Consider the following 113880-nt stretch of genomic DNA (forward strand, 5'->3'; position numbering starts at 1 on the left):
GCAGGTGACGAGGGGTCAGAAAATCCAGCACCTATCCAGCGCGGTGAAAATTAAGGGGCCTGACTCCGAAGAGCCAGACCCCAATTGACCTGCAGTGGCGCAACGGGGCGAACTGTGACCCAGGCAACACCCAACTCATCCGTGGTAGCCGTTCGTCACAGTGCTGGGCAATACAGTCAAGTGCTGGACTCTGCCGACTACTCTCCGGCATCGTGCCTCACGCTGTCAGAGTGAGCCCCTCCACGGCGAGCGAGGCAACATAGCCCCAAATCGCCGGTTAGCCAAACCGGCGATAACGCGGAGTATTGACGGTCACCGCGATGACCGGCGCATGCGGTGTCCGTAGGCCCGGCACGGGCTACCCGCCAAGACGAAAGTAATCGGAATGCACACGCACATCGAAGAGACTCTGGGCCCTCGCTATAGCCCCGCTCACATCCGCGCCACCTGGGGCGGAACGGGGAGCGTGGAGGACGCCTCAAAGGCGCTGGGATTCTCACGGGCCAAGGGATACGACCTGATCCGCAACGGGCAGTTTCCGTGCCGTGTGCTACGCATCGGCCGTAAGACGCGTGTTGTCACGGCGTCCCTACTCCGCGTCCTCGAAAGCGGAGATCCGGAGTATAACGATGCCCGTGCCGAATGCCGCCCCACGCCCTAAGCCAGCTTCGACGAGGCTCCGCTTCCGGGGGTGCTTCGTCGTTCCAAGCGCGCCCTTTCACTACCCCGCTTTGAAGGCAGACTGGCCAGCCGTGTCACCGTCGCTGTCGTACCCCCACGCTACGGTGTCATCATCTTCAGTGAAGACGATTTACGGGATGGCGCCAGTGCAGCTCACCACCTGTTTCAACACGCTCCTCACGGACGCGGTCAACCTGAGCCGGCCCAAGCTCGACATGCTCGACGACCGAGTGGACAGCGTCTACCGAGCCCTCAAGTCGGACGAGGAGATCGGACACCTCGTCCTCGACAAGATCCCGCAAGGTTCGTGGGCGCAGAGGACCATCATCAACCCGGTCGGCGACAAGGAGTTCGATGCCGACTTCCTCCTTCTGATGGAAGAGAACCCGGACTGGCACGGCAGCCCCAAGACCTACATCGACAAGGTCTACGCGGCACTGGACCGCCACAGCCGTTACCGCGAGATGCCGCACTCGCGCAAGTGCCGTTGCGTGCGTCTGGAATACAAGAACCTGATGCACGTGGACATCGTCCCGTACGTCCAGCTCAGCGACGGCCGCGACGTCATCGTCAACCGGGACGACAACTGCTGGGAGGCGACGGACCCCGAGGGCTTCACGGCCTGGATGCGCAATCAGGACGACATCACCGGCGGGAACCTGCGCAGGGTCATCCGGCTGCTGAAGTACCTGCGCGACCACAAGAAATCCTTCACCGGAACCCGGTCGATCATCCTCACGACTCTGCTCGGAAACCAGGTCAGCGACGCCAAGACGCTGATCGATCCGGGCTACTACGCCAACGTCCCCACGACCCTGCTCCACCTGGTCCAGGACCTCAACACCTACCTGCAGGCCAACCCCAACAAGCCGTCCATCGCCGACCCCTCCGGGTCGGGCGTCACGTTTGACCACCGCTGGACCCAGGACACCTACGCCTACTTCCGCGAGCGGATCAGCGTGCACACGGAGGAGATCGAGGCTGCCTACCACCATGCGGACAAGGAGACCAGCATCGAGCTGTGGCAGGGTCTGTTCGGCACGGGCTTCAAGGAGCCCGACGCCCAGCAGAGGAGCGCGAAGTTCCCCGTCGCGGCCGCGTCCGTGGCCGCCGTGACGACGACGGGGCGGTCGGGGCGCGCTGGATGAGCAAGCGAAAGCCCGGGCGGTTCGGCGCTCCCACACCGTGGCAGAGACAGGCGCTCGCGGATCTCCGCGCGATCGGCGCCGAGCAGCCGGACACCCTGCGCGTGGTGGGAGTGCCTGACCGTACGGACGACGGCGCCCTGGCAATCACGATCGAGATCGACACGAGGGGGACCGTCTCGGTGGAGGGAGGGATTCGGCTTCAGCCGCACGAGCGGTTCGTTCTCCGCGTCCCGTCCTCCCCGCTGCTCCCCCCGCAGGTCGACGTCACGCACACCCGGTTCATCGGATACCCCCACGTCCTGCAGGGCCACCGGCTGTGCCTGTACCTGGACCCGGCGCGAGAATGGAACCCGGCAGGCGGCATCCGCTCCAGCCTAAACCGCCTGTGGGCCTGGCTCGGCGATGCCGCCGGCAACCGGTTCAACCCCTCAACCGCCCTCTATCACGCGGTCGGCGGGGTCCTGCATCAGTCCGCAGGAACACCCACCATCGTTGTGCGTGAACCCGTGCTCGGAAAGTGCGTCCAGGCCGCATACCTGATCCCAAGGACCGCTCAGCGCCTGGACCTCACCTTCACTCCACAAGAACCTCCCACGGCACGCCTGCCGGTCATCATCCTCCCCGCGCCCCTGCCAATGGGAGCCGGCACCACACTCGTCGAACTCCTCCGGCAGATCGATGCGCCACTCGCCAGCCGTGCCCCCACCGCCAGGCCGTTCGCGCCGGCCGTGCTGACCTCCCTCGCGACCAGCGTGGTGAGAAACGCTGAGGACACACCCCAATACCTCCTCCTGGCCGTACCCCACCCCGCCGGAGGCCCACCCCATCTGCTCGCGGGCCGAATCCCCGCAAGCGCCGCAAACGAACTCCGCAGCCTCGCAAGGCGCCAGCCCGGTTGCCTGAGCACTCTCACCCCCAGCGCGGTCAACCCGGCCCTCCCGATCGAGTGGTGCCGAGTGTCCGACGAACGGCATACCGTCACAACCCGCCGCGACGACAACCGCCCCGTCAACAGCTACCAGCACAAACACATCCACATCTGGGGCTGCGGAGGCATCGGATCCTGGACCGCCGAGTTCATCGCACGCGCAGGAGCAGCACGCATCACGCTGTGCGACCCCAGCGTCGTCACCGGCGGGCTGCTCGTCCGGCAGAACTTCCTCGAGACCGACCTCGGCGCGGCCAAGGCCGCCGCACTGGCTGACCGACTGCGTAACATCGACGACCGCCTGACCGTCGACATCGCCGAGGGCCTCGTCCCCGAGGACGCCGAACAGATCATGAACCACGCCGACCTCGTGATCGACGCCACGGTCAGCCTGGCCATCGGGCAATGCCTCGATGTCCTCGCCCGCACACCCAACCGCAAGGCAACCCTCGCCCAGATCGCCACAGACACCCGCACCGGGACACTTGGCATCCTCACCGTCTGCGCACCGGGAACCCTCCAAGGCCCCCACAGCTTGGACTCCCTGGCTGGCCCCTCGGTACTCGACGACCACCAACTCGAGCTGTACCACGCCCTGTGGCAAGAAGCAGAGCCCGACGACGAACTCATACCGACCCGCGGCTGCTCCGTTCCCACCTTCCACGGATCCTCAGCCGACCTCGCCGCCGTCGCCGCCACGCTCACCACGTTTCTCGGCATGCAGCTGGCCGCGTCGAAGTCGGGAACCCACCTGGTCGCTCTTCCACACGCCCGCAGCGGACCGCATCATCACTACGTTCCCCATGTCCCCTAGCCCGGCCGGTGCGGCCAGACCGAGCGCCCATACCCCATACTTCCGCTGCACGGCACCACAGCAACAGACCGGTGTCCCCGAACCAAGGCCCACGACACACTCAACCCCCGCCTGCGCCAAGAGGAGTCGACCTGTGGCACGCAAGTCCATCCCCGACATCGAGCGGCTCAAGGTCTGGGTCCGCGCCGGCGGACGATGTGAACTTTGCGGAACCTACCTTCTCGAGGGAAAACTCACCTATCAGGACTTCACCCTCGGAGAGCTCGCCCACATCGTGGGGCAGGACGCAACGCCGAAGTCACCGCGCGGCATGGACCCCCTCCCGAAGGACCAGCGCGACCTGGCTGACAACCTCATGCTGCTGTGCCGCGGTGAGCATAACGAAATCGACCGCAAGGGCTCTCTCGACGTCATGACGGTCGAACGGCTCCGGCGCATCAAGCGCGATCGGGAGGAGTGGATCCGGCGGCTGACCGCTCTTAACCCGGAAACCGGCACCGTGGTAATCCGGCTGATCGGACAAGTCCGCGGCCAGGAAGTCGAACTCACCAAGCCCACTGCCGCCGAGGCCGTCATCCGCTCCGAAGAGCGATTCCCCGACTTCCCCCTCAGCCTGCACGGCGACGGCTTCGAGATCGATCTACGACGCATACCCGGTGAGAAGGCCGGCGGGCCAGCGTACTGGGAACAGTGCCAGCAGCAAATCGATCGGGTCCTGGAACACAAGCTGGCGGAAGCGCTGCGTGAGGACTCAGTGCACCACGTGAGTGCCTTCGCCTTCGCCCGCTTGCCACTGCTTGCCTATTTCGGCTCCCGCTTGGACGACACATTCACCGTCTCCATCTACCAACGGCACCGCAGCACGGAATCCTGGTCCTGGCCCGACACGACGGACCGGATGGTGCGCTTCGTCACCGAGCCGCCTCTCTCTCCTGCCCCTGACGCCTCTGACGGAGTGCTGATATTGAACATCTCCGGATCGATCCAGGCAGAAGAGCTACCCCAACAGCTTGCCTTGCTTCCGCGCTGGACGATTCACCCGCACGACGTCACCCCGTCCGTCGACGTAATCAATTCCGTTCCCACGCTCAACGAGTTCACCTCGGTGCTCCGGCAACTGCTCTCCGAGCTGGAGGCCAACCACAAGAACCTACGACGTCTGCACATACTGGCAGCTATCCCCGTGTCAGCTGCGGTGACGCTCGGCCGTGTCCACGATGCCAACGTTCACCCCGACCTGGTCATCTATGACCGCACCGCCGGCCAGTACACGGCAGCGTTGCGCATCTCTTGACGGTCACGCACAAGGCGGCAAAAGCCTGCAGCAATGATTGCGTGCCCCAACTGCCGTGCGATCAGGACCTGCAGCACCGTGACCGCCGAGTTCCGCCAACTGTTGCGTAAGCGACTACGACTCCACAAAGGGCAGCACTTGCCTTACCCCGTGCTGCTCCTGGGGCGTCGCCGCGAGAGCGCACCGGTCGCGGCAAACCGTCGCGTTCCCTCGCAGGATTGACGCCTCGTACAGCCCGCGAAGCACGGTCGCCTCTCAAGCCCCTATAGCGGGGGCCTACAATAAGTCGCCTGAACTGCATTGTGGCACGACGCCCTGGCCCCCGGTCAGGTTCCGGGTTGCGGACAGCGTCCGGCAACGAGCGGCGTGTAGCGATGCCACAATTCGGTTCTGGCCGCGATTTCGTGAATGATCTTGGACTTCTGGCTTGGCCTGCCGAGCTCTTGCTCCCGATCGGAAGACGGCAGTGTTCTGAGGTGGCGGAGTCGCCCGCCGCCCCCGTGTCCAGCCGGGGCTCCCCGCCAAGGGCGCCTTCGGCGTCACTCACGCGATGGTGGCTTCGCCCCCGTGCTGTCAGTGCCGCCTCCTACAGTGCTTCCATGTCTGACAACGAACGGCCGCCGAACCGCAGGCTGGTGGTGGCCGTGTATCCCGCCGGCACCCACCTCGACTGCTCCCGCGCCTCCTCCAACGGGATGCGCGGCAACGTACGCGACGACCGGGACAACTCGCTCATCGGCCAGGCCGAACTCTTTGACGCCCCCGACCGGTACGCCGCTGGCTACCAGGACGGCTACGACCACCGGTCCCACGACGACGAGTTCCTCCGTTACCTCGCGGACTTGCTCGCCCGCGAGGTGGTCCAGTGGTTGGGGGACCTCGCTTTTGACGCGGCGGCCCGCGGCTACGCCACCGCCCGCCCTCGTGTCAACGCCTGGGTGCGCCAACGCGTGGACAAGCTGCGCAGCCGTTCACCGAGGGTCGCTGCAGCCACCCACCCCAAGCTCGCCCAGGAATCCGGTCCCGAGCACGTACCGCCGCGACCGGCCGCCGCGACCGCGGGCCACCACCGGGTGGACCCCGTGCTGCGCGCCGACCAAGGCGATGCCTGCGTGAACGCCGCCCTGGAGCGGATCAGCGCTCGGGCGGTCGAGGTCCACGGGATGGCCGCGCGCTACGCCGCGGACCTGCCTGCGGCCGATGCCGCCGACGAGGCCATGCGCCAGGCCGTGGCTGCGGCTGCGCCAGGACTAGCCGCCGCCGCTCTCCAACTCATCGCCTCTGACGAGGCGCTGGGCCTGACCCCTGAGCAGCAGATGTACATGTGGGAGCGTGCCGCCGAACTCGACCTCGCCGTGGTCGACGACCTCACTGGCACTCACACCATGCCGGCAGAGGACGTCGCGCTGCAGAGCCTTGGTGCGCGAGGGGCTAGAGGCTCGGCCAGCGAACCAACTCAGCCCTGATCGCTGTCAAGGCTCGCGGATCTCGGTGGCCGTCTGCCGGGATCGGCTGCCACGATGTGGCTGGCGAAGTCGCCCGCAAGGGTGCGGCAGCCCGAGAAGCAAGGGAGTCGTCCATGTTGCTGCGGCCCGGGGTCACCTGCGAGAAGGCGATCAGGTTCCTGGACGACCTGGTCCAGGGCGGCCTCAACGACGTCCGCAACTCCGTCCCGAACTTCGCCCAGCCGATGCTGGCGGGTGTGGAACCCTCGAAGCTGGCCGGGCCCGACCTGGTGGTGACGCTACGGCAGTACACCGAGTGGACCGCGACGACCGCCCGGCAACTGGCGGATGTCTTCGCCGACCCGGCGGTGCCAGCGCGGCTGCGCGGCGAGCACTACAGCCACATCGTGCGCAGCCCCCTGACGCCCTACCGAACCGCGCTGCTGCTGCACTGGGAGTTGGACGAGCTGGCGACGTACTTCATGGAACTGCAGAACCAGATGCGGCAGACCGTGGAGGAGTACCGCAGCTACCGGCAGCGTGTGCTGGTCGTGGACGCGAACACCCTGCTGCACTGTCAGCGCTTCGACAAAATCCCGTGGTCTCGGGTGTGCGGGAAGGGCCCGGCGACGCTGGTGATCCCGCACGTGGTGGTGGAAGAGATCGACACCAAGTCCTACTCCGAGGGCAGCGAGAAGATCAGGAAACGGGCGCGCGGGGTCTACGAGCTGCTGGGCGACGTCCTCAAGGGGCTGTCCACCGAAGGTCGCTTCGAATTGCACGACGGCACCGAGGTCCAGGTCCTACGCGACGAGCTTGGGCACCGACGCCTGCCGAACAACGACGACGAAGCCGTGGCCCGCGCGGCCCACCTGCAGCAGGCCATAGCACCGCGTCAGATCACCGTCATCACGCGCGACAACGGGATGCGCGGCAAGGCCATGACCTGGTGCCTGCCCTGGGGCTTCCCACCGGACAAGTACCTGATCCCCGAGGACGGCTTCGGTGCGAAGCACCGAGAGGCGAATCTCGCGAGTATCAGCGTCGACGTCCCCGAGGACGGTGACGACACGTAGTCCCGCCTTGGGACCGCGGCCTTCCGTGACGGCTACGACCGGTGCTTCATCGGCCCGTGCCTCCGAGTAGATCGTTCACGGCGCCGCAGTCAGAACCGTTTTACAAGGCTCTGGCCGCGGTTCCGCGAAGCCACGGAAGACGTGTGTGGACAGGCGGTGCATGAAGTTCAGAGACTCCCGGGTGCCCTGTGGCGGCGAATTGACCTATGACATCGCGAAGTTGCTCAAGGAAGTGGCGCAGACTGGCGGCCACGGCATAGCACTCGTCGTTCCAGGATGCAGTCCTGGACATGTGGACCGTCCGTTAGCCGCGAGAGAGTCCTGGTGTCGCGCGTCGCCCTGCGGCGTCGTCTCGCTCAAGCGCAGCGCGAAATCCGTGCAGCCGGTTCGCGGATGGATGATCCATAAGAAGGGCCCTAGTCGATCCGGCCGTTCCTGCTCCCGCACTCACATGACCCGATCGCGCTGGGGAGGGTACGCACCCCTCGTGCAGACGGATGAGCGGGTGCGATCGCAAATCAGGCACCCGAAAGAGTCACAGGCACACGGACCGCACGAGTCACCGACCGCATCGTGCGCGCCAGCGCGTTCGAACTCACAGAGAAGCCGCACCGAAGTACTCCGGTGCGGCTTCACCCTCTCACGGATCCGCGCAGAGATCTCGTCAGGACCGACCCCGGTGGGGCCTCGCCGTATCACCCGCGTATCACACGGCAATCACCAACTGGGCGGCCCTTCCCGGACCAGGAGGCTCTGACCTGCGCTTTCATGCCCCCGCTGGACTGGCGTAGACGTCCCTGGACGGTCTTTACAACCTGTGCCATGTGGTACCCAGTGAGGGACCCAAGATCAGGACCGGAGCGTCTTCTGGCCCGTCAAAGCGGTATTGCAGGGTGTTCGGGGGTGTCTCACTCACGCCCCAGACCCTCTCACGTCTCACGGACGCCCCTATAACGCGGGGATGTGGGAAACCGGTCTGACCAGGTGGAAGACCTCGCGGGCGGCATATCGCTTGAGGCATCGGATGATCTCACGCCGGGTCTTGCCCTCCTGGGTGCGGCGTTCGTAGTACGCCTGGGTGCGCGGGTCGTGGCGCAGGCGGGTGAAGACGATGCGGTGCAGGGCGGCGTTGGCCTGCCGGTCGCCGCCCCGGTTGAGGCGCCGGTACTGCCGACTACCCGAGGAACGCTCGACGGGGCTGACCCCGCACAGCGCCGCGAAAGACGCCTCACTGCCCAGGCGTTCCGGGTTGTCCCCCACCGTGATCAGCAAAGTGGCGGCCGTGTCCGGACCGGTGCCCACCACCTCGAGCAGCTGCGGAGCGTGGCGCTCCACCAGCCAGGTCAGGCGGCCTTCCAGTTCCCGGGACATCGTCGCTGAGCTGCCCGATGCGCCGGGCCAGGAGTCCCAGGGTCACGTGGGTGGCGTGGAGCACCGATCCCTCGCCGGCCTCATGGTTCAGGCTGTCGTCGACGAGCCCTGCGCAGGTGCGGAAGAGCTCTGCATTGCCCAGTCCGGCCAGTTCCTCCCTCAGCTATTGTGCGCTCACCACCGCAGCTCAGGATCTCTTCGCGCCCGGGTCAATCGCTGCACACCGACCTGGTGGGTCATCGGAAGGATGTCAACCTGAGCGATCTTCGGAAAACCCGAGGTCAGATCCCATTTCCTGGCCCATCGCCATGCATGCGGGTGCCCAGGGAGTCAAACGGGGCGTCACGGCCGACAGTCCGCCCTTTCAACCCGGTCGCTCCAGCCTTCGCCAACATCCTGATCGACGCGACCGGCGTCCTCCTCGGCCAACTCCCGCTCAATCGCGACCGGGTGTGGCTGGTCGTGCGAGACGCGGGCCTGACGGATCGGCAGGTGGGCGACTCGTGGTGGAACGCTCCCTGTCAGCCGACCTGCTGCACCTTGATCGCGTCGCTCACCCGAACCGTCCCGGCTGCAAGGACGTCCAGGTAGACACCGAGCACGATGCCGGGATCCGCCGGGAGTTCGTGGACGGTCGAAGTACGCGTCAACTGGCCCGAAGACCGACCGCCAGCGTCAGTTCAAGGACCCGGTGTGGCGATGCGAGATCCGGAAACAGCTCCCGCAGTTGCGACATCCGGTACCGGACTGTCTGGGGATGGACGAACAACGCCGCCGCCACCTCGTCCCGCCTGCCTTGGTGCAGCAGCCACGCCCGCAACGTCTCCTCCAGCCGCCGTGCGGTCGCGACAGGCAAGGTGCGCAACGGTGCGAGGGTTCGGGCACGCAGGTCCGCGTACGCGTCAACGTCGGCGCTCAGCACCAGCTCGGGCAGGTGGTCCTCGGTGTCGCGGATATCAGAGGAGAGGGAGCGCGCGCGTGCGGCTCGTGCGTACGAGGATGACGCACGAGTCCATGGCCGGGCCGGGCCGACCACGGCGGTGCGGTCGGTCAGCTGCCGCACGAGATGTGATCGGTCGCCATCGGGGACGAGCAGCACACCGGTGGCGTCCGGCAGATCGTCGAGGACGAGGGTGCTCGGGTCGAGCGCGCGGTAGGCGGGCCGGGCCTGGGGGGCGGGCAGCAGGACGGCCGTCAGCGTAACCGGAGGCTGCCATCCGGCCCGTTGAGCAGAGGCCAGCAGCACGTCCGGGCTCGCGCCGGCGAGGAGGTCGCGGGCCAGGTGTTCCAGGTGGCGCTCGTGGGCCCTGCCCCGGGCGGCCAGTTCGTCGGCGTGGCCCGCGGCGCTCGCGGCGGAGAGCTCGTCGATGTAGGCGAAGGTCAGTTCGGCGAACTTGGCGACCTCGGCGGCGGGCAGACCTGCGGACACGGCGCCCGCTGCCAGGCATCGCCAGGCCACGCGGGCGCCGACGCGGTAGGCGCTGAGCAGGGCGTCCATCGAGCGGCCGTCGCGCACCTCGCCGCGGCCCAGCTCGTAGGCCGCGTCACCGCCGTCGCCGCCCGTGGCGTTCCCGCTCGCGAGGTCCAGATAGTGCCCGAGGGCGGTGCGAACGGCTCGGCGGATGGTGCCGCCCATGTGGCCCGAAAGGGCGTTGGCGTAGGAAGGGACCTCGTCGATGATCGCCTGGACGACCTCGTCTGCGGTGGTCTTCAGCGCGGCCCGAAGTGCGGTGACCGTCGTCTCATCCAGGGCCAGTTCGCTGGCCCTCTGGGTTAGACGACTCACGTTTTTATTCCCTGCGAACAATTCCACCCACCAGATTCACGTCCTACGGTCAGGACTTTACGCCCTGAGACGCAGCAAGCTGGAGTCATGACGAGTGCAGCCCTTCGCAGCAGGGCGTGGAAACTGCTGGAGATGGTCACGACGCCGCTGCTGCCGTCGGACTACCTCGACCTGGTCAGCCCACTGCGCGCGGGCGCCGACCTGCGGGGGCGCATCGAGGCCGTGCACCCCGAGACGGATGACGCCGCGACTGTCGTGATCAGGCCGGGACGGGGCTGGCGCGGCCACACAGCCGGTCAGTACGTGCGGATCGGGGTCGACGTCGACGGCGTACGCCTGTGGCGTGCCTACTCCATCACCTCGCCGACGAACCGCCAGGACGGCCGCGTCACGATCACCGTGAAGGCGATCCCGGACGGCAAGGTCAGCAACCACCTGGTCCGCAGGGCGAAACCGGGCACGCTGATCCAGCTCGACCAGGCGACCGGAGACTTCGTGCTGCCGCAGGCCAAGCCCGCCAAGGTGCTCTACCTGACGGCCGGCAGCGGCATCACGCCCGTGATGGGTATGCTGCGCGACACCGAGTTCGACGATGTCGTCATGGTCCACTGCGCGCCACAGCCGCAGGACGTGATCTTCCGCGACGAACTGCACGACCTGGTCGCGGACAAGAAGCTGCGGCTCACTGAGGTGCACACCGACACAGACGGCATGCTCGACATCGCCCGTCTCGACGAACTCGTGCCCGACTGGGCCGAGCGCGAGACCTGGGCTTGCGGGCCCGCGGGCCTGCTCGACGCCGCCGAAGAGCACTGGACCGAGCACGGCGTCCAAGAGCGCCTGCACACCGAACGCTTCCGCCCCGGCATCGTCGCCGCCGGCGACGGCGGCGAGGTCACGTTCAGCGCCACCGGCAAGACCGTCGACGCGGACGGCGCCACGCCGTTGCTGGACGTCGGCGAGGAGGCCGGCGTGCTCATGCCCTCCGGGTGCCGCATGGGCATCTGCTTCGGCTGCGTCACGCCGCTCAAGGCGGGCGCCGTCCGCGACCTGCGCACCGGCGAGATCACCGAGGCCGAGCCGGGCGTCCTCATCCAGACCTGCGTGTCCGCCGCGGCGGGACCCTGCGACATCGAACGGTAGGAACACCTTGACCGCCATCGACCCCACCGCCCACCTGACCGCGGAGCAGATCGAGGAGCTCGGCCGCGAGCTGGACGCGATCCGCGACGAGGTGATCGCCGGCCGCGGCGAGAAAGACGCCGCCTACATCCGTAAGGTCATCTCGGCGCAGCGCAAGCTCGAGCTGGTCAGCAGGGGCGTGCTCCTGTTCTCGATCTTCCCGCCCGCGTGGCTGATCGGCACCGCCGGTCTGTCCGTGGCGAAGATCATGGACAACATGGAGATCGGCCACAACATCCTGCACGGCCAGTGGGACTGGATGCGGGACCCGAAGATCCACTCCACCACCTGGGAATGGGATCACGTCTCGCCGGCCGACCAGTGGAAGCACTCGCACAACGAGCTGCACCACATCTACACCAACGTGATCGGCAAGGACAACGACCTCGGCTACGGCATCATGCGCGTCGACGAGGACCAGAAGTGGCACCCGTTCCACCTCGGCCAGCCGCTGTGGAACTTCATCAACGCCTGCTTCTTCGAGTACGGCATCGCCGCCTACGACCTGGAGCTCGGCAAGAATCTGCACAAGCGCCGCCGCAAGAACCCGGAGTTCCGCGCGCGGGCCAAGGCCGTGGGCCGCAAGATCCGCAAGCAGGTGCTCAAGGACTACGTGATCCACCCGCTGCTGTCGGGCCCGTCGTTCCTCCCCACGCTCGCCGCCACGTTCACCGCAAACCTGGTCCGCAACCTCTGGTCCCACTCCGTGATCATGTGCGGGCACTTCCCCGAGGGCGTGCAGGTCTTCGAGCGCCGGTCGATCAAGGACGAGACGCGCGGCCAGTGGTACCTGCGCCAGATGATGGGCTCGGCGAACATCAGCGGCAGCAGGGCCATGCACTTCATGACCGGCAACCTGTCGCACCAGATCGAGCACCACCTGTTCCCGGACCTGCCGAGCAACCGGTACGCCGAGGTCGCGGTGAAGGTGCGCGCGCTGTTCGAGAAGTACGAGCTGGAGTACGTCACCGGGCCACTGCCCAAACAGGTGTTCTCCGCGTGGCGCAAGGTCTTCCGGCTCTCGCTGCCGAACAAGAAGACCGAGGTCAAAACGCCGGACCGTGAGCAGGAGCTCGTCGCCGCCTGATTGTTACAAGCGCCTGGCTCACGCACCCGAGGTCAGGCGCTCTTGTCCGCAGGCTCCGGAATCGCCACACACTCCACGTGATGCGTCATCGGAAACACGTCACAAGGTGTGTGGACGGGAGGAGAATCTGCAGATCACATGGGGTTTTCCTGCCTTGGGCGCGGGCTGTGAGGCGGCCGGAGCGTCAAATGAGCGTCATGTCTGACGGACTTTCTCTCCTCCTTCGGCCGCTGCTGGAGGTGCTGCGGGATGCCCGCGCAGCGCTCACCACCGGGCCGCCCGGGCCGACCCGGTGGGCCGGTGGGCCGGTGGGCCGGTGATGAGGCTGGACATCAGGACCGACTCGTCGCCGGGTTTCACCTGGTGCACATCGGCGTCCGCCCCCGGACGCCTGCCCGGGTGTGGCTCAGGCGTCGATGATGACGGGGATGATGAGGGGCTTGCGGCGGTGGGTGCGGAACGCCCAGTTCGCGACGGCGCGGGCGAGGAGTTGTTCGAGTTGGCGCGCGTCCCCGACACCTTCCTCGGCCGCGGTGGCCAGGGTCTTCTCGATGACGGGGATGACCGGCTCGAAGGTGGCGTCGTCGTGGACGAAGCCCCGGGCCAGGAAGTCGGGGGCCTCGGCGAGGGCGCCGGTGTCCGCGTCGACGATCGCCACCACCGTGACCACGCCTTCGGCGGCGAGGGTGAGGCGGTCCTTGAGGGACGCTTCGGTGGCGCCGCCGACTTCCATGCCGTCCACGTAGACGTTGCCGGCGGGGACCTTGCCGGTGATGGACGCGCGCCCGTCGACCAGGTCGACGACGACGCCGTCCTCGGCGATGACGACCCGTTCGGGGTCGACACCGGTACGGATGGCGAGGTCGGCGTTGGCCCGCAGGTGGCGCCATTCGCCGTGCACGGGCATGACGTTGCGGGGTTTGACGATGTTGTAGCAGTAGACGAGTTCGCCGGCGCTGGCGTGCCCGGAGACGTGCACCTTGGCGTTGCCCTTGTGGACCACGTGGGCGCCCCACCGGGTGAGTCCGTTGATCACCCGGTAGATGGCGTTCTCGTTGCCGGGGATGAGGGAGCTGGCGAGCAGGACGGTGTCGCCCTTGCCGATGCGGATCACGTGGTCGCGGTTGGCCATCCGTGACAACGCGGCCATCGGTTCGCCCTGGGAGCCGGTGCACACCAGAGTGATCTTGTGGTCCGGGAGCTTCTCCAGCTCCTTCGTGCTCACGACCAGACCGGAGGGGACCTTCAGATAGCCCAGGTCACGGGCGATGCCCATGTTGCGGACCATCGACCGGCCGACGAAGGCGACCTTGCGGCCGTGCTGGTGAGCGGCGTCCAGGACCTGCTGGATGCGGTGCACGTGGCTGGCGAAGCTGGAGACGATGACCCGGCGCGGCGCGGTGCGCATCACCTGCTCGATCGCCGGGTTCAGCTCACGCTCGGAGGTGGTGAAGCCGGGTACTTCGGCGTTGGTGGAGTCGGCGAGGAACAGGTCCACGCCCTCCTCGCCGAGGCGGGCGAAGGCGCGCAGATCGGTGATGCGGTCGTCGAGGGGGAACTGGTCCATCTTGAAGTCGCCGGTGTGCAGCACCATCCCGGCCCGGGTACGGATCGCGACCGCGAGGCTGTCGGGGATGGAGTGGTTGACCGCCACGAACTCGCAGTCGAAGGGCCCGAAGCCACGCCGGTCGTTCTCTCGTACCCGCACCGTGCGCGGCCGGATTCCGTGTTCCTTGAGCTTGGCCTCCAGGAACGCCAGCGTCAGCCTGGAGCCGACGACGGGAATGTCGGACCGCTCCCGCAGCAGGTACGGCACGCCGCCGATGTGGTCCTCGTGGCCATGGGTGAGTACCACGGCCACGATGTCGTCCAGGCGGTCCCGGATCGAGGAGAAGTCCGGCAGGATCACGTCCACACCGGGCTGGGTCTCCTCGGGGAACAGCACGCCGCAGTCGACGATCAGCAGCTTGCCCGCGTGCTCGAAGACGGTCATGTTGCGGCCGATCTCACCCAGGCCGCCCAGGGCGATGACCCGCAGCCCTCCTTCGGGAAGGGGCGGGGCGGCTTTCAGCTCGGGGTGCGGATGACTCATACCCTGACGGTACCCGGAGAGCGGGACGGGGTGATCCATTACCTCCTCGCGACAGGGTCGGGGCACCACAACGGTGTCCGGGGACGATCTGATGACACCGGCGGCCGGACAGGGAGGGGTCAAGGCGGGGTCCGGCCAAGGTGAGCTCAAAAGCCGCCACGAGATGATCTTGGAGTCCTGAAGGCGGCTGGTCAGGATGCGGTGGCCATCGCGCGGGCGAGCGGCGCCAGGTTTCCGTACAGGGCGGCGTGCAGGGCGGCCGCGAGTTCGTGGGCCCGGCTCTCGTCTGCCACGTCGTGCAGTACGAAGTAGACCGGCCCCGCGGAGGAGTCCGAGCGGATCTCGCCGGCGCGGATCATCTGGATGACCGCGGCGCGGATGGCGTCGTACACCGAGTCGGCGACGGCGTGCTGCGGGGCGGTGATCATGTCGGCCTTCACCGTCCAGTGCTCGCCCAGAGACTCGATGGCGACGAAGACGGCGTCCTGCTCCTTGGCCTGCCGGTACGCCGCTTCGAAGGCCGCCATGCCCGTCGCGTCGGGCATGAGGTCGGCGGGGTAGGGAGCCGGCAGCGGCTGCATGAGAACCATCGTGCCAGGCGCGCGGGACGGCACGGACGTCGACGCGGCAGGCGTGTGCCTCACTGGGCCTGGCGGGCCACCGATGGGCAACCGGCGCGCTGGCAGGTCTCCGGCCCGGGACTGGGGAACCGTCTTGGACAGTGAAGGACCCCAGCGTGGTGATCGCCGGGGTCCTTGCCCTGTGGCAGTCAGGGGCGCTCGCTTCAGGGGCCGATGGTGGGGTCCAGTCGGTGGCGGGCCGGGAGCGTCGTCCGTGTCTTCGTGCCGGCGTTCGGTCAGGCTGAGTTCTTCGACTGCGGCTCGGGGCCCTGTGTGCGCATTTGCTCGTTGATGCGCTGCGCTTCTTCGAGTTGGTCTTCGAGGACGATGATGCGGCAGGCAGCTTCGATGGGGGTGCCCTGGTCGACGAGTTCGCGGGCACGGGCGGCGATGCGCAGCTGGTAGCGGGAGTAGCGGCGGTGGCCGCCTTCGGAGCGCAGAGGTGTGATCAGGCGGTGTTCGCCGAGGGCGCGCAGGAAGGCGGGGGTGGTGCCGAGCATGTCGGCGGCCCGGCCCATGGTGTAGGCGGGGTAGTCGTCGTCATCGAGAGGGGTGACGGCGCGGGAACTGCCAGGGGGCATAGACCTCTTCTTCCGGGGGACGCGTCGGGGGGCCCGGGCGCCGTACTGGCACCCGGGCCCCGAGCTTTCAACACCATCTACCGGCGAACTGCGCCGGCCTTGTATGTCCGCAAGGTCCGCCTGGGAGGGCGGGACTGCGGGGATCGCGGATGCGTGACCGGGGACCACCTTCCAATCCGGGGCCTGCGGTACCCGGGCGGACTGCTTCCTCGCCCGGGCGATCCTGATGGCGTCTCGCTCCTTACCTTCGGTTACTCGGTGATACTGCTGGATTTCGCGGGTACTGCTCACGACTCTCTTGGGCCGTGTCCCGCTTGACCTGTCGGCATGGCAGTTCGTGTCTGCCGTGCCCACTTCGACTTCCTGGGTACGACAAAGACAGTAACCCTGCGACGGACCAATGTCTACTGTCGTCACGACAGGTTTTCTCCATGGTCAGTGTCTGGTTCTTCCGTAGATACACTCGGAAGAGTGCTGTCCCCGGGTTGCTTCCTGGCTCGGCGACCACATGCTGAGCCTGGAGGCACAAGACCGATCCAGGGTGGGGCGACAGCGCATGACCGCCGGGGAGACCGGCCTTTACATCGGTACAGCCGTTCGCGCTGAGATTGATCACGGCCCTGAGTTGAGGGCTGCCGCCGCCCCCGGGCCGCCGAGGTACGCGCGCCAAACGGGCCATGGGATGATCTTGGCCCGTGAGTGATCCGCAGGGTTCCGGTGTGCGCGGAGGCCGGCCGACCCGCTTCCATGAACGACGGCGGGAGGCTGGCCGCAGCAGGGGGCCGCGGCGGCGGTCGTTGGAGGAGTCTGCTCAGCGGGCGGCCGACGGCCTGGAGGGCGTTGGTTGGCGGGATCGGCCACCGGCCCGGCGGCGGACTCTCCATGAGGTAGCCGAGCGGGGCGCCGGCTACCTGGCGGCCCGGTAGACACCTGCGGCAGGTTCCGGCGCCCAGGGACGGTCACAGCAGGCGGCCGGCCGGATGTCCGCCGGGGTCGTCGGCCAGCACGATGGCGGCCCTGACGACGGCCTGCTGCGGCAGTACTGCCCAAGGGCACCGTATGTCCCGCCACACCCGCGAGGACCTGGACGCTGCCGCCACCGAACTCAACAGCCGCCCACGCAAAACGCTCGGCTGGGAGACCCCAGCCGAGCGTCTGTCTGAACTGCTCGCCGCCTGATCAACTCACCGCCTGGAATTCGCCCACGCCGGTGGGGTCTCACGGTTCGGTTCGGCTCACACCTGTCCGTACGTCAGGCGGACAGGGGGAGCGCCGAGCGTTGCGGAAGCCGGCCCGTACGGGTCGGCCAGGGGCGCAGACGCGGCGGTAGTGCGGGTGCGACAGGTGAATCCGAGTCGGGTCATGGCCCTGAGGACTTCGCCGGTGCTGAAATCACGGCGGTCCTGACGGGTGATGACCTGGCCGACCTGTTTGGCGGGGTAGTGGCGTCGTCCGATGATGACGAACTCACCGGTGACCAGCTCAGGTGTGACGCCCTTCATCGATTCCACCACGCCGCTCTTGGTCAGGTCGAACGGGAAGCGAGCGATGACACAGCGCATGATGCCTCCAGGGAGAAGAGAAGACGGGGCCGGGTAGGGGTGACGGCGGTTCAGCGAGAGAGGGCTCGGACGCCCAGAGCGTTGCCGTGTCCGTCGACCACGGGCGGGGCCCCGAGCCGGCGGCAGCGCATCGCACGCTCGGCTTCGGCCCTCGTGGCCAGCGGCGAGGCGAAGGGCCCGATGACGTCGGCGATGTCCCGCAGGCGGATCCGGTCCGTGTATCCGGAGCCGTCACGAACGGCCGTGAGCCGGTCCCGGGTGACCAGGCCGGTGCGCAGACCGTCCTCGTCGCAGACGACCAGCTGACCCGTACGGGCGGCGGCCATCACGGACAGTGCCACCTCCACGGTCATGTCCTCCCAGACCTGCGGTCCGGCCACGTCCGCGGGATCGGCCGCCGTCTGCACGGCGTTGGTACGTGTTGAGCGGAACTGCGTCCGGTCCAGCGTCAAAGGGTGCCTCCTGCGAAGTTGGGCGGGCTTCCTGACACGAAGGTTCTATGCCGCCGCACCGGCGGTGGACTGCCGTACGAGCGCGCGGCGGGCCGCCGAGACGGGGCGGCGCCGACCGCGTGAGGTGGCGCCGCGCTTCTTGGGGCGTTCGACCACCGGTGCGGTGATGACGACCGGGATGCCGGAGGGGGCCTGGGCGCCGGTGATGCGGTGCAGAGCCTCTTCGCCGACGCGGACCTGGGTGGTCTGCGGGACGATGCCGGCCGCTGCCATGAGGCGGGTCATGCTGCGGCGCTGGTTGGGGGTGACCAGGGTGACGACGCTGCCGGACTTTCCTGCGCGGGCGGTACGGCCGCCGCGGTGGAGGTAGTCCTTGTGGTCGGTCGGCGGGTCGACGTTGACGACGAGGTCGAGGTTGTCGACGTGGATGCCGCGCGCCGCGACGTTGGTCGCTACCAGTACGTTGACGTGTCCGGTCTTGAACTGTGCCAGCGTGCGGGTGCGCTGGGGCTGTGACTTCCCGCCGTGCAGGGCGGCGGCCCGTACCCCACTGTTCAGGAGGTGTTCGGTGAGGCCGTCGACGGCGTGCTTGGTGTCGAGGAACATGATCACGCGGCCGTCGCGTGCGGCGATCTGGGTGGTGGCCGTGTGCTTGTCGGCGCCGTGAACGTGGAGCACGTGGTGCTCCATCGTCGTGACCGCGCCGGCCGAGGGGTCGACGGAGTGCACGACGGGGTCGCTGAGGTAGCGGCGCACGAGCAGGTCGACGTTGCGGTCGAGAGTGGCGGAGAACAGCATGCGCTGCCCTTCGGGGCGGACCTGGTCGAGGAGGGCGGTGACCTGCGGCATGAAGCCCATGTCGGCCATCTGGTCGGCCTCGTCGAGGACGGTGATGGAAACCTGGTCCAGCCGGCACTCGCCACGGTCGATGAGGTCTTTGAGGCGTCCCGGCGTGGCGACGACGACCTCGGCGCCACCGCGCAGCGCGCTCGCCTGCCTGCCGATCGGCATTCCGCCCACCGCCGTGGCCAGCCGCAGCCTCACGGAGCGGGCGTACGGGGCGAGCGCGTCGGTGACCTGCTGCGCCAGCTCACGCGTGGGTACGAGGATCAGCCCCAGCGGCTGCCTGGCCTCGGCGCGCTGCCCGGCCGTACGGGCCAGCAGCGCCAGCCCGAAGGCGAGGGTCTTGCCGGAGCCGGTGCGGCCACGGCCCAATACGTCCCGGCCGGCGAGGGAATTCGGCAGGGTCGCGGCCTGGATCGGGAAGGGTACGGTCACGCCTTGCGAGCTGAGCGCAGCCAGCAGTGCCCCTGGCATGTCGAGATCGGCGAAGCCCTCCACGGCGGGGAGCGCGGGTGTGATCGTCCTGGGCGGCGCGAACTCGCCCTGGACCGCGGCGGGCCGGCGGCCGTAACCACCGGAGCGGCTCGGCCCGCCGGAGCGGCTCCTGGCCGACGAGCCGAATCGGCTGCCGCCCCTGCCGGAGTCGGTACTGCCGTTACGGGTGCGGGTGAAGCGGTCGTTCGTGCGTGTGCGGTTCATGCGGAACCTTCCTCGATGCGGCACATATCAAGGAATTCCCGCAGCGATGAGCAGCACAGAGAATTGCAAGAATGGACCGGTGGAATGCGACAGCGAATCTGACCGACGGAAAATCCGTGCGGGCACAGGCGCTGGAATGAGTGGCGCGAAGCGAACGCAATGTTCGGGCGTCCGCCGCTATGAAGCCATGACGGGTGCGTACACCCCTGAAGGATGCTCCGTATGCGCTGAGCCTACGGGTTTCCCGGTTGTCGTCCGCAGATGAAACCGCTGCGGAAAATGCGAGTAGCTGGGGCCCGCACCCCGAAGGACGCGGGCCCCAGCTACAAGTACGCGACCGTCGGCGTCAGGCAAGAACGATGTTCTCGGCCGTCGGGCCCTTCTGGCCCTGCGCGATGTCGAAGGTCACCTTCTGGCCCTCGATCAGCTCACGGAACCCCTGGGCGGCAATGTTCGAGTAGTGGGCGAACACGTCAGCGCCGCCACCGTCCTGCTCGATGAAGCCGAAGCCCTTTTCCGCGTTGAACCACTTGACAGTACCAGAAGCCATGTCATTTCTCCTTCGGGGCAGTGCATCGGGATCCGCACTGCACGGACCCCGTGTCGCCGCGATGATCACCCCGCCGGGAAAAAGACCGGACAACAAAAGTGCTTCCAGTGGCACACGCGCCGCCCGGAGGGCACTTGAAGTTTTGGGAACCACAACTGCAACTGAGATCGACAGTAGCACAACGAAGTGGCCTGTGTACGGTGAATAATCCCACCCCCACTTGATGCGGTAGAGAATCTGTCTGCCTGTCCCGTTGAAACCTCAGCTCGCGGGCACAGATTTTGGGTTGCGTCCTGGGAAGTGGTGTACGGGTTCCCACCTGATCCGGGTGTTTGGCCTGGCGCGGAGTGAGGGCCCGGATATGAGAACGGCCACCGGCTGATCTTCGAGTTGTCGAAGCTCGAAGGAGATCAGCACGATGACCGCACCCGACTCGAGCCAACCGCATCTGGGCCATTCCCCCAGGCGAGTCCCCCGGCTACGCCCCGCCCGCAACGCGCGCACGGGCATGCGCACGTCGCGGGCCACTGCTCGGGACGCGCGAGCGGATAGCGCGAGTGCCCGTGAAGCGGCTAGATCACGGGACTCATCGACTCAGCCGCCGCTCTTGCGCCTGAACGACCGCTGGCTCGCAGCCGGGCCGTGCGCCGAACGCACCTTCGATGCATCGGACTTGGCGGCAACATCAGCGGCATCCGCCTGCGCACCGCGCTTGCGCGCCAGGGCTTCGCGGAACTTGCGCTTGAGGTCGTAGTTGCCGTCGCTGTCCGGCTCCAGAGGGGACGTCTCGGGGGCAGCCGGCTCCGAACCTTCCGTAGATACGGGCTCTGCGGTCATGGTGATCTCCTGGGTTCGGGGGTGGGCAAGCACAGCTTGTCATGCTGGGCGCAGTGCGAGGCGCCGGCAACATCATTGCTCCGTTTCGGCGGGTATCCCTCTCGCGGCCAAAGGCGTTGACTTCGTAGGTGAGGCGCACATGACGGCTTCGCGCCGGGCCGAGGGTTGCCGATCCCGTGGCCAGGCTGCCAGGGCAACGGCTCTCAGCCGTTGCGACGCACGAGGGCGGCCCTGCGGGCCTCGGCGAGCTTGCGGGCCTCGCTTGCCTTTCGGGACTTGCCGCCGGCGCCGCGGGAGGTGCCCTTGCTGGTGCCGAGGCCGCGGAAGGGAGCGTTGGTGTTCTTGGGTCGGGGGAGGGCGGGCCCGCCGTCGAGCGGGATCCCGGAGGGAGTCTTGGCGCCGGTGATCCGGCTCAGCTCCGCCTCGCCCGAGCGCACCTTGGTGACGGTCGGCTCGATGCCGGCCCCGGCCATCATGCGGCTCGTCTCGCGGCGCTGGCCCGCCAGCACGAGCGTGACCACGCTGCCGGACTCACCGGCGCGGGCGGTGCGGCCCGCCCGGTGCACATAGTCCTTGACGTCGGTGGGCGGCTCGACGTTGACCACGAGATCGAGGTCGTCGACGTGCAGGCCACGGGCCGCGACATTGGTCGCCACCAGAACGGTGATCTGGCTGTTCTTGAACTGCTCCAGGGTCCGTGTGCGCTGTGGCTGGGACTTGCCGCTGTGCAGGGCCCCGGCGTGCACCCCGCTGGCCCGCAGATGCCGGGTGAGCTGGTCGACGGCGTGCTTGGTGTCGAGGAACAGCAGTACACGGCCGTCGCGGGCGGCGATTTCCGTGGTGACGGCGTAGCGGTCAGGGCCGTGGACGATCAGAACGTGGTGCTCCATCGTCGTGACCGTGCCCGCGGCCGGGTCGACCGAGTGGACGACGGGGTCGTGGAGGTAGCGGCGGACCAGTTGATCGACGTCGCGGTCGAGAGTGGCCGAGAAGAGCATCCGCTGACCGTCGGGGTGCACCTGCTCGAGCACGTCGGCAACCTGCGGCAGGAATCCCAAGTCGCACATCTGGTCGGCCTCGTCCAGCACGGTGACTCTCACCCGTCCCAGGCGGCAGGCGTTGCGCTCGATCAGGTCGTGCAGGCGTCCGGGGGTGGCGACGACCACCTCGGCTCCCTGGCGCAGCGCGGCGACCTGCCGGCCGATCGACGTTCCGCCGACGGCCGTGGCGATCCGCAGCCGCAGTGCCTCGGCGTACGGCGCCAGCGCCTGGGTGACCTGTTGGGCCAGCTCCCGGGTAGGCACCAGGATCAGAGCGAGGGGCTGCTTCGGTTCCGCGCGCCGCCCGGCCGTCCGTGCGAGCAGCGGCAGGCCGAAGGCGAGCGTCTTGCCTGATCCGGTGCGCCCACGTCCCAGGATGTCGCGTCCCTCCAGGGCATCGGGCAGTGTGGCGGCCTGGATCGGAAAGGGTTCGCGCACCCCGAGTTCGCTAAGTGTCCGCAGCACCTCCGTCGGCAGTTCCAGACCGGCGAAGGTGACGGCCGGGAGCAGCGCCGGGGTCGTTGCCTCGGGCTGGGCGGGACTGCCGTGCGCGATGCCGGAGTCATTGGGATGCTTCATGAACAGCCTTCCGCAAGGGAACGTACCGAGGAAGGCCCGGCAGGTTTGAACAGCCCACGCACAAGCCGAGCGGAACAGGCAGAATCGCCCACCGCGACGACCACGCAAACGCGTGAGACTAACACACGGCATAACCTCGCGCCGCTGATACCGATCGCCCCTGTGTACGGGTGCTGGCAGCGGGTCGGCCTGGAACAACCGTTCCCCTTGAAGAACGGCCCCACCCCACGGGCGAGCTGTCGAGCCACGCATCGAGCCTTACGAGCGGGGCGCCGGGCGGGGCAGCAAACCCCTGCTGCGGGTGCAGGTCAGCAAGCCGGACGCCGTCCGGCCCGATGCTGACCATTTGCTGACCCGGACGCGGCGATCAACGCTTCGACCCACCCATGACCACCGCACCCGCCAGCCCCGACCCGACCATGGAAGCCATAAGCCAAGCCGGCACCGAAGGCCGAGCCGGTGACCTCGCTTCCGCCCGCCAGAAGCTTCTGACCCTGTGGTTCGCGGTCGGTGTCACGGGCGACCCGCCTCACCGCTGCTCTCTCGCCCACCACCTGGCAGATCTCCATGAAGCTCCCGGAGCGCGCGGCGTCCAGCGGCTCCTGCAAACCGGCCACCACGCAGCGAAACCGGTGCCTCGCCAACCGGCACACCGCGTCATTCCGAAGAAACGCGAAACTCGAATTCGGGACGGTCCCACGGCACGGCGGGCGGGTTCGCGTACGCGGTCCCGGTCCGCACTGCACCAGCGCGGTGATAGAACCCCTCGGCGGGAAGATGCGACACGACCTTGACACGGTCGAGCCCGGCGGCACGGGCCTCGGACTGCATGTGCGCGACGAGCAGCCGTCCAATACCCCGTCCTTGCGCTTCGTCGGCGACGAACAGCAGGTCGAGCTCCGGTGGAGCGAGGACGAGCGAGTAGAACCCGAGGACCCGGCCTCCGTGTTCGTCGGCGCCGACGGCCACAAAGGTGCGGTGGGCCTCGATGTAATCAGGACCGACCCGGTAGCCCGCGACTGCGGCTGCGTACTTACCCGCGTAGGCGCCTGAGCCACGCACGAGCCGCGTGAGCCGTTTGGCATCCCGGGCGACGGCTCTCCGTATCGTGATCGGCCGGCCGATCGGGAAAGTGCGTGAACTCATCGGGAGAGTATTCCGCACCGGGGCGTGCCGTCGTGCGGCGGGTCGGTTGCTCGGTCAGGATTCCTGACCGCTCCCGGGGAGCGCCTGCCCGGGCCCCGATCGACGAAGTCACTGCCGCCGCATCGGCCGCATGCCGACAGCAACGGGGACGCCCGAACCGCTGCGGAGGAACCGGAGAACGGGGTGTTCAACCGCTGCTTCTCCTGGGCCTGCCGCAGCGAGGGTCAGCCTGTGCAGGACGACTTCAGGCCGGCCTCGTGAGCCACATCAGGAGACACTGGGCTTTGCGTCAGCAAACGGAAGTGTCCTGGTTGATCGCACCAAGCCCCTGGGGCGTGTGTTGCGCATCGGAACGGACGGCCCCGCGACGGGGGCGTGCGCCCGCAACACCTGCGCGCACGGCGGTGTTCCCGTTGACGAGAGCACATCGCACCGTGCTCCCCGCCGGCACGGGTGGGGCCGACCGTCAACAGCGTGGTCCCCAAGATGCCGAACCCGGCCACGGGCCGCTTCGTCGAGCCGCAGGCAGCGGCCGACGCGGTCGTGCGGCTCGCGTCGCCGCGCTCCGCCGGCACCACGGGCGCCGAGTTCGTCGTGGACGGGGGGGCTGCCCAAGGGGCTCCGAGCACGCCCGCGAGGCGGGGACGGCACGCTCCGGATGCCCGGTGCCGGGGCTGCGCCGGGTGCTCGGCGGCCGGCTGGGGATCGAGCCCGCCCTGCGGATACGCCGCCTGTACCGGGCGGTCCTGGCCGGCGGCTCGGCGTCGGACGACCCCGTCGTCCACGGATGACCGCCCCTCCGCGTCTGCGACCCCCGCCCCGGGACGGTGTTCCTATCGGTGCCGGACGACAGGGCCGAGCAGCTGACCGATCTCCCGGCGGTGCACCTCGAAACCGGCTTCGCCGAGCTGGGCGGGGTGCACGCCGGGCGGTTCACGCGTTCGTGTACCGGGGCTCCGGTTCCTTCGCCCAGGCGGACGATCCGGACCATGACACGCGCATGCCCGCCAGGTCCTCTCCCCGCATCCCCGCGAGGCGCCGGTCACCTCTCGCCCGGCGCCCCCAGTCCCGTCAGGGCGCCGACCGGATCCGGGTCGGGGGTGCCTCGGGGCCACCAGTCGTCGCGGCCCGGTTCGGACTCGTACGCGTACCACAGGCCGTCCTGGCCGTACCGGAGCTGGACATGGCCGCCGGGGTGGGTGAGGCGGTTGCGCCACGGGCGGAACGCGGGCAGGTCCGCGGCCAGGAGCAGGGGTCGGGCGCGGTCGAAGCGGCCGGCCGGCGGGTCCCAGGGCTCCTCCAGGACGGCGAGGGCCTCCCGCCCGCCCTGCCGCCAGGCGGCGACCGCCCGCGCCAGGTCGGCCGGGGTCCGCCCGGTGGCGGCGGCCAGCGACGCGTACAGCGCCCGGCTGCCGGCGGTGAGGCCCGAGCCGGGGCGGGCGGCGGCGAGCCGTACCGCGTCCTGCCACAGGGTCAGTTCCGCCACCGGGTCGTGTCCGGTGGTCAGCAGGGACTGCGCACGGGCGGCGGCGTCCGTGGCGAGCTGGTCCAGTGTGAAGGAGTCGGGGCCGCCCGGGGCGTCCGGGTAGACCGGCGGCTGCTCGGGGTGGGCGGGCGGGGCCAGGGGTGCGGGGAGCGGGGGCCGGGTGCGGCGGGCCAGGGCGTCCCGGGCGCGTACGCCGGGGGCGGGGGCGGGTTTGCGGTCCCGGTCGGCTCGGGCCGCGCGGGCCGCGTTGCGCCGGGACAGGGCGTCGAGCAGGTCTCGTTCGCCGCGGCCGCGCAGCAGGAGCAGAACGAAGGGGTCGCGGTCGAGCAGGCGGGCGGTCTGGTAGCAGACGGCGGCCGCGTGTTTGCAGGGGTGGCCGAAGTCGGGGCAGCTGCAGTGGGGTTCGAGGTCGCCGACGCCGGGGAGCAGGCGGACTCCGCACTCGGCGAGGGACTGCGGCATCTGCTTGTCCAGCAGCGCGGCGATGTGTGCGGGCCGCTCGGCGGCGGCGTCCAGGAAGAGGTCCCACTCGTCGTCGGAGAACGTCCTGAGCCGCACCTGCACGCGGTACGGCCGGGGTCGGCTGCCCTGGACGTACGCCAGCACCAGCCCGGGGGTGACGGTGATGGCGTCCACGTTCCCCCGCCCCGCGTATGCCCTCCCCCGCGCCAGCCGCGCCGCGTCGAGGGCCCCTTCCTCCAGGGCGGACACCCAGGCGTTGCCCCACCAGGTCTCGGCGAACCCCTCGCGCTCACGCACCGGACGCGCGGGGAGCGCGGCGAAGGTACGCCGCAGGTCGCCGTCGCGGCCGGGGGCGGCCATGGAGGTCGGATACCGGGGAGCGGCCGGAGGCGGGGCGGGCGGCAGGGGGGACGCGGTCCTGGTCCGTGGTGCCCCGGGCGGCGGCATCTCGAAGGCACCGGCGAGGAGGTCCCCCACGTCCCCGGCCCGCGCTCCGCCCTCGGGCGTACGGGGACCGACGGTGCGGCGGCTCCGGCTGCCGGACGCCTCCGTGGCGCCGGAACGGCGCTTCGGCGCCACGGTACGGGAACCGGGATGCGGGCCCTCCCGGGGAGTGGTCTGCCGTGCGGTCCGCAACGCCTCGCGCGCCGCGTCGCCCGGCCGCGTCGAGGGTGCGGTCCGCCGCGCGGGGACGGGGACCGCTTCGGTGTGCCCCGCTTCGGCTTCCACCGTCTCCGTCTGCCCCGCTCGGGTCGGCTGTGGGTCCTCCCCCGACCCCTCCGCGCGGCGGGCACTCCTGCGTTCCGCGTTCGCCCGCCGCAGGGCGGCACGCGCCGCATCGCCCGGGCGGTCCGGCGACCGCACGTCCTTCCTGGAGGCGGCGACGGCCGGGTCCGTGGTGGAGGACGCCTCACCCGTGGTGGACGGTGCCTCGTCCGGGCTCAGGGCCTCGGCGTGCTCTCCCTCCCGCGCGGCCCGCAACGCCCGGCGCACCGCGTCGGCGGGACGCGACGCGGCGCCCGTCCCGGGGCGTTCCTGCCGTGCCCCGCTCATGCCGTCCTCCTCAGCGAGACGAGGTCCGCCAGCTCGCGGTCCGTCAGCTCGGTGAGGGCCGACTCGCCCGAGCCCAGGACGGCGTCCGCGAGGGCGCGTTTGGCCTCGAGCATCTCTGCGATGCGGTCCTCCACCGTGCCCTCCGTGATCAGACGGTGGACCTGGACCGGCTGGGTCTGGCCGATGCGGTAGGCGCGGTCCGTGGCCTGTTCCTCCACCGCCGGGTTCCACCAGCGGTCGAAGTGGACGACATGGCCCGCGCGGGTGAGGTTCAGGCCGGTGCCCGCGGCCTTGAGGGAAAGAACCAGGACCGGGGTCGCGCCGCTCTGGAAGCGGTCCACCATCCGCTCGCGGTCGGGCACCGGCGTGCCTCCGTGCAGCAGTTCCACGGGCACCGCGCGGGAGGCCAGGTGTGTGGTGATCAGGCGGGCCATGCCGACGTACTGCGTGAAGACCAGCGCCGAGCCGTCCTCGGACAGCAGGGTGTCCACCAGCTCGTCCAGCAGGGCGAGTTTGCCGGACCGCGCGGTGAGACCTCCGGCGGTCCGCGCCTCCTCCTTCAGATAGAGGGCGGGGTGGTCGCAGATCTGCTTCAGGGCGCTCAGGAGCTTCAGGACCAGGCCTCGCCGTGCGATGCCCTCCGCCGTCTCGATCGCCAGCATCGACTCCCGTACGACCGCCTCGTAGAGAGCGGCCTGCTCGCGGGTGAGCGGGACCGGGTGGTCCGTCTCGGTCTTCGGCGGGAGTTCCGGAACGATGCCCGGGTCGGACTTCTTGCGCCGCAACAGGAAGGGGCGGACCAGGCGGGCCAGGCGCTCCACCGCCTGGGGGTCCTCGCCGGTCTCCACCGCCCGCGCGTGCCGGGCGCGGAAGGACTTCAGGGGGCCGAGCAGTCCGGGGGTCGTCCAGTCCAGCAGGGCCCACAGTTCGGAGAGGTTGTTCTCCACGGGTGTGCCGGTGAGGGCGACGCGGGCCGGGGACGGGATGGTGCGCAGTGCCTTCGCCGTCGCGGAGTACGGGTTCTTGACGTGCTGTGCCTCGTCGGCGACGACCAGACCCCAGCTCCGTTCGGCCAGCCGGGGTGCCGCCGTCCGCATCGTGCCGTAGGTGGTCAGGACGAATCCGCCGTCCGTGTCGTCCAGGGTGCGCTCCGGGCCGTGGAAGCGGCGGACCGGGACTCCGGGCGCGAACCGGGTGATCTCCCGCTGCCAGTTGCCGAGCAGGGACGCCGGGCAGACCACCAGCGTGGGCTCGAGGCGCGCCCGGCGCAGATGCAGGGCGATGACGGTGACCGTCTTGCCGAGCCCCATGTCGTCGGCGAGGCAGCCGCCGAGACCGAGCGAGGTCATGAGGTCCAGCCAGGCGAGACCCCGCAGTTGGTAGTCCCGCAGCCGGGCGGCGAGGCCCGGAGGCGGATCCACCGGGCCGATGCCTGCCGTCAGCCGGTCCCGGAGCGCGGCCAGCGCGCCGGCCGGCACGGCCTGGACCGTCTCGCCGTCGACGTTCGCGGTCCCGGTGAGGGCGACGGCGAGCGCGTCCACCGGGTCGAGCAGGCCCAGCTCCCGCTTACGGGCCTTGCGGACGAGCGCCGGGTCGACCAGCACCCACTGGTCGCGCAGCCGGACGACCGGGCGGTGGGCCTGAGCGAGAGCGTCCATCTCGGCCTCCGTGAGCGGGTCCGGGCCGAGCGCCAACTGCCAGCGGAAGCGCAGCAGCTCCTCGCTCTGAAGGAAGCCGGTGCCGTCGGTCGCCGAGCCGGGCGCGGGCCGTACGACCGCCGTCGCGGTGAGGTCGTGCGCCAGGTCACGGGGCCAGTGCACGGCGACGCCCGCCGCGCCGAGCCGGGTGGCCGCGACGCCCAACAGGTCGCTCAACTCGTCCTCGGACAGGGCCAGGACGTCCGGTACGTCCTGTTCGGCGAGTCGGTCCAGCGGGGACCAGACCCGGGCCGCGCGGCGGACCGCGAGAGCCGCGTCCACCCGCGCGCGGGGGCCGAAGGTCGCGTCCGCCTCGCCGTCCCACAGGGCCGCCGCGTCCACGACCAGCGTCGGGTCGGCGAGGCTGTGCACCTGCACGATCGCCGCACCGGCGCGGGCCGCTCCCTCGCCGTCGTCGAACAGGTCGTACGCCGACAGGTCCAGGCGCAACGAGATCCGCACGCCCGCGTCCATGCCCGCGGCGACCTCGGCGGCCCACTCGTGCGCCTGCGGCAGCCGCTGCGGCTCCTGGGCGGCGAACGGCCTGCCCGCGGTGTGGGGAGCGGCAGGGGTGCGCGGCAGGGTGTCCGCGACCGCGTCCAGGAAGGACCGGACGAGGGCTTCGGGCTCGGGCAGCAGCAGGGGGCCCTTGCCGGGGAGCGGGACGGCATGACCTTCGTGGGGCAGGGCGGCGGCGACGGCCCTGAGGTGGGTGATGTCCTCCGGCTCCAGCGGTCCCGCCCGCCACGCGTCGTGTCCGTCCGGGGTGAGTCCCGGCAGCAGCCGACCGCGCGCGACGAGCCGCAGGGCGTGCAGGGCGGCCGCACCCCAGCAGGCGGTGGCGGGGTGGGCGGCGGGGGCGCGGCGGGCTCGAGTGAGCAGTGGGAGGGCCTCCGTGAGGGGCAGGGTCACGGCGGGCACGGTGCTCCTGCGCGCTCCGGATCCGTGCGGCCGCACGACCGTCAGGTCCTCGGTGCCGTCCGACGGCAGTGGACCGCCCTCGGGGTCCCAGAAGGCCACGCGTCCCCGGCGGGGCAGCGGCGCGGGCAGGAAGACCGCGGCCAGACTCTCCCATGCGGGCGCCCGCCGGGGCGCGGCCGCTTCGGCCACCTGCTCATCCATACGCGCGGTCACCTCCCGCCGCTCGGTCGTGTCGGTCGTCTTCGACTCTACGGGCGGGGTCTGACAATCGGCTCCGACGGCCGGCCGGGCGACCGGGGTGGCGGGGGTGGCGGGGGTGGCGGAGCCGACGGAGTGGCCGGGGCGGCGGGGACTGCCGGGCCCGCCGGGGTGGCCGCGATGGCCGGGAGCGGCCGGGGTGGCCCGGGTGGCGGGGGCCGCCGGGGGCACCGGGGCCCCCGGCGTGGCCGGGGGTGGCCGCGATCGCCCGGGGCGGCCGGGATGGCCGGTCGGAAACTCACCGGTCGGGAGATCCTGGTCCCTGGTTCTCCGGTCAGGGGATCGTCCGTGACACCACGTACACCGTCGGGTGCTGGGGCCGGGACGTGTTCACGACGACGTCCAGCGTGGGCTCCGGGTTCTTGCGCGCGTGGGTCAGGCCGTACCAGGGGCCCTGCCCCTCGAACGACCAGCCGACGACGTGCTGGTCGCGCGTGCCGATGGCGATGTCGTCCTTCTTCAGCGAGGACCTGGTGGCCTTGAGGGTCCACAGGAACCGGTTCAGTCCGTCGTCGCTGGTGGTGAACTGCACGTACAGCCGGCTGGTCTTCCAGTTGTTCGTCTCGTACGAGGCGACCTTCGTCGCGTCGTACGGGATCCACACCTGGTAGAGGCGGCGCTGCACACGCGAGGGCCAGCCCGGTACGAGGCCGGTCGCCGAGTACCTCGCCTCCTTGTCCTTGCCGCTGTTGCGCGACTGGTTGGCGGAGATGATCAGGTATCCCGCGGGGACGCCGATGAGCAGCACGATGATCAGCAGGGTCAGTGCCCGGCGGCGGATCGTCCGCCGGCGGTCCTCCGGCGGGCGCGGCGGCTCTCCCCGGGGTGGGGACTGGCGCGGAAGTGACGCCGCGGCCGTCACAGCAGCCCCTTGGTGGTGCGGCGGGACTGCGTGTACCGCTCGTAGCGCTCGTACCGCTCCACCCGGCGCCGGTTGGCGCGCCGGAAGCGGCGGGCGACGAGCCGGGCGAGGTCCGCGGCGCCGACCATGCCGGCCTCGGGGCCGAGCTGGGCGCGGGCGATGCGGGCCTCGGGACGGTAGCCGCGGCCGGTGAGATGGCGCCTGAAGGCGTCCCGGGCGGGACCGATCAACAGGTCGTCGGCCGCGCTGACGCCGCCGCCGATCACGAAGCAGGACGGGTCCAGGGCGGCCGCCAGGTTCGCGATGCCGACGCCGAGCCACTGGCCGATGTCCTGGAGCAGCTCCACGCACATGGCGTCGCCCTCGCGGGCCAGCTCGGTGATCATCGGGCCGGTGATGTCGGAGATGTTGCCCTTGACGTGCTCGATGATCCCGTACGCCACCGGGGAGTCGGCGGCGGCCAGCTCCCTGGCCTCGCGGACCAGGGCGTTGCCGGAGCTGTACTGCTCCCAGCAGCCGCGGTTGCCGCACGGGCAGCGGTGGCCGCCGGGCACGACCTGCATATGGCCGAACTCGCCGGCGACCCCGTACTTGCCGCGCTTGACCTGGCCGTCCTCCAGGATGGCGCCGCCGATGCCGGTGCCGAGGGTGATCATCACCAGGTGGTCCTCACCGCGGCCGGCACCGAAGCGCCACTCGGCCCAGGCGGCGGCGTTGGCGTCGTTGTCGACCAGGACGGGAACGGCGAGCCGCTCGGCGAGACGGTCGCGCAGGGGCTCGTTGCGCCAGGACAGATGGGGGGCGAACAGGACGCGGTTGCGGTCCGCGTCCACCCAGCCGGCCGCGCCGATACCGACGGCGTGCACGTCGTGCCGGTCGGAGAGGTCCAGGACGAGCTCGACGATGGTGTCCTCGACGACCTTGGGGCTCTTGGACTTGTCGGGCGTCTCGGTGCGGAGCCTCTCCAGGATGTTGCCGTCGGCGTCGACGACGCCGGCCATCACCTTCGTGCCGCCGATGTCGATGCCGACCGTGGGGACGCGTGGCGCCGTCAGGTGGGAACGGCGCTCGCGCGTTCCGACGGTCCGCAGGACGGTGGCCCGGGCGGAGCCGCGGTGGGTGAAGTCGCGGTAGGTGCTCACCGGGCCGATTCTGCCGCACGGGCGCGTTGGCCTGCACTGTGGGCCCCTTCGCCGCGGCGGCGCCGTCGAGCGCCTGGTCGCCCAGGTTCTGGCCCGTGCCGCCGACCGCTGACCGACCCGCAGGTCAGGGCGTGGTACGAGCGGAGACCGGGCAGGGGAGGCGCGGAGCACGACCTGGGGCACGGGCACCGGAGGGAACGCCCGGGCGCGTCCGGCGGCTCAGGAACGTACGAGCAGCTGGAATTCGAACGAGTAGCGGGAGGCGCGGTAGGTGTGGGTGCCGAACTCCACGGCGCGCCCCGTGTCGTCGAACGTGGTGCGCTGCATGGTGAGCAGCGGGGCGCCCTCCGGCTCGCCGAGCCGTTCGCCCTCGAGACGGCCGGCGGCGCGGGCTCCGATGGACTGCCGGGCGCTGTGCAGGGTGATGCCGGCGGCGCGCATCAGCCGGTAGAGGCCGGTGACCTCCAGCTGGTCGCTGTCCAGGTCGAGCAGGCCGGTCGGCAGGTAGTTGCACAGGTACGCCATCGGCTCGCCGTGCGCGAGGCGCAGCCGTTCGACCTGGTGCACCTCGCTGCCCTCGGGGACGCCGAGGGCAGCGGCGACCTGGGCGGACGCGGGCGCGAAGGTGTTGACGAGGACCCTGGTCGCCGGGCGCTGGCCGGCCGCCTCCAGGTCGTCGTAGAGGCTGCTCAGCTCCAGGCCGCGCTTGACCTGGCTGTGCACGACCTGGGTGCCGACGCCGCGGCGGCGTACGAGCAGGCCTTTGTCGACGAGGGACTGGATGGCCTGCCGGACCGTGGGGCGGGACAGGCCGAGCCGCCCCGCCAGCTCGATCTCGTTTCCCAGCAGACTGCCCGGCGTCAGCTCGCCGTGCTCGATCGCGGCTTCCAGTTGCTGGGCGAGCTGGAAGTAGAGCGGTACCGGACTGCTCCGGTCGACGCTGAGCTGGAGCGGGACGGCGGGGTCCCCATCTGGTTTCGGCACGGGGCGAGCGTAGCTCCGGTGCCTGTTGACGGGAAGTTGTGTAGTTCGGTTGTCCGGACAAAGCATTGACACGGTGCGGGAATCGGACCCACGTTGGTCACATGCGCATCGGACTCATCGGAGCGGGTCGTATCGGGACATACCACGCAGTCTCGCTCAGTCGCCACCGTGACGTGGGCTCGCTCATCATCACGGACGTCGACACCGCCCGGGCCCGTCAGCTGGCGGACCGGCTCGGCGCGACGGCGGCGCCCGGCGTGGACGAGATCTTCACCTGGGGCGTGGACGCGGTGGTCATCACCGCGGCGACCGCGGCGCACGCCGAGCTCATCGGCCGGGCGGCGCGCTCCGGGCTGCCCGTGTTCTGCGAGAAGCCGATCGCGGTGGACCTGCCGGGCACGCTGGCCGCGCTCGCCGAGGTCGACGCCGCCGGGACGGTACTGCAGATGGGATTCCAGCGGCGGTTCGACTCGGGCTACGCGGCGGCGCGGGAGGCCGTGCGCTCCGGCCGGCTCGGACGGCTGCACACGGTCCGCGCGCTGACGGCCGACCAGGCACCGCCGCCGGCCGCGTATCTGCCGGTCTCCGGCGGCATCTTCCGGGACTGCCTCATCCACGACTTCGACATCCTGCGCTGGGTGACCGGCCGCGACGTGGCCGAGGTGTACGCGACCGGGTCCGACGCGGGCGGGGCGATGTACCGGGAGGCGAACGACGTGGACACGGCGGCGGCCGTGCTCACCCTGGAGTACGGCACACTCGCCACGGCCACGGCGACGCGTACGAACGGTGCGGGCTATGACGTGCGCATGGAACTCGCGGGCGAGCTGGACACGGTCACGGTGGGCCTGGACGACCGTACGCCGATCGCGTCCACCGAGCCCGCCGGTCCGCCGCCCGCGGACAAGCCGTGGACGGGGTTCCTCGAGCGGTTCGCGCCCGCGTACGAGGCTGAGGTCGCGGCGTTCGTCGAGGTGGTGCGCGGCGAGCGCGCCAACCCCTGCGACGGCGGGGAGGCACTGCAGGCCCTGCGCATCGCGGAGGCCTGCGAACTGTCCCGCCGGGAGCGCCGCCCGGTGAACCTCGGGGAGATCCCGGGCGCTCGCGACTGACCCGGTCCGGGCCGGTGACGCGGCCGTGTCACCGCGTCTCCCGCCCTCGTCGCGGCCGGGGGCGCGTCCGTCCGCCGCCGTCCGTCCGGCTGCCGTCCTCCGTCCGGCCGCCGCCCCGGTCCGCTACCACCGCACCGGCAGGCTCCGCACTCCTCGTATCAGGATGCCCGGCAGCCGCGGACCGGGATCGCCGTCGAGAGAGAGGTCCGGGCAGCGGTCCAGCAGGGCGCGCAGCGCCGTGCGCGCCTCCAGACGGGCCAGGGGCGCGCCCAGGCAGTAGTGGATGCCGTGGCCGAAGGCGAGGTGGCCCTGCGGGGCGCGGCGCACGTCGAAGCGGTGCGGGTCGGGATGGCGGGCCGGGTCCCGGCCGGCCGCGTCGAGCCCGATGATCACCGGGTCGCCCTCGGCCATGGCGGTGCCGCCGATCTCCAGCGGCTCGGCCGCGTAGCGGAACGTCGCCGTCTCCACCGGGCCCTCGAAGCGCAGCATCTCCTCCACCGCGCCGTCCAGGAGCGTCATGTCGGCGCGCAGTGCGGCCAGTTGGCCGGGGTGGGTGAGCAGGGTGTGCACGCCGTTGGTGATCAGGTTGACGGTCGTCTCGTGGCCCGCGACGAGCAGGAGGAACGCCATCGCGCGCAGTTCGCTGCCGGAGAGCCGGTCTCCGTCCTCCGCGCGGGTGCGGATGAGGTCGCCGAGCAGGTCGTCGGCCGGGGCGGCGCAGCGCTTGTCCTCGATCAGCTCGTCCAGGTACGCGGCCAGCTGCTCCACGGCGGTGAAGTGGGCCTCCGCGGTGGTCGGGGCCACGATCTCGTTCGACAGGGCGCGGAAGGCGGCCCGGTCGATGTCCGGGACGCCGAGCAGTTCGCAGATGACGGTGATGGGCAGCGGGTAGGCGAGGTCCTGCACCAGGTCGGCGCGGCCCTTGGGCACCATCGCGTCGAGCAGCTCGTCGGTGATCTGCCGCACGCGCGGGCGCAGCGCCTCCACACGGCGCATGGTGAACGAGCGGGCGACGAGGGAGCGCAGCCGGGTGTGCTCCGGCGGGTCGACGATCAGTAGATGCCGGCCCATCACCTCCTCCTCGGCGCTGACCAGCCCCTTCTTCGTGCTGTCCTTGGAGAGTCTGGGGTCGGCGAGGGCGGTCCGCGCCTCCTCGTACCCCACGATCAGCCAGCCCTCGTACATGTCCGGCGGCGGTGTCCGCACCCAGTGCACAGGGCCGCGCTCGCGCAGCTCCGCGTAGACCTGATGCGGGTCCTGTACGAACCGCTCCCCGTACTCCCCCAGGTCGATCACGCTCATCGGGTCCCCCTCACACCTCGACTCACCCGTACAACGAACGGCACCGGGGATCAGTGCCCGTCCTGGCATGCTGCGTCACCCGTTGTATCCGGACTCGCCGGGCCGGTCGGAGCAGAACGCAGCACGCTCCTCTCCGGCTCGCCGGCGATGGCGCGGGTCGGGTTCCACGGGGAGGCGCCGACCGGGACCGGCCCGGAGGCGAGCCGACCTGGTACTCGACCCGGCCTCTCCGAACCACCGGGGCGTCCCGTGTGATCGGGTGAGGGGCCGTCAGTCCCGAGGGGAGGGGAGGGCCGGTAGGGGGCGGGAGAACGGCTGCGAACGGCGCGGGTGTTAGATTCCCTTCCCGTGTTAGAACACCAGGACGAGACCAAGGCGGCCTACGACGGGGTCGTCGAGCTGTATGCGTCGATGTTCGCTGATCGGTTGAAGACGCGGCCGTTCGCGCGGAACATGATCGACACCTTCGCCGAGCTCGTGCGTGACACGGGGAACCTGCGGACAGCGGACGTCGGGTGCGGACCCGGTCATCTGACGGCCATGCTGCACGACCTGGGGTTGGACGCCTTCGGGCTCGACCTCTCCCCGGCCATGGTCGCCCACGCCCGGCGGGCCCATCCGGCGCTGCGGTTCGACGAAGGGCGAATGGAGGCCCTGCCGGTCGAGGACGGCGCGCTCGGCGGAGTGCTGGCCCACTACTCAATGATCCATACCCCACCTGGGGAATTGCCCGCGCTGCTCGCCGAGCAAGTACGTGTTCTGGCGCCAGGAGGCCTGCTCCTGGTCTCGTTCTTCGCGACCGACGGACCCGAGCCGGTCCGCTTCGACCACAAGGTGACGCCCGCCTATAGCTGGCCGGTGGACCGGTTCGCCGAGTCGCTGGCCGCGGCCGGGCTTGTCACGTTCGCCCGGCTGCTCCACGACCCGGCCTCCGAGCGAGGCTTCCTCGACGCCCACCTGCTGGCCCGCCGCCCCTAGGAAGTATTTCGGTTCGCCGGTCGGCGGTCGGAACGGTTGGACGTGCAGACTTTTCGACCAAGATAGCCGTCTCCACCAGGGGCTTCGCGCGCGGCTTCGCCCGTCGGGCGTCGACGCGTCCAGCTCCGCCCTTCGCTTGCCGTCCGCCCGCCTGCGAGCGCGTCGCCGCGCTCCCGGTACCCCGATGGCGGCACCTGAGCGCGGGTCGACGGGCTCTGCTCGCGACCAACGCCGCAGCGGCACAGGGCAGCGACAGCCGCACGGATCACCTCTGCGGCGCCGCCGACGCCCTGGAGCACTGGCCGGCCGACGCACCGTGGCCGGCGCCGCGCGCCGTGTCCGCTCACGGTCCACCAATCCGGGCGCGGACGGCAGCGGGCCCCTCCCCGCGGCAGTCGTCCGCGGCCGAGGTCGCGGCACCGCCGACTTTCGGTGCCGCGCCTCCCCGAGCCCTCGACCTCCGTCGGACAGGGCTCGCCCCGCGGCCGAAGGGGAGAGCCGGTCCGCGGGGCGAGGAGGTGTCGGCGTTCGGTCAGCAGCCGAAGTCGATCAGGTCGAACGTGGCGTAGTGGTCCGAGGTGTAGTAGTCCTCCTGGTACTCCTCGCCCGTGACGATACGGCGGGCGCCGCGCGTGGAGGAGCCGGGCGTCTTGACGGTGTACTCGTGGTAGTAGCCGTAGGACTGACCGGGGAGCACGCCTTCGCGGTTGGAGAAGACGACGCCGTCCTGGGAGTACGGGAAGGGACCGCCCTGGTCGATCAGGTCGAGGGTGTCGTAGGCCTGGGACGGCAGGGCGCTGTAGCAGATGTCGCCGACCGAGGTGGCGGCGGCGTCCGCCGTGGTGGCGGAGACGGTGCCGCCCACGAGGAGGGCGGACAGGAGCGCGGCTGCGGCGCCGATTCGGGTGGCGCGTGTGGGGGTTCTCATGGCGGCATGATGACGCGCGTAGAGCATGTCATGTCAGCGACAACAAGAGAAGTTCCCTCTTCAAGTGTCATCTGTTCTCGGCGAGTTAACCTTCCGCCTCCACCGGCCCGCCGGGAGCGCTCACCCCGCGTGCGTCGAGAACAGTCCGCCGGTCGGCCCCTGCTTGTCGCCTCCCTGGGCCTTCTTCAGGGCGTTGGCGAGGCTCTCGATGGTGAGGGACTGCAGGATCACGCGGCCGTTGCCCTCCAGGGTCGCCAGGGACAGGCCCTCGCCGCCGAAGACCATGTTCATGATCCCTTGGCGGTTGAGGCCGCCGACGCGCTGGACGCCGTACTGGATGCCCTCCTCGAAGGCGACGACGCAGCCCGTGTCGACCTCGATCCGGCCGCCGAAGTCGGCGGGGTTGAGGTCGATGAAGTTGCCCGCCCCGGCGATGACGACCGTGCCGTGCCCGGTGAACTTCTCCAGGACGAAGCCCTCGCCGCCGCTCATGCCGGTGCGCCCGCCGGCGAAGGCGATGCCGAATTCGACGGTCGACTCGGCGGCCACGAAGGCGTCCTTCTCCGCGAACCACGCGCGCCTGCCGTCGAGTTCGAGCGCGCGCATCTCGCCGGGCAGCACGCCCGCGAAGCCCACGGTGCCCTCGCCGCCCTGCGCCGTGAAGTACTGGAACGCCAGCGACTCGCCCGCGAGCACGCGCTGGCCGACCTGCATGGCGGTGCCCATGGCCTGGCGCAGGAAGCCGCCCATGCCCCCGCCACCGGGTCCGCCCTGGGTCTGGCCGCCGCTGTTCGACGGGCCGGACAAGCGGGTCTCCATGGTGACGTTCGTGGTCTTGAAGAGGAACTTGCCCGCCTCGCAGTACACGGTCTGGCCCGGGTGCAGGGTGACGACCGCCATCTGCATGGCGTTGCCGACGATTTCTTGCTGAAGAGTCACGCGAGGAGAACGTGGCGGAGGCGCCGAAGAGTTCCGGACTGCCGAGAACCGTGTCCGTCCGCCGCCGACGTGCCGGGGTCGCACCTGGCGCCCGGCACGCGCGTGAGGCACGGGGGCGCACCGATGCCGCCGGACCGGTGCGCCCCACGCGCGCGTGGCGTGGGTCAGCCGCCCAGTTCCTGGTGGCGCGCGTCCAGCCGGTGCGCCCCCTCGTCGGTCAGGGAGCCGTGCAGGCGCAGACGGGAGATGCCGCCGTCCGGGTAGATGTCCACGCGCGCGTGGGTGCCGATCGCCGGGGAGGGCAGGGCGAAGCGGTGGTTGGTGTCGGGCTGGAGGCGGGTGCGCGGGAGGATCTCGCGCCACTCACCGTCCTCGCCGTCCTTCACCGAGACCGACGCCCACCCCGCCGCGTTCCCCTTCAGGTACGCCGTGTCGACCTCGATCGCCCGGATCCGCGCCTGTGCCGCCAGTCGGTAGCGGATCCAGTCGTGGCCCCGGTCGCGACGCCGCCGTGTCTCCCAGCCGTCGTCCATCTTCCGGGAGCGGCCCGGCTGGATGGTGTGGGTGGCGGGCGAGTAGAAGAGGTCGGAGGCGTCCTCCACCCGGCCCCCGTTCTCCAGGGCCACCACGTCGAAGGTGCCGAGCGCCTCCAGCCACGCCGGGTCCGGCACCACCTCGCCGTACACGCGCAGGCGCGCGATGCCGCCGTCGGGGTGCTGGTTGAGCCTCAGGTGGGTGAAGCGCTGCTCCACGTCCACCGGGAAGCCGTTGGCCGCGTGGCCGCCGACCGGGGTGCGTGGCACCAGCGTCGTCCACTTCACGTCGTCCCCGAGCAGTTCCTCGGGCGACGGGGAGCCGGCGACCGACGTGCCCTCGACGGACACCGCCTGCGGGTGGTTGCCCCGGAAGTGGGCCGTGTCGACCACGATGCCCCGTACGACGCCGGGTGCGCCGAGACGCACCAGGGCCCAGTCGTGGTCGTGCTCCGCGGGCCAGGGGTCCCCGGCCGAGGCACCCCGGCGGCGGCGCGTCTCCCAGCCGTCCATGACCTTGCCCTTGTGCCCGAAACGCTCCGGGTCGAACTCGGCGCGCTCGGGCACCAGGAGGTTCTCGCGCTCGGCGAAGAACTCGTCGTTGGCGGCGACGACCCCGGCACCGAGCCGGCGGTCGGCGAGGTCGGCGTACCGGGTGAAGGGGAAGTCGGCGGTGCGGTAGTCCGCGTACGGGTCGCCGCCCCGGTAGGGGTTCGCGTCGCCGGTGAAGGCCGTCCGGCCCGGTTGATGCTGCGCCGTCACGGTGATCAGTCGTTCCTTTCGGTGCCGGCCGCTGCGGGCGCGGGAGTCGGTGCGGTTCAGTCGGCTCTGCGGAGCAGCCGCCCCTTCGGTTCGGTGAACTCACCGTCCGCCACGATGCGTTCGCCGCGCAGCCAGGTGGACCTGACGACGCCGTACAGGGTTCTGCCCGCGTACGCGGTGACCCGGTTGCGGTGCTGGAGGGCGGCCGGGTCGACGGTGAAGGTCTCCTCGGGCGCGAGCACCGCGAAGTCCGCGTCACGACCCGGCTCGATGGCACCCTTGCGGTCCAGGCCCACGAGGGCAGCCGTGCGCTCGGACATCCAGCGGACCACGTCCTCAAGGCCGTGCCCCCGCCTGCGGGCCCCGGTCCACACCGCCGCCAGGCTCAGTTGCAGGCCCGAGATGCCGCCCCAGGCGGTGGCGAAGTCGTCCGTCTTCAGGTCGGCCGTGGACGGGGAGTGGTCGGTGACGACGCAGTCGATCGTGCCGTCCGCAAGCGCCTGCCACAGCAGGTCCTGGTTGGCGGCCTCGCGGATGGGCGGGCAGCACTTGAACGCGCTGGCCCCGTCCGGGACTTCCTCGGCCGTCAGGGTGAGGTAGTGCGGGCAGGTCTCCACCGTGATCCGTACGCCCTCCGCCCTGGCGGCGGCGATCAGCGGCAGCGCGTCACTGGAAGAGAGATGGAGCACGTGCACGCGCGCGTTGAACCGTTTCGCCCGGGCGATGAGATGCGCGATGGCCGTGTCCTCCGCGTGCCGGGGCCGGGAGGCGAGGAAGTCCGCGTACCGGGGACCGCCCTGCTGCGGGGCGGCGGCGAGGTGGCCCGGGTCCTCCGCGTGCACGATCAGCAGCCCGTCGAACCCGGCGATCTCGGCCAGGGAGCGGGCCAGTTGCTCCTGCTCGAGGTGCGGGAACTCGTCCACGCCCGACGGGGACAGGAACGCCTTGAAACCGAAGACGCCGGCGTCGTGCAGCGGCCTGAGGTCCTTGACGTTGTCGGGCAGCGCGCCGCCCCAGAACCCGACGTCGATGTGGGCCTTGCCGGCCGCGGCCTCCTGCTTGGTGTGCAGGTGGCCGACCGTCGTGGTCGGCGGCACCGAGTTGAGCGGCATGTCGATCAGGGTGGTGATGCCGCCGGCCGCCGCCGCGCGGGTGGCGGTCCAGAAGCCCTCCCACTCGGTGCGGCCCGGGTCGTTGACGTGGACGTGGGTGTCGACGAGGCCGGGCAGCAGGACGTCGTCGCCCAGGTCCGCAAGGCGGGCCCCGGTCGGTACGGCGGCGTCGTACGGCAGGACGGCCGTGATCGTGCCCGCGGCGACCGCGACCGACGCGGCGCGCGTGCCCTCGGGGGTGATCACGCGCGTGGAGCGCAGCACCAGTTCGGCGTCGGACACCCGGGCCCCTCTCTGCCGCCGTCCCGCTTCCGGTCGAGTTCCGGATGACGGGATTTACATCCGCGTAACGGAATTCAACGTTCTGTTGAAGGAGTCTCCCGTCCCGTCCGCGCGCCGTCAAGGGCACAATGCGTCCTACCCCCTCGGCACACCAGTGCGGCCGACCCTGGACGTTTCCGCCTGGCGGAATTAAGATTCCGGAAAGCAGAACACAGTCGAAAGGATCGCGCCGTGCCGAGGTCGACGTCCCGCGCCAGCGACGCCCCCGCCAAGTCCGCCCCGAGCGGTGGCGTCCAGTCCCTCGAGCGCGCCTTCGATCTGCTGGAGCGGATGGCGGACGCGGGTGGCGAGGTCGGCCTGAGCGAGCTCTCCGCGAGCAGCGGGCTGCCACTGCCCACCATCCACCGGCTGATGCGCACCCTGGTGGCCTGCGGGTACGTACGCCAGCAGCCCAACCGACGCTATGCGCTCGGCCCCCGGCTGATCCGGCTCGGCGAGTCGGCGTCCCGGCTGCTCGGCAGCTGGGCGCGTCCGCATCTGGCGCGCCTGGTGGAGGAGACCGGCGAGACCGCGAACATGGCGCTGCTCGACGGGGACGAGATCGTGTACGTGGCGCAGGCGCCCTCCAAGCACTCGATGCGGATGTTCACCGAGGTGGGTCGGAGGGTGCTGCCCCACTCCACCGGCGTGGGCAAGGCGCTCCTGGCGAACACACCCGACGACGAGGTGCGCGCCCTGCTCGCCCGTACGGGGATGCCGGCGGCGACCGATAAGACGATCACCACGCCGGAGGCGTTCCTCGCCGCGCTGGAGGAGGTGCGCCGGCTCGGGTACGCGGTCGACGACAACGAGCAGGAGATAGGGGTCCGGTGCCTCGCGGTGTCCGTGCCCCGGTCTCCGACAGCGGCGGCGATCTCCATCTCGGGGCCGGCGGGCCGCGTCACCGAGGAGGCCACGGAACGGATCGTGCCGGTGCTCCAGCAGGTGGCGGCGGAACTGTCCCGGACGCTGACGGCCGCCTCCCAGGCGCATTGATCACGAGCCGCGCGGTGGCTCCCCGAACAGTTCGACCGCCTTGCGGACCTCCGTGAAGCCGTTCGTCAGGGCGCTGACCGAGCCGATCGCTCCCGCGATCAGCAGCAGGGAGCGGCGCAGGCGGAGGATCTCGGGAACGCCGCCCGCGACCATCGCGGCGAGCGCGGCCAGCTCGTCCTCGGCTATCGCCCGGTCGGGGAACTCGGCCGGATGGGCGGCGAGTTGACGGCGCAACCCGGACACGGCGGTCCGCAGCTCCGCCACCCTCGGGTCCTCTTCACTGCCGGTCACTGGTCTCTGCCCCAAGCTCCGCACCACAGCCGTCCCCCTCGAAACGCCGTTGTGCTCGTACGCCTCCCCCCGGTTGCCCCGGGGCGTGGTCGGGCTCCGGGACGCGGGCCAGTAAACGCCACCGGGCGCGCCGGGCGCCACCGTGTGGACAGAAATTCAGCCCCTGGAAACCGTGCCGTCGACACCGGGTCAGGTAAGCAGGACGTATGACAGGCAACGAAGGCCGCGTCGCCGGGCTGCTCCTCGCGGCAGGCGGTGGGCGGCGGCTCGGCGGGCGGCCCAAGGCGCTCCTCGAACACCGGGGACGGCCGCTGGTGGAGCACGCCGTGGGAGTGCTGCGCGCGGCAGGGTGCGACCGCGTCCACGTGGTGCTGGGGGCGGCGGCCGCCGCCGTACGGGAGCGCGCGGACCTCACCGGCTGCGTCCTGGTGGACAACCCGCACTGGGAACAGGGCATGGGCTCGTCGCTGCGGGCCGGGCTCGCCTCACTCGCCGGGACGGGCGCCGGGGCGGCCCTGGTCGTGCTCGTCGACCAGCCAGGCATCGGACCGGAGGCGGTGGCTCGCGTGCTCGGCGCGTTCCGGGACGAGGAGTCGCTGGCGTCGGCCGCGTACGCGGGGGTACGCGGACATCCGGTCCTGCTCGGCTCGGCCCACTGGGCCGGTGCCGCCCGGGCCGCGGCCGGCGACCGTGGGGCACGCGCCTATCTGAAGGCGCGCGAGGACACCCTGGCGCTCGTCGAGTGCGGGGACGTGGCACGGCCGTACGACATCGACACGTCGGTCGACCTGAGCCACCTCGAGTGAGCGGAACGGCACCGAGCGCCACCCCGCCTCGACCCGGAGAACGCCGCCATCAACAGTCCATTGAACTTCCACTATGAGGAAACTAGTATCCACCAAACAGAATCGCTTGACCGCTCCCCAGGCGCCGCCGGCCGCGTACGAGGCCCCTGGCACGCGGTGCTGCGACGTCCTCATGCCCGCTCGCCGAAGGAAGTGACAGCATCATGTCCGCACCAGCGCCGTCCCCGGCGGCCGTCGTCGACGCCGAGCCCCTGCCCCGGCAGGAGGAGGTCCTCACCGACGCGGCGCTCGCCTTCGTGGCCGAGTTGCACCGGCGGTTCACGCCGCGCCGTGACGAGCTGCTGGCCCGCCGCGCGGAGCGCCGCGCCGAGATCGCCCGCACCTCGACGCTGGACTTCCTGACCGAGACCGCCGCGATCCGCGCGGACGACAGCTGGAAGGTGGCCCCCGCACCGGACGCGCTCAATGACCGCCGGGTCGAGATCACCGGTCCGACCGACCGCAAGATGACCATCAACGCGCTCAACTCCGGCGCCCGGGTGTGGCTGGCGGACTTCGAGGACGCCTCCGCTCCCACCTGGGAGAACGTGGTCCTCGGCCAGCTCAACCTGATCGACGCCTACGCCCGGGACATCGACTTCACCGACCCGGCGACCGGCAAGTCCTACGCCCTGCGCCCGAACGAGGAACTGGCGACGGTCGTCATGCGTCCGCGCGGCTGGCACCTGAACGAGCGTCACCTCCAGGTCGACGGAGAGCAGGTCCCGGGCGCCTTCGTCGACTTCGGCCTGTACTTCTTCCACAACGCCCAGCGCCTGCTCGACCTCGGCAAGGGCCCGTACTTCTACCTGCCCAAGACCGAATCGCACCTGGAGGCCCGCCTCTGGAACGACGTCTTCGTCTTCGCGCAGGACCACGTCGGCATCCCGCAGGGCACCATCCGTGCCACGGTCCTGATCGAGACGATCACGGCGGCGTACGAGATGGACGAGATCCTCCACGAACTCCGCGACCACGCCTCCGGACTGAACGCGGGCCGCTGGGACTACCTGTTCTCCCTCGTGAAGAACTTCCGTGACGGCGGGCCGAAGTTCGTCCTGCCGGACCGCAACGCGGTGACGATGACAGCCCCGTTCATGCGCGCGTACACCGAACTCCTCGTCCGCACCTGCCACAAGCGCGGCGCGCACGCGATCGGCGGCATGGCCGCGTTCATCCCGTCCCGCAGGGACCCCGAGGTCAACAGGGTCGCCTTCGAGAAGGTCCGCGCCGACAAGGACCGCGAGGCGAACGACGGCTTCGACGGCTCCTGGGTCGCCCATCCCGACCTGGTGCCGATCGCGATGGAGTCCTTCGACAAGGTCCTCGGCGACAGGCCGAACCAGAAGGACCGGCTGCGCGAGGACGTCGACGTCAAGGCGGCGGACCTGATCGCCGTCGACTCCCTCGACGCCAAGCCGACGTACGCGGGCCTGGTCAACGCCGTCCAGGTCGGCATCCGTTACATCGAGGCCTGGCTGCGGGGCCTCGGCGCGGTCGCCATCTTCAACCTGATGGAGGACGCGGCCACCGCGGAGATCTCCCGTTCGCAGATCTGGCAGTGGATCAACGCCGGGGTCGTCCTCGACAACGGGGAACGGGTCACCGCGGACCTCGCCCGCAAGGTCGCCGCGGAGGAACTCGAGAACGTCAGGGCGGAACTCGGCACGGAGGCCTTCGCGGCCGGCAACTGGCAGCAGGCCCACGACCTGCTGCTGAAGGTCGCCCTGGACGAGGACTACGCGGACTTCCTGACGCTTCCGGCGTACGAGCAGCTGGAGGGCTGACCTCCCGCCGTCACGCGTCCGACGTGTCCGAGTGGCCCAGGGCCTTGCCAGGGGCCACTCGGTCGCGTACGAGCTGCTTCACGGCCGTCGGCTCCGGGAAACCCTGCTCCCGCCGGTCCCACACCACCTCGTCGTTCACCCGCACGACGAACACACCGCCGGTACCGGGCTTGAGCGAGAGCTCCGTCAGCTCCGCCTCGAAGGTGGTCAGCAGTTCCTGCGCCAGCCAGGCCGCCCGCGGCAGCCAGCGGCACCGGGTGCAGTACTCGATCTGGACACGGTGAGTCATCCCAGGTGCACCGACCAATCCTGTTCCGCGGCCGGTTTGCCGTGCAGGTCCGGGACCCGCTTGAGCCAGTCCGGCCGGCCTTGCCGTGTCCGCGCCGCGCGCCGGGCCTCCTCGGCGGCGCGCGCCTCCCGCGAGGGGAAGTCGGTGGGCAGCCATGACTCGGACGCCCTGGCCCGGGCCGAGAGGTAGTCCACGTAGGCGTCACGGACGTCGCCGGGCGTCGCGAAGCCCGGCTCGCCCGTGAGCCAGGCGTCCGGCACCTCCTCGGTGACCTCGCGCAGCAGTTCCCCGGTCACGAGCGGCGCGAGGGCGTCCTGCGCGGCCCGCACGTCCGGGGCGAAGTGGCCGAGAGCGTGGTGGCGGAAGTCGTAGGCCTTCTCGGGTGCGGAGGCGTCCCAGCGGTGGTGGAAGACGAGCGCGGCACCGTGGTCGATCAGCCACAGCCGCGGCGGCGCGACGCCCAGGGTCGGCCAGACCATCAGGTTGGAACTGTGCACCGTGCGGTCCACATTCACGGTCAGCGCGTCGAGCCAGACGATCCTGCCGGCCTCCACCGGGTCGACGGGGAAGACCTGGGCGACCTCGGGGGTGAAGTCCCGGGCGCCCGGCAGGTGGTCCATGCCGAGGTTGAGGCCGGGGCTCGCGTTCAGCAGGTCGCGCACCTCCTGGTGCGGTTCGTGCGCGCCGATCGCGGGGTCGAAGTGGGCGAGGACCAGCTCCGGGACGCGCAGCCCGAGCCGACGCGCCAACTCCCCCACGATGACCTCGGCGACCAGGGCCTTCGTGCCCTGTGCGGAGCCGGTGAACTTCACGACGTAGGTGCCGAGGTCGTCGGCCTCGACGACGCCGGGGACCGAGCCGCCGGAGCGCAGCGGCGCGAGGTACCGGGTCGCAGTGACCACCCTCAGCATCTTTCCGGGCCCCCCGGCTGGTCCGCCTTGCATCCGACACATTCCACGACTGGCTCCACGCGGTGCGCTCCAGGGAACCTCCCTGATCAGTCCCGGGGGGAATCCGCGGCGTGGGGAGTTCCGGCCGGCGTGTTCGTCTCCCTGTCTCCCCGGCAGTCCGTCGATGACGGTGCGCCCCTTGCTTCCGGTCTCCGATCTCCGGTCTCGGGCCTCCGGCCTGAGGTGAGCATAGTAACCAGGCGTGACAGCCGACGAGGAGCACCCGGGCCGTCGCCCCCACGGACTCCCCTGCCTCCGGCCTGATCGCGTGGCGGCGATGCGCCCTCCGCACGCCGTCACCGTGCTGCCGGCCGGCCCCTCCTCCGGGAGCTGTCTGTGGGGCGTCTTCCCCTTCCCGGACCGGATGCGCCGGGAGGGCGCCCGCGGACCGGTGGTGATGGTCGTGGGCGACGGCGGGGGGGATCCGCCTGGACACGTACGACGACGACTCCTGAACCGGGGCCAAGGGGCCGAGGGGTGGCGGCCGCACGGTCCGCTGTCCGGCATGGACCGCTTCACCGCCACCGGGCCGTGGGACGTCGCCCCCGCCCGTAGCCGGGGCGACGCACGGTCGCGGTGCGCGCGCACGGCGGGCACGCCGTGCGCGCGACGGCCGCCGGGATGAGTGGAAACGGTCCCGTTCGGCCTCAGGCCGCTTGGACCTGTACCGGCGGGCCGGTCACGCCGAAGAGGTCGGGATGCCGGCGGTGGACCGGGGCGCCGCAGGTGGTCTCGGCGTACCGGTCACATCGTCGATGTCGTACCGGATCGGGGAGGTCCGACCGGCAGGTCATCGGCAGGCCAGCGGATTCGGCAGAGGCAGATAGCGCGCGTCCGCGCCGTCCGCGCCCGTCCAGCGCAGCAGGAGGTTGGTCTTGCCGGGCAGGGTGGGCGAGGCGAGCAGGGAGGGGATCTCGGGAACGGGGTGGCGGGACAGTTCGGCGCGGGCGGCGGACCAGGGGTTCCAGCCGGGGTGGCGTTCGGAGAGCAGGGCGGCCACTTCGATGAGGTTGTTGACGACCAGGCAGTACACCAGCCGCTCCCAGCCCGCCTCCCGGGACACGTCCGTCAGCAGCTTCACACCTTCCGCGTCGCGGAACAGCGCCTGCACGGGGAGTCCCGTGGCGTCCACCGCGACCAGGGTGTTCTGCAGGTGCGCCTCGAGGACGACACCGTGCCGTTCGAACGCCTCGAGCGCCGGGGGCACGACCTGGCGCAGATACGCCGTCCACCATGCGGCGGGGTCGGTGAGCGCGTCGAGCGGGCTGCCGTCGAACCCTTCCACCAGCGCCGCGGCGAGCAGCGGCGTGGCACCGGGCAGCAGGTGCGGGCGCAGTCCGTCGCGGACCAGGACCGCCAGTTCCTCGAAGGCGAAGGCGGCCGTGCGCCAGCCGCGGTCGCTCAGCCAGGCCGCCGGGCCGTGGTGCGCCGCGAACGCGGATGCCGCCGCCGCGTCGGTGCGGCGCAGCTCGAGCAGGTCATGGCGCCACAGCCGGCGGATGTCGTTGGTGATCCGCACATCCAGGCTGAACTTCACGAACAGGTCGTGCTCGGGGGCGTACACCGTGCGGATGGCGGCCGTGGGCCATGCGGGCCGCGCGGTCTCGCCGAGCCGGATCAGGCGCCCGTCCTCGAACGCCTCGCGAAGCTCGGGGCGGGATCCGACCAGGGCGAACTGCCAGGGGTGAGCGGGCAGCAGGCGGTAGCCGCGCGGGGCGGTGCCCAGCGCGTCCAGCGCCGTCGTGTCGCCGTCCTCGACGACCGCGTCCTCGCGTACCCCCAAAAGGGTGAGAGGGAAGCGGGCGTACGCCTCGGGGGCGTACGGCAGCCAGCTCGCGACCGGTCCTCCGCCGCGCGCCTTCGGGGCCGGGTGGTGGGGGTGCCCGGTGACCAGGGACTGTTCGGAGCGTACGTACGGGTCGTCCGGGGCCGTCGCACGGGCGCGGGCGGCCAGGATGGCGGCCACCGCGTCGCGGCTGTCGAGCATCTCGCCGGGCAGTTCGGGGTTGGACAGGCCGGTGGCCCGGCGCAGTTCGTCGGCGGTGAGTTTGACCAGCTCGGCGTGGGTGAGCGGGTGCCAGGTCCCGCCCGCGTACACCTCGGGGTCGCGGGGACGGCGAGCGCCGAGCACACGCAGCAGCCGGCCGCCCGCCCGCAGGCGGTGGACGCCCTGCTCGCCGGCGGGTTCGGCCACCTCCCGGAGCAGGCAGTTCAGCAGCGGCGCCGCCGCGTGGGCGTCGGCGCGGGCGGGGACGTCGTCCCTCGGGAGCATGGGGTCCATGCGATCCATTCGTTCCGTACGGTGCACTGACGGTCAGTATGTCTGTCGTGGACCCGTGCCACGACGCATCGCCCCGTCACCGAGGAGCCCCGACCGTGCCCCCTTGCCGTCCCGCCGAGGTCTCCGCCGAGGCCGCGTTCGCCGCCGAGTTGGCCGCCGTACGGCCCGATCTGTCGGCCTCCTTCGCGGCGGCGCTCCCCGGCGCCCGGGCCGCCGTCCTCACCCGTCTGTGGCGGGCGCTGGCCCATGAACCGCTGCCGTGGGTCGTGCGCCGGGAGCCGACGGCCGACGGGCTGACCCTGCGTCTGGGGGACGGGCGACGGCTGCACGGGCCCGTCACGGACCCGTACGCGACCACCTCGTACGTGACCGAGGTACGGCTCGACGGGCGGGCGTACGACCACGCGGCGGAGCTGGTCGCGGCGCTTGCCGTCCCGCACGGGGACGCGTTCGCCGCCGAACTCGGCCACAGCACGGCCTCGCTGGCGCTGTCGCGGTCCGGCCGGCCGCGTGAGGCGCCCGAACCGGTGACGAGCTGGGCGTGGGAGCAGCGAGTGGTCGACGGGCACCCCTATCACCCGAACTGCCGGTCGCGCCCCGGCTTCTCGGTGGCCGAGCAACTGGCGTACGGGCCCGAGCACCGGCCGCTGGTACGGCTCGGGCTGGCCCCCGTGGGTGACGCCCTCGTGCGGGGCGAGTGGCCCGCGTGGCTGCGGGACGGTGAGCGCACGCTGATCCCGGTCCACCCCTGGCAGACGGCACATGTGCTCGGTGTGGCGGCCGAGGACGGTCCGGCCGCCCGTCCGCTGATGTCCCTGCGGACGCTGGCGCTGCCGGACGGTGGCCCGCACGTGAAGACCGCGGTCAGCGCACGGCTGACGTCCTCCGTGCGGGACATCTCGGTCTCCTCCGTCGAGACGGCCCTCGCGCTGTCCGGCTTCCTGGAGTCGGCGTCCGCGCGCATGGACGGCCTGCTGCACGTCACCCGCACCCTGGGCGCGGCGAGCGCCCGCTCCCCCGATCTTGCGGCGATGCTGCGGGAGCCGCCCGAGACGTACGCGGACACGGCGGCCGGCGAGCGGATCGTCCCGGTGGCCGCGCTGCCGCTCACCGGCCTGCCCTCCTGCCCGGCCTGGCTCGCCGCCTTCTCGCGGCTGGCCCTCACCGTCGGCCTGCGCATGCTGGATGCGGGCGTGGCCCTGGAGGCGCACGGGCAGAACCTGCTGGTGGTGCTCTCGCCCACGGGTGAGCCGCTGCGGCTGGTCTACCGGGACCTGGCCGACATCCGGGTGAGCCCCGCCCGGCTGGCCCGGCACGGCGTCAAGGCCCCGGAGGTGGCCGACCGGATCGTCACGGACGACGAGACGACGCTGCGCCGCAAGCTGTTCGGCTCGCTCGTGGCCGGCGCGCTGGCCGCCACGGCGGGGTCGGCGCCCGCACTGCGGGCGGCGCTGGAGGCCGTCGTACGGGATCTGCCGGACACCCCCGACCTGGCGGTCCTGCGCGAAGAGCCGCTGCCCACCAAGGCGTTGACGCTGATGCGGCTGTCCCCCGGACAGCCCGGGGACCTGTGGGCACGGTTGCCCAACCCGCTTCTTCTGTGAGCGGTCCCGCTCGGTCCTTGCGTGGGTCCCGGATCGGCCCCGGATCGGCCCCGGATCGGCCCCGGATCGGCCCCTTGATCACTCCTCGCATCGCCCCTGCCCGTTGCTTGATCGTTTTGAAGCGCGGGGCCATTGATCAATAGGATCCGCCGATGATCACAAGACAACGGCTGGCGGCGGGAGTCTGCGTCCTGCTCGCCGCCCTGGCGGCCGGGATCGCCGTTCCGGCCGATGCCGTCGCCGACGAGACGACAGCCCAGGACGCGCCCAAGGTCGATCTCGTCCTCGATGTCAGCGGTTCGATGCGGGCGCGGGACATCGACGGCGGTTCGCGGATGGCCGCGGCGAAGCAGGCCTTCAACGAGGTCCTGGACGCGACGCCGGAGGAGGTGCAGCTCGGCATCCGGACGCTGGGCGCCAACTACCCGGGCAACGACCGCAGGACCGGCTGCAAGGACACCGCGCAGCTCTACCCGGTCGGCCCGCTCAACCGGACCGAGGCCAAGACGGCGGTGGCTACGCTGCAGCCCACCGGCTGGACGCCGATCGGCCCCGCGTTGCTGAAGGCGGCGGACGACCTGGACGGCGGCAAGGGCTCCAAGCGCATCGTCCTCATCAGCGACGGCGAGGACACCTGCGCCCCGCTGGACCCGTGCGAGGTGGCCCGGGAGATCGCCGCCAAGGGCATCGGGCTGACCATCGACACGCTGGGGCTGGTGCCGGACGCCAAACTGAACAAGCAGCTCAGCTGTATCGCGGAGGCGACCGGCGGGACGTACACGTCGGTGCAGCACAAGGAGCAGCTGTCCGACAAGGTCAACCAGCTGGTGGACCGCACGGCGGACAGGACGGTCACACCGGTCGCCGTGGACGGCACCGACCGGTGCGCGACGGCGCCCCCGCTGAAGTCCGGCCTGTACACCGACCGTGAGGAGTTCGGGCAGCACCGCTTCTACCGCGTGGACGTGAAGCCGGGCCAGGAGCTGCGCGCCTCCGTCAGCGTGTCCGACGACCGGCAGGTCACCCCGGACTACGGGGTGACGCTGCGGGCCGTCACGGTGCACGGGCGGGAGATCGTGCGCGGTGAGGCGACCGGCTCGGGCCGCACGGACGTGCTGTCGACGGGGCTGCGCTATCCGAAGGCCGAGAGCGACGACGAGGACGCGCCCGCCGAGACGGTGTGCCTCCAGGTCGCCAACTCCTTCTCCCCGGCGGCCGGTGTGAAGACCACGCCCGGACTGCCGCTGGAGCTGACGGTCGACGTGGTCGACGGCCCCGGCAAGGCGAGCGACGTGGCCGCCTTCGGCCTCGGCCGCGGCTGGTGGCTGCTGGGCGCGCTCGTCCTCACCGGCTTCCTCGCGGGTCTGGTGTGGGGCTGGCTGTCGCGCTGGCGGATCGCGGTCTGGAGGACCAACTGATGCGTATCGCACGAGTGCTGACCGTGGCGGCCCTGCTGCTGGGCACCGCCGCCTCCCCGGCCGTGGCCGGCTCCTCGCCCTCCGCGAGCCCGTCCGGCGACGGCGCCGCGCCCACCTCGGCGGGCACGTCGTTCCGTACGGCGACGGAGATCGAGCAGGGCCGGCAGGCGACGGCGAGCGCCTCCACCGGTGACTACCTGTACTGGCAGTTCCCGGCGGAGGCGCAGCAGCGTCCCACCGTCAGGGCGACGGTCAAGCTGTCGTCGTCCTCGCGGAGTTCGGCGCAGACCTGGCAGCTCGACGTGTACGACGGGCTGCGGCGCCGCCAGGCGTGCCAGTACGGGGCGCAGACCCGGACCGCCGCCCCGGACGCCACGTCCGTGGACCTGTCCTGCACGCTGCGCACGGTCCGTGCCTGGTCGGAGCCGTGGGCGAACGACCCGCTGCCGGGCACGTACTACGTCCGGCTCGCCGTCGTGGGCGTGGGCGCAGCCGACCTCGGACAGCCGGTGAACACCGAGGTCCGGGTGGACTCCAAGGACATCGGCGGCTCGGCGGCGGTGGACGGGGCGCTGGCGGAGCCGCTGGTACCGGGCATAGCGACGCGGTCCGAGGTGTCCTCCGTCGCGGACACCCCGGACAGGGCCGCTCTCTCGAAGTTGCGGCCCGACACCTCGCGCTGGTGGTCCGACCGCTGGGTGTGGACCGGGATCGGCGGTATCCTCGCCGCCCTGGCGGGCATCGGCGGCTACGCACTGACCCGCGGCTCGGGGCGTCCCTCCCGGATGCCCCCAGGAGTCTGAGGCCGCCCCCCCGTGCACCGGGCCCCCGCGTCACCGTCGACGCCGGGGGCCCCTCCGGTCAGTTTCCCCGCAACACCTCGGCGAGCGCGCGGTCCCCCGACACCTCGCGCCGGTGGTCCGACCCCCTGGACCGGGATCGGCGGCATCCCCGCCGCCCTGGCGGGCATCGGCGGCCACGCGCTGACCCACGGCTCGGCGCGTCCCTCCCGGACCCCCCAAGGAGTCCGAGGCCGCCCCCCCGTGCACCGGGCCCCCGCGTCACCGTCGACGCCGGGGGCCCCTCCGGTCAGTTTCCCCGCAACACCTTGGCGAGCGTGCTGTCCCCCGACACCTCGACGCGTCCCTCCGCGACCGCCTGAGGGAGCGTCAAGGCGCCGCGGCCGAGGGCGTCGCACGTCTCCGCGTCCAGGGTCAGCCGGGCGTCGGGCTCCTCGGGAGCGGCTCCGTCGCCGTACACCGGGCCGCCCTCGGCGCCCGGCCGGAGGTGGAACACCCCCTCGTCCAAGTGGACTTCGACCAGCCCTTCCCCCTCGAGGCAGCGCAGCAGCGGCAGCGCGAACCAGTGCGCGCGCACCGCGTCCGTCGGCCGACGCTCCCCCAGCGCGGGCGCACCCCAGGTCCCGAGCGCCTGGAGCACGGGCAGCAACCCCCGCCCCCGCGACGTGAGTTCGTACACGTACGCGGCCCCGGGCGGCGGCAGCCTGCGTCGCGTGGTGAGCCCGTCGCGCTCCATGTCCCTCAGCCGGGAGGCCAGCACGTCCGTGCTCACGCCCGGCAGGTCCGCGTGCAGATCGGTGTAGCGGCGCGGACCGGCGAGCAGCTCGCGGACGATCAGGAGGGTCCAGCGGTCGCCGACGACGTCGAGCGCGCGGGCCGTGGAGCAGTACTGGTCGTAGCTTCGGCGAGGTGACATGCGACGCAGTCTAGACGTGTTGTTGGACTTTCCAAGCCGCCACTTGGTAAAACCAAGCAACACAAGTCACCGGAGGGGAAGCGGCCATGGAGTTCCGGCAGTCGAGCAAACTCAGCGAGGTCTGTTACGAGATCCGCGGCCCGGTGATCGAGCACGCGAACGCGCTGGAGGAGGCGGGCCACAGCGTGCTGCGCCTGAACACCGGCAACCCCGCGCTGTTCGGTTTCGAGGCGCCGGAGGAGATCCTCCAGGACATGATCCGGATGCTGCCGCAGGCGCACGGCTACACGGACTCGCGCGGCATCCTCTCCGCCCGTCGAGCGGTGGCGCAGCGCTACCAGGAGCGGGGTCTGGAGGTCGGCGTCGACGACGTCTTCCTCGGCAACGGCGTCTCCGAGCTGGTCTCGATGGCCGTGCAGGCGCTGGTCGAGGACGGTGACGAAATCCTCATCCCCGCCCCCGACTTCCCGCTGTGGACCGCCGTCACGACGCTCGCGGGCGGCAAGGCGGTCCACTACCTCTGCGACGAACAGGCCGACTGGTACCCCGACCTGGACGACATGGCGTCGAAGATCACGGACCGCACGAAGGCCGTGGTCGTCATCAACCCCAACAACCCGACCGGCGCGGTGTACCCGAAGGAGATCCTCGAGGGCATCCTCGACCTCGCCCGACGCCACGGCCTGATGGTCCTCGCGGACGAGATCTACGACCAGATCCTCTACGACGACGCCGTCCACCACTCGACCGCCGCGCTCGCCCCCGACCTGGTGGTCCTCACCTTCTGCGGCCTGTCGAAGACGTACCGCGTGGCGGGCTTCCGCTCCGGCTGGCTGGTGGTGACGGGCCCCAAGCAGCACGCGAAGGACTACCTGGAGGGCCTGACGATGCTGGCCTCCATGCGCCTGTGCGCCAACGCGCCCGCCCAGTACGCCATCCAGGCCGCGCTCGGCGGCCGCCAGTCCATCGACGAGCTGACCGCCCCGGGCGGCCGCCTGCACGAACAGCGCGACCGTGCCTGGGAGAAGCTCAACGAGATCCCCGGCGTGACGTGCGTGAAGCCGAAGGGCGCCCTGTACGCGTTCCCACGCCTCGACCCCACGGTGCACAGGATCCACGACGACGAGAAGTTCGTCCTGGACCTGCTGCTGCGCGAGAAGATCCAGGTGGTCCAGGGCACGGGCTTCAACTGGCCGGCCCCGGACCACTTCCGCATCCTGACCCTGCCGCACGCCGATGTCCTGGACACGGCGATCAGCAGGATCGGACGTTTCCTCAGCGGCTACCGGCAGTGACGGGGCGACGGGGTGCGGGAACGTCGTCCCGTCCGTCGGCGTCTCAGCTGCGCAGCGCCTGACGCAGGGCCGTGGTGGCCTGCGCGACGGCCGACCGGGCGGCCTGCGTGTTCGCGAGGCCGTTCAGCATCACGAAGTCGTGGATCATCCGCGGGTAGTGGGTGGCGGTGACGGGGACGCCGGCGGCGCTGAGCTTGGCGGCGTACTGGCGGCCCTCGTCGGCCAGTACGTCGCTGTCGGTGATGACCAGCGCCTTGGGCAGGCCGCGCAGCTGGGTGGTGGAGGCGCGCAGCGGTGAGGCGGTGGGTTCGCTGCGGACCGCGGTGTCGGGGGCGTACTGGTTCCAGAACCACTTCATGCCCGCGGCGGTCAGCCAGCAGCCGGTGGCGAAGCGCCGGTAGGAGGCGGTGGTGAAGTCGGCGTTGGTGACCGGGTAGAACAGCACCTGCTGGGCCAACTTGGGGCCACCGCGCTGCTTGGCCATCAGGGTGACGGCGGCTGCCATGTTGCCCCCGACGCTGTCGCCGGCCACGGCGAGCCGGGAGCCGTCGACGCGGATCTCCTTGCCGTGCCGGGCGACCCACTGGGTGGCGGCGTAGGCCTGCTCGTCGGCGACGGAGTACCTGGCCTCGGGCGACCTGGTGTAGTCGACGAAGACGACCGCGGCCCTGGCGCCGTTGGCGATCTGCCGTACCAGCCGGTCGTGGGTGGAGGCGTCGCCGAGGACCCAGCCGCCGCCGTGGAAGTACATCACCGCCGGCAGCGTGCCGGTCACGCCGTGCGGCCGGACGATGCGGATCGAGACCGATCCGGTGGGCCCGCCGGGTATCGTCCGCGTGGTGATGTCGGCGGGCAGCTTGGCCACCGGGTAGGCGGCCTGGAGTTTCAGCAGCGCCTGGCGGGCGGCGGCGGGACTCAGGTTCTGGATGGGAGGGCCGTCCGCCGCGGCGAGCTTGTCGAGAAACGCCTGGGCGCCGGGTTCGAGGGTCGCTCTGGGGTCGCCGCACGGCGCCTTGGGCGTGGCGGCGGCGGCCGGGGTGGCCAGGGCCGGGACGACCGCGAGAGCCGCGGTGGTGAGCAGCGCCGTCAGGCCGGACCGGGGCTTCAGCGGAGACCGGGAGCGTCGGATGGCGCTCATGGGCGTCCTCCTTCCGAGGGTCACTTCCCCGGTGAGCCTTCCTGCGCTCCCGCCGTCCGGCCCGCCGGGGTGGGCCGACGGGGTGGCGCCGTACGGCCGCCCGGGTGGTCGGCGCGGCGGTGCGGTTTGCGGGGGAGACCGGAGGTCGGGAGGGGGCGGCTCCGGCGCGGGTGCGGGAATGCCTCTGCCTCAGCCCGGGTTGGTATCTTCCGTGGCCGATCAACGAAAGCTGATCACCGAATTGGGGAACGGATGTCGCAGAACGTGCACGCAACGGTGGCCGAGGGGGGAACGGTGGCCGAAGGGATCCAGGGCGTGCGGGAGGAGTTCGCCGCCTTCCCCGCCGAGGAGACGTACGCACCGGGTGCCCGGCTCGCCGCCCACGTGAACGGGCGCCGGGTGGTGGACCTGTGGGCCGGAGAGGGCGTTGAGGGGAGCCCCCCGACCACCCCGTACGCCGGAGCAGGCCGAGGCGCCGGCGGCGCGGGGCGCCTCCCCGGGGGAGCGGCCGTCCGGCGCAGTCCGTGCTGCGCGCCGCCGCGCGGGTATGACACGGTTCCGGTGAGCGGAACAGGAAGGACACGGCGTGGGTGACCTCCTTCTGGTGCGGCACGGCGAGACCGAGTGGTCCCTGTCCGGCCGGCACACCGGGCGGACCGATGTCCCGCTGACCGAGCGCGGCCGGGAGCAGGCGCGCCGGCTGGCTCCGCTGATCGCCCGGCACCATGTGGCCGCCGCGTTCGTCAGCCCGCTGCAGCGCGCCCGGGAGACGGCACGGCTGGCCGGCATCGGCGGGGCGCAGGTCGACGCGGACCTGGCGGAGTGGGACTACGGCGGCTACGAGGGGGTCACGACCGTCGAGATCCACCGGACGCGGCCGGACTGGTTCCTGTTCACGGACGGTGTCGCACCCGGGCCGCCGGAGCGTCCCGGGGAGAGCCCGGAGGAGGTCGGGGCGCGGGCGGAGCGGATGCTCGCGAAGATCGACGCGGCGCTCGCGGAGTCGGAGGGCAGCGTGGTCGTCGTCTCGCACGGGCACTTCCTGCGGGCCCTGACCGCGCGACGGCTCGGGCTGCCGGTCTCGTCGGGGGCGCTGTTCCAGCTCTCCACGGGGACGATGAGCCGGCTGAGCACGGAGCACCGCCGCCATGTCGTGGCCGGGTGGAATGTCAGACCCGACGCGTACTGTTCCCATGGGTCCCTCTCCGCGGGGGAGGAGGGGCCTTCCGAGGGGCACTGAGAGTTCCTTCGGCGCTCTGAGGGGAGGACGCCGTGATCCGACCGCCGACCGCCGCGCAGCGGCGCCTGATCGAGGCCGCCGACCCCGTGACCGGGCGGCTGCGGGGGACGGAGGCCCAGTTGGCGGCGCTGGTGAAGCGGGGGCTGGCCTTCCGGCACCCGCGTCCGCCGCACGACCACTTTCTGACCCCGGCGGGGCATCGCGTACGGGAGACGCCCGCCGAGGAAGCGGGCCCGGGCGCTCCGGCCGCGGCGGACGCGGGCGTGTTCACGGCGCGGGTCGGCGGTGAGGAGGCCCAGGACGCGGGACCCGCCCGGCGGCGCGAGGTGCACAGCGCCTGGCAGGGGCTGCTGGAGCTGCGCCGGATGACCGATCCGGGCGGCGCCACGGACCGCCCGTGCGGCTGGGAGCGGCAGCATCTGGTGCGCGCCGCCGCGCTCGCCCTGGAGGCGGCCGGGCACCGGCCCGCGACCGGCGACCTGGGCACCGGCTACCGGGTGCGCGCGACCCCGCAGCCGGAGGCGGTCGCGGTGCACGAGCCGGACCTCACTGCACTGCGCGCCTGCGCGGCCACGCTGGAGCAGGCGGGCTGGCAGGTGAGCGAGCACACCGAGCCGCGGACGCGGGAGCGGTACGTGCTGGCCTCACCGAGACGCGTGTGACACCGCCCGGATCTCGCGTCAGTGGCCACCGCTCGGGGGCTGGCAGTCGGTGCCGTCGGGATAGCCGCCGAAGGCGTCCGCACGGGTGGTGTCGCGGCTCATCGTGCCCTCCACACACAGCGGGTCGGCGTCGATGAGAAAGCCGACCCCGGTGGCGCCGTCCCCGTAGGACTGCACGTTCCGGTAGCCGAGAGCGGTGAGCGCTCTGCGGGTGCTGTCCGGGCGGAAGTCGCCGCGCCTGCGCAGCGGTTCGAGCGCGTGCTCGACGCGTGCGACGGCCGCGAGCCCCTGACAGCGGCTGCGGCCGTGCAGCGGGATGGGAACCCTGAAACCGTGGTTCTCGGCGTAGTGGTCGGTCGGCGGGGCGGTCGGGCTCGACGGGTGCGCGGTCGTCGGTGGCGCCGACGTGGGACTCTCACCGGGGCACGGCAAGTCCACCGGCGCGCTCGGCGCCGGCACCGCGGACCGGGAGGGCCCGCCCGCGGCGACGCCGTCCCCGGCCCGCTGGGTTCCGCATCCCGCCGCCAGCACGGCCAGCAACGCCATCGACAACATCCCGAGGCTGCCCGCGGACGTTCTGATCATCGTCATGTCCCGATCATCGCCCACGCCACGGCAGACGTCATGAGGTGTTCTCCCCATACCGCTCCCCCGCCGGCCGGTCAGCCCTCTGCGGAGATCCGCGCCAGGCGCCGGGCCTCGTCCCGTGTGGAGCGGGCGATGACGTCCTCGTCGACGGTCAGCAGCCCGCCCTGCTCCACGATCTGACGGCCGTTCACGAAGGAGGCGGTGACGGGCGCCGCCGCCCCGAAGACCAGCGCCGTCACCGGGTCGGCGATGGAGGAGTGGGCGAGGGTGTCCATCCGCCACAGCACCAGGTCGGCCAGCTTGCCCGGCTCCAGCGAGCCGATCTCCGCCGCGCGGCCCAGCACCTGCGCGCCCCCGTAGGTGCCGAGGCGCAGCGCCTGGCGGGCGTTCAGGGCGGCTTCCCGATGGGCGCCCAGACGGTTGATGAGGAGTGCGTTGCGCAGTTCGGTGTGGAGTTCGCCGGACTCGTTGGAGGCGGTGCCGTCCACGCCGAGGCCGACCGGGACGCCCGCCGCGAGCATGTCGGGCACACGGGCGATGCCGGCGGCCAGGCGGGCGTTGGAGGACGGGCAGTGGGCGACGCCCGTCCTCGTACGGGCGAAGGCGGCGATGTCGGAGTCGTTCATGTGGACGCAGTGCGCCATCCACACGTCCTCGCCGAGCCAGCCGGTGGACTCGAAGTAGTCGGTCGGACCCATGCCGAACAGCTCGTGGCAGAACTTCTCCTCCTCCACCGTCTCCGAGCCGTGGGTGTGCAGCCGTACGCCCTTCCTGCGGGCCAGCTCGCCGCCCTGCCGCAGGAGCTCGGTGGAGACGGAGAAGGGCGAGCAGGGGGCCACGGCCACCTGCGTCATGGCGTCGAAGGAGGCGTCGTGGTGCTCGTCGACGGTCGCCTCGGTGGCGGCGAGCGCGTCGTCCAGGGTCTCGACGGCGAAGTCCGGCGGCAGGCCGCCGTCGGACTCGCCGCGGTCCATGGAACCGCGGGCGAGGGTGAAGCGGACGCCCATCTCGCGGGCGGCGCGGATGATGGCGCCGGACAGGTCGCCGGAGCCCCTGGGGAAGACGTAGTGGTGGTCCATGGCGGTGGTGACGCCGCCACGGGCCATCATCGCCAGCGATCCCCGGGCCGCGGCGTACACCATCGGCTCGTCGATGCGCGCCCAGGTCGGGTACAGCGCGACCAGCCAGTCGAACAGGTTGTGGTCGGTGGCCAGACCCCGGGTGATCCACTGGTAGAAGTGGTGGTGGGTGTTGACCAGGCCCGGAGTGACGAGGTGGCCGGTGGCGTCGATACGCCGTACGACGTTCTCCAGGCCCTCGGGGGCCCTGCCCCCGCCGACCGCCTCGATGCGGTTGCCGGCGAGGACCACGTACCCGTTCGCGAACTCGGTGTCGTGCGTGTCGACGGTCGCGATCGCAGCGTTCTCGATGACGACGCGCTGGACTGTCATGGCGGGTGTCTCTCGCTTCCGTCACAGGTTGGTCAGGTCCACCGGGATCCGTGCCTCGCCACCGTCCCGCAGGACGGTGGCCTCGATCAGGCCGTAGGGGCGGTCGGCGGCGAAGTACACCTCGTTGTCGTTCTTCAGCCCGAACGGCTCCAGGTCCACCAGGAAGTGGTGCTTGTTCGGCAGCGAGAAGCGGACCTCGTCGATCTCGGGACGGTGGTCGATGACACGGGCGCCCATCTGGTACAGCGTCTGCTGCAGGGACAGGGAGTAGGTCTCGGCGAAGGCCTGGAGCAGGTGCTTCTTCGTCTCCTCGTACGACGTCTCCCAGTCGGGCGTCTCCTGGGCGTCGTCGGTCCAGTTGAAGCGCCAGCGGCCGGAGACCTCGGTGGCCAGGACGCGGTCGTGGGCCTCCGGCAGCGTCGTGTACTTGTCCTTCAGGTAGCCCCAGAACTCGGAGTCGGTCGAGTTCATCACCGTCAGGTCCTTCAGACCGGAGACCACCTCCCAGGACGAGCCGTCGTAGGTGATCTGCGTCAGTCGGGTCTCCCGCCCGGCGCGGACGAAGGAGTGCGCGCCCTTCCCGGAGTGCTCGATCCGGTCCCAGGCGTACTCCTCGACCCGGATGCGGGCCCGGTGGATCGGCTCCTGCGAGGTCACGAAGTGGCGGGCGAGACGGATGCCGAACTGCTCGGCGGAGTCGATGCCGTGCTCCTTGGCGAACGCGTACACCGTGTTCTTGGTGGTGTCGGTCGGCAGCACGCTGGCGTTGGAGCCGGAGTAGTGGACCTCGTCCATGTCGCCGCTCAGCGACACCGAGACGTTCAGGTCCTTGATGTGGTGGGTGGCGCCGTCCCGTGTGATCCTGACGACCCGGGTCTCGGCCTTGCCGTACTGGTTCTGTCCCAGCACGGGGCGGGACGGGCGGGGATTGTCTGCCATCTGTCTGCTAGCTCCCTCGGTAAACGGAGTAGCCGAACGGGTTGAGCAGCAGCGGTACGTGGTAGTGCTCGCCCGGCACGACGGCGAAGGTGACCGTCACCTCCGGGAAGAACGCTCCTTCGGCACCGCTGTCCCGGTTCGCGGGGGCGTCCTGCTGCACATCGGCTCGGTTCTTCTCGAAGTACGGCTCCACCTCGAAGGCGAGTCGTACGTGGGTGGTCTCCTGCGGCAGGGCCGGAAGGTCCCCGCACCGGCCGTCCGCGTCGGTCGCGCCGCCGCCGAGCGCCTGCCAGTCCGCGTGGCGGCCCGGGCGGGCGGAGAGGCGGACGGCCACGCCCGCGGCGGGACGGCCGATGCTGGTGTCCAGGATGTGCGTGGAGACGGAGGCGGTGGTGCGGGTGCTCATGCGGTGTCGCCCTCTTCGACGATGCGTGCCAGCCGGATGCGGTTGATCTTGCCCAGTTCGGTGCGGACGATCTCCCGTTCCTGCTCCGGCGCGTTGCCGATCCGCTCCCTGACCGCGTCCCGCATCTGCTCACCGGACTTCCCCGTGGCGCAGATCAGGAACACATGGCCGAACTTCTCCTGGTAGGCCAGGTTCAGCTCGAGCATTTCCGCCTGGAGCTCCTCGGGGGCGCCGGCCATGCCCCGCTGCTCCCGTGCCGAGGCGGCGTCACCCGGCTTGGGACGGCCGATCGGCGGGTGCCCTGCCAGCGCCTCCCGGAGATCCGTCGTGGTCAGCTCCGCCATGGCGGCGTCGTTCGCGGAGCGGAGGTCCTCGGCGGTGGCGTAGGGGCGCCCGGAGAGCAGTCGCCCGGCCCACGTCGTGGACGTGCACACCTCGTGGAGGGCGGCGAGGGCCGCGGACTCGTCCAGGCCGTTGAAGCGGGCGAGGCCCGGTGGCGTGGGTGGTGACGTCACGGTGCCTCCGTGGCCTTGGTCCTGGACGGGTGCGAACAGCTAACGCCCTGGGGCCGAGCGAGGTCAACAGTTTGTTGAAAATTCCGGGTAACAAGCGGGGCGTGGCCCTCAGGACTCCTTCTCCCGGTTGAGGTAGTTGTAGACGGTGAACCGGCTGACGCCGAGCGCGCTCGCCACGGTCTCCACTCCGTGGCGCACGGAGAAGGCGCCGCGCGCCTCCAGGGTCCGTACGACCTCCTGCTTGGCCTTCCGGTCCAGGTCGGACAGGGGCTTGCCGCGCTTGCGCTCCATGGCGGCCAGGATGTGATCGAGCGAGTCGGCGAGCTGCGGCAGACGCACGGCGACGACACCGGCGCCCTGCCAGGCGAGCACCACGTCGTCGGGGCCGGCCTGGTCCGGGGGCAGCATCTCACCCCCTATCGCGTCGACCAGCGGTTTCACGGCCGTGATGAACGGCTCGTCCCCGGTGCCGGTCACCTGTCCTCCCCGATCACGTTGACCTGCAGCGAGATCCGGGTGGCACCGGCCTCAAGGGTCCTGCGCAGGAGCGTGTCGACGGCGGTGAGCACGGCGTCGGCGCCGCCCTCCGCGGTGTTGCCGAACGGGCCGACGTCCACGGCGTCCAGATCGGCGGCCCCGACGACGTCGCGGGCGACCAGCGCGTGCGCGGGCGCCTCATCGAGGTCGAAGGGTTCGGTCGTGAACTCCACTCTCAAACGCATACTGCCCCCAGAAACCGACGTGACCTGCGTCTTTCCCAGGACCGCCCACTGCGGGGGCATGCCCGGCAGCGACTCTAACGGAACCGGGGCCACCGCGGACGGCGGTCAGGGCACAGGCTCTTCCAGGGACTGTTCCGTCCAGATGATCTTGCCGTCGGTGGTGTAGCGGGTGCCCCAGCGTTCGGTGAGCTGCGCGACGAGGAACAGGCCTCGCCCGCCCTCGTCCTCGGTGCGGGCACGCCGCAGCCGCGGCGAGGTGCTGCTGCCGTCGGAGACCTCGCAGATCAGCGCGCGGTCCCTCAGCAGGCGCAGCTGGACGGGGCCGCTGGCGTGCCGGATGGCGTTGGTGACCAGCTCGCTGGCGACCAGCTCGGTGGTGTAGCCGAGTTCGTCCAGACCCCAGGCGGACATCTGGCCGGTGACCGCCTCACGCGCGCGGGAGACCACCGCCGGATCGCTGGGCAGCTCCCACTCGGCGACCCGCTCCGGGCCGAGCGCGTGCGTCCGGGCGACGAGCAGGGCCACGTCGTCGCTCGGCCGGGACGGGAGCAGTGCGTCGAGGACGGCCTCGCAGGTGTCCTCCGGCGCCCGGCCCGGGCAGGCGAGGACACTGCGGAGCTTGTTCAGGCTCGTGTCGATGTCCCGGATCCGGTCCTCGATCAGACCGTCGGTGTACAGCACCAGTTGGCTGCCCTCGGCCAGCTCCAGCTCCACCGTCTCGAACGGCGTCCCGCCGAGCCCGAGCGGCGGTCCCGACGGCAGGTCGACGAAGTCCACGCTGCCGTCGGGGCAGACGACCGCGGGGACCGGGTGGCCGGCCCGGGTGAGGGTGCACCGCCGGGACACCGGGTCGTAGACGGCGTACAGACAGGTGGCTCCGACGATTCCGGCGTCCGGGTAGGTGGGCTCCACGGCCCAGCCCTCGCCCCGGTCCAGGCGTCCGACCAGGTCGTCGAGGTGGGTGAGGAGCTCGTCGGGCGGAAGGTCCAGGGAGCAGAAGTTGTGCACGGCCGTGCGCAGCCGGCCCATGGTGGCCGCGGCGTGCAGTCCGTGCCCGACGACGTCGCCGACCACCAGGGCCACCCGGGCGCCGGACAGCGGGATGACGTCGAACCAGTCGCCGCCGACCCCCGCCTGGGCGGGCTGGTAGCGGTAGGCGACCTCGACGGCGTTCTGCTCGGGCCGGCCCCGGGGCAGCAGGCTGCGCTGCAGGGCGAGGGCGGTGTTGTGCTCGCGCGTGTAGCGGCGGGCGTTGTCGATGGAGATCGCCGCGCGGGCGGCCAGTTCCTGGGCGAGGGACAGGTCGTCGTCCTCGAAGGGGGTGGGCTTCTCGGAACGGTAGAAGCTCACCACGCCGAGGATCGTGCCGCGGGCCCGCAGGGGTACGGTGATCAGGGAGTGGATGCCCTTCGTCAGCGCCCGCCCGAACCGCGCCGGGTCCTGGGCGATCCAGCCGTCGGCTTCGGACAGGACGGGTTCGAGCACGGACTGCCCGGTCTCCAGGCAGCGGACCTGCGGGGTGGAGGGCACGTACCGGACGAGGTCTCCGATGCCGTACACGGGCAGTTCCCGGCGGACGCTGCCGAGCGCGACCCGGCGCAGCGGAATCTGACTGCCGAGCGACCCCGGCTCCTCGCCGAGCAGCACGGAGTCGGGCAGATCGATCACCGACAGGTCGGCGAACCGGGGGACGGTCACCTCCGCCAGTTCCTCCGCGGTGCGGGTGACGTCCAGGGTGGTGCCGATGCGCACGCTGGCGTCGTGCAGCAGCTCCAGGCGCTTGCGGGCCAGAACCGCCAGTCGGCCGACGCCGGGCTCGCCGACGAGCAGCAGCCAGCCGTCCGCGCCCGTGTCGCCGTCGTCCGCGGTCGTCTCGGGCCGGGTGCGGGACTGGGGGGCCACGGGTGATGCCGGCGTCGTGACGGCGGGGACCGGGGGCGGTGGTGCGACGGCGCGCAGGACGACCGGCGGGGTTCCGTCCGGTTCCGGGGGCGCGGGCGAGGGCGCCGGTGCGGTGATCGGCGGTGCGGTGATCAAGGTGGGCACTGCGGCCCGCGGCGGTGCGAGCGGCTCGACCGGCGGGGCGAGTTCGACATGGCGCAGGTGCGGCCCCCCGGCGACGCGGGCCTCCACGACCACGCCGGTCTCACCGGCCGCTCCCCTGACCTGGCGGCGCAGCAGCGTGGCGACGCGCCCACCGGACAGGGCCACTTCGTCGAGGGTGCGCTGCGGCGAGGCGATCAGTTCCTCCGCCTTCTCCCGCAGCACGGCGAGGTCCGTGCGGGTGAGGGCGTTGCCGTTGAAGCCGAGCCCGTCACCCATGTGCTGGGGTTGCCGCGGCCAGTCGAGGGCGCCGCCCGAGTCGTGGCAGGCCCGCTCGTAGGCGGCGAGCAGTGCCCGCTCCCGGTCCGTGGCCTGTTCCAGCAGCCGGCCCTCGATGTCGCGGGCGGCCTGCCGCACCAGCCGCAGCATGGCGGGGTCGCCGTCCTCGCGCAGGCAGGTGAGGTCGAGGACGGCCTCGATCCGCCCGCTGAGCGGGTCGCGGATGGGCGAGCCCGCGCAGGCGAACGGCTGCAGGCAGTCGGCGAAGTGCTCACGGCCGACGACATAGATCGGGCTGCGGCCGGCCAGTGCGGTACCGACGCCGTTGGTGCCCGCGGCCCGCTCCGAGGCGTCGAAGCCGGGGGCGAAGTTCACCGCGTCGAGACGCTCGCGCAGCTGCCGGTCACCGCCGTGCCGCTGGACCATGTGGGCCCGCGCGTCGCAGAACGCGATCGCCATGCTCACGTTGGCCAGTGACGCGGTCAGATCCTTCAGGACGGGGTCCGCCGCGCGCAGAAGCCGGTCGTCCAGTGCCAGTTCGGCGGCGTAGGGCACCAGGAGGCGGTGCGGCTGGACCCCTTCGGACCTGCACCGCTGCCAGGATTCGAGCACCGAGAGCCGGACGTCCGTGTCGACTCGTGCACCGGCCAGAAAACGCTCATGTGCATCGACGAGACCGCCGATGTCGTCCCAGGCGACGGACACCGCGCTCACTTCCCTCACGGAGGGCATGCTCCCAGCCCTTCAGCTTAGGTCCATTATGCCGCCAATCACAACATCAAAAACGTGAGCGGCATAAGGGGTATATGCAGGGCATATCGAGCTGATCGGCCACAGCGCCGAGCGGGAGACCCACACCCCGAGACGGCACGACCGGTTCCCACCGAGTCGACGGCAGGCGACTCGACGGCGCACACCGATACGAAATTCGCCGTGCATATGATGCGCCTCCGGAACGGAATTCGCAATAATTACCAGACTTTCCACCGAATACGCTGTGGGAGTTTTGTGCCGTACGTCGCCGGTTACCCGGACCTGGTGCTCGAATCCGACACTCACGGGAGGCCGGGCCGATGACGACCAGAGCCGAGCAGGAACTGCCGGAGCTGTACGGGCAGAACAAGGCGACACTGGGTCGGCTCCTCGCCCACGGGGGCCTCGGACGGGCCGAGGAGGGACCCGACGGCCGACTGCACGCCCACGTGCGGATTCCCCCCGACGAGCTGATGTGGGAGCCCTCCATCGTCGTCATGCCCCATGGGGGCGACCTGGAGATCGAGCTTTTCAACGACGACACGAACACCCACTGCGCGCTCCTGCCGAGCAACGGCGACAGCAAATGGATGTGGCTTCCGGTGTACTCGCGGGGGAAGACCGTGCTCAACCTGGACGGACCGGGTTACTACTGGTTCGGATCCAACGTCGGCAACGACGAGGGGCGCGGCCTCGTCGGGGTGATCGCCGTGCTGGGGGATGTTCCGCAGGAGGCACGTCTCGACCGCCCGGAACAGCCACGGCCGTAGGAGCCGCCGTGGAACAAGCCGCCCGATGACCGCCGGGCCGGCAAGGAGGATCCCATGGAGTACCTCGACGCGCCGCCTGCCGTCGATTTCGCCGCATTGAGCACCATGGTCGGCACCGCGCCGCCGGTGGCACAGGACGTGACCTACGAACGCATTCTCCGGGCGCGCTCGGAGCCGCAGAACTGGCTCACCTACTACGGCGCCTACGACGGGCAGCGGTACAGTCCGCTGGACCAGATCAACACCGAGACCGTCAGACACCTCACTCCCGCCTGGGTGTTCCAGTTCGGCTCGTCCGGCTTCCACGCGGGCCAGTCGACCTACGCCTTCGAGGCCGCTCCCATCGTCGTGGACGGGGTCATGTACCTCTCGGGCTGGGACGGTTGGGTCTGGGCCGTCGACGCACGGACGGGGCGGCAACTGTGGCAGTACAAGCACGCGATCCCCTTCGACGTCTCCCTCTGCTGCGGCAACGTCAACCGCGGGGTCGCGGTCGCCCACGGGAAGGTCTTCGCCACCACGCTGAACGCCCATGTGATCGCGCTCGACGCCGTCTCGGGCGAGCTCGTCTGGGACACGACGAACGGTGACGTACGGGCCGCCGAGAGCGCCACGGTCGCTCCCCTCGTCGTGAAAGACAAGATCATCGTGGGCAGCTCCGGCGGAGAGTTCGGGGTGCGCGGTCACCTCGACGCCTACTACCTGGAGACCGGAGAGCGCGCCTGGCGCACCTACACGGTGCCCAGGCCCGGCGAGCCCGGATCGGACACCTGGCCGGACGGGCCGGCCTGGGCGCGCGGCGGCGGCAACGCCTGGGTCACGGGCACCTACGACCCGGAGCTGAATCTCGTCTACTGGGGAACCGGCAATCCGGCACCCGACTTCGACGGGGCCGTCCGTGAGGGCGACAACCTCTACACCGACAGCGTCATCGCCCTTGATCCGGACAACGGCGAGATCCGCTGGCACTACCAGTGCACCCCGCACGACCTGTGGGACTACGACAGCAACATGGAGTGCATCCTCTACGACCTCGACGGGCAGAAGCTGCTGGCCCACTTCGACAAGAACGGATACCTCTTCACGCTCGACCGCAGGAACGGTGAACGGGTCCGGATCACCCCCTTCGGCGAACGCATCACCTGGGGCGAGATCGACGGCGACGGCGATGTGACGCCCAAGGTGTTCCCCGAGTAGGAGGGCGAGCCGGTCCACTTCTGGCCGGGTCCGGCCGGGGCGAAGGAGTGGACGCACGCGGCCTACAGCCCGCGCACCGAGATGTTCTACGTACCGGTCCAGGACGTCGGCTCCGAGGTCACCCTGCGCCACCGGGAGTTCAAGGAGAGCATCCCCTACTGGGGCGCGAGCGTCACGGTGGACGCCGACGACATGCAGGGCTTCGTGAAGGCCATCTCCGCCGCCACGGGCGAAGAGGTGTGGAGGTGGCGCAACGAGACGCCGATGAGCGCCTCGGCGCTGGCCACGGCGGGGGACCTGGTGTTCGTCGGCAGGCCGTCCGGCGAGTTCACCGCGTTCCACGCGCGCACCGGCGAGCCGCTGTGGGAGTTCCAGACCGGAAGCGGCCACCACAGCAGTCCCACGACCTACAGCGTCGACGGAAGGCAGTTCATAGCCGTGCCGGTCGGCTGGGGCAGCTGGATCGAGGGCATCGTCCCCGCGATGCTCGGTGCCTCGCACGGCGACGCGGTGTTCGCCTTCGCACTTCCGCAGTAGCGCACGGCCCCCGCCCGTGCCGGCGACCGAAGCCGTCAGGGAAGCGCGGGACACACGGGAGGAGGTGAGAGCCATGGACCGGGACGGCGTCATCGACCAGGCCTGCCCGGACGCGTGGGAGACGCCCGTGTTCGAGGAGATCAGCGTGTCCGCAGAGGTGACCGCCTACATGGGCGTGTGGGAACTCGACGCGGAATGACGGCCGTGCGGCGGCCGGACACCGGGAGGACGGCGGATCGACGTGTGGGTGCGGGTGCTGGGATCGGCGGCCGGGGGCGGTTTCCCGCAGTGGAACTGCGCCTGCGCGTCCTGCCGTGCGGTACGGGACGGTTCCCGGCCGTGCCGTGCGCGCACCCAGTCGTCGATCGCCGTGAGCCCGGACGGGCAGGGCTGGTTCCTGTTCAACGCCTCTCCGGACATCCGGGCGCAGATCGAGGCGTTCCCCGCCCTGCGCTCCACCGCCCCGCCGGTGGTCGTGCTCACCGACGCCGAACTCGACCACACACTGGGTCTGCTGCTGCTCCGGGAGGCGGACGGCATCGAGCTGCACGCCACCAAGGCGGTGCACGACACCCTGTACGACGGCACCTCCCTGCTGCGCACACTCATCGCCTACTGCCCGGTCACCTGGCACCCGGTCGAGCCGGAGACCGACGTCCGGCTCACGGACGGGCTGTCGTACCGGGCGTTCGACGTCCCCACGACGAAGAAGGCACGCTTCTGCTGCGACTGGGGCGAGCAGGGGCGGATCGTCGGCTACCGCCTGACCGACGAGCGCAGCGGCCGGGTGCTCGTGTACCTGCCCTGCGTGCAGGAGCTCACCCCGGAGGTGCGCGACCGGCTCGCGGGCTGCGCCTGCCTGCTGGTCGACGGCACTTGCTGGGACGACGACGAGGTGATCCGGCTCGGCAGGGGGCGCCGGACCGCGCGCCAGATGGGCCACCTGCCCATCGCCGGGCCCGGCGGCAGCCTCCAGCTGCTGTCCCCGCTCTCCGTCGAGCGCACGATCTACACCCATCTGAACAACACCAACCCCGTCCTGCTCGAGGACTCGCCCGAGCGGCGCGCCGTCGAGCGCCACGGCATGGAGGTCGCCGTGGACGGGCTGGACCTGTGGATCTGAGGACCATGGCGACGGCGACGGAAACCGACGCATTCCTGGCGGCGCTGCGCGCGCAGTCCCGCCGCTACCACGACCGGCATCCCTTCCACCGGGCGATGAACGAGGGCGCCCTGTCCCGTCGGCAGCTGCGGCATGGGCGGCCAACCGCTTCCACTACCAGGTGAACCTGCCCCGCAAGGACGCCGCGATCCTCGCCAACTGCCCCCATCGCGAGGTGCGCCGCCGCTGGATCCTGCGCATCGTCGAGCAGGACGGCACGACGGACGGTGAAGGCGGCATCGAGGCCTGGCTGCGTCTGGGCGAGGCGCTGGGGCTGCCCCGGGAGGAGATGCTGGACGAGCGGCACGTCGTGCCCGGGGTGCGGTTCGCCGTCGACGCCTACGTCACCTTCGCCCGCACCAGGCCGTGGACCGAGGCGGTGGCGTCCTCACTGACCGAGCTGTTCGCGCCGGACCTGATGGCCGAACGGCTCGCCGCGTTCGAACGCCACTATCCGTGGATCGACGGCGCGGGGCTCGCCTACTTCCGGTCCCGCCTCACCCAGGCCCCCCGCGACGCCGAGCACGCCCTGGAGGTGGTGACCGCGTACTGCGGGAGCCCGGTGGAGCGGGCGGGCGCCCTGGCCGCCCTGTCCTTCAAGTGCGACGTCCTCACCAGTGCGGTCGGCCTGACCCCCCGCCGTGCCGAACAGCTGCGGGGCGCGGGCCTGGACCATGTGCAGATCAGCGTCCAGGCCGACGAGCCGGTGCTGTCCGACCGCATCGCCCAGGCGCCGTCCTTCGCCCGCAAGACGGCCGCGGCACGGCTGGTGAAGCAGCTGGGCTGGCCCCTGACGATCAACGTGGTGCTCCACCGGCACAACATCGACCGCGTCGACCGGATCCTCGCCCTCGCCGAGGAACTGGACGCCGATCGCCTCGAGCTGGCCAACACGCAGTACTACGGCTGGGCCTGGCGCAACAGGGAGGCGCTGCTGCCCGGCACGGCCCAGCTCGAGCGCGCCGAGCCGGTGGTGCGGGCGGCACGCGAACGCCTCGGGGGCCGGATGGAGATCGTCTACGTCGTCCCCGACTACCACGACCGGTACCCGAAGCCCTGCATGGGCGGCTGGGGCCGACGGCAGCTCACCGTGGTCCCGAACGGGGACGTGCTGCCCTGCCCGCCCGCGCACGCGCTGCCGCTGCCCCGCGCCCGTGTGCGCGAGCACTCCCTGGCATGGATCTGGGAGAGCTCACCGCTGTTCCGGCGCTTCCGCGGCACGGACTGGATGCCGGAGCCCTGCCGCGGGTGCCCGCGCCGCGAGGTCGACTTCGGCGGGTGCCGCTGCCAGGCGTTCCTGCTCACCGGCGACGCCGCCCGCACCGACCCGGTGTGCCACCTGTCCCCCGACCACGGGCTCGTGACCGCGGCGGTACGGGCCGCCGACGAGAGGGCCGGTCGACGCGAGCACGTCCTCGCGCCCCGGCCGCATCCGGGCCGTCGGGGGTGAGTCCGCCGTGCCCTCGGTCCTGCTGTTCGCCGCCGGGGCGGCCCTGCTGGTGTTCAGCGCCGAGCAGCTGATCCGCCGGCTCGTGGGGATCGCGAGCGGCTTCCACATCTCCCTGTTCCTGGTCTCCGTCGTCTTCACGGGCATCGAGTTCGACGACATCTTCCTCGGTGTCGCGCTCAACCTGGAGGACCTCGGCGGGGTGGCCCTGGGCGTGGTGATCGGCACCGCGCTGTCCATGACGGGAGTCGTGCTGGCCCTCGCGGCGATCCTCACGCCCACCCGGGTCACCGTTCCGCGCGACTACGTCCTGATCTTCGCCTGCGCTCCCCTGGTGACGGTCGTGTGCGCGCTGACCGCGCCGCTCGCCGCGCTGGACGGTGTCGCGCTCCTCGGGCTGTTCGCCCTGTTCCTCGCCTATGTGGCGGTCCGGGAGTCACGGGACGACACGCCGGTCTTCCGGGACGCGGAGCTGTACGAGGCGTACTCCCCCGCCCGGGGCCCCGGGGCCGCCGCACCGGTCCGGCGGGAGGCCGACGCCTGCGCGGTCGCGGCGCGGCGGACCGGTACGGGGGCACCGCCGGGTGGCGGACTGCCGGCCCGGGTGCGTGAACGGTCCGGCTGGAGGGGGCTCTGCCTCGCCGTGCTCGCCCTGGCGGGCCTCGTCGCCGGCTCCGCGGTCACCGGCATCGGCACCAGGGGCATCCTGCGGACGTACGGGCTCGAGGGAACCGTCTTCGGCGCGACCGTCGTGACGGCGGTGCTGACCGTCGAGGACGTGTTCCTCACCGTGGAGCCGGCCCGGAAGGGGGCACCGGAGATCGGGATCGGCAACGTCATCGGAAGCGTCGTCTTCTCGGTCACGGGCAAGCTGGGCATCGTGCTGCTGGCGGGCAGCGTGGTCATCGACCGGAACGTCCTGACCTGGCACCTGCCCGCGCTGCTCGTGGTGAACGGGGTCGGAGCGTATGCCGTCTCGACCGGGCGGCTCAGACGCCGGCACGGTGTCGTGCTGCTCGCTCTGTATGTCCTGTACTGGGTCGTGAGTTTCACCGGATTCGGGATGATCCCAGCCGATACATCCTGACGGCGCCGGGTGCCGTCCCCGCCTCCCGCGACGGACGCGCCCCCCTGCCGCGTAGAGCAGAGGAAGGGATCCGTACCGGGAGGGGAGTGCTCTGTGGCAGGGCGAGTGTTCAGGCATGCGTTCGGAGGTGCGTTCAGGGGGGTCAGGGGGACCGCGGTCGCGGCGGCGGTCATGGCGGCACTCACCGCTTCGCAGGCGCCGGGCGCGGTGGCGGCCCGGGCCTCGGAGCCCGCGCGGCCGGACGCCCCCGCCGGGCACGGGCCGAGCGTCTCCGGCGACGCCCCGTACCGCACCGAGCTGCCACCGCTGCGCGCCGGGAAGCCGGACCCCCGGGGCGGCCGGTCGGTGGTGGGCGGGGCGTTGCCCGCGACGGTGTTCGCCGCCTACCGGCGCGCCGAGGCGGAGCTGGCGCGCACCGCACCCGGATGCCATCTGCGCCGGCAGCTGCTGGCCGCGATCGGGCAGGTGGAGTCCGGGCAGGCGGAGGGTGGCCGGGTGCGGGCGGACGGTACGACGGTGACGCCGATCCTGGGACCGCGGCTGGCCGGTGGCCCCTACGCCGTCGTACGCGACACCGACGGGGGCGCCTACGACGGGGACCCGGTGTACGACCGCGCGGTCGGGCCGATGCAGTTCATCCCCTCCACCTGGGCCCGGTGGGGCGCGGACGGCAACGGCGACGGGCGGGACGACCCGGACAACGTCTTCGACGCGGCGCTCGCCGCGGGCCGCTACCTGTGCGCGGGCGGCCGGGACCTGTCGGACCCCGCGCAACTGGACCGGGCGATCCTGGGCTACAACGACTCCCAGGAGTATCTGCGGACGGTCAGGGCCTGGTACGCGTACTTTCTGCAGGGGTACCGGGTGGTGCCGGACCTGCCCGGGGGCGCCGCCGCGCCGCACGGCCCGAAGCCGTCCCGGAAGGGCACCGCGGCGCACCCCTCGCCGAAGCCGTCGGGCCACGGCCCGGGCTCGGCACCGTCCCCGGCCCCGTCGGCCACGGTGTCCCGGCCCTCCCCCACCCCGTCGTCCAGCCCCGAGCCGGGCGCGCCGCAGCCGACGGACGCGCCGTCACTGCCCGTGCCCATCCCGAGCATCGGGCTGCCCGGCTCGGGGCTGCTGCCAGTGGGGGGCCGCTGACCAGCAACGGTGCGGACACGATGGGCTCCGCCCCCTCCCCAACCGCGGATACCGGGCGGTAATGTCGCCACCCGCCGGGTGCACAGGACCGGCGGGTGAGCGCGAAGGGGCCCTCATGGCGACGGACATGCCTGCCGAGACAGGGGCGGCCGGGGATGCGGAGACGCAGGCGGCCCAGGACCGGTGGAAGCGTATGTGGAGCCACCGGGAGCACCTGCTGAAAGTGGCTCGGCGCCGGTCGATGAGCATGGAGGACGCCGAGGACGCGGTGCACGAGGCGATGCTGCGTGCCGCGGAGCGCCCGGACCTCGACGACGAGCGCCTCGTCGCCTGGCTGACCACGGTGACCATGCGGCTGTGCGTGGACCGGTACCGCCAGGTCAACCGGGAGGCCTGGGTGCGCACCAGCCCCACGCTCCTCACACCGGGTCCGGTGCCCGTCGACGAGGCGGTGTGCGACCGGGCCGAGGCCCGGTGGCTGGCCGTGCGCAGCGGGGAGCTGCCGGCACGCCAGGCGGAGGCCCTGCGGCTGAAGTCCGAGGACCTGGACGTGGGCCAGGTCGCCGTGCGGATGGGCCTGAGCTACCGGACCGTCGAGTCGCTGCTGGCGCGGGCCCGGCGGACGCTGCGCGCGTCGCTGGCCGGGACGCTCGGCGTCGCACTGTTCCTGATCGGGCGCGGGCGGCCGCGCGGAGCCGGGGCCGGGAAGGCACAGGTGGTGGCGGTCACCTCGACGGCGGCCACGCTGGTGGTGGCGGGATTCGTCCTCCCACAGGCGCTGGGCGGGGGCGCCACCGACACGCCGGTCCCGCACCCGGCCGTGTCGCAGAGCGCCGAGGTCCTCCGCACGGGCAGCACCGACAGCACGGACCGGCTCGGTACGCCAGGGACGCGCACAGCCGCGTCAGCCGCGCACACGACGCCGACCGGCCCGGAGACGGCCCGCACACCGGGCACGAACGCACCGCTGCCCCTGTCCGTGCCGTCCCTGCCGGAGGTCTCGTCGGCCCCGCTTCCGGGGTTGCCGGCGCCCGGGGTACCCGGCGTGTCCGCGGTGCCCACGGTGCCGGAGCTGCCCGTCCCCTCCGACGCGCCGTCGCTTCCGTCGATGCCGGGCACTCCCCCCGTACCGTCGGCCTCGCTGACCGTGCCCGCCCCGAGCACGCCTTCCGTGACGCTGCCGTAGCGGTCGTCGACGCCGCTGCCGTGGGTCCCGCCCACGGAGGCTTCCGGCAGGCCCCGTCCACACGTCCGAAAAAACCTCCGCTTCCGAGCGACGGACCCCCCGCCCCCGGCCGTAGAGCAGATGTCGGAGCTGCTCACGCGGGCGAAGGGTGGAGCGCGGATGGGTGTCGAGATCTGTGTGGAGGGGCTGACCAAGTCCTTCGGGCACCAGGTCATCTGGCAGGACGTCTCGCTGACGCTGCCCGCCGGGGAGGTCTCGGTGATGCTCGGCCCCTCGGGGACGGGCAAGTCCGTGTTCCTCAAGACACTCGTCGGGCTGCTCAGACCCGACCGCGGCTCGGTCCAGGTCGCGGGCCGGGACATCACCAGGCTGCGCGAGCACGAGCTGTACGAGGTCCGGAAGCTGTTCGGCGTGCTGTTCCAGGACGGCGCGCTGTTCGGCTCGATGAACCTCTACGACAACATCGCCTTCCCGCTGCGCGAGCACACCCGCAGGTCCGAGGCCGAGATCCGGCGGATCGTGCTGGAGAAGATGGACATGGTCGGCCTGCTCGGCGCCGAGGGGAAGCTGCCCGGTGAGATCTCCGGCGGTATGCGCAAGCGGGCCGGACTCGCCCGGGCGCTGGTGCTCGACCCGGAGATCATCCTGTTCGACGAGCCGGACTCGGGTCTGGACCCGGTGCGCGTGGCCTATCTCAACCAGCTCATCGTCGACCTCAACGCGCAGACCGGCGCCACGTTCCTCATCGTCACCCACGACATCGCCTCGGCCCGCCAGGTCCCCGACAACATCGGGCTGCTGTTCCGGCGCGAACTGGTGATGTTCGGGCCGCGGGAGGAGCTGCTGACCAGCGACGAGCCGGTGGTGCGCCAGTTCCTCAACGGCCGGATGCAGGGGCCCATCGGCATGGCGGAGGAGAAGGACGCCGCCCAGGTGGAGCAGGAGCTGGCCCAACTGGGCGACAGCACCCCCCAGGAGCTGACTCCCCGGCTGCTGCCGGGCCCGGGCATCGCCCGCCCGCCCCGCTGGGAGGCCATCGCCAGGCGTGAGGCCGCACTGAACCGGAAGGAGGCGGCCGACGCATGAGCCTGTCCCCCACCGCGCCGCTGCGCCACTCGGGCAACCTGTTCGCGCTGGCCCTGGACGTCGCGCGGACGCTGCCCCGACGGCCGTTCCAGGGGCGGGAGTTCATCCAGCAGGCGTGGTTCGTCGCGAGCGTCACCATTCTGCCCACGGCACTCGTGTCGATCCCCTTCGGGGCGGTCATCGCCCTGCAGATCGGCAGCCTGACGCGGCAGCTCGGCGCGCAGTCGTTCTCCGGTGCGGCCTCCGTGCTGGCGGTGCTGCGCGAGGCGTCGCCGATCGTCACCGCGCTGCTGATCGCGGGCGCGGGCGGCACCGCGATCTGCGCGGACCTCGGGGCGCGCAAGATCCGTGAGGAGATCGACGCGATGCAGGTGCTCGGCATCGACCCGATCCACCGGCTCGTCGTGCCCCGGGTGCTGGCCTCCATGGTGGTCGCCGTCCTGCTCAACGGCCTGGTGTCGGTCGTCGGTGTCGCCGGCGGCTACTTCTTCAACGTCGTCCTCCAGAACGGCACACCGGGCGCCTACCTGGCGTCCTTCACCACCCTCGCCCAGCTCTCCGACCTGTGGGCGGCCGAGGTGAAGGCGCTGGTGTTCGGGGCGATCGCCGCGATCGTCGCCTCCTACAAGGGGCTCAACGCGAAAGGCGGCCCGAAGGGCGTCGGGGACGCCGTCAACCAGTCGGTGGTGATCACCTTCATGTTGCTGTTCGTGACGAACTTCGTGATGACCGCGGTGTACTTCCAGGTCGTCCCGCAGAGGGGTTAGCGATGCGGCTTTTCCAACGCCCCCTGCGTTCCCTGGAGGACCTGGGCACCCAACTCTCCTTCTACGGCCGCTCCCTGGCATGGACGGGCCGCACCCTGCGCCGCTACAAGAAGGAGATCCTGCGGCTGCTCGCCGAGGTGAGCTTCGGCCGGGGCGCGCTCGCCGTCGTCGGCGGCACGGTCGGGGTGATCGCCTTCATGTCGTTCTTCACCGGCACCGAGGTGGGCCTGCAGGGCTATGCCGCCCTCAACCAGCTCGGCACCTCCAACTTCGTGGCGTTCCTGTCGGCGTACTTCAACACCCGGGAGATCGCCCCGCTGGTGGCCGGGCTCGCCCTGTCGGCGACGGTCGGCGCGGGCTTCACGGCGCAGCTCGGCGCGATGCGGATCAGCGAGGAGACCGACGCGCTCGAGGTGATGGGCGTGCCCTCACTGCCCTTCCTGATGACGACCCGGATGATCGCCGGGTTCGTCGCCGTGATCCCGCTGTACGTGATCGGGCTGCTGTCGTCGTACCTGGCGGCCCGCACCATCACGACCGGCTACTACGGGCAGTCGACGGGCACGTACGACCACTACTTCCACCAGTACCTGCCGCCCGTGGACGTGTTCTGGTCGTTCGGCAAGGTGATCGTCTTCGCCGTGCTGATCGTCCTGGTGCACTGCTACTACGGCTACCACGCGAGCGGCGGACCGGCCGGGGTCGGGGTCGCGGTGGGCCGTGCGGTGCGCACCTCCATCGTGGCGATCAACGTCCTGGACTTCTTCCTCAGCCTCGCCATCTGGGGCGCCAACACGACCGTACGGATCGCGGGGTGAGCCGGTGCGAGCACTGAGACTGAGAGCGTACGGCGTCGCGTTCATCGCCGTGCTGGCGCTGCTGCTGTCCCTCGCGGTGGCGGTCTACCAGCAGGCGTTCACCTCCGTGGTGCGGGTGACGCTGCAGGCCGGCAGCCTCGGCAACCAGCTGGAGCCGCGCGCCGACGTCAAGCTGCGCGGGCTGCTGGTGGGTGAGGTGAGGGCGGTGCACGCGGACGGCACGAAGGCGACGCTCGACCTCGCCCTCAAGCCGCAGTACGTGTCGTTCATCCCGTCCGACGTGCACGCCCGGCTGCTGCCCAAGACGCTGTTCGGCGAGAAGTACGTCGACCTGGTGCCGTCCGCCCGTTCCACGGCTCGGCCCATCCGCGCCGGCGACGTCATCACCCAGGACCGCACGAAGGTCGGGATCGAGCTGCAGCAGCTGATGAACGACCTGCTGCCGCTGCTGCGCACCATCCGGCCCGGCGAACTCGACGCCACGCTCTCGGCGTTCGCCACGGCACTGGAGGGCCGGGGTGACCGGATCGGTGACAACCTGACCCGGGTGGAGGCGTATCTGCGCCGCCTGAACCCCCATCTGCCGTCCCTGCAGCAGGACATCTCGCGTCTCGCGGACGTCGCCCAGGTGTACGGGGACGCGGCACCCGATCTGATGGCGATCCTGCGCAACACCGTGACCACCAGCCGCACCCTCGTCGAGAAGAGGGACCAGCTCGCCGCGGCGCTCCGCACCACCGCGACCGTCGCGGGCACCGGACGGGACTTCTTCGACGAGAACGGCGACCGGCTGATCACCCTCGGCCGGGTCTCCCGTCCCACGCTGGACCTCTTCGCCCGCTACTCCCCCGAGTACCCCTGCCTGTTGAAGGGCCTGGTGCACCAGGAGCAGGCGTCCGAGGACGCGTTCCGGGGCGGCGAGATGCGGATCACCCTCGAAGTCGTCCGTCCGCAGGGCGCGTACAGCCCCGGCGAGGAGCCGCGCTACGCGGACCGGTCGGGGCCCGACTGCCGGGGCCTGCCCGATCCGCCGGTGCCCGGGCCGAAACCCAAGCTCAACGACGGCACGTCGTCCGGCGGTTCGGACGGCGGCGCTCTTCCCGGAGGTACCGACGTGTCCGCCACCCGGGCCGAACAGCGGGCCGTCGGCTCGCTCGTGGCCCCCGTCATGGGCGTGCCCGCCGATCAGGTGCCGCCCGTCGCGACCCTGCTGTTCGGGCCGCTGGCCCGCGGAACGGCGGTGAGCGTGGCATGAGGACGTCAGGAGCCCGGCAGACCGCGGCACCGCTGATCAAGTTCGGCCTGTTCGCGCTGGTCACCATCGCGGCGACGGCCCTGCTCGCGGCCACCGTCGTGGGCGTCTCCCTCACTCCCAAGGACACCTACCACGCGGTGTTCAGCGACGTCACCGGCCTGGAGAACGGCGACGACATCCGGGTGGCCGGGGTGCGGGTCGGCCAGGTCGAGGGCATCCGGATCAAGGACCGGACGCTGGCCGAGGTCACCTTCACCGTGGAGGCGGACCGTCCGTTGCTCACCAGCACCCACGCGGTCGTCCGCTACCGGAACCTGGTCGGTCAGCGGTACGTCGCGCTGACCGAGGGTGCGGGCGACGGCACCCGGCTTCGGCCCGGCGGCACCATTCCGCTGTCCCGGACCCAGCCGGCACTGGACCTCAACGCGCTGCTGAACGGCTTCAAGCCGCTGTTCGCCGCGCTCAGCCCGGACGACGTCAACCAGCTCGCCACGGAGATCATCCAGACCCTGCAGGGCGAGGGCTCCACCGTGAACAGCATGCTCGCGCACACGGCGTCGCTCACCACGACCCTCGCCGACCGGGACCAGCTGATCGGCTCCGTGATCGACAACCTCAACACCGTGCTGGACACGCTCGACAAGCGGGGCGCGCGCTTCTCCGGGCTGATCACACAGCTGCGGCGGGTGATCTCCGGGCTGTCCGCCGACCGCAAGCCCATCGGGGACTCGCTGGTGGGCATCGGCGACCTCACCGAGGCCACCTCGGGGCTGCTGCGGGACGCGCGTCCCCCGCTGAAGGACGACATCGCCGGGCTGGACCGGCTCACCGGAACGCTGAACAGGAACGAGAAGACGGTGGAGGGTGTGCTGCAGCGGCTGCCGAACAAGCTGAACGCGCTGACGGGGACGGCGTCGTACGGCTCGTGGTTCAACTTCTACCTCTGCGACTTCGACGGGCGGATCGTGCTGCCGAAGACGAAGCAGGTCATCACCCCCGACTTCCATGTGGCGCAGGCGAGGTGCGGCGCATGAGGACACCCGCCACGCCCCGAAGGCCCCGGCGCCCCGAGCCCCTGGTGAAGGTGCGGGTCCTGCCCCCCAAGCCGCCGACGGTCCGGCTGCCGCCCCGCAGGCCGAACCGCCCGGAACATCTCGTCAGGGTGCGCGTCCTGCCGCCGAGGCTGCCGAGGCCCCGTCCGCTGCCGCGTCGGAGCGGGGGCCGGGAACCCCTGGTGAAGGTGCACGTCCTGCCGCCGAGGCTGCCGGCGATCCGGCTGCGGCGTCCCCGCCTGAAGCCGTTCCGTGAGCGCAACCCCGTCGTGGTCGGTGCCGTGGGCCTCACCGTCCTCGCCCTGCTGACCCTCGCCGCGTTCAACGCCGACAGCCTGCCGCTGATCGGCGACGGCCGGACGTACGACGCGGCCTTCTCCGAGGCGGGCGGACTGAAGCCGGGCGACGATGTGCGGATCGCCGGTGTCAAGGTGGGCAAGGTCGAGGGCGTCGACCTCGACGGCGACCACGTGAAGGTGACGTTCAAGGTCAAGGGCGACCCGGCGATGGGCACCGCGACGACCGCCGCGATCCGGGTGAAGACGATCCTGGGCGCCAAGTACCTGGCGCTGTACCCGAAGGGGCCCGGCCGGCTGAAGCCGGGCGGCGAGATCCCGATCGGGCGGACGGTGTCGGCGTACGACGTCGTGCAGGCGTTCAGCGATCTGACCACCACGACGGAGAAGGTGGACACCAAGCGGCTGGCGAGGGCCCTGGACACCATCTCCACCACCTTCCAGGACTCCCCGGCCGAGGTCAGGGCCTCCGTCCAGGGGCTGTCCAGGATCTCCCGGACGATCGCCTCACGCGACCAGGCCCTGGGCGACCTCCTGAAGCACGCGAACGGGGTCACCGGGGTGCTCGCCGAGCACACGAAGGACTTCTCCGCGCTGGTGAAGGACGGCGACAGGCTCTTCCAGGAGATCAGCGAACGGCGCGCGGCGATCCACACACTTCTCAAGACGTCGGCGGCGCTGGGCATCGAACTGTCGGGCCTGGTCGACGACAACCGGAAGGAGATCGGGCCCGCGCTGGCGAACCTCAACAGGTTCGTCCGGATGCTGCAGCGCAACCAGGCGAGCCTGGACCGCAGCGTCAACCTGCTCGCGCCCTACGTCCGGCTGTTCACCGACACCCTCGGCAACGGCCGCTGGTTCGACTCCTACGTCCAGAACCTGGTCGCCGCCCCGGTGGCGCCGCGCACGGGAGGCTCCCGGTGAGAACACGCCTGAGAAGGTCCCTGGCCCTGCTGACCGCCCTCGCCGTCGTCGCCGTCCTCGCCGTCGTGCTCTGGCCGCGCCCGGGCACGGTCCGCGTCACGGCGTACTTCCCGCGCACCGTCGGCATCTACCCCGGTTCCGACGTCCGCGTCCTCGGCGTCCGCATCGGCGAGGTCGAGAAGATCACGCCGCAGGGCGACCGGGTGCGGGTGGACCTGGAGTACGACGCGGGGCGGAAGGTCCCCGCCGGCGCCCGGGCCGCGATCATCAACTCCTCCGTCGTCAGCGACCGTTACGTGCAGCTGCTGCCGGTGTACCGCAAGGGCCCGGTGCTGGCGGACGGTGCCGTCATCCCCGAGTCGCGCACCGCCGTCCCCGTCGAGCTGGACCGGATCTTCGACAGCCTGCACACCACGGCCGAGGCACTCGGCCCGAAGGGCGCCAACAAGGACGGCTCGCTGTCGCGGCTGCTCGGGGTGAGCGCGGAGAACCTCAAGGGCCAGGGCACGAACCTCAACCAGGCCGTCGAGGACCTCTCCCAGGCGGTCACCACGCTGTCCGACGGACGGGGCGACCTGTTCGGCACCGTACGCAACCTGCAGGTGTTCACGGCGGCGCTGGCGGCCGACGACCAGAGCGTGCGGTCGTTCGACGACAACCTGGCCGAGGTGGCAGGGCAGCTCGCCGGGGAGCGCGCGGACCTGGCGGCGGCGCTGAAGTACCTGGGGACGGCGCTCGGTGAGGTGTCCGACTTCGTGAAGCACAACAAGGCTGCACTGACCTCGGACGTCGCGGGACTCAGCAAGGTCACTCAGGTCCTGGTCACCCAGCGGGCCGCGCTACGGGAACTCCTGGACGTCGCCCCCACCGGCCTGTCGAACCTGCAGAACGCCTACAACCCGTCCGCCGGCACCCTCGACACCCGCAACAACGCGCAGACCCCGCAGGATCCGGCGTCCCTGCTGTGTTCCCTGCTGAAGACCACCGGGGACGAGGGCGGCGGGAACCCGGACTGCGCACAGCTGCGCAAGCTCTTCGACTCGCTGCCCGAGCTTCCCGCCGCGCCCGCGGGCGCGGGCCCGGTCGACCGGACCCTCGGCGGAATCCTCGGGGGTGCGGCATGAACGCGCGGCGCACGGGCCGGGGGGCCGCGTGGACGGCGGCCGGTTCGCTGCTGCTGTCCGGATGCGGGTTCAACGGCTGGTACGACATCCCGCTGCCGGGCGGCGCCGCCTCCGACGGCCACGCCTACCACGTCACGGTGGAGTTCCGGGACGTCCTCGATCTGGTGCCGCAGTCGGCGGTCAAGGTCGACGACGTCACCGTCGGCGCCGTCGAGAAGGTCGAACTGGACGGCTGGCACGCACGGGTGCGGCTGCGGGTGGCCGACTCGGTGAAGCTGCCCGCCAACGCGGTCGCCGACATCGCGCAGACCAGCATGCTCGGCGAGAAGTACGTCGCGCTGTCCGCACCGACCGGTACCGCGTCCGTGGGCCGGCTCCGCGACGGCGCCGTGATCCCGCTGTCCCGCAGCGGCCGCAACCCGGAGATCGAGGAGGTGCTGTCCGCGCTGTCCGCGCTCCTCAACGGCGGCGGCGTGGCCCAGCTCAAGACGATCACCGTGGAGCTGAACAAGGCCCTGGACGGCCGCGAGACACGCGTCCGGTCACTGCTCAAGCAGCTCGACGCCTTCCTCGGCGGCCTGGACCGGCAGCGCTCCCAGATCGTCCGCGCGCTCAACGGCATCGACCGGCTGTCCCAACGGCTCGGGACGGAGAAGGAGACGATCGCCCAGGCCGTCGACACGATCCCGCCCGCTCTGAAGGTCCTGGCCGACCAGCGCCGCGACCTGACCAAGATGCTCACCGCGCTGTCGAAGCTCGGCACGGCCGGCACCAGGGTCGTGCGCGCCTCCCGGGACGACACCGTCGCCGACCTGAAGGAGCTCCAGCCGATCCTGCAACAGGTGGACAAGGCGGGCGACGACCTGCCGAACTCCCTTGAGCTGCTGACGACGTACCCGTTCCCGCGCAACGTGGTCGGCGCCGTCAAGGGCGACTACGTCAATCTGAGGATCACCGCCGACCTCGACCTCGCGGACCTGTACGGCAACCTCGCCGATCAGCCCGGCAAGGGTGGCAGGAGCGGCGGGTCCGGGAAGCAGCCGGTTCCGACGCCCTCCCTTCCCGGCCTGCCGAGCGTGCCGGTGCCGGTGCCCACCGCGCTGCCCGGCGCCCCCGGCCTGCCGAAGGTGCCGAAGCCGACGGCCACCCCCTCCGGGCCCACGGGCGGCGGCGGTGTGCTGTGCCCGCCCGTGTGCACCGCGAGCTACGGCACGTCCGGCGGGGCGCGCCGTCTGCCGCCGGGGATCGACCTCGCGCTCGCCGAGCTGATGCTGAAGGGGATACAGCCGTGATCACCCGTCTGGTCAAGGCCCAGTTGCTCGCCTTCGCCGCGGTCACCGCCGTCGGGGTGTCGTACGTCGGCGCCGAGTACACCGGCCTGGTGGACGATCTGCTCGGCCGGGGCTACACGGTCACCGCCGACTTCGCGGATTCGGGCGGCATCTTCAGCGGCGCCGAGGTCACCTACCGCGGGGTGCCGGTGGGCCGGGTGGGCGCCCTGCGGCTGAACGGCTCGGGGGTGACGGTGGCCCTGGACATCAAGGACGGCGCCCCGAGAATCCCGGACGACACCCTGGCGGTGGTCGCGGACCGGTCGGCGGTGGGCGAGCAGTACGTCGATCTGCAACCCCGGCGCTCCGGCGGTCCGTACCTGATGGACGGCAGCCCGATCCCGCGCAGCCGCACCCGGACGCCGCTGCCGGTCACCGACCTCGTCCTCGGACTGGACCGGCTGGTGAACTCCGTCGGCAAGGACGATCTGCGCACCACCGTCGACGAGCTGGGCAAGGCGTTCGCCGGCACCGGACCGAACCTGAGCCGTCTGGTGGACTCCGGCAACCAGCTGGTCGAGTCGGCGTCCGGCTCGCTCCCGCAGACGGTGTCGCTGATCGAGAACTCGCGGAAGGTGCTCAAGACGCAGGCCGACAAGGGATCGGCGATCAAGTCGTTCTCCCGCGATCTGGCCGCGCTCACCGCGCAGTTGAAGGCGAGCGACGGGGACCTGCGCCGGGTCGTCGGCGACGCGGCGCCCGCCGCGCAGCAGGTGGACTCCCTGCTGCGGTCCACCCGTCCGACCCTGCCGGTCCTGCTGGCCAACCTGATCAGCGGCGGCCAGGTCACCGTGGCCCGGCTGCCCGGGGTGGAGCAGGCCCTCGTCACCCTCCCGGTGGTGGTCGCGGGCAGCTACACCGTCATCCCCGGCGACGGCACCACCCACTTCGGGCTCACCGTGAACGCGAACGACCCGCCCGCCTGCACCCAGGGCTACGGAACCCGGCGGCGCGACCCCTCGGACACCTCGGCGCGCCGGGCGAACACCGGCGCCCACTGCACGGCGCCGCGCGGCAGCGCCACCTCGGTGCGCGGCGCGCAGAACGCGCCGGGCGCGTCCTCCGGTTCGGGCGGCGCGAACCGGACCGCGTACGTCACCCCGTACGACCCGGAGACCGGCACCGCGACCGGCCCGGACGGGACGCCCGTCGAGATCGGCTCGGCGGGCGGCGAACAGACCGTCTTCGGAAAGGAGTCGTGGCAATGGCTGCTGGTCGGACCGATGTCATGAGATGGGGACGCCTCCACGTCACGAGGTGGGAACGCTCGCGGTTGCTCTCCGCGGGGCTCGTGGCCGCCACCGTGCTGACGACCGTGCTGTCCGTCTGGCTGGGCCTGAGCCTCGCCGACCGGCACACGGCCGACCAGCGCCGGCAGGACATCCTGGCGGCGGCCCGCCAGTCGGCGCTGAACTTCACCTCGCTCGACTACCGGCACTACGACCGGGACAGCGGGAACGTGCTGAAGGGGGCGACCGGGGAGTTCAAGAAGGAGTTCGCCGCGCAGACCGCGGAGTTGACCAAGCTCGTCGCCCAGAACAAGTCGGTGTCCGAGGGACAGGTCCTCGAGGCGGGCATCGTCCGTTCCGACGCCGGCTCGGCCCGGGTCCTGGTGGTCGCCGACAGCAAGGTGACCAACACCGCCGCGCCCGAGGGACAGGCCCGCACCTACCGGCTGCAGCTCGACCTCGTGCGCGAGCACGGGCGCTGGCTGACCTCCGACGTCGAGTTCGTGGGCTGACCCACGCCAGCACAGTTGAGGAGACAGACCGTGGCGAACCCGACCACCAAAGCCCGCGGCGCGGGGGCCCCCACCCGGCGCGCCCTGACCGCGGCCGCACGCGCGGCGGCCAAGCGCTCCGCACGGTCGGAAAGCGAGGTTCCCGAGGACCGCGAGGACCGCGAGGACCGCGAGGACCGCGAGGACCGGAGCGCCTCGCGCACTGTACTGATCGAACCACCCGACGGCTGGGACGACCCGCCCGAGCCGACCGTCGAGGAGGAGCCCGGGCAGCCCGCGCCGGGGCCCGCGCGCGGACGCAGGCTGCTGACCGCGGCGCTGTGCGTCGTGCTCGTGGCGGGCCTGGCAGCCGTCGCCGTACTCGGATGGCGGTACCGGGAGGACCGGCGGGCGGACCAGGCGCGGGGGGAGGCGCTGACGGCTGCCCGGACGGCCGCGCCGGTCGTGCTGTCGTACGACTACCGGCACCTCGACCAGGACTTCGCCCGGGCCCGTGGCCTTCTGACCGGTGCCTTCCGCGACCAGTACCTGAAGACCACGAAGACGGTGGTCGGTCCGACGGCGGCGAAGTACCACGGCGTGGTGAGGGCGACGGTGGCTGCGGCCTCCGTGGTGTCGGCCGCACCCGACAAGGCGGTCGTCCTGCTGTTCGTCAACCAGTCCACGCAGAGCACCCAGGTGTCGGGATCGCGCCTGGATCTGAACCGGGTGCGCATGACGCTCACCCGCACCTCCACGGGCTGGAAGGTGAGCGCCGTCGACGCCCTGTGATCCCCGCCCGTCCCCCGTGCCTCCGTGCGCTCCGCCCGGGGGCACTGAACAGAACGGATGTTCCACGATGCGGATGGATCGGGGGTGACGCGGGGGCGGCGAGGGGTGCAGCGCCTGTCCGGCGCCCAGGTCTGCCCCCCCGGACTCCGGGACGCGCCGGCGCCGACTCCTGCCCTGTCGCGCCGGGCGCCGCCGCGGCCCGGAACCCGTCCCGGGGTGCGGATCCGGAGCGGCCGCAGGACTCTGAACCCATGGAACAGTCAGCGCGGCATCCGCACATCGTGGTGCACGCCCCGGCCCTGGACGGATCCCGGAGGGTCACCGAGGGCGATGTGATCCTGGGGATCGCCTCCCACCTGGACGACGTCATCGAGATCCTGCGCCTGGCCGATCTGGACCGGATCGAGGTCGAGGAGAGCGACATCGTCGAGTGGCAGGGCGGCGGACCCGAGGACTGGCCGGGGCTGTCGGAGCACGAGATCGAGTGAGGACGGCGTCGTCTACGCGCGCGGGCGTAGCCCGTCTACGCAACCCTCAGATGAACCTCTGAACATCGGTCAGGGGGCTTCAACCAGGCCTGGCCCTGGGCACATTCTCGAACACGTGGGGCCCGCCGGCACGGGGGCGGCGGGCCCCGCCGGGGGGCGATCCGACCACCGCGGCCCGTGGGGGCGGGCCACGGTGGTGTGCTCCTCACCGAACGGTCTCCTCGCACTCGGCGACATCGCCGATGTCGTTGGCCGTCGACCTGGGGATGTGTCGGTGACGCGCTCCGGGATCGCCTCGACGACCACGGGCACCCGGTACTCCGCGGCGAGCTTCCCGGCCTGTTCCAAGGCCGGGGCCAGGCCGTGCGGGTCCGTCACCCGGATCGCCTTGCAGCCGAGGCCCTCGGCGACCTTGACGCGGTCGCCGCCGTGGACGCCCGGCTCGGTTCCACGGGACCCCGCACCGGGCACCGAGCGCCAACTCCTCGATCATGAACGGGAAGTCGTGGTCGCCGCGGAGCGCGACCACCAGCGCCTCCGGGTCGTCCTTTCGCCACGCCGGCGCGGCCGGGATCGTCCGGCCCAGGGGCCCGCCCGGCCGCAGCACTGCGCCTTACCGGTACACCTGGCGGATCTCCCGAACCCGAACTTCCGGAATACGAAATGCGCTCTCTGCCACCTGGAAGGTAGGGAGGAATGGCGAGGAGAGCCGTCAAGAGACGGCCCTTCAGGCGTGCGCGATCGCGGAAGTCGAGGACAGGCGGGCACCCACACGAGCACCATGGGAGCCATGTCCGAGAGCGTGCCCGTGTCCTGTCCCGTCTGCGGGCGCGAGCACGTCTACACCGCGCCGTCGTATCCCTGTGTGTGCGGCGCACCCGTCGCACCGCCGCTGAACCGCCTCTCCGCGCCCTCCGTGGTCACCCACCGCACCTGGGACGACGGCTGGGTCGCGGCCCGCTGCGGGAGTTGCGGCCGTGAAGGGCAGTGGCCCTGCCCCGAACTGGACTGCTCGTGCGGAACGACCCTCCGTGTCCCGGTGAGCGGGGCGCCGCGCCGGGGCTCCGCCGGGGACGACGCGGCCGGCACGAACGCAACGGGCGGATCGCGTGCGCAGGAGCCAGTCTTGCGGCCCGTCACCATCCGCACGGCCGCCGACGCCGTCGCCGCAGCCGCGCTCTGCCTGCGCCGGCTGGGTCATCATGACGTCCGCAGCGCCGAGGGGCGTCCGCGCGGCGGGGTGCTCCTCACGGCGGAGGGGATGCGGGCACTGGTGGAGCCGACCGTGCACCCGGCGTCGCTGCGGGACGTGGAGTGCCTGTGGCTCACCGCCCTCGCGGAGTCCGTCCACTGCGTCTGCTTCTCACTGGCGGGATACACCGACGACGCCCGTGCCGCCGCAGACCGCCTCGGCGTCCCGCTCTTCGTCCTCGATCTCACCGGCGCACCCCAGCCGGTGAACAGCCAGGCCGACGAACTGGCCGCCGGCCTGGCCTGAACCGACTCCCGCCCCGGGGCTCTACGCCGGTTCCGCGTACCTCTGCCGCAGTTCGATCTTGCGCACCTTCCCCGAGACCGTCATCGGGAAGGCGTCCAGGATCTGCAGCCGGCTCGGGATCTTGAAGTGGGCGAGCCGCCCCTCGCAGAAGGCCCGCAGTTCCTCGAGGGCCGGCGGGTCGGCCGGGTCGCGCGGGATCACGCAGGCCAGGACCTCCTCGCCGTACCGCTCGTGCGGGACCCCGACGACCTGCACGTCGGCGATCTTCGGATGCGCGTACAGGAACTCCTCGATCTCGCGCGGGTAGATGTTCTCGCCCCCGCGGATGATCATGTCCTTGATGCGGCCGACGATCTCCACGTACCCGTCCTCGCGCATCATCGCGAGGTCACCGGTGTGCATCCAGCGGCCGGGGTCGACGGCCTCCGCGGTCTTCTCCGGCTCGTTCCAGTAGCCGAGCATCACGCTGTAGCCACGGGTGCACAGCTCGCCCGCCGCGCCGCGCGGCACGGTCGCCCCGGTCGCCGGGTCGACGATCTTGACCTCGATGTGCGGCAGGACCCGGCCCACCGTGCCCGTGCGGTGCTCCAGGTCGTCGTCCATTCGGGTCTGCAGCGAGACCGGGGAGGTCTCCGTCATGCCGTAGCAGATGGACACCTGCTCCATGTGCATCTCGCCGACCACCCGCTTCATCACCTCGACCGGGCACGGCGAGCCCGCCATGATGCCGGTGCGCAGGGACGACAGGTCGTACTCCGCGAAGTCCGGGAGGTTCAGCTCCGCGATGAACATCGTCGGTACGCCGTACAGGGAGGTGCAGCGCTCCCGCTGGACGGCCTCCAGGGTGGCCCTCGGGTCGAAGGACGGTGCCGGGATGACGATGCAGGCGCCGTGGGAGGTGGCGCCCAGGTTGCCCATGACCATGCCGAAGCAGTGGTAGAACGGCACCGGCAGACACACCCGGTCCTGCTCCGTGTAGCCGATCGTACGGCCCACCCAGTAGCCGTTGTTGAGGATGTTGTGGTGGGAGAGGGTGGCCCCCTTCGGGAAGCCCGTGGTGCCCGAGGTGTACTGGATGTTGACCGGGTCGTCGCAGCCCGACTCGGCCGCCACGGAGGCCAGTCGCTCGCGCGGGACCGATGCCGCGCCGGCCGTGAGCGCGTCCCAGGTGGGGTCGCCGATGTAGACGGTCTCGCGCAGCTCCGGGCAGTTTCCCCGCACCTGGCCGACCAGGGCGCGGTAGTCGCTCGTCCTGTGGGCGAGGGAGGCGATCAGGAGCGAGATCCCGGCCTGCTTCAGCACGTACTGGAGCTCGTGGGCACGGTAGGCGGGATTGATGTTCACCATGATGGCGCCGATGCGGGCGGTGGCGTACTGCACCAGCACCCACTCGGGGCAGTTGACCGCCCAGATGCCGACCCGGTCGCCCTTGTGCACACCCTTGGCGAGCAGCCCGAGCGCCACCTCGTCGACCGCGGCGCCGAACTCGGCGTAGGTCCAGCGCCGTCCGGACGGCACGTCGACCAGCGCCTCGCGGTCGGGGTACGCGGCGATCGCGCGGTCGAGGTTGGCGCCGACGGTGTCGCCGAGCAGCGGCGTGGTGCTCGTCCCGTGCGTGTACGACAGCTCCGTCGGTGCCGTCACCGGAAGTCCTCCTCGCGGTACTCGTTGTGCGAACCCGCGGCGGTCGCCTCGCGCAGCTCGATCCGGCGGATCTTGCCGGAGACGGTCTTGGGCAGGTCACCGAACTCCAGACGGCGGATGCGCTTGTAGGGGGCGAGCACCTCACGGGAGTGCTCGAAGACGACCTTGGCGGTGTCGGGGCAGGGCTCCCAGCCGGCGGCGAGAACGACGTACGCCTTCGGCACGGCGAGGCGCAGTTCGTCCGGCGCCGGTACGACGGCAGCCTCGGCCACCGCCTCGTGCTCCAGCAGCGCGCTCTCCAGCTCGAAGGGGGAGATCTTGTAGTCGGAGGCCTTGAAGACGTCGTCGGCCCGCCCGACGTAGGTGAGGTAGCCGTCCGCGTCCCGCGAGCCGATGTCGCCGGTGCGGTAGTAGCCGCCCGCCATGACCTCTGCGGTACGGTCCGGGTCGCCGTGGTAGCCCGTCATCAGGCCGACCGGCCGCACGGACAGGTCGAGCGCGATCTCGCCCTCGTCCGCGCCGGGTGCGCCGGTCACCGGATCCAGCAGCTCCACGCGGAAGCCGGGGCTCGGCCGCCCCATGGAGCCCGTCTTCAGCGGCTGGCCGGGACTGTTGGAGACCTGCACGGCCGTCTCGGTCTGCCCGAAGCCGTCGCGGACGGTCACCCCCCAGGCCCGGCGCACCTGCTCGATCACCTCGGGGTTCAGCGGCTCACCGGCGGCGACCGCCTCGCGCGGCGGGGTGCGCAGCTGGGTCAGGTCCGCCTGGATCAGCATGCGCCACACGGTCGGTGGCGCGCAGAACGTCGTCACGCCCGCGCGGTCCATCTCGGACATCAGCCGGGCCGCGTCGAAGCGGGTGTAGTTGTGGATGAAGACCGTCGCCTCCGCGTTCCACGGGGCGAACAGGTTCGACCAGGCGTGCTTGGCCCAGCCGGGCGAGGAGATGTTCAGGTGCACGTCCCCGGGTTCGAGGCCGATCCAGTACATCGTCGCCAGATGGCCGATCGGGTAGGAGACGTGGGTGTGCTCGACCAGCTTGGGCCGGGCGGTGGTGCCCGAGGTGAAGTACAGCATCAGCGGGTCGTCGGCGTGGGTGGGCCCGGCCGGCTCGAAGCCCGCGTCGGCCGCGTACGCGTCCTCGTACGCCCGCCAGCCCTCCGGCGCGCCGCCGACCGCGATCCGGGTGTAGTCGCCGGACACCTCGGCGAACTTGCCCGTGTCCTGCGCGCGCACGATCACATGCCGGACCCGTCCCCGGTCGACCCGGTCGCGCAGGTCCGCGGGGCCCAGCAGCGGGGTGGCCGGGATGACCACCGCACGCAGCTTCATCGCGGCCAGCGCGGTCTCCCACAGCTCGGTCTGGTTGCCGAGCATGACCAGGACGCGGTCCTCGGCGCGCACGCCCCGCTCCCGGAGCCAGCAGGCGACCCGGTTCGAGCTCTCGGACATCTCGGCGAAGGTGCGGCGTTCCTCGGAGCCGTCCTCCTCCACGATGTGCAGCGCGGTGCGGTCGTTGCCGTCCGCGATGACGTCGAACCAGTCGAGCGCCCAGTTGAAGTGCGCCGGACGCGGCCAGCGGAAGCCCTCGTACGCCGTCGCGTAGTCCTCCCGGTGCGCCAGCAGGAAATCCCGCGCGGTCCGGAACGCGTCCGTCGCGTCGGTGTTCGCCGTCATGTGTCCTCCTCATTGCCGGACAGCCGTCTCACATCGTGTAATCGGTGACGCAGGTCTCACCACCCCCGAACGGGGGGGCGCCGCGACGGAGGGCGGGTACGTGGCAGCTGACGCAGCCGAGACGGTTCAGGTGCGGAGCGCGCTGGTGCGGCTGCGGCGCGCCACGGGGCTGCCGGTCGCCTTCGGCGGCCTGGTGGAGCACGGGCGGCCGCAGATCCGCATCAGCGAACTGAGCGGCACCGCGACGACGGCGCTCAGCTCGCTCGCCGTCGTCTCCGGCAGCGGCCTCGGCGGCAAGGTGGCCGCGCTGGCCAGGCCCTGCGCGGTGACGGACTACTCGGCGTCCCGGCAGATCAGCCACGAGTACGACGCGGCGGTGGCGACGGAGGGGCTGAGGTCGGTCCTCGCGGTGCCGGTCGTCGTACGGCGCCGGGTGCGCGGGGTGCTCTACGGCGCGCTGCGGACGGCGCAGCCGCTGGGCGACCGCACGCTGAGCGCGGCGGTGGCGGCGGCACGGGACGTGGAGCAGGCGCTGGTCGCCCGGGACGAGGCGCGCAATCTGCTGACGGCGGTGCGGGAGCCCTCCGCCCCGGCCGGGGCGGCCTGGGAGCAGGTGCGCGAGGCGCACGGCTCGCTACGGGCGCTCGTCCAGCGGGTGGAGGACCCGGCGCTGCGCGCCGAGCTGCTCGCTGTGTGCGGGCGGCTGGCCGGGGCGGCGCTGCCGGGGCCCGTGGCGGGGGACGTGGGGCTGTCCCCGCGGGAGGTGGACGTCCTGGCGTGCGTTGCGGCCGGGTCGACCAACGCGGCGGCCGCCGAGCGGCTCGGGCTGCGTCCGGAGACCGTGAAGGGGTATCTGCGCTCGGCGATGCGGAAGCTGGGCGCGCACGGCAGATGGGAGGCGGTGGTGGCGGCGCGGCGGGCGGGGGTGCTGCCTTAGGGCTTGTCGGAGCCCTGCGGCGCGGCGGGCAGCCTTTCCTGCGGTCACCGCCCCCGCCCCTTTTGCACTGCACCGGACTTTTTGCACCCCGGGATTGTCGGTTGTCCATTCATTCGGCACTCCGATGAATTCCCCGGTGTCACGCGTTGCTGTTTCCCGCACCGCAGCGCCGTCCGAATTTTCAATGACGGGACGCCTAATATTGGCCAGGACACGACGACCGGAGGGGAGCGGCACCGTGCGACGGGACTTCAAGGAGCCTGAGCGACCCCACCATGACCTGGTCATCGGCCGGGAGGAGCTGTGCTCGGCGGCGCGCCGGCAGCTCGCCGACGGGGGAAGTGTGCTGCTGCACGGCCCCGCCGGAATAGGAAAGTCGACCGTCCTGCGCACGCTGGCCGCGGAATACGGCGAAGCGGCGCGCACCGTGTTGCGCTGCTCGGCGACCGAGTCCGAATCCCACCTTCCCTTCCTGGCCCTCGCCGACCTGCTCGGGCTCGTCATGGACGAGGTCGCCGACCGGCTCCCCGCCCCCCAGCGCACCGCCCTGGAGTCCGCGCTCACCGGCCGCGGCGAGTCCACGCTGCAACGGGACGGACTCGCACTGCGGCTCGCCGTGCTCTCCACGCTCCGCGTGCTCGCCGCCCGCGGTCCCGTGCTGATCGTCGCCGACGACCTGCAGTGGCTGGACCCGGCGAGCACCGAACTCCTCGGCTTCGCCGCCCGGCGCCTGGGCGGCACACCGGTGCAGATGCTGTGCGCGGTGCGCACCCGGGCCGAGCAGGGCCAGGAGTACGACCGCCATCTCGGCGCCTCCCCGCCGGACACCCTCGCCCTCCGGGTGGGCCCGCTCTCCCGCACTCAGACCGCCGCGCTCCTCGACCACCGCGGCTACACGGGACTGCCCCGCTCCACCGTGCGGGACATCCACCGCACCAGCGGCGGCAACCCGCTGTTCGCTCTGGAGCTCGGCCGCGCCCTCGCCGAGAGCCCGACACCGCCGAGGCCCGGTGAGCCGCTGCCGGTGCCGACCTCGCTCAGGACGCTGGTGCTCAACCGGCTGGAGGCGCTGTCCGACCAGGCCCGCCGCACCCTGCTCGTGGCGAGCGCGGGCGCCCGGCCCACCCTGGCCCTGCTGCGCGCGGCCGGCCGGGAGAACGCGGAGGCGGAGACCGCGCAGGCCGCGGCGCTGGGGCTGCTGGTGACGGAGCGGGACGCACCGGGCGTACGGTTCGCACATCCGCTGATATCGGCCGCACTGTACGCGCAGGCGAGCCCACAGGAGCGGCGCGACGTGCACGCCGCCCTGTCCACCGCGGCCTCCGACCCGATCGAGCGGGCCCGGCACCTGGCGCTGGCGACCGTCGGCACCGATCCGCGGGTGGCCGCCCGCCTCGGCGAGGCCGCGTCCGCCGCCCGGGACCGGGGTGCGCCCTCGGTGGCGGCGGGGCTCGGGCTGCTCGCCGCCCGGCACACCCCTCCGGACGCGGTACCGGGCCCCGACGAGCGGCGGCTGCAGGCGGCCGAGGACGCGCTGACCGCCGGGGAGACCGATCTCGCCCGCGACATCGCCCGCGAGGTGCTGGCCCACGCGACGCAGCCCGCGGACCGGGTACGCGCGTGGATGGTGGTGATCGACGCCGCCGGGCACGCGATGGCCGAGGTCGACGCGGTCTTCCCGCAGGCGCTCTCGGACGCGGGCGACGACCCCCGCCTGCTCACCCTGGTGCACTACCAGCTCGCCTGGCGGGCCCTGCTGGTGGAGGGCGATTTCGACCGGGCCCGGCAGGAGGGCGCGCTCGCCGCGGAGCTGGCGGCGCGGGCCGGTGACCGCCGCAACGAGTTGCTGGCCCTGGCCTTCCAGGCCCAGGCGGAAACCCTGATGGGGCATCCGGACGCGCCGCACACCATCAAGCGGGCGATGAGGGAACCGCAGGACGCGCGGGTGGCGTGCGACCACAACGGCGTCGGGGCCGTGCGGTTCCGCTGGCTGGTCATGAGCGACCAGCTCTCCGAGGCGCGCAAGACGGTCAGCGCGCTGCTGCGCGAGGTGCGGCAGCGCGGCATGGTCGAGGCCGAGGTGCACTTCCTGCGCGGGCTCGCCGAGACCGAACTGCGGGCCGGACACTGCGGGCGCGCCCTCGACCTTGCGCGGGAGAGCCTCCGGCTGGCGCGGGACACCGGGATCGGGGAGGCCGCGAGCGCCATGCTCACCTCTCTCGCGGAGGCCGCGGGGGGCGAGGCGGAGCGGGCGCTGACGCTGGCCCAGGAGGCCGTGTCCCGGGCCGAGGAGGACGGCGACGTGATCTACCTGTCGCGGGCGCTGGCCGCGCTGGGGCACGCCCAGCTGGTGGCGGGGGACGCGGCGGGGAGCGTCCGGTCCCTGCGCCGGGTCAGGGAGCTGGAGGAGGGGCTCGGGGTCACCGATCCGGCCCGGGGCCGCTGGCACGGCGACCTCGCGGAGGCGCTGGTTCGCGTCGGGGAGCCGGCCGAGGCGCAGGACGTCATCGACACCGCCCGCGCCCACGCGCTCAGGCTCCGGCGGGAGAGTGTGCTCGCGGTGCTGGACCGGGCGGAGGCCCTGGTCCGAGCCGCACGCGGCGAAGTGGACACGGCCGAACGTCAGTTGACGGCGGCCCGGGACCGGCTCGCCGGGCTCGGCTACGGCCTGGAGGAGGCCCGGGCGGCCTACGCGCTGGCGGGGGTGCGCGCCGGGCGGCCCGGACCGGTGTCGTACGACGAGGCGGCCCGCCTCTTCCGCCGCTGCCGGGCGATGCCGTGGCTGCGTCAGGTGGAGACGGCCGCGGTCACGGGACCGGCGGCACCGGCGCCGGCCGCGGCGGCCGCGGCGGCCGCTCTGGACAACCTGGCCGCTACGGAACGGCAGGTCGCCGCGCTGGTCATGGAGGGTGCGACGAACCGGGAGATCGCGGCCCGGCTGTTCATCAGCGTCAAGACCGTGGAGGCCACGCTGACCCGGGTCTACCGCAAGCTGGGCATCCGGTCACGGGTGGACATCGTGCGGCTGGCGGCCGGGCACCGCGCGGGCTGAACGAGCGCGCACCGCACGCCGTTGCCCCCGTCCACACGCGCGGACCGAGGGTTTTCCCTGCCCAACCGGCCTAGGGGGTTCCCTCATTGGGAGGAGACCACTGCGGCTTCTAGCGTGGAGGCATGCCGCTCGCCGGGCACGACCGGGGTCCGTCCCCACCGCGCGAGCCCCTCACCGGCAACCCCACGAGGAGACCCATGTCCGGGCCGCGACGCGACAGAGAGGCCGCCGCTGCCGCGATGGCGACCACTGCCGCCGCCACGGGCACGGCCGGGGGAGCCGGGGCCATCCGGACCGACCTGAACCGCACGGACGCCACCGACGGGGGCTCCGTGACGCCGGACACCTCTCCGGCGGTGTGGACTCCTGCCAGGGCGACAGCGGCGGTCCCCCGCTCACCGGGGGCGTCCTGGCAGGGATCACTTCCTGGGGCGACGACTGCGCTCGCACGCCCCAGAAGGCTCCTGGGGTAACACCCCGGGTAGATACCAGGGGGCGCTGCGGGCCTCCACGAGCGGCCCGCAACGCCCCCTTTCCATGTCTGACCGCACCCCCGGTCCGCGGGGAGCCGGGACGGATCGAGCCGGCGCCCCCGCCGGAACTCCGGCGGGACGGCTCCCTGCCCTCCCCTGGCGGGCGGCGGAGGACGCCGGGGCGTCACCGATCGCCTCCCTGCTTCTTCGCGTCCTCGATCGCCTTGAGGTAGTCGTCCGGCGACAGTTTCGCGCACTCGGGCAGGCCGTTGTCCGCGGTGTCGTTCTTCGCGGCGACGATCGCCTTGGTGCACGCGGCGATCTCCTCCGCGCCGGCGGCCGCTCCGGCCGAGGCGGAAGGGCTCGGGGTCGAGGTCGTGCCGCCGCCCGAGCCGAAGGCGGAGCATCCGGTCAGCATGAGCACGGCTGCGGCGAGCAGGGAGATGGTGTTGCGGCGCATGGGTCTCCTTGGAAGCCGGGGTGGCCGAATCATGCACCCGAACACGCACTTTGAGTGATCCCCGTGTGACGGTGTGTCCAGGTTGTGATCTGCGGCCGCCACGGTGGAGAGGGGCCTTCGAGCCGCCTTTCGAGGAGTTCCCACGCGTTCCCCGCGTTCCGAGAAGCTGCTGTCTCAGCTTCTGAGACAGCCTGACGGCCGTTGGATTCGCGACAGCCGCGGGATCAGGACCGCCGTCCGCCGAACTCCCAGTCGTGGATCTCCATGTCCGCGTACCGGCCCGGTTCCAGGACGGCACGCGCCTGGTCCGGGTCCGGGGCCCGGAGCAGCGCCGCCGTACCCAGCCAGGTGGTGGCGTCGTCGGACAGCAGCGGCCCGAACGCGATGAGCTCGTCCCGGTCGGGCGGCACGCAGAGGTCGGCGCCCTGCTCCGGGCCGAGGCCGAGCACCAGGTACCGGTTGCCGCCGGTCCGGCCGCCGGGAAAGTCCCACATGCCGCGGCCCAGCATGTCGCGCCACCGATGCAGCAGCACGTCCCGGTACACGCCGGCCTGGTAGTTGGGCTCATCGAAGGCGAACGCGCGGGCGGCGGCCGGATCGGGCAGGTCGACGATGTGCACGCTGCCGGTGGGCATGTCGCCGTCGCGGGTGAAGGTCGGGCCGCGAGCGATCATCTCCTTCGCGTACCGGTCCATGTACGACCAGTGCTCCTCCAGCAGTGCGTCGCGCAACGCCACGGAGCCGGGCCGGTCGCGGTGATAGCAGAAGAACTCCATGACCGCAGACTGTTCCGCACCGCGGGGCAGCGTCTCAACCGGCTTTCGGCGACGTCGTACCCCGCGGTCCCTCCGGGCGACCGCGGTGCGCGGCCTCGCCGGTGCCGCAACAGGCGACGTTCACCCCGTCGCGACGCCCGGCACGCTCCCCCAAACTCTTCGAGCAGGGGGTGCCCCCGGAGCACGCACCGGACGCCGCTCCTTGACGGGCGAACGTCGCCTGTTGCGGCACTAGAATTGCCCATATGCCTCGTATCCCTCACCGGGGCCTTTGCGTCACCACCCTGGTGACGGCAGCGTTGGTCTTCGGCCCGTCCGGCTGCGGTGGCAGCGGCATCCCTCCACGGGCCGGGACCACCAGGCAGGCACCGTCGACGAGCGGTAGGACGACCGGGTCCGCCCGCACCCCGCAGCGGTCCGTCGACTGCCGGAGGGCGAAGTGCGTGGCGCTCACCTTCGACGACTCACCGAGCGTGCGCACCCCGCGGATCCTGGACGTCCTGCGCCGGTACCGCGTGCACGCCACGTTCTTCACGCTGGGCGAGCACCACGTTCGGAAGTTCCCGGGCACCGTCAGGCGGATGGCCGCGGAAGGCCACGAGGTGGAGACCCTCACCTGGTCCCATCGCATCCTGACCCGGATCAGCCCGGCCGACGCGCGCGAGGAGATCACCCGGGGCCGCGATGCGGTGGCGAAGGCCATCGGCCACAGGCCGGTCCTGCTGCGTCCGCCGCAGGGCCGGACGAACGCGACCGTCACGGCGATCTGCAGGCGGCTCGGCATGGCGCAGGTCCTGTGGAGCGCCAGCGCGTCCGACTACGAGACCACCGACTCGGCGCTGATCACCAGACGGATCCTGGCCCGGACGGGTCCCGGGGGGATCATCCTGCTGCACGACCTGGTGGACCCCACCGACCGTGGCTACAACGGTACGGTCGCGGCGATTCCCGGCATCATCTCCGCCCTCCAGGCCCGCGGCTACACCTTCGTCACCGTCACCCAGCTCCTCGCCCCGGCCAGGCCCCTGCCGGGTCAGGTGTACGAGTGACCCGGAGTTACGCCGGCCGCACCGAACTGACAGCCGGAAGGGCCCGGCAGGGCTGGACCTCGAAGCCGCCGCACCCGTCGAACCGCACCTCCCGGACCGCGTCGAACCCGTCCGCCGGGGACGGCCTGTGCAACCGCTTGAGGGTCGCGAACAGGCCGACCTCGGGGACGCGCTCGCGGCCCTCGCGGGCGGCGTTGCGGCGGAGGGAGCCCGTGACGTCCGGGGGGAACCAGTACGCCGTGACCGTCGCGCCGTGGGCATGGCCCGCCTCCACCAGCGGGACCCACTCCAGCGGCGACGGGTTGGTGTTGTCCACCGCCACCGGCCGCCCCGCCGCGAGCGCCTCCTGGACCAGCCGCATCTGCCGCTGCTGCTTGTTGCGGGCGCGCCGGGGGAAGAGGTCCTTGCTGACCAGCTCGTAGCGGCCGGACAGGCGCTGCGCGTAGAAGGTCGACTTCCCGGACGCCTGCAGCCCGACGAGCACGGCCACGTCCAGTCCTGTCCCCATACGGGCCACGATGGCACGGGACCGGCGGAAGGGGCCAACGCCGCGTGGGACTCGGTTCGGCCTTCTTGCGTGCCGGGCGGACGATGAGAGTGCGGGGATGAGAGTACGCAGGAGCCATCTCCGCTGGAGAGCGTCGTGACGAGGGCGGCGCGCACCCGGCGGCCGCCCGGACCGGACCGCGGCCGACGGGCCGTGTGCCGGGAAGGCGGGGCGTTCATGAAGGAGACGCTGTCTCTCGGGCGCATCGCCGGCGTGCGCGTCGGCCTGCACTGGAGTGTGCTGGTCATCATCGTGCTGGTCGCCGTGGCCCTGGCCCGCGGTCGGCTTCCCGCGGCACACCCGGGCCGGCCGGGCTGGGCCTACTGGGTGGCGGCGCTGCTGACCTCGCTGGTGTTCCTGGCGTCGCTGCTCGCACACGAACTCGCCCACGCGGTCGTCGCACGCCGCAACGGCGTCCAGGTCGACGGCATCACGCTGTGGATGCTGGGCGGTGCCGCCCGGCTGCGCACCGAGGCGCCGACGCCGGGTGCCGAGCTGCGCATCGCCGGGGTGGGGCCGCTGACCAGCCTGGTCGCGGGCGGGGTGTGTGCCGGCCTGGCTGTGGGGCTCGACGCCCTGCACGTCTCGGGTCTCGTGGTGGAGGCCGTCGCCTGGCTCGCCGCCATCAACATCGTGCTGGCCGTGTTCAACGCCCTGCCGGCGGCCCCGCTGGACGGCGGACGGCTGCTGCGGTCGTTCCTGTGGCACCGCACCGGTGACCGGGTGCGGGCGACGCGGGACGCCTCGGCCGCGGGCCGGGTTCTGGGCTGGCTCCTGGTGGCCGGCGGGTTCGCGGCGGTGCTCTTCGCGGGCAACCTGTCGGGGCTGTGGTCGGCGCTGATCGGCTGGTTCCTGGTCGCCACCGCGACCGCGGAGGCCCGCCAGGCGGAGGTGCGCAGCGCCCTGCAGGGTGTCCCGGTGAGCCGGGTGATGACCCGGGACCCGGTCACCGTCCCCACCGCGATGACCATCGGCCAGTTCCTCGCGGGAACGCCCTTCGACCGGTTCCGCCACTCCGCCTTCCCGGTTGTGGCGCCCGACGGCGGGGTGGCCGGGCTGGTCACCGTCGGCAGTGTCCGTGACGTTCCGCCGCACGCCCGGCCGACCACCACGGTCGGGGAGGTGATGCGGCCGCTGGCGGACATCGAGACGACGGCACCCGGCGACATGGTCGTGGACCTGCTCCCCCGCCTCCAGGAGAGCAGGGAACGCAGGGCCCTCGTGCTGGACGACGGACGCCTGGTCGGCATCGTCACACTCGCCGACATCAGCCGTGTCGTGACCTGGCTGACCGGCGCACCACGCCCGGACGGCTAGGGTCTCTCGCGCGGATCACAGGTCAGCCGGCCGCGACTCCTTGCTTCCGGCCCCGCCCCTCCACCGCCGTCACGGCCATCGCCGTCGGGCCCGGCGCCAGGAACGCCAGGGGCACCGGCATCCAGGCGCAGAGGCCCACCGTCACCAGGGCGAGCAGGACGAGGGCGCTCCGCCCGCGTCCCGGACGGCCGCCGCCGCGCCCGCCGCCGTCGGCCAGTGGGTCGGCGACTCGGGGCGGGCGCAGGCCCGCAAGGCCCGGACCGGACTTCGGGCCGGACGACCCCACCGGACTATACATGCAGTGTATACACTGCATGTATAGTCGCTCCATGCCTTCGACGGGGAAGATGAACAAACGTGCGGCCGGGTTGCGCGCGACGGCGGTTTTGCTCGCCACCACGACCTTCGCGCTCTCGGGTTGCACCACACTGCACACCACCGAGCCCAGCGCCGTCCGGGCACGCGCCGCCGAAGGCGCACCGGCCCGGTTCGGGACCGTGGACTGCCGCGAGGCCAAGTGCATCGCGCTGACCTTCGACGCCGGGCCGAGCGAGAACTCGGCGAAACTGCTCGACATCCTGAAGGAGAAGAAGGTCCCGGCGACCTTCTTCCTGCTCGGCAAGCGGCACATCGAGAAGTACCCGGAGCTCGTCAAGCGGATGGCCGCCGAGGGGCACGAGGTGGCGAGCCACACCTGGGACCACAAGATCCTCACCCGGATCTCGCCGCAGCAGATACGTGAGGAGCTCCGGAGGCCGGACGAGGCGATAGAGAGGCTCACCGGGCACCGGCCCACGCTGATGCGCCCGCCGCAGGGCCGTACGAACGACACCGTGCACGGCATCTGCCGCGAGCTGGGCCTCGCCGAGGTGCTGTGGAGCGTGACGGCCAAGGACTACATGACCTACGACCCGACCGTGATCAAGAAGCGCGTCCTGGACCAGGCGTCCCGGGACGGGATCATCCTGCTGCACGACCTGTACCCGGGTACCGTCCCCGCGGTGCCCGGGATCATCGACGCGCTGAAGGAGCGGGGATACGTGTTCGTGACCGTGCCGCAGCTGCTGGCGCCGGGGAAGGCGGAGCCGGGCGAGGTGTACCGGCCCTGACGGGCCGCCGGCTCGGCACAGGCGCACCGGGAGTTCCCGGTAGCCGTAGGCGATGAACGACCGCACCCGCTCGACCGGGCCCCGTCCGGCCCCGGCTCCGGGAAGCGGTCGAAGAGGGCGGGGAGCCGCGACGGACGCCTGAAGGACCCCGTTTCGTCGTGCGACGGGTGGTGTAGGTGGTATGGGTTCACGCCCGGGAGGCGCTTTCCGGTCGGGGTCGGGGTCGGGGTCGGGGTCGCCTCACGGTGTCGTACGTGCGTGCGAGGACGGTAGGGGGCCGGACGCGTCGCCGCGCGCCGGAGGACCCGCGCGCGTACGATCCCCCGGTGGTCCTCTTCCGGCTCGAACGCGTCACCCCGCTCCCGGTCGAGCAGGCCTGGCTCCGGCTCACGGACTGGCCGCGCCACGCCGACGCGGTGCCGCTGACCCGCATCACGGTGCTGACGTCCGGACCGGCGGGCGTGGGCACGGTGTTCGTGGCCCGCTCGGGGGTCGGACCGCTGGGCTTCGACGACCCGATGGAAGTGGTCGAATGGCGGCCGCCGACCCGGTGCCGGCTGGTCAAACGGGGCGGTGTCGTCACCGGCTGGGCGGAGATCGAGGTACGTCCCCACGGTGACACGGGCTCACGCGCGGTGTGGCGGGAGGAACTGGCGGTGCGCCTGCTGCCCGGGCTGTTCGACCGGCCGCTCGGGTGGCTGGCCCGGCGGATGTTCGGGCGTGTGACGGCCGCACTGCTCGGTCCGGATCCGGACCCCGGTGTCGGTGGCGGCGTCTACAGTCACCCGTCATGACCGATGCCAGGCACCTGGAGATCACCCGGGCCTCCCACGCCATCGTCGCCGCCGGCCACGACCGGCTGATCGGGAACGCCCTGGACGACAATCCCTTCGACCGGGCCATGCCGGGCGTGGCCGCCGAGCGGGTGCCGGCCGCCGGCCGGCTCGTACGCGCGGCCGAAGGCGGGGAGAAGTCCCCGCAGGGGAACCTCCTCGCCCGCAAGCGGGCACGGTAGCGGCTGGGGCGCCGGCATGCGCGACTCCTCGGTGCGGGACTTCTACGACCGACTGGCCCGGGACTACCACCTGATCTTCGCGGACTGGGACACGAGCATGGCCCACCAGGCGGAGGTACTGGGCGGGCTGATCCGCCGCCGTCTCGGGGCGGGACCGTACCGGGTCCTGGACTGCTCCTGCGGGATCGGGACCCAGGCGATCGGGCTGGCCCTGGCCGGGCACCGGGTCGTCGGCAGCGACCTGAGCCCCGTCGCCGCCGCACGTGCCGCCGCCGAGGCGTCCGCCCGTGGGGCCCGCCTTGCGACGGCTGCCGCGGACATGCGGCTGCTGCCGTTCACGTCCTCGGTCTTCGACGTCGTCGTCTGCGCCGACAACTCGCTCCCGCACCTGCTCACCGCGCAGGACGTCGAGGCCGCGCTCCTCTGTGTGCGACGGGTGCTCCGCGACGACGGGCTGCTGGTGATCACGGTCCGGGACTACGACGAGGCCCGCAGGGACAGACCCACGGCGACAGCGCCCCGGGTCACGCGGACGCCCGACGGCCCGCTGATCACCTTCCAGCTCTGGCACTGGCACGAGGACGGCGAGCGCTACGACCTGGAGCACTTCCAGCTGGTACCCGAGGAAAACACCTGGGACGTCCGGGTGCGCCGGACCACCTACTGGGCCCTGACCCGTGCCCAGCTGGCCAGGTTCGCCACCGAAGCCGGTTTCACCGGCATCACCTGGCACACCCCGGAGCTCAGTGGGTACTACCAGCCCGTTCTCACCGCACGGCGCGCGTCCTCCGGCCGATGACGAGGGGCGCGGGCCCGGTCAGGCCACCGACCCGATCCGCCCGGCCGGCGCCGGTGCCGTGTCGTGGTGGATCGGGGTGTGGGCGCCGGTGAGGGGGACACCGCTTCCGCCCCGCCGGGCCGCGACGATCTCCGCCGCTATCGACAGGGCCGTCTCCTCCGGTGTGCGAGCACCCAGGTCGAGGCCTATGGGGGACCTCAGGCGCGCCAGCTCCAGTTCGGTGACGCCGACCGCGCGCAGACGCCGGTTGCGGTCCAGATGGGTGCGGCGGGAGCCCATCGCGCCGACGTACGCGACCGGGAGGCGCAGCGCCAGCTTCAGCAGCGGTACGTCGAACTTGGCGTCGTGGGTCAGGACGCACAGGACCGTGCGGGCGTCGGTCTCCGTGCGCTCCAGATAGTGGTGCGGCCACTCGACGGCGACCTCGTCGGCCTCCGGGAAGCGGGCGCGGGTGGCGAAGACGGGCCGGGCGTCGCACACGGTGACCCGGTAGCCGAGGAACTTGCCGATGCGGACCAGCGCGGAGGCGAAGTCGATCGCTCCGAAAATGATCAGGCGAGGTGGCGGAACGGACGACTCCACCAGGACCGTGAGCGCGGCTCCGCACCGTGACCCCTGGTCTCCGATCTCCAGCGTGCCGGTGCGTCCGGAGTCCAGGAAGGCGCCCGCCTCGGCCGCCACCGTGCGGTCCAGCTCCGGGTGGGCGCCGAAGCCGCCCGTGTACGTGCCGTCGGGGCGGACGAGCAGCGCCTTGCCGAGCAGTTCCGCCGGGCCCGACGCGACCCGGGCCACCGCCGCCGCCCGCCCCCGCGCCGCAGCGGCCAGCGCGGCGGCGAGCACCGGGCGGGCGGGATCGGCCGCCCGGACCGGGCTGATCAGGATGTCGATGGCGCCGCCGCAGGTCAGGCCCACGGCGAAGGCGTCGTCGTCGCTGTATCCGAAGCGCTCCAGGACGGTTTCGCCGTCCTCGAGCGCCTGCCGGCACAGCTCGTACACCGCGCCCTCCACGCAGCCCCCGGAGACAGAGCCGATCGCGGTACCGCCGGCGTCCACCGCGAGGGCCGCGCCCGGCTGCCGGGGGGCACTGCCGCCGACCGCCACCACCGTGGCCACGGCGAAGTCGCGGCCCTGCTCGACCCACCGGGTCAGCTCCTCGGCGATGTCCAACATCTGTCGGTCTCCTTGAGGCGGTTGTGAAGAGGGTCCCTCGGGACAGCGGCCGGAGCACGCCCGACCGGCTCCCGATCGGGTGGAGGGCGACGTCGATCCGGAACACCGCCGTCAGACCCCGCATCGAGGCGCCGCTCCCCCACCCCCCGCCCCGGGCGGCCTTGATGGCGACGCACGAGACGACGCCCGCGGCGACACCGGTGGTCATGGTGCGGTCTCCCACGTTCCAGAGGGGATCGGGATGCACGACCCGGGGGACGGCCCGAGACGAACGGGGTCACCGCGGTGGTGCGACCGGCACCGGGGTGGCCGTCGGGTGGAGCGTTGCCCCGCCCGGGGTGCCTCCGGCGGCTGCCCGCGACCGCGGGCGGGAGGGCGTGGGTCATGCCGTGCCCGTGAGGTGCTCAGGTCGCACGGGCGTCCTGTTCAGCTCCAGGCCCGTGGCGTTGCGGACGGCCGCCAGGACAGCCGGGGTCGACGACAGCGTGGGCGCCTCGCCCACGCCGCGCAGGCCGTACGGGGCGTGGGTGTCGGCCAGTTCCAGGACGTCCACCGGGATCGCCGGCGTGTCCAGGATCGTGGGGATCAGGTAGTCCGTGAACGACGGGTTCCTCACCTTCGCCGTCTTCGGGTCGACGACGATCTCCTCCATGACCGCGATGCCGAGACCCTGGGTCGTGCCGCCCTGGATCTGGCCGGTCACGGACAGCGGGTTGAGCGCCTTGCCGACGTCCTGGGCGCAGGCCAGTTCGATGACCTTGACCAGGCCCAGCTCGGTGTCGACCTCCACCACGGCGCGGTGCGCGGCGAAGGAGTACTGGACGTGGCCGTTGCCCTGGCCGGTGCGCAGGTCGAAGGGCTCGGTCGGGCGGTGCCGCCACTCGCGCTCGATCTCCACGACCTCGTCGCCGAGGACGTCCGCCAGGTCGGCGAGGACCTCGCCGCCGTCCGTGACGACCTTGCCGCCCTCGAGCAGCAGCTCCGCCGTCGCCCAGGCGGGATGGCAGGAGCCGAACCTGCGGCGGCCGATCTCCAGGACCCTCTCGCGAACCAGCTCGCAGGCGTGCTTCACGGCGCCCCCGGTGACATACGTCTGCCGGGACGCGGACGTCGAGCCCGCCGAGCCCACCTGTGTGTCCGCCGGGTGGATCGTCACCCGGGCGACGCCCAGCTCGGTCCGGGCGATCTGCGCGTGGACGGTGACGCCGCCCTGGCCGACCTCCGCCATCGCCGTGTGCACGGTGGCGACGGGCTCGCCCGCGACGACCTCCATGCGGACTCTGGCGGTGGAGTAGTCGTCGAAGCCCTCGGAGAAGCCGACGTTCTTGATGCCGACCGCGTAGCCGACACCGCGTACGACGCCTTCGCCGTGCGTGGTGTTGGACAGGCCGCCGGGCAGCTGCCGTACGTCCACGCCCTCGGAGCTCTCCCACTGGCGCTCCGGCGGCAGGGGCATCGCCTTGACGCGTCGCAGGAGTTCGGCGACCGGCGCCGGGGAGTCGACGACCTGGCCGGTGGGCATGACCGCGCCCTGGGACATCGCGTTGCGCTGCCGGAACTCCACCGGGTCCATGCCGAGCCTGGTGGCGAGTTTGTCCATCTGCGCCTCGTAGGCGAAGCACGCCTGGACCGCGCCGAAGCCGCGCATGGCGCCGCAGGGCGGGTTGTTGGTGTAGAGGGCGATCGCCTCGATGTCGACGTCGTCGACGACGTACGGGCCCACGCCGAGCGAGGAGGCGTTGCCCACCACGGCCGGGGACGAGGACGCGTAGGCGCCGCCGTCGAGGACGATCCGGCACTTCACGTGGGTGAGCCTGCCGTCCTTCGTCGCGCCGTGCTCGTAGTGGAGCTTGGCGGGGTGGCGGTGGACGTGGCCGAAGAAGGATTCGAACCGGTTGTAGACGATCTTGACGGGCTTTCCGGTGCGCAGGGCGAGCAGGCAGGCGTGGATCTGCATGGACAGGTCCTCGCGGCCGCCGAAGGCTCCGCCCACACCCGCCAGCGTCATCCGCACCTTGTCCTCGGGCAGGCCGAGCACGGGTGCGATCTGGCGGAGGTCGGCGTGCAGCCACTGGGTGGCGATGTAGAGGTCCACGCCGCCGTCCTCCGCGGGGACGGCGAGACCGGACTCGGGGCCGAGGAAGGCCTGGTCCTGCATGCCGAAGTGGTACTCGCCCGTCACGACGACGTCGGCCCGCTCCCGCGCCTTCGCCACGTCGCCGCGGACGATCGGCTGGCGGTGGACGATGTTGGGGTGAGGGACGTGGGCCGCGTGGTGGTCGGTGCGGTCGTCGTGGACGAGGATCGCGTCCGGGGCCGTCGCGGACGCCTCGTCGGTGATGACGGGGAGTTCGCGGTACTCCGCCTTGATCTTGGCGGCCGCGCGACGGGCGGTCTCCGGGTGGTCGGCGGCGACGATCGCGACGGGCTCTCCGTGGTGGCGCACCTTGCCGTGGGCGAGGACCGGGGTGTCCTGGATCTCCAGGCCGTAGTTCCTCACGTCGGTCGGCAGGTCGTCGTACGTCATCACCGCGTACACGCCCGGCGTCGCGAGCGCCGCGCTCGTGTCGATCGACACGATCTCGGCGTGCGCGACCGGGGAGCGCAGGATGTGGCCCCAGAGCATGTCCTCGTGCCACATGTCGGACGAGTACGCGAACTCGCCGGTGACCTTGAGCGTGCCGTCCGGGCGGAGTGTGGACTCGCCGATGCCGCCCTGGGTCCCGGACCCCTGTGTGACCTTCGCGGGAATTCCGTCGGCTGCCATGGTCAGCGCCCCTCCGACTGCCGGGCGGCCGCCAGGCGGACCGCGTCCATGATCTTCTCGTAGCCGGTGCAGCGGCACAGGTTGCCGGACAGGGCCTCGCGGATGTCCGCGTCGGTCGGGTTCGGGTTGCGCTCCAGCATCTCGTCGGCCGCGACCAGCAGGCCGGGCGTGCAGAAACCGCACTGGACGGCGCCGGCGTCGATGAACGCCTGCTGGACCGGAGAGAGAGCCGCGCGGGGGGATGAACCGGCTGCCTCGTCCGTCTGCGAGTCGGTGCCCTTGGCCTGCCATCGCTTGGCCTCGTCGAGGGACGTGCCGCGGGAGTCGGTCCCGCACGCGCGCTGCTCGGCGTACTCCGCCAGACCCTCCACCGTGACGACCTCGCGGCCCTCCGCCTGCCCGGCCGCGACCAGGCAGGAGCACACCGGCACGCCGTCCAGGCGGACCGTGCACGAGCCGCACTCGCCCTGCTCACAGGCGTTCTTGGAACCCGGCAGGCCCAGCCGTTCGCGCAGCACGTACAGCAGGGACTCGCCCTCCCAGACGTCGTCGGCCTCCTGGGGACGTCCGTTGACCGTGAAGTTGACGCGCATCACGCGGCTCCCTTCGAGGTGCGGCGGGTGCCGCGGTAGGACTCCCAGGTCCAGGTGAGCGTGCGGCGGGCCATGACCCCCACCGCGTGGCGGCGGTAGTTCGCGGTGCCCCGGACGTCGTCGATCGGGTTGCAGGCGGCGGCGCACAGCTCCGCGAACCGCCGGGCGAGGGACGGGGTGATGATCTTGCCGTTGTCCCAGAAGCCGCCCTCCTCCAGCGCCGCGTTCAGGAACTCCTCGGCGGCTCCGGCCCGTACCGGTGTGGGCGCGGCCGAGCCGATGCCGGTGCGGACCGTGCGGGAGGCGGGGTGCAGGGCGAGTCCGAAGGCGCATACCGCGATCACCATGGCGTTGCGGGTGCCGACCTTCGCGTACTGCTGGGGGCCGTCGGCCTTCTTGATGTGGACGGCGCGGATCAGCTCGTCGGAGGCGAGCGCGTTGCGTTTCACGCCGGTGTAGAAGGCGTCGATCGGGATGCGGCGGGTGCCGCGGGCCGCGGACTCCACCTCGACCTCGGCTCCCGCCGCGAGCAGGGCGGGGTGGGCGTCGCCCGCCGGGGAGGCGGTGCCGAGGTTGCCGCCGACGCCGCCGCGGTTGCGGATCTGCGGGGAGGCCACCGTGTGCGAGGCGAGGGCCAGACCCGGCAGCTCGGCCCGCAGGTTCTCCATGATCCGGGTGTAGGGGACCGAGGCACCGAGCCGCACGCCGTCCTCGCCGACCTCCCACTCGTAGAGGTCGCCGATGCGGGTGAGGTCCATCAGGTACTCGGGCCGGCGGTGGTCGAAGTTGATCTCGACCATCACGTCGGTGCCACCCGCGATCGGTACGGCGCTGGGGTGCTCCGCCTTGGCGGCGAGCGCGTCCTCCCAGCTTGCGGGGCGAAGGAAATCCATGACCGGCTCTTTCTGCTTCGTCTCGGGGCGGTGCGGATCGAGCCATGTCCGGTGCGGCGGCCCGGCTCGTTCAAGTGCTGTTCACGGGGAGTGGTGTCAGTACACCGCCGGGTACTCCAACGGGGTCAGTCACCGAAGACATGAAGGAGTTGGCTGGTGAGGGTGGCCATCTTGTAGATTCATATGAATGGAGGCCCTCGGTAACCTCTCCGGTTTCCGCTGGAAACACGACGCACCGGCGGCGGCCGCGAGCACGGCTTCCGAAACGCCCGGGCCGACGCCCTGGCCGACCGACCATGGATTTCCGGACAAGAACGGCGGCAACGACACATGCGGCTGCGCGCACTGCTGAACACCGACGCGCTGGGGTTGCGGCTGCTCGGCGGCGAGGACGAACTCGACCGGACCGTGCGCGGTGTGATGACCACGGACCTGAAGGACCCCAGCCGGTATCTCTCCGGTGGTGAACTGGTCCTCACGGGCCTGGCGTGGCGGCACGGCCCCGCTGACTCCGAGCCCTTCGTGCGCATCCTGACGAGCGCCGGTGTGGCCGCGCTCGCGGCGGGCGAGGCGGAGCTGGGCGACATCCCGGACGACCTGATCGTGGCCTGCGCCCGGCACCGGCTCCCGCTGTTCGCCGTCCACGAGTCGGTGGCGTTCGCCACGGTCACCGAGCATGTCGTACGCCAGGTCTCCGGTGAGCGGGCCGGGGACCTGGCGGCCGTGGTGGACCGGCACCGGCGGATGATGACCCCGGGACCGGCGGGCGGCGGCCCGGACGTCGTCCTGGACCTGCTCCACTCCGACCTGGACCTGAGGGCCTGGGTGCTCTCCCCCACCGGGCTGCCGATCGCCGGGCCGGCGCCGGGACCGGCCGCCGAGGTGTGCGCCGAGCTGGCGGCCGAGCACCTGGCGGCGACGCGCACCGGGCGCCGGGGACCGCACCGGGTGACGCTGGGCGCGACGACGTACTCCCTCTTCCCGGTACGCAGCGGCAGCCGCGGCGGCGGCTCGCGGGACGTGCGCGAGACGGTGCTGTCCGACTGGCTGCTCGCCGTCGAGGCGGACGCCGGGGACTGGGCCGAGGAGCGGCTCGACCTGCTGCACGGTGTCACCCAGCTGATCGCGGTCGAACGGGATCGGCGCGACGCGGCGCGCACGGTGCGGCGACGGCTCGCGCAGGAGGTCCTGGAACTGGTGCAGACGGGGGCCGCGCCCGCCGAGATCGCGGCCCGGCTGCGGGTCGCCGCTCCCGTGCTGCTGCCGGGGCTGGGGTCGGCGCCGCACTGGCAGGTGGTGGTGGCGCGGGTCGAGTGGGACGGCGGGGAGGTCGAGAGCGGGCCGGTCGCCCAGGCTCTGCTGGAGGAGATCCTCGTCGGCCCTTCGACCGGCTCTTCGGGCGAGCACGTCGACCGCATCGCGGTGACCCACACGGAGGACGAGGCGATCGCGCTTGTTCCGCTTTCGTCCGTGCCCGGCGAGCAGGACGGCTCCGGTCCGGGCGTCCTCGCCGACACCCTGCTCGAGGCCGTGCGGAAACCGCTGTCCGCGGGGCTCGCGGACGACGGCCGGCTCACGCTGGGCGTCAGCGCCGCGGTGCACTCGGCGGAGGGGCTGCGCGGCGCCCTGGAGGAGGCGCGGCACGCCCGCCGGGTCGCCGCCGCCCGCCCCGGCCGGGTGTGCGCGGCCGGCCACCAGGAGCTGGCCTCGCACGTGCTGCTGCTGCCGTTCGTCCCGGACGACGTGCGCCGCGCCTTCACGGCCCGTCTGCTGGATCCGCTGCGCGAGTACGACCGCAGGCACCGCGCGGAGCTGATCCCCACGCTGGAGGCGTTCCTCGAGTGCGACGGCTCCTGGACCCGTTGCGCGACCCGGCTGCACCTGCACGTCAACACGCTGCGATACCGGGTGGGGCGTATCGAGCAGTTGACGAGCCGGGACCTCTCGCGCCTGGAGGACAAGCTCGATTTCTTCCTCGCGTTGCGCATGAGCTGAGGTCAGGGCGGTACGGCGGTGGGGGCGCCACCCACCGCCGTTGTCCACGACTTTGTGAAATCCTTCACCCGGCCTCTTGGCCCGGTGCTGCGGTTGGTGCTGGAATGCCGCCACCACCTAAGGCTCGATGGCGTGCTCGGGGAGGGCAACGTGGCGCATACCGCCATGTCTGGTACCGGAACGACCGCAGCTGACGATCCACTCCAGACCGCGGTATGGCGGCTGCGCTCGCGCGCCTGCTGGGTCGACGCGGCGGCCCTCCTCCGCCCTGAGACGGCCGGGGCCTCCCTCCAGCGGGCCGCGCTGCTCGTCGAGCGGTGTCTGTACACGGAGCGGGGCTGGGAGGAGGCCGAGGACGCGCTGCGCACGGCCGAGGCGCAGGCCCACAGCGACGAGGAGCGGGGCGCCGCCGCTTGTGAACGCGGGTACTTGGCGTACGCCGCCACGCTGCTCGGGGTCCGGGACCGGGCGGACGAGGCGCGGGCCGCGCTCGGCCGGGCGGCGGCGCTGATCCCTCCGGAGACACCGGGGAGGGCCCTGCTGGACTTCCGGCGCGGCCTGGTCGCCCAGAACCTCGCCGACGCCCCGCAGGCGGCCCGTGCGGCCTACCGGCGCGCCCACGCGGGCGCCGCCGCGCATGGCGACGAGCTGCTGCTCTCCTTCACCTGGCGGCACCTTGCGGGGCTCGCCCTGCGGGACGGCGAGGTGGCGGAGGCGCGGCACGGCTTCACCGAGTCGTTGCGGATCCGGGAGGAGCTGGGCTACCTCGTCGGTACGGCACCGGCGCTGGCCTCGCTCGCGGATGCGGAGTCCGGACCGGAGGCGTCCCGGCTGCGCGCGGAGGCGGGGCGGCTGTTCCGGCTGCTGGGAGGCGTGCCGACGTGGCTGGCGCGGCAGTTGGCCCCGGCGGAGTAGGGACCGTTCCCAGGGGTGTTTGTTCCGCACGAGTCCACAGTGATCTCAGAAGAACCTGAGAGATTGCTGTGCCAGGCTGGCGCGCTGTTGCCACCCCCCTGGAGGATCATCCAATGAGCCTGATCAACGGCCTGCCCGCACACATCCTGCTCGTCCATTTCGTCGTCGTCCTCGTCCCCCTGACCGCGCTGGCCGTCGTGGTCTGCGCGATCTGGCCGACGGCCGCTCGGCGCCTGGGCGTGGTACTGCCGCTGCTCGGTCTGGTCACGCTCGTGAGCGTGCCGCTCACCACCCAGGCAGGGGAATGGCTGGAGCGGCACGTCGACAGCGACCCCCTGGTCCGCAAGCACACCGAACTCGGCGACGGCCTGCTTCCCTGGGCCCTCGGACTGTTCGTCCTCACGGCCCTCGTCTGGTGGGCGGCTCGCAAGTCGGCGGCCCAGACCTCGGGGGCCGGCCGCTGGTCCACCACGCCGGTCCGGGTCGCTGCGGCGGTCCTGTCGCTGGCCGTGGCGACGGGAGCCGTCGTGGACGTGTACCGGATAGGCGACTCCGGCGCGAAGGCCGCCTGGCACGACGCCTTCTCCAAGACCGCCACCGGTCACGGGGACTGAGGTCAGCCCCTCACAGACTCCGGACGAACGCCCACAGGGCGTCGCGGAACGCGGGGTCACGGGCCAGGAGAACGGCCACGGCGAGGAGGACGGCGGCGCAACCGACGAACGCCGCCCGCCCGCCGAGGCCGTCCTCCCGGCCCGCCCGTCGTGTCCGCCCTCCCCGCCGGTCCCGGAACCGGCGCCGCGCCCGCTGCGCTGTTTCGAACATCACCCTCGGTCACCCCCGTGGAGCTCCCGCCCCCTCTTCCGGCCGACACGCACGGGACCGCCGGAGCGGTTCCGTCCCCCTGTTCTCTCGCCTATTGCGAGCTGTTGCTTTCGATGTCGGTGGCTGGCTCTGATTCAGTCACGACATGACGAAGACGCTCCGTAGTCGTGTGCGATCTGAGTGCGTTGTGGCAAACCGGATCTCGTTCGAACCCTGCGGTGCGGGTGATCATCCGGGCAGAGATGCCAGTGTGGTCGTGGGCATGAAGAAACGGGCCCCTTGGTGGAGGGCAGCCCGGAGTACGCCAGAAACAGGCAATAGGGCGCGGTGAGCATGATCCGAGACCTGATCACCCGCCCGTTCGGATGGTCTTCGTATGAGTCACGACGAGGCGTCTTGGCGGTCCCTTCCCTGGTCACGCGCCCGTGATGCATCTGTGGGCGGTTGCCGCGCGTGCTCCGTACGGGTGAGCGGCGGGGATTACGCGGCGCATGGCTTCGGTGGAACGTACCGCGTACCCGCGGTTCAAGCGCACGATCACCTCCCGCGAGCTGCACGACTCGTTCACCCCTGGCCCGTCCGAGGTGGCGTGGGCACGGGGTAAGGCGCGGTCGCCGGAGCATTTGTTGGCGCTCGTGGTGCTGCTCAAGAGCTTCCAGAAGCTGGGTTCCTTTCCTGCCTTGGACGAGGTGCCGGAGCTGGCCGTCGGGCATGTGTGCGGCCTGCTGGGGCTGGAGGAGGATGTCCAGCCGCGGCATGACTCCGACCGTACGCTGAGGCATCACCGCACGATCGTCCGCGAGCGGCTCGGCGTGGAGTACGACAAGGAGACGGCCCGTGAGATCGCCTCGGCGGCGATCCACGAGGCGGTGCAAACCAAGGACAATCCGGCCGACTTGATCAACGTGGCGCTGGAGCGGCTGGTCAAGGAGCGGTTTGAGCTGCCCGGTTACACCACGCTGGACGCGATGGCTTCGGAGATCCGCACCGAGGTGAACACGACGTTCTTCGAGCTGATCGCCTCCCGGATCGACGACGTGGAGGAGGCCCGCATCCTGGGGCTGGTGCGGGTCGTCGCGGGTTCGCGCAGCCGGTTCGACGAGCTGAAGCGACCGGCGAAGGCGCCGTCGGTGTCGCACCTGCGCGAGCACCTGGCTCACCTGGGCAAACTGGAACTGCTGGGGCCGACGGCGAAGTGGCTTCGGGGGGTGCCGCCGGGGAAGGCACTTCGGCCCGGCCTCCGGATCGGACCCGAAGATCCGCGACAAACTCGCCCGCTACGTCCTACAGTCTTCACCTATGGGACCAACGCGGGCCCAGCGCAGGTCGCCCGGCACATGCGGCAGAAGGTCTCCGTCCACGAGCTGTCGCTCGCGGGTAACCAGCACATCACGTCCGAGAAGCTGAACCGTCCTCGGCCGCGCTGAACATCACCAGCAAGATCAGGCGCTTCGGCACGTGGCACCTGGACATGGAGCCCCCGGACGGGAAGGCGGTCGGGCAGCTGCGGCTGGCCGCCTGAACGGAGCCTATACGGGTGAGGTCGAGGAAGTCCGCGACGGGGCGGGCTGTGCGTTTGGCAGAGCTGTCCGCGCAGATCGGCCAGGGTGCTGGTGCCCAGAGCGGAGTTCTCGGCGACGGCCATGCCGGTTATGGCGTTCACGACGCTCAGCGGAAAGCAGGTGGACCCGGCTTCCGGCGGTCTTCGGGACACGCTTGTCACTGGTCGGCAGCGCGTGCCAGCGGCGGGGCATGTCCTCATGGACGGGCCCCGCCGTTGTCACGGGTCGGTTGGGTTATGAGTGGTCGTGGTGCTCGCAGCACTCGTCGTGCTCGTGGTGTTCGTGGTTCTTGATCGTGGTGGGGTCGGTGGCGGTGTGGGCGGTGGTGTCGCCGCCCCCGGTGACTGTCGCGGTGTTGGTGACCCGGCGGGGGGCGTGGCAGGAGACGTCGACCTGCAGGGTGATGGGGGGGTAGCCGCTCCCGGCGGGGAGGACGTCGCTACGGGTGCAGGTGAGGGTGTTCAGGGTGCAGTTCCATCCCGTGCCGCGGATGCTGTCGGCGCTGAGCCCGGCGGGGAGGGTGTCGTGCACGGTGACCGGGCTGCCGTTGGTCGGGGCGGCCCCGGCGGCGTTGCCGACGGTGATGGTGTAGGTGCCATCCCGCCCCTGGGTGAAGTGCCCGGTGTGGGTCTTGGTGATGGTCAAGGACGGGACCGTGTAGGAGATGGTCACCTGGCCGTTGTTGTTCGCCGTGCCGATCGTCGAAAGCGCGTAGCTCGTGCCGGTACCCGTGGGGGTGGCGAAGCTGCTGCCGCCCCCACCGCCGCCGCCACCCGCCGAGGTGCCGCTGCTGTTGACGGCGGCGCTGCCGCCGCCTCCGCCGGCGAAGTACCCGCCCCCACCGCCCCCGCCGCCACTGGTTTGGGAGCTGCAGCCGCCGTCGAAGCTGCCCCCGGCGCCGCCGGTGCCGACCGTGGCACCGGAGAACCCGGTGCCTGGCCCGCCGTTCGTGGCCACACAGGGTGGAGCGGTGCCTGCGGCCCCGCCGGCACCCCCGGTGCTGGTGCTGGTGCTGCCACCGCCCCCACCCTGCCCCGGCGAAGCCCCAGAACCGGTGGCACTGCCCGCAGTACCGCCGGTGGCATCCTCTGTCCCGCCGTTGCCTCCGTTGCCCCCCTTAGAGTTCTGCCCCGTAAAGACTCCGGTGCCGCCGGAGGCGCCGCCGCCCCCGGCGACCACCAGCAAGGAGCCGCCCGTGCTGATGCTGGAGGCCCCGCCTCCACCCGGACCTTCGAAATGAAAACCACTGAACGGGATGCTCCCTCCCGGGGCGCCGCCGTTGAACCCGCCGGCACCCCCTGTCCCGGTGCCGTTGCAGCCTTTGCCGCCGGTGCCGCCGACGTTGACGGTGAAGGTCGTCGGGGCGGTGGTCTGCGGGAGGGTGGTGACCACCCGCGCCCCCGTCCCACCGGTCCCCGTGACGGAACAGGGGGTGCCGGTGTTGTCGGCGCCGCCCGCGCCGTCCGCGGTGATCGTGACCACCGCCCCCGCCGGAACCGTCAAGGTCTGCGGAGCGCCGGTGAAGGTGAAGGTCTGCGACGGATCAGCCTTCTGCGCCCGCACCGGCACGGCCCCCACCGCCGCGGCGGCCACGGGTGGAGCCGTGGCCGCCAGCAGCGCCATACCGGACAGCAAAACGCTCCCCACCGACACCACCCCCACACCGCGCTCCCCACGCCGTCCACCCGAGCCGACCGGACCGGACGCACCGACGGCACGAAACGGGACCGTCCCAGCGCCCAGGGCCCGGAACACG

At 71.6% G+C, this 113880-nt stretch carries 102 protein-coding genes and 5 pseudogenes; 57 read left to right on the forward strand and 50 right to left on the reverse strand.

The annotated features are described in order from the left end of the window. Positions 1-385: 385 nt before the first annotated feature. From AC5WS8_RS29680 to AC5WS8_RS29705, 6 genes are all read left to right on the forward strand, one after another. On the forward strand, positions 386-661 hold the full coding sequence (locus tag AC5WS8_RS29680; RefSeq protein WP_451576485.1) for a helix-turn-helix transcriptional regulator: 276 nt from the start codon (positions 386-388) through the stop codon (positions 659-661). A 157-nt stretch (positions 662-818) separates the two neighbouring features. Then, the gene (locus AC5WS8_RS29685) at positions 819-1829 is read left to right on the forward strand and encodes an SMODS domain-containing nucleotidyltransferase (protein ID WP_496106583.1); all 1011 of its coding nucleotides are present in this window, start codon (positions 819-821) and stop codon (positions 1827-1829) included. Beyond that, on the forward strand, positions 1826-3571 hold the full coding sequence (locus AC5WS8_RS29690; RefSeq protein ID WP_496106584.1) for a ThiF family adenylyltransferase: 1746 nt from the start codon (positions 1826-1828) through the stop codon (positions 3569-3571). Before AC5WS8_RS29685 ends, AC5WS8_RS29690 begins: the two co-directional genes overlap by 4 nt. Before the next feature lie 133 nt (positions 3572-3704). After that, entirely contained in the window at positions 3705-4865 is a 1161-nt protein-coding gene (locus AC5WS8_RS29695) for an SAVED domain-containing protein (RefSeq protein ID WP_496106585.1), read from the forward strand. Between the two features lie 599 nt (positions 4866-5464). Beyond that, entirely contained in the window at positions 5465-6331 is an 867-nt protein-coding gene (locus tag AC5WS8_RS29700; protein WP_496106586.1) for a hypothetical protein, read from the forward strand. A gap of 113 nt (positions 6332-6444) precedes the next feature. Next, entirely contained in the window at positions 6445-7386 is a 942-nt protein-coding gene (locus AC5WS8_RS29705; RefSeq protein ID WP_496106587.1) for a PIN domain-containing protein, read from the forward strand. Positions 7387-8334: 948 nt separating this feature from the next. Here AC5WS8_RS29705 and AC5WS8_RS29710 read toward each other — a convergent pair. The 3 genes and pseudogenes from AC5WS8_RS29710 to AC5WS8_RS29720 all read right to left on the reverse strand — a co-directional run. After that, positions 8335-8920, reverse strand: a pseudogene (locus tag AC5WS8_RS29710) (transposase); the annotation flags it as partial. A 358-nt stretch (positions 8921-9278) separates the two neighbouring features. Next, the gene (locus AC5WS8_RS29715; protein ID WP_267911787.1) at positions 9279-9407 is read right to left on the reverse strand and encodes a hypothetical protein; all 129 of its coding nucleotides are present in this window, start codon (positions 9405-9407) and stop codon (positions 9279-9281) included. After that, the gene (locus tag AC5WS8_RS29720) at positions 9404-10543 is read right to left on the reverse strand and encodes a PucR family transcriptional regulator (protein ID WP_496106588.1); all 1140 of its coding nucleotides are present in this window, start codon (positions 10541-10543) and stop codon (positions 9404-9406) included. The genes AC5WS8_RS29715 and AC5WS8_RS29720 overlap by 4 nt, the downstream gene beginning before the upstream one ends. 87 nt (positions 10544-10630) lie before the next feature. Between AC5WS8_RS29720 and AC5WS8_RS29725 the strand changes: the two genes are divergently transcribed. Continuing rightward, positions 10631-11686: a ferredoxin reductase gene (locus AC5WS8_RS29725; RefSeq protein WP_496106589.1), complete on the forward strand. Its 1056-nt coding sequence runs from the start codon at positions 10631-10633 to the stop codon at positions 11684-11686. 7 nt (positions 11687-11693) lie between these two features. Beyond that, positions 11694-12812, forward strand: a complete 1119-nt coding sequence (locus AC5WS8_RS29730) for a fatty acid desaturase family protein (RefSeq protein ID WP_496106590.1) — start codon at positions 11694-11696, stop codon at positions 12810-12812. Between the two features lie 406 nt (positions 12813-13218). On the opposite strand, the gene AC5WS8_RS29735 is transcribed toward AC5WS8_RS29730, so the two are convergent. The 3 genes from AC5WS8_RS29735 to AC5WS8_RS29745 form a co-directional block, all read right to left on the reverse strand. Continuing rightward, complete coding sequence (locus AC5WS8_RS29735) at positions 13219-14904, reverse strand: ribonuclease J (protein WP_496106591.1); 1686 nt, start codon at positions 14902-14904, stop codon at positions 13219-13221. Positions 14905-15095: 191 nt separating this feature from the next. Then, positions 15096-15485, reverse strand: a complete 390-nt coding sequence (locus AC5WS8_RS29740) for a hypothetical protein (RefSeq protein WP_496106592.1) — start codon at positions 15483-15485, stop codon at positions 15096-15098. Between the two features lie 275 nt (positions 15486-15760). Continuing rightward, on the reverse strand, positions 15761-16105 hold the full coding sequence (locus tag AC5WS8_RS29745) for a MerR family transcriptional regulator (RefSeq protein WP_473884799.1): 345 nt from the start codon (positions 16103-16105) through the stop codon (positions 15761-15763). A 1022-nt stretch (positions 16106-17127) separates the two neighbouring features. Between AC5WS8_RS29745 and AC5WS8_RS29750 the strand changes: the two are divergent. After that, positions 17128-17284 (forward strand): annotated as a pseudogene (locus tag AC5WS8_RS29750) (IS30 family transposase); the annotation flags it as partial. A 56-nt stretch (positions 17285-17340) separates the two neighbouring features. Here AC5WS8_RS29750 and AC5WS8_RS29755 read toward each other — a convergent pair. From AC5WS8_RS29755 to AC5WS8_RS29780, 6 genes are all read right to left on the reverse strand, one after another. Next, positions 17341-17667, reverse strand: a complete 327-nt coding sequence (locus tag AC5WS8_RS29755; protein ID WP_496106593.1) for an SCO5918 family protein — start codon at positions 17665-17667, stop codon at positions 17341-17343. 50 nt (positions 17668-17717) lie between these two features. Next, positions 17718-18119, reverse strand: coding sequence for a CBS domain-containing protein (locus AC5WS8_RS29760; RefSeq protein WP_496106594.1), 402 nt, complete (start codon positions 18117-18119; stop codon positions 17718-17720). Between the two features lie 45 nt (positions 18120-18164). Beyond that, complete coding sequence (locus AC5WS8_RS29765) at positions 18165-19661, reverse strand: DEAD/DEAH box helicase (protein ID WP_496106595.1); 1497 nt, start codon at positions 19659-19661, stop codon at positions 18165-18167. A 346-nt stretch (positions 19662-20007) separates the two neighbouring features. Next, complete coding sequence (locus AC5WS8_RS29770) at positions 20008-20211, reverse strand: cold-shock protein (RefSeq protein ID WP_043505040.1); 204 nt, start codon at positions 20209-20211, stop codon at positions 20008-20010. Positions 20212-20805: 594 nt separating this feature from the next. After that, the gene (locus AC5WS8_RS29775; protein ID WP_053663526.1) at positions 20806-21048 is read right to left on the reverse strand and encodes a DUF5302 domain-containing protein; all 243 of its coding nucleotides are present in this window, start codon (positions 21046-21048) and stop codon (positions 20806-20808) included. A gap of 203 nt (positions 21049-21251) precedes the next feature. Continuing rightward, complete coding sequence (locus AC5WS8_RS29780) at positions 21252-22667, reverse strand: DEAD/DEAH box helicase (protein ID WP_496106596.1); 1416 nt, start codon at positions 22665-22667, stop codon at positions 21252-21254. Positions 22668-23053: 386 nt separating this feature from the next. Here AC5WS8_RS29780 and AC5WS8_RS29785 point away from each other — a divergent pair. Then, positions 23054-23245 (forward strand): annotated as a pseudogene (locus tag AC5WS8_RS29785) (hypothetical protein); the annotation flags it as partial. Positions 23246-23324: 79 nt separating this feature from the next. Here AC5WS8_RS29785 and AC5WS8_RS29790 read toward each other — a convergent pair. Further along, positions 23325-23813 carry a GNAT family N-acetyltransferase gene (locus AC5WS8_RS29790; RefSeq protein WP_496106597.1) on the reverse strand — a complete coding sequence of 163 codons (489 nt, stop codon included), beginning with the start codon at positions 23811-23813 and terminating at the stop codon, positions 23325-23327. Positions 23814-24478: 665 nt separating this feature from the next. Here AC5WS8_RS29790 and AC5WS8_RS29795 point away from each other — a divergent pair. Then, entirely contained in the window at positions 24479-24604 is a 126-nt protein-coding gene (locus AC5WS8_RS29795; RefSeq protein ID WP_496106598.1) for a hypothetical protein, read from the forward strand. 251 nt (positions 24605-24855) lie between these two features. Here the strand turns inward: AC5WS8_RS29795 and AC5WS8_RS29800 are convergent, their stop codons facing one another. From AC5WS8_RS29800 to AC5WS8_RS29820, 5 genes are all read right to left on the reverse strand, one after another. Continuing rightward, positions 24856-26814: an SWIM zinc finger family protein gene (locus AC5WS8_RS29800; RefSeq protein WP_496106599.1), complete on the reverse strand. Its 1959-nt coding sequence runs from the start codon at positions 26812-26814 to the stop codon at positions 24856-24858. Then, positions 26811-29633: an SCO1167/SCO6262 family helicase gene (locus tag AC5WS8_RS29805; protein ID WP_496106600.1), complete on the reverse strand. Its 2823-nt coding sequence runs from the start codon at positions 29631-29633 to the stop codon at positions 26811-26813. The genes AC5WS8_RS29800 and AC5WS8_RS29805 overlap by 4 nt, the downstream gene beginning before the upstream one ends. 331 nt (positions 29634-29964) lie before the next feature. Next, positions 29965-30552: a sugar kinase gene (locus tag AC5WS8_RS29810; protein WP_496106601.1), complete on the reverse strand. Its 588-nt coding sequence runs from the start codon at positions 30550-30552 to the stop codon at positions 29965-29967. Continuing rightward, positions 30549-31694: an ROK family glucokinase gene (locus AC5WS8_RS29815; RefSeq protein WP_496106602.1), complete on the reverse strand. Its 1146-nt coding sequence runs from the start codon at positions 31692-31694 to the stop codon at positions 30549-30551. The genes AC5WS8_RS29810 and AC5WS8_RS29815 overlap by 4 nt, the downstream gene beginning before the upstream one ends. Before the next feature lie 219 nt (positions 31695-31913). After that, on the reverse strand, positions 31914-32678 hold the full coding sequence (locus tag AC5WS8_RS29820; protein WP_496106603.1) for a GntR family transcriptional regulator: 765 nt from the start codon (positions 32676-32678) through the stop codon (positions 31914-31916). 101 nt (positions 32679-32779) lie between these two features. Between AC5WS8_RS29820 and AC5WS8_RS29825 the strand changes: the two genes are divergently transcribed. After that, complete coding sequence (locus AC5WS8_RS29825; RefSeq protein ID WP_496106604.1) at positions 32780-33790, forward strand: Gfo/Idh/MocA family protein; 1011 nt, start codon at positions 32780-32782, stop codon at positions 33788-33790. 123 nt (positions 33791-33913) lie between these two features. Here AC5WS8_RS29825 and AC5WS8_RS29830 read toward each other — a convergent pair whose 3' ends face one another. Beyond that, a complete protein-coding gene (locus AC5WS8_RS29830) occupies positions 33914-35092 on the reverse strand; it encodes a cytochrome P450 family protein (protein WP_496106605.1) in 1179 nt (392 codons plus the stop codon). A 348-nt stretch (positions 35093-35440) separates the two neighbouring features. On the opposite strand from AC5WS8_RS29830, the gene AC5WS8_RS29835 reads away from it, so the two are divergent. Then, positions 35441-36070, forward strand: a complete 630-nt coding sequence (locus AC5WS8_RS29835; RefSeq protein ID WP_496106606.1) for a class I SAM-dependent methyltransferase — start codon at positions 35441-35443, stop codon at positions 36068-36070. A gap of 532 nt (positions 36071-36602) precedes the next feature. Here AC5WS8_RS29835 and AC5WS8_RS29840 read toward each other — a convergent pair. The 4 genes from AC5WS8_RS29840 to allB form a co-directional block, all read right to left on the reverse strand. Then, positions 36603-36998 (reverse strand): ribonuclease domain-containing protein, encoded by a 396-nt coding sequence (locus AC5WS8_RS29840; protein WP_496106607.1) that lies wholly within the window; start codon positions 36996-36998, stop codon positions 36603-36605. Positions 36999-37118: 120 nt separating this feature from the next. Further along, entirely contained in the window at positions 37119-37937 is an 819-nt protein-coding gene (locus tag AC5WS8_RS29845) for an AIM24 family protein (RefSeq protein ID WP_496106608.1), read from the reverse strand. Between the two features lie 164 nt (positions 37938-38101). After that, entirely contained in the window at positions 38102-39232 is a 1131-nt protein-coding gene (gene alc, locus AC5WS8_RS29850) for an allantoicase (protein WP_496106609.1), read from the reverse strand. A 56-nt stretch (positions 39233-39288) separates the two neighbouring features. Then, positions 39289-40626 (reverse strand): allantoinase AllB, encoded by a 1338-nt coding sequence (allB, locus tag AC5WS8_RS29855; protein WP_496106610.1) that lies wholly within the window; start codon positions 40624-40626, stop codon positions 39289-39291. A gap of 231 nt (positions 40627-40857) precedes the next feature. On the opposite strand from allB, the gene AC5WS8_RS29860 reads away from it, so the two are divergent. Next, complete coding sequence (locus AC5WS8_RS29860) at positions 40858-41661, forward strand: IclR family transcriptional regulator (RefSeq protein WP_496106611.1); 804 nt, start codon at positions 40858-40860, stop codon at positions 41659-41661. Here the strand turns inward: AC5WS8_RS29860 and AC5WS8_RS29865 are convergent, their stop codons facing one another. Continuing rightward, positions 41662-41979, reverse strand: a complete 318-nt coding sequence (locus tag AC5WS8_RS29865; RefSeq protein ID WP_496106612.1) for a DUF5955 family protein — start codon at positions 41977-41979, stop codon at positions 41662-41664. Between the two features lie 179 nt (positions 41980-42158). Between AC5WS8_RS29865 and AC5WS8_RS29870 the strand changes: the two genes are divergently transcribed. Together AC5WS8_RS29870 and aceB are read left to right on the forward strand one after the other, a co-directional pair. Continuing rightward, complete coding sequence (locus AC5WS8_RS29870; protein WP_496106613.1) at positions 42159-42758, forward strand: nucleotidyltransferase family protein; 600 nt, start codon at positions 42159-42161, stop codon at positions 42756-42758. 203 nt (positions 42759-42961) lie between these two features. After that, positions 42962-44584: a malate synthase A gene (gene aceB / locus AC5WS8_RS29875; protein WP_496106614.1), complete on the forward strand. Its 1623-nt coding sequence runs from the start codon at positions 42962-42964 to the stop codon at positions 44582-44584. 10 nt (positions 44585-44594) lie between these two features. Here aceB and AC5WS8_RS29880 read toward each other — a convergent pair whose 3' ends face one another. The 3 genes from AC5WS8_RS29880 to AC5WS8_RS29890 all read right to left on the reverse strand — a co-directional run bounded on the left by AC5WS8_RS29880 (position 44595) and on the right by AC5WS8_RS29890 (position 48113). Then, entirely contained in the window at positions 44595-44873 is a 279-nt protein-coding gene (locus AC5WS8_RS29880; RefSeq protein WP_496106615.1) for an Rdx family protein, read from the reverse strand. Beyond that, positions 44870-45784, reverse strand: a complete 915-nt coding sequence (locus AC5WS8_RS29885; protein ID WP_496106616.1) for a HipA family kinase — start codon at positions 45782-45784, stop codon at positions 44870-44872. The genes AC5WS8_RS29880 and AC5WS8_RS29885 overlap by 4 nt, the downstream gene beginning before the upstream one ends. An 829-nt stretch (positions 45785-46613) precedes the next feature. Then, complete coding sequence (locus AC5WS8_RS29890; protein WP_496106617.1) at positions 46614-48113, reverse strand: IucA/IucC family protein; 1500 nt, start codon at positions 48111-48113, stop codon at positions 46614-46616. Positions 48114-48142: 29 nt separating this feature from the next. Between AC5WS8_RS29890 and AC5WS8_RS29895 the strand changes: the two genes are divergently transcribed. The 3 genes from AC5WS8_RS29895 (at position 48143) to AC5WS8_RS29905 (ending at position 51929) form a co-directional block, all read left to right on the forward strand. Next, a complete protein-coding gene (locus AC5WS8_RS29895) occupies positions 48143-49708 on the forward strand; it encodes an IucA/IucC family protein (protein ID WP_496106618.1) in 1566 nt (521 codons plus the stop codon). A 152-nt stretch (positions 49709-49860) separates the two neighbouring features. Continuing rightward, positions 49861-51126 carry a VWA domain-containing protein gene (locus AC5WS8_RS29900; RefSeq protein WP_496106619.1) on the forward strand — a complete coding sequence of 422 codons (1266 nt, stop codon included), beginning with the start codon at positions 49861-49863 and terminating at the stop codon, positions 51124-51126. Further along, complete coding sequence (locus AC5WS8_RS29905) at positions 51126-51929, forward strand: hypothetical protein (protein ID WP_496106620.1); 804 nt, start codon at positions 51126-51128, stop codon at positions 51927-51929. The genes AC5WS8_RS29900 and AC5WS8_RS29905 overlap by 1 nt, the downstream gene beginning before the upstream one ends. Positions 51930-52215: 286 nt before the next feature. Here AC5WS8_RS29905 and AC5WS8_RS29910 read toward each other — a convergent pair whose 3' ends face one another. Beyond that, positions 52216-52842 (reverse strand): winged helix-turn-helix transcriptional regulator, encoded by a 627-nt coding sequence (locus AC5WS8_RS29910; RefSeq protein ID WP_496106621.1) that lies wholly within the window; start codon positions 52840-52842, stop codon positions 52216-52218. Positions 52843-52928: 86 nt separating this feature from the next. On the opposite strand from AC5WS8_RS29910, the gene AC5WS8_RS29915 reads away from it, so the two are divergent. After that, on the forward strand, positions 52929-54137 hold the full coding sequence (locus AC5WS8_RS29915) for a pyridoxal phosphate-dependent aminotransferase (RefSeq protein WP_496106622.1): 1209 nt from the start codon (positions 52929-52931) through the stop codon (positions 54135-54137). A 43-nt stretch (positions 54138-54180) separates the two neighbouring features. Here the strand turns inward: AC5WS8_RS29915 and AC5WS8_RS29920 are convergent, their stop codons facing one another. After that, positions 54181-55275 carry an alpha/beta hydrolase gene (locus tag AC5WS8_RS29920; protein ID WP_496106623.1) on the reverse strand — a complete coding sequence of 365 codons (1095 nt, stop codon included), beginning with the start codon at positions 55273-55275 and terminating at the stop codon, positions 54181-54183. Positions 55276-55861: 586 nt separating this feature from the next. On the opposite strand from AC5WS8_RS29920, the gene AC5WS8_RS29925 reads away from it, so the two are divergent. Next, positions 55862-56515, forward strand: a complete 654-nt coding sequence (locus tag AC5WS8_RS29925) for a histidine phosphatase family protein (RefSeq protein WP_496106624.1) — start codon at positions 55862-55864, stop codon at positions 56513-56515. Positions 56516-56547: 32 nt separating this feature from the next. Beyond that, entirely contained in the window at positions 56548-57177 is a 630-nt protein-coding gene (locus AC5WS8_RS29930; protein WP_496106625.1) for a hypothetical protein, read from the forward strand. 18 nt (positions 57178-57195) lie between these two features. Here AC5WS8_RS29930 and AC5WS8_RS29935 read toward each other — a convergent pair whose 3' ends face one another. The 8 genes from AC5WS8_RS29935 to AC5WS8_RS29970 form a co-directional block, all read right to left on the reverse strand. After that, on the reverse strand, positions 57196-57768 hold the full coding sequence (locus AC5WS8_RS29935) for a hypothetical protein (RefSeq protein WP_496106626.1): 573 nt from the start codon (positions 57766-57768) through the stop codon (positions 57196-57198). A gap of 71 nt (positions 57769-57839) precedes the next feature. Then, the gene (locus AC5WS8_RS29940; RefSeq protein WP_496106627.1) at positions 57840-59216 is read right to left on the reverse strand and encodes an 8-oxoguanine deaminase; all 1377 of its coding nucleotides are present in this window, start codon (positions 59214-59216) and stop codon (positions 57840-57842) included. Positions 59217-59237: 21 nt separating this feature from the next. Continuing rightward, a complete protein-coding gene (pucL, locus tag AC5WS8_RS29945) occupies positions 59238-60155 on the reverse strand; it encodes a factor-independent urate hydroxylase (RefSeq protein ID WP_496106628.1) in 918 nt (305 codons plus the stop codon). A 7-nt stretch (positions 60156-60162) separates the two neighbouring features. Beyond that, positions 60163-60561, reverse strand: a complete 399-nt coding sequence (uraH, locus tag AC5WS8_RS29950) for a hydroxyisourate hydrolase (protein ID WP_496106629.1) — start codon at positions 60559-60561, stop codon at positions 60163-60165. Beyond that, positions 60558-61076, reverse strand: a complete 519-nt coding sequence (gene uraD, locus AC5WS8_RS29955; protein WP_496106630.1) for a 2-oxo-4-hydroxy-4-carboxy-5-ureidoimidazoline decarboxylase — start codon at positions 61074-61076, stop codon at positions 60558-60560. The genes uraH and uraD overlap by 4 nt, the downstream gene beginning before the upstream one ends. A gap of 108 nt (positions 61077-61184) precedes the next feature. Further along, entirely contained in the window at positions 61185-61553 is a 369-nt protein-coding gene (locus tag AC5WS8_RS29960) for a helix-turn-helix domain-containing protein (RefSeq protein WP_496106631.1), read from the reverse strand. Beyond that, a complete protein-coding gene (locus AC5WS8_RS29965) occupies positions 61550-61798 on the reverse strand; it encodes a hypothetical protein (protein ID WP_496106632.1) in 249 nt (82 codons plus the stop codon). The genes AC5WS8_RS29960 and AC5WS8_RS29965 overlap by 4 nt, the downstream gene beginning before the upstream one ends. 105 nt (positions 61799-61903) lie before the next feature. Beyond that, the gene (locus AC5WS8_RS29970; protein WP_496106633.1) at positions 61904-64852 is read right to left on the reverse strand and encodes a SpoIIE family protein phosphatase; all 2949 of its coding nucleotides are present in this window, start codon (positions 64850-64852) and stop codon (positions 61904-61906) included. 341 nt (positions 64853-65193) lie between these two features. Between AC5WS8_RS29970 and AC5WS8_RS29975 the strand changes: the two genes are divergently transcribed. The 21 genes from AC5WS8_RS29975 (at position 65194) to AC5WS8_RS30075 (ending at position 85052) form a co-directional block, all read left to right on the forward strand. Then, on the forward strand, positions 65194-65643 hold the full coding sequence (locus AC5WS8_RS29975) for an MSMEG_3727 family PQQ-associated protein (RefSeq protein ID WP_496106634.1): 450 nt from the start codon (positions 65194-65196) through the stop codon (positions 65641-65643). A 54-nt stretch (positions 65644-65697) separates the two neighbouring features. Then, a complete protein-coding gene (locus AC5WS8_RS29980; RefSeq protein WP_496106635.1) occupies positions 65698-66840 on the forward strand; it encodes an outer membrane protein assembly factor BamB family protein in 1143 nt (380 codons plus the stop codon). Positions 66841-66921: 81 nt separating this feature from the next. Continuing rightward, a complete protein-coding gene (locus AC5WS8_RS29985) occupies positions 66922-67377 on the forward strand; it encodes an outer membrane protein assembly factor BamB family protein (RefSeq protein WP_496106636.1) in 456 nt (151 codons plus the stop codon). A gap of 73 nt (positions 67378-67450) precedes the next feature. Continuing rightward, positions 67451-67576: a pyrroloquinoline quinone precursor peptide PqqA gene (pqqA, locus tag AC5WS8_RS29990; protein ID WP_496106637.1), complete on the forward strand. Its 126-nt coding sequence runs from the start codon at positions 67451-67453 to the stop codon at positions 67574-67576. Positions 67577-67624: 48 nt separating this feature from the next. Beyond that, the gene (gene pqqB / locus AC5WS8_RS29995; protein ID WP_496106638.1) at positions 67625-68500 is read left to right on the forward strand and encodes a pyrroloquinoline quinone biosynthesis protein PqqB; all 876 of its coding nucleotides are present in this window, start codon (positions 67625-67627) and stop codon (positions 68498-68500) included. 160 nt (positions 68501-68660) lie between these two features. Continuing rightward, the gene (locus tag AC5WS8_RS30000; RefSeq protein ID WP_496106639.1) at positions 68661-69989 is read left to right on the forward strand and encodes a thiaminase II/PqqC family protein; all 1329 of its coding nucleotides are present in this window, start codon (positions 68661-68663) and stop codon (positions 69987-69989) included. Positions 69990-69996: 7 nt separating this feature from the next. Beyond that, positions 69997-71073 carry a sodium:calcium antiporter gene (locus AC5WS8_RS30005; protein WP_496106640.1) on the forward strand — a complete coding sequence of 359 codons (1077 nt, stop codon included), beginning with the start codon at positions 69997-69999 and terminating at the stop codon, positions 71071-71073. Positions 71074-71244: 171 nt separating this feature from the next. Continuing rightward, positions 71245-72213 (forward strand): lytic transglycosylase domain-containing protein, encoded by a 969-nt coding sequence (locus AC5WS8_RS30010; RefSeq protein WP_496106641.1) that lies wholly within the window; start codon positions 71245-71247, stop codon positions 72211-72213. A gap of 115 nt (positions 72214-72328) precedes the next feature. After that, a complete protein-coding gene (locus AC5WS8_RS30015) occupies positions 72329-73399 on the forward strand; it encodes an RNA polymerase sigma factor (RefSeq protein ID WP_496106642.1) in 1071 nt (356 codons plus the stop codon). Between the two features lie 159 nt (positions 73400-73558). Further along, the gene (locus AC5WS8_RS30020) at positions 73559-74485 is read left to right on the forward strand and encodes an ABC transporter ATP-binding protein (RefSeq protein WP_496106643.1); all 927 of its coding nucleotides are present in this window, start codon (positions 73559-73561) and stop codon (positions 74483-74485) included. After that, positions 74482-75252 carry an MlaE family ABC transporter permease gene (locus AC5WS8_RS30025; protein ID WP_496106644.1) on the forward strand — a complete coding sequence of 257 codons (771 nt, stop codon included), beginning with the start codon at positions 74482-74484 and terminating at the stop codon, positions 75250-75252. Before AC5WS8_RS30020 ends, AC5WS8_RS30025 begins: the two co-directional genes overlap by 4 nt. A 2-nt stretch (positions 75253-75254) precedes the next feature. Then, positions 75255-76070 carry an MlaE family ABC transporter permease gene (locus AC5WS8_RS30030; RefSeq protein WP_496106645.1) on the forward strand — a complete coding sequence of 272 codons (816 nt, stop codon included), beginning with the start codon at positions 75255-75257 and terminating at the stop codon, positions 76068-76070. 4 nt (positions 76071-76074) lie between these two features. After that, complete coding sequence (locus tag AC5WS8_RS30035) at positions 76075-77325, forward strand: MCE family protein (protein WP_496106646.1); 1251 nt, start codon at positions 76075-76077, stop codon at positions 77323-77325. Beyond that, entirely contained in the window at positions 77322-78359 is a 1038-nt protein-coding gene (locus AC5WS8_RS30040) for an MCE family protein (protein WP_496106647.1), read from the forward strand. The genes AC5WS8_RS30035 and AC5WS8_RS30040 overlap by 4 nt, the downstream gene beginning before the upstream one ends. A 257-nt stretch (positions 78360-78616) precedes the next feature. Further along, a complete protein-coding gene (locus tag AC5WS8_RS30045) occupies positions 78617-79597 on the forward strand; it encodes an MCE family protein (protein ID WP_496106688.1) in 981 nt (326 codons plus the stop codon). 20 nt (positions 79598-79617) lie between these two features. Next, positions 79618-80721, forward strand: coding sequence for an MCE family protein (locus AC5WS8_RS30050; protein WP_496106689.1), 1104 nt, complete (start codon positions 79618-79620; stop codon positions 80719-80721). Next, entirely contained in the window at positions 80718-82013 is a 1296-nt protein-coding gene (locus AC5WS8_RS30055) for an MCE family protein (RefSeq protein WP_496106648.1), read from the forward strand. The genes AC5WS8_RS30050 and AC5WS8_RS30055 overlap by 4 nt, the downstream gene beginning before the upstream one ends. Continuing rightward, complete coding sequence (locus tag AC5WS8_RS30060) at positions 82010-83284, forward strand: MCE family protein (RefSeq protein ID WP_496106649.1); 1275 nt, start codon at positions 82010-82012, stop codon at positions 83282-83284. The genes AC5WS8_RS30055 and AC5WS8_RS30060 overlap by 4 nt, the downstream gene beginning before the upstream one ends. After that, a complete protein-coding gene (locus AC5WS8_RS30065; protein WP_496106650.1) occupies positions 83257-83793 on the forward strand; it encodes an Rv1363c family protein in 537 nt (178 codons plus the stop codon). Before AC5WS8_RS30060 ends, AC5WS8_RS30065 begins: the two co-directional genes overlap by 28 nt. Before the next feature lie 30 nt (positions 83794-83823). After that, positions 83824-84564, forward strand: coding sequence for an Rv1363c family protein (locus tag AC5WS8_RS30070; protein WP_496106651.1), 741 nt, complete (start codon positions 83824-83826; stop codon positions 84562-84564). Between the two features lie 251 nt (positions 84565-84815). Then, positions 84816-85052 (forward strand): hypothetical protein, encoded by a 237-nt coding sequence (locus tag AC5WS8_RS30075; protein WP_496106652.1) that lies wholly within the window; start codon positions 84816-84818, stop codon positions 85050-85052. A 69-nt stretch (positions 85053-85121) separates the two neighbouring features. Here the strand turns inward: AC5WS8_RS30075 and AC5WS8_RS30080 are convergent. After that, positions 85122-85644 (reverse strand): annotated as a pseudogene (locus tag AC5WS8_RS30080) (thiamine pyrophosphate-dependent enzyme); the annotation flags it as partial. Between the two features lie 189 nt (positions 85645-85833). Here AC5WS8_RS30080 and AC5WS8_RS30085 point away from each other — a divergent pair. Then, positions 85834-86550, forward strand: a complete 717-nt coding sequence (locus AC5WS8_RS30085) for a hypothetical protein (RefSeq protein WP_496106653.1) — start codon at positions 85834-85836, stop codon at positions 86548-86550. A gap of 21 nt (positions 86551-86571) precedes the next feature. Here the strand turns inward: AC5WS8_RS30085 and AC5WS8_RS30090 are convergent, their stop codons facing one another. Both AC5WS8_RS30090 and AC5WS8_RS30095 read right to left on the reverse strand, forming a co-directional pair. After that, positions 86572-88194 carry an AMP-binding protein gene (locus AC5WS8_RS30090; RefSeq protein WP_496106654.1) on the reverse strand — a complete coding sequence of 541 codons (1623 nt, stop codon included), beginning with the start codon at positions 88192-88194 and terminating at the stop codon, positions 86572-86574. Next, entirely contained in the window at positions 88191-89870 is a 1680-nt protein-coding gene (locus tag AC5WS8_RS30095; RefSeq protein ID WP_496106655.1) for an AMP-binding protein, read from the reverse strand. Before AC5WS8_RS30095 ends, AC5WS8_RS30090 begins: the two co-directional genes overlap by 4 nt. Positions 89871-89970: 100 nt before the next feature. On the opposite strand from AC5WS8_RS30095, the gene AC5WS8_RS30100 reads away from it, so the two are divergent. The 3 genes and pseudogenes from AC5WS8_RS30100 to AC5WS8_RS30110 all read left to right on the forward strand — a co-directional run. Continuing rightward, on the forward strand, positions 89971-90807 hold the full coding sequence (locus AC5WS8_RS30100; RefSeq protein ID WP_496106656.1) for a helix-turn-helix transcriptional regulator: 837 nt from the start codon (positions 89971-89973) through the stop codon (positions 90805-90807). A gap of 184 nt (positions 90808-90991) precedes the next feature. Continuing rightward, complete coding sequence (locus AC5WS8_RS30105) at positions 90992-93859, forward strand: helix-turn-helix transcriptional regulator (protein WP_496106657.1); 2868 nt, start codon at positions 90992-90994, stop codon at positions 93857-93859. Between the two features lie 337 nt (positions 93860-94196). Next, positions 94197-94349: pseudogene (locus AC5WS8_RS30110) on the forward strand (trypsin-like serine protease); the annotation flags it as partial. 167 nt (positions 94350-94516) lie between these two features. On the opposite strand, the gene AC5WS8_RS30115 reads toward AC5WS8_RS30110, so the two are convergent. Both AC5WS8_RS30115 and AC5WS8_RS30120 read right to left on the reverse strand, forming a co-directional pair. Continuing rightward, entirely contained in the window at positions 94517-94792 is a 276-nt protein-coding gene (locus AC5WS8_RS30115) for a hypothetical protein (protein WP_496106658.1), read from the reverse strand. Between the two features lie 224 nt (positions 94793-95016). Beyond that, the gene (locus tag AC5WS8_RS30120; protein ID WP_496106659.1) at positions 95017-95568 is read right to left on the reverse strand and encodes a YciI family protein; all 552 of its coding nucleotides are present in this window, start codon (positions 95566-95568) and stop codon (positions 95017-95019) included. 245 nt (positions 95569-95813) lie between these two features. On the opposite strand from AC5WS8_RS30120, the gene AC5WS8_RS30125 reads away from it, so the two are divergent. Next, on the forward strand, positions 95814-96617 hold the full coding sequence (locus AC5WS8_RS30125; RefSeq protein ID WP_496106660.1) for a polysaccharide deacetylase family protein: 804 nt from the start codon (positions 95814-95816) through the stop codon (positions 96615-96617). A gap of 7 nt (positions 96618-96624) precedes the next feature. Here the strand turns inward: AC5WS8_RS30125 and AC5WS8_RS30130 are convergent, their stop codons facing one another. Beyond that, complete coding sequence (locus AC5WS8_RS30130; protein WP_496106661.1) at positions 96625-97125, reverse strand: AAA family ATPase; 501 nt, start codon at positions 97123-97125, stop codon at positions 96625-96627. A 216-nt stretch (positions 97126-97341) separates the two neighbouring features. Here AC5WS8_RS30130 and AC5WS8_RS30135 point away from each other — a divergent pair, with 216 nt between their 5' ends. Further along, complete coding sequence (locus tag AC5WS8_RS30135) at positions 97342-98481, forward strand: site-2 protease family protein (protein ID WP_496106662.1); 1140 nt, start codon at positions 97342-97344, stop codon at positions 98479-98481. Between the two features lie 22 nt (positions 98482-98503). Here AC5WS8_RS30135 and AC5WS8_RS30140 read toward each other — a convergent pair whose 3' ends face one another. After that, positions 98504-98797 carry a hypothetical protein gene (locus tag AC5WS8_RS30140; RefSeq protein WP_496106663.1) on the reverse strand — a complete coding sequence of 98 codons (294 nt, stop codon included), beginning with the start codon at positions 98795-98797 and terminating at the stop codon, positions 98504-98506. A 31-nt stretch (positions 98798-98828) separates the two neighbouring features. On the opposite strand from AC5WS8_RS30140, the gene AC5WS8_RS30145 reads away from it, so the two are divergent. The 4 genes from AC5WS8_RS30145 (at position 98829) to AC5WS8_RS30160 (ending at position 101404) form a co-directional block, all read left to right on the forward strand. Further along, positions 98829-99590 (forward strand): polysaccharide deacetylase family protein, encoded by a 762-nt coding sequence (locus AC5WS8_RS30145; RefSeq protein ID WP_496106690.1) that lies wholly within the window; start codon positions 98829-98831, stop codon positions 99588-99590. Positions 99591-99916: 326 nt separating this feature from the next. Then, entirely contained in the window at positions 99917-100384 is a 468-nt protein-coding gene (locus tag AC5WS8_RS30150) for an SRPBCC family protein (protein WP_496106664.1), read from the forward strand. After that, a complete protein-coding gene (locus AC5WS8_RS30155) occupies positions 100381-100605 on the forward strand; it encodes a hypothetical protein (protein ID WP_496106665.1) in 225 nt (74 codons plus the stop codon). The genes AC5WS8_RS30150 and AC5WS8_RS30155 overlap by 4 nt, the downstream gene beginning before the upstream one ends. A gap of 16 nt (positions 100606-100621) precedes the next feature. Beyond that, the gene (locus AC5WS8_RS30160) at positions 100622-101404 is read left to right on the forward strand and encodes a class I SAM-dependent methyltransferase (RefSeq protein WP_496106666.1); all 783 of its coding nucleotides are present in this window, start codon (positions 100622-100624) and stop codon (positions 101402-101404) included. Between the two features lie 18 nt (positions 101405-101422). Here AC5WS8_RS30160 and AC5WS8_RS30165 read toward each other — a convergent pair whose 3' ends face one another. The 4 genes from AC5WS8_RS30165 to AC5WS8_RS30180 form a co-directional block, all read right to left on the reverse strand. After that, entirely contained in the window at positions 101423-102574 is a 1152-nt protein-coding gene (locus tag AC5WS8_RS30165; RefSeq protein WP_496106667.1) for an XdhC family protein, read from the reverse strand. A 382-nt stretch (positions 102575-102956) separates the two neighbouring features. Next, positions 102957-105341: a xanthine dehydrogenase family protein molybdopterin-binding subunit gene (locus AC5WS8_RS30170; RefSeq protein WP_496106668.1), complete on the reverse strand. Its 2385-nt coding sequence runs from the start codon at positions 105339-105341 to the stop codon at positions 102957-102959. Positions 105342-105343: 2 nt separating this feature from the next. Beyond that, a complete protein-coding gene (locus AC5WS8_RS30175) occupies positions 105344-105934 on the reverse strand; it encodes a (2Fe-2S)-binding protein (protein WP_496106669.1) in 591 nt (196 codons plus the stop codon). After that, positions 105934-106827, reverse strand: coding sequence for an FAD binding domain-containing protein (locus AC5WS8_RS30180; RefSeq protein ID WP_496106670.1), 894 nt, complete (start codon positions 106825-106827; stop codon positions 105934-105936). Before AC5WS8_RS30180 ends, AC5WS8_RS30175 begins: the two co-directional genes overlap by 1 nt. A 330-nt stretch (positions 106828-107157) precedes the next feature. Here AC5WS8_RS30180 and AC5WS8_RS30185 point away from each other — a divergent pair, with 330 nt between their 5' ends. The 3 genes from AC5WS8_RS30185 to AC5WS8_RS30195 all read left to right on the forward strand — a co-directional run bounded on the left by AC5WS8_RS30185 (position 107158) and on the right by AC5WS8_RS30195 (position 110351). Further along, positions 107158-108822 carry a PucR family transcriptional regulator gene (locus AC5WS8_RS30185; protein ID WP_496106671.1) on the forward strand — a complete coding sequence of 555 codons (1665 nt, stop codon included), beginning with the start codon at positions 107158-107160 and terminating at the stop codon, positions 108820-108822. A 150-nt stretch (positions 108823-108972) separates the two neighbouring features. Then, positions 108973-109737 (forward strand): hypothetical protein, encoded by a 765-nt coding sequence (locus AC5WS8_RS30190; RefSeq protein WP_496106672.1) that lies wholly within the window; start codon positions 108973-108975, stop codon positions 109735-109737. 113 nt (positions 109738-109850) lie between these two features. Continuing rightward, positions 109851-110351 (forward strand): DUF2231 domain-containing protein, encoded by a 501-nt coding sequence (locus tag AC5WS8_RS30195; RefSeq protein WP_496106673.1) that lies wholly within the window; start codon positions 109851-109853, stop codon positions 110349-110351. Between the two features lie 10 nt (positions 110352-110361). On the opposite strand, the gene AC5WS8_RS30200 is transcribed toward AC5WS8_RS30195, so the two are convergent. Next, positions 110362-110562, reverse strand: a complete 201-nt coding sequence (locus tag AC5WS8_RS30200; RefSeq protein ID WP_496106674.1) for a hypothetical protein — start codon at positions 110560-110562, stop codon at positions 110362-110364. 491 nt (positions 110563-111053) lie between these two features. Between AC5WS8_RS30200 and AC5WS8_RS30205 the strand changes: the two genes are divergently transcribed. Then, complete coding sequence (locus tag AC5WS8_RS30205) at positions 111054-111989, forward strand: DUF4158 domain-containing protein (protein WP_496106675.1); 936 nt, start codon at positions 111054-111056, stop codon at positions 111987-111989. Between the two features lie 369 nt (positions 111990-112358). Here the strand turns inward: AC5WS8_RS30205 and AC5WS8_RS30210 are convergent, their stop codons facing one another. Beyond that, positions 112359-113771, reverse strand: coding sequence for a hypothetical protein (locus AC5WS8_RS30210; RefSeq protein WP_496106676.1), 1413 nt, complete (start codon positions 113769-113771; stop codon positions 112359-112361). Positions 113772-113880: the final 109 nt, after the last annotated feature.

The organism is Streptomyces sp. PTL18 (assembly GCF_059510295.1).

Bases quoted from the DNA above. Each gene is read 5' to 3' on its own strand.
- AC5WS8_RS29680 (WP_451576485.1), top strand. From the start codon at position 386: ATGCACACGCACATCGAAGAGACTCTGGGCCCTCGCTATAGCCCCGCT.
- AC5WS8_RS29685 (WP_496106583.1), top strand. From the start codon at position 819: ATGGCGCCAGTGCAGCTCACCACCTGTTTCAACACGCTCCTCACGGAC.
- AC5WS8_RS29690 (WP_496106584.1), top strand. From the start codon at position 1,826: ATGAGCAAGCGAAAGCCCGGGCGGTTCGGCGCTCCCACACCGTGGCAG.
- AC5WS8_RS29700 (WP_496106586.1), top strand. From the start codon at position 5,465: ATGTCTGACAACGAACGGCCGCCGAACCGCAGGCTGGTGGTGGCCGTG.
- AC5WS8_RS29705 (WP_496106587.1), top strand. From the start codon at position 6,445: ATGTTGCTGCGGCCCGGGGTCACCTGCGAGAAGGCGATCAGGTTCCTG.
- AC5WS8_RS29725 (WP_496106589.1), top strand. From the start codon at position 10,631: ATGACGAGTGCAGCCCTTCGCAGCAGGGCGTGGAAACTGCTGGAGATG.
- AC5WS8_RS29735 (WP_496106591.1), bottom strand. From the start codon at position 14,904: ATGAGTCATCCGCACCCCGAGCTGAAAGCCGCCCCGCCCCTTCCCGAA.
- AC5WS8_RS29740 (WP_496106592.1), bottom strand. From the start codon at position 15,485: ATGCAGCCGCTGCCGGCTCCCTACCCCGCCGACCTCATGCCCGACGCG.
- AC5WS8_RS29745 (WP_473884799.1), bottom strand. From the start codon at position 16,105: ATGCCCCCTGGCAGTTCCCGCGCCGTCACCCCTCTCGATGACGACGAC.
- AC5WS8_RS29755 (WP_496106593.1), bottom strand. From the start codon at position 17,667: ATGCGCTGTGTCATCGCTCGCTTCCCGTTCGACCTGACCAAGAGCGGC.
- AC5WS8_RS29765 (WP_496106595.1), bottom strand. From the start codon at position 19,661: ATGAACCGCACACGCACGAACGACCGCTTCACCCGCACCCGTAACGGC.
- AC5WS8_RS29770 (WP_043505040.1), bottom strand. From the start codon at position 20,211: ATGGCTTCTGGTACTGTCAAGTGGTTCAACGCGGAAAAGGGCTTCGGC.
- AC5WS8_RS29775 (WP_053663526.1), bottom strand. From the start codon at position 21,048: ATGACCGCAGAGCCCGTATCTACGGAAGGTTCGGAGCCGGCTGCCCCC.
- AC5WS8_RS29780 (WP_496106596.1), bottom strand. From the start codon at position 22,667: ATGAAGCATCCCAATGACTCCGGCATCGCGCACGGCAGTCCCGCCCAG.
- AC5WS8_RS29790 (WP_496106597.1), bottom strand. From the start codon at position 23,813: ATGAGTTCACGCACTTTCCCGATCGGCCGGCCGATCACGATACGGAGA.
- AC5WS8_RS29800 (WP_496106599.1), bottom strand. From the start codon at position 26,814: ATGAGCGGGGCACGGCAGGAACGCCCCGGGACGGGCGCCGCGTCGCGT.
- AC5WS8_RS29805 (WP_496106600.1), bottom strand. From the start codon at position 29,633: ATGGATGAGCAGGTGGCCGAAGCGGCCGCGCCCCGGCGGGCGCCCGCA.
- AC5WS8_RS29825 (WP_496106604.1), top strand. From the start codon at position 32,780: ATGCGCATCGGACTCATCGGAGCGGGTCGTATCGGGACATACCACGCA.
- AC5WS8_RS29830 (WP_496106605.1), bottom strand. From the start codon at position 35,092: ATGAGCGTGATCGACCTGGGGGAGTACGGGGAGCGGTTCGTACAGGAC.
- AC5WS8_RS29840 (WP_496106607.1), bottom strand. From the start codon at position 36,998: ATGAGAACCCCCACACGCGCCACCCGAATCGGCGCCGCAGCCGCGCTC.
- AC5WS8_RS29870 (WP_496106613.1), top strand. From the start codon at position 42,159: ATGACAGGCAACGAAGGCCGCGTCGCCGGGCTGCTCCTCGCGGCAGGC.
- aceB (WP_496106614.1), top strand. From the start codon at position 42,962: ATGTCCGCACCAGCGCCGTCCCCGGCGGCCGTCGTCGACGCCGAGCCC.
- AC5WS8_RS29880 (WP_496106615.1), bottom strand. From the start codon at position 44,873: ATGACTCACCGTGTCCAGATCGAGTACTGCACCCGGTGCCGCTGGCTG.
- AC5WS8_RS29885 (WP_496106616.1), bottom strand. From the start codon at position 45,784: ATGCTGAGGGTGGTCACTGCGACCCGGTACCTCGCGCCGCTGCGCTCC.
- AC5WS8_RS29890 (WP_496106617.1), bottom strand. From the start codon at position 48,113: ATGGATCGCATGGACCCCATGCTCCCGAGGGACGACGTCCCCGCCCGC.
- AC5WS8_RS29895 (WP_496106618.1), top strand. From the start codon at position 48,143: ATGTCTGTCGTGGACCCGTGCCACGACGCATCGCCCCGTCACCGAGGA.
- AC5WS8_RS29900 (WP_496106619.1), top strand. From the start codon at position 49,861: ATGATCACAAGACAACGGCTGGCGGCGGGAGTCTGCGTCCTGCTCGCC.
- AC5WS8_RS29905 (WP_496106620.1), top strand. From the start codon at position 51,126: ATGCGTATCGCACGAGTGCTGACCGTGGCGGCCCTGCTGCTGGGCACC.
- AC5WS8_RS29910 (WP_496106621.1), bottom strand. From the start codon at position 52,842: ATGTCACCTCGCCGAAGCTACGACCAGTACTGCTCCACGGCCCGCGCG.
- AC5WS8_RS29915 (WP_496106622.1), top strand. From the start codon at position 52,929: ATGGAGTTCCGGCAGTCGAGCAAACTCAGCGAGGTCTGTTACGAGATC.
- AC5WS8_RS29920 (WP_496106623.1), bottom strand. From the start codon at position 55,275: ATGAGCGCCATCCGACGCTCCCGGTCTCCGCTGAAGCCCCGGTCCGGC.
- AC5WS8_RS29935 (WP_496106626.1), bottom strand. From the start codon at position 57,768: ATGACGATGATCAGAACGTCCGCGGGCAGCCTCGGGATGTTGTCGATG.
- AC5WS8_RS29940 (WP_496106627.1), bottom strand. From the start codon at position 59,216: ATGACAGTCCAGCGCGTCGTCATCGAGAACGCTGCGATCGCGACCGTC.
- pucL (WP_496106628.1), bottom strand. From the start codon at position 60,155: ATGGCAGACAATCCCCGCCCGTCCCGCCCCGTGCTGGGACAGAACCAG.
- uraH (WP_496106629.1), bottom strand. From the start codon at position 60,561: ATGAGCACCCGCACCACCGCCTCCGTCTCCACGCACATCCTGGACACC.
- AC5WS8_RS29965 (WP_496106632.1), bottom strand. From the start codon at position 61,798: ATGCGTTTGAGAGTGGAGTTCACGACCGAACCCTTCGACCTCGATGAG.
- AC5WS8_RS29970 (WP_496106633.1), bottom strand. From the start codon at position 64,852: ATGCCCTCCGTGAGGGAAGTGAGCGCGGTGTCCGTCGCCTGGGACGAC.
- AC5WS8_RS29975 (WP_496106634.1), top strand. From the start codon at position 65,194: ATGACGACCAGAGCCGAGCAGGAACTGCCGGAGCTGTACGGGCAGAAC.
- AC5WS8_RS29980 (WP_496106635.1), top strand. From the start codon at position 65,698: ATGGAGTACCTCGACGCGCCGCCTGCCGTCGATTTCGCCGCATTGAGC.
- AC5WS8_RS29985 (WP_496106636.1), top strand. From the start codon at position 66,922: ATGTTCTACGTACCGGTCCAGGACGTCGGCTCCGAGGTCACCCTGCGC.
- pqqA (WP_496106637.1), top strand. From the start codon at position 67,451: ATGGACCGGGACGGCGTCATCGACCAGGCCTGCCCGGACGCGTGGGAG.
- AC5WS8_RS30010 (WP_496106641.1), top strand. From the start codon at position 71,245: ATGGCGGCACTCACCGCTTCGCAGGCGCCGGGCGCGGTGGCGGCCCGG.
- AC5WS8_RS30015 (WP_496106642.1), top strand. From the start codon at position 72,329: ATGGCGACGGACATGCCTGCCGAGACAGGGGCGGCCGGGGATGCGGAG.
- AC5WS8_RS30020 (WP_496106643.1), top strand. From the start codon at position 73,559: ATGGGTGTCGAGATCTGTGTGGAGGGGCTGACCAAGTCCTTCGGGCAC.
- AC5WS8_RS30025 (WP_496106644.1), top strand. From the start codon at position 74,482: ATGAGCCTGTCCCCCACCGCGCCGCTGCGCCACTCGGGCAACCTGTTC.
- AC5WS8_RS30030 (WP_496106645.1), top strand. From the start codon at position 75,255: ATGCGGCTTTTCCAACGCCCCCTGCGTTCCCTGGAGGACCTGGGCACC.
- AC5WS8_RS30040 (WP_496106647.1), top strand. From the start codon at position 77,322: ATGAGGACGTCAGGAGCCCGGCAGACCGCGGCACCGCTGATCAAGTTC.
- AC5WS8_RS30055 (WP_496106648.1), top strand. From the start codon at position 80,718: ATGAACGCGCGGCGCACGGGCCGGGGGGCCGCGTGGACGGCGGCCGGT.
- AC5WS8_RS30065 (WP_496106650.1), top strand. From the start codon at position 83,257: ATGGCTGCTGGTCGGACCGATGTCATGAGATGGGGACGCCTCCACGTC.
- AC5WS8_RS30075 (WP_496106652.1), top strand. From the start codon at position 84,816: ATGGAACAGTCAGCGCGGCATCCGCACATCGTGGTGCACGCCCCGGCC.
- AC5WS8_RS30085 (WP_496106653.1), top strand. From the start codon at position 85,834: ATGGGAGCCATGTCCGAGAGCGTGCCCGTGTCCTGTCCCGTCTGCGGG.
- AC5WS8_RS30095 (WP_496106655.1), bottom strand. From the start codon at position 89,870: ATGACGGCGAACACCGACGCGACGGACGCGTTCCGGACCGCGCGGGAT.
- AC5WS8_RS30105 (WP_496106657.1), top strand. From the start codon at position 90,992: ATGACGGGACGCCTAATATTGGCCAGGACACGACGACCGGAGGGGAGC.
- AC5WS8_RS30115 (WP_496106658.1), bottom strand. From the start codon at position 94,792: ATGCGCCGCAACACCATCTCCCTGCTCGCCGCAGCCGTGCTCATGCTG.
- AC5WS8_RS30120 (WP_496106659.1), bottom strand. From the start codon at position 95,568: ATGGAGTTCTTCTGCTATCACCGCGACCGGCCCGGCTCCGTGGCGTTG.
- AC5WS8_RS30125 (WP_496106660.1), top strand. From the start codon at position 95,814: ATGCCTCGTATCCCTCACCGGGGCCTTTGCGTCACCACCCTGGTGACG.
- AC5WS8_RS30130 (WP_496106661.1), bottom strand. From the start codon at position 97,125: ATGGGGACAGGACTGGACGTGGCCGTGCTCGTCGGGCTGCAGGCGTCC.
- AC5WS8_RS30135 (WP_496106662.1), top strand. From the start codon at position 97,342: ATGAAGGAGACGCTGTCTCTCGGGCGCATCGCCGGCGTGCGCGTCGGC.
- AC5WS8_RS30140 (WP_496106663.1), bottom strand. From the start codon at position 98,797: ATGCAGTGTATACACTGCATGTATAGTCCGGTGGGGTCGTCCGGCCCG.
- AC5WS8_RS30145 (WP_496106690.1), top strand. From the start codon at position 98,829: ATGAACAAACGTGCGGCCGGGTTGCGCGCGACGGCGGTTTTGCTCGCC.
- AC5WS8_RS30155 (WP_496106665.1), top strand. From the start codon at position 100,381: ATGACCGATGCCAGGCACCTGGAGATCACCCGGGCCTCCCACGCCATC.
- AC5WS8_RS30160 (WP_496106666.1), top strand. From the start codon at position 100,622: ATGCGCGACTCCTCGGTGCGGGACTTCTACGACCGACTGGCCCGGGAC.
- AC5WS8_RS30165 (WP_496106667.1), bottom strand. From the start codon at position 102,574: ATGTTGGACATCGCCGAGGAGCTGACCCGGTGGGTCGAGCAGGGCCGC.
- AC5WS8_RS30170 (WP_496106668.1), bottom strand. From the start codon at position 105,341: ATGGCAGCCGACGGAATTCCCGCGAAGGTCACACAGGGGTCCGGGACC.
- AC5WS8_RS30175 (WP_496106669.1), bottom strand. From the start codon at position 105,934: ATGCGCGTCAACTTCACGGTCAACGGACGTCCCCAGGAGGCCGACGAC.
- AC5WS8_RS30180 (WP_496106670.1), bottom strand. From the start codon at position 106,827: ATGGATTTCCTTCGCCCCGCAAGCTGGGAGGACGCGCTCGCCGCCAAG.
- AC5WS8_RS30185 (WP_496106671.1), top strand. From the start codon at position 107,158: ATGCGGCTGCGCGCACTGCTGAACACCGACGCGCTGGGGTTGCGGCTG.
- AC5WS8_RS30195 (WP_496106673.1), top strand. From the start codon at position 109,851: ATGAGCCTGATCAACGGCCTGCCCGCACACATCCTGCTCGTCCATTTC.
- AC5WS8_RS30200 (WP_496106674.1), bottom strand. From the start codon at position 110,562: ATGTTCGAAACAGCGCAGCGGGCGCGGCGCCGGTTCCGGGACCGGCGG.
- AC5WS8_RS30205 (WP_496106675.1), top strand. From the start codon at position 111,054: ATGGCTTCGGTGGAACGTACCGCGTACCCGCGGTTCAAGCGCACGATC.